The 115,343-nt window shown below is 54.0% G+C and carries 96 protein-coding genes, 1 pseudogene and 1 riboswitch (2 of these 98 cut by a window edge); of the genes and pseudogenes, 53 read left to right on the top strand and 44 right to left on the bottom strand.

All coding sequences use genetic code 11. The annotated features are described in order from the left end of the window. From ileS to folA, 10 genes are all read left to right on the top strand, one after another. Positions 1-2,529, top strand: partial view of an isoleucine--tRNA ligase gene (gene ileS / locus RAC65_RS11145; RefSeq protein ID WP_375096702.1) — the 3' portion only. 291 nt of this gene lie to the left of the window's left edge; only the last 2,529 of its 2,820 coding nucleotides appear in the window; its start codon lies beyond the left edge, outside the window; the stop codon is at positions 2,527-2,529. Continuing rightward, a complete protein-coding gene (gene lspA, locus RAC65_RS11140; protein WP_006117636.1) occupies positions 2,529-3,032 on the top strand; it encodes a signal peptidase II in 504 nt (167 codons plus the stop codon). The genes ileS and lspA overlap by 1 nt, the downstream gene beginning before the upstream one ends. A 3-nt stretch (positions 3,033-3,035) precedes the next feature. Further along, positions 3,036-3,506 carry an FKBP-type peptidyl-prolyl cis-trans isomerase gene (fkpB, locus tag RAC65_RS11135; protein WP_033740226.1) on the top strand — a complete coding sequence of 157 codons (471 nt, stop codon included), beginning with the start codon at positions 3,036-3,038 and terminating at the stop codon, positions 3,504-3,506. Further along, positions 3,487-4,437, top strand: a complete 951-nt coding sequence (ispH, locus tag RAC65_RS11130) for a 4-hydroxy-3-methylbut-2-enyl diphosphate reductase (RefSeq protein WP_039338773.1) — start codon at positions 3,487-3,489, stop codon at positions 4,435-4,437. Before fkpB ends, ispH begins: the two co-directional genes overlap by 20 nt. A gap of 212 nt (positions 4,438-4,649) precedes the next feature. After that, positions 4,650-5,465, top strand: coding sequence for a 4-hydroxy-tetrahydrodipicolinate reductase (gene dapB, locus RAC65_RS11125; RefSeq protein ID WP_185199924.1), 816 nt, complete (start codon positions 4,650-4,652; stop codon positions 5,463-5,465). A gap of 469 nt (positions 5,466-5,934) precedes the next feature. After that, complete coding sequence (carA, locus tag RAC65_RS11120) at positions 5,935-7,083, top strand: glutamine-hydrolyzing carbamoyl-phosphate synthase small subunit (protein WP_006117640.1); 1,149 nt, start codon at positions 5,935-5,937, stop codon at positions 7,081-7,083. A 13-nt stretch (positions 7,084-7,096) separates the two neighbouring features. Continuing rightward, positions 7,097-10,327: a carbamoyl-phosphate synthase large subunit gene (gene carB / locus RAC65_RS11115; protein WP_006117641.1), complete on the top strand. Its 3,231-nt coding sequence runs from the start codon at positions 7,097-7,099 to the stop codon at positions 10,325-10,327. Between the two features lie 674 nt (positions 10,328-11,001). Then, complete coding sequence (locus RAC65_RS11110) at positions 11,002-11,901, top strand: transcriptional regulator (RefSeq protein ID WP_324029079.1); 900 nt, start codon at positions 11,002-11,004, stop codon at positions 11,899-11,901. A 295-nt stretch (positions 11,902-12,196) separates the two neighbouring features. Next, the gene (locus tag RAC65_RS11105) at positions 12,197-13,336 is read left to right on the top strand and encodes a porin (protein ID WP_033740230.1); all 1,140 of its coding nucleotides are present in this window, start codon (positions 12,197-12,199) and stop codon (positions 13,334-13,336) included. 231 nt (positions 13,337-13,567) lie between these two features. Then, on the top strand, positions 13,568-14,050 hold the full coding sequence (folA, locus tag RAC65_RS11100; protein WP_375096701.1) for a type 3 dihydrofolate reductase: 483 nt from the start codon (positions 13,568-13,570) through the stop codon (positions 14,048-14,050). Positions 14,051-14,090: 40 nt separating this feature from the next. Here the strand turns inward: folA and apaH are convergent, their stop codons facing one another. The 6 genes from apaH to lptD are packed head-to-tail and all read right to left on the bottom strand — an operon-like array spanning position 14,091 to position 20,918. After that, positions 14,091-14,963: a bis(5'-nucleosyl)-tetraphosphatase (symmetrical) ApaH gene (apaH, locus tag RAC65_RS11095; protein WP_324029077.1), complete on the bottom strand. Its 873-nt coding sequence runs from the start codon at positions 14,961-14,963 to the stop codon at positions 14,091-14,093. Positions 14,964-15,018: 55 nt separating this feature from the next. Continuing rightward, the gene (apaG, locus tag RAC65_RS11090; RefSeq protein ID WP_006117645.1) at positions 15,019-15,396 is read right to left on the bottom strand and encodes a Co2+/Mg2+ efflux protein ApaG; all 378 of its coding nucleotides are present in this window, start codon (positions 15,394-15,396) and stop codon (positions 15,019-15,021) included. Between the two features lie 3 nt (positions 15,397-15,399). Further along, on the bottom strand, positions 15,400-16,221 hold the full coding sequence (gene rsmA, locus RAC65_RS11085; protein WP_033740232.1) for a 16S rRNA (adenine(1518)-N(6)/adenine(1519)-N(6))-dimethyltransferase RsmA: 822 nt from the start codon (positions 16,219-16,221) through the stop codon (positions 15,400-15,402). Continuing rightward, positions 16,214-17,206: a 4-hydroxythreonine-4-phosphate dehydrogenase PdxA gene (pdxA, locus tag RAC65_RS11080; protein WP_054634510.1), complete on the bottom strand. Its 993-nt coding sequence runs from the start codon at positions 17,204-17,206 to the stop codon at positions 16,214-16,216. Before pdxA ends, rsmA begins: the two co-directional genes overlap by 8 nt. After that, entirely contained in the window at positions 17,196-18,491 is a 1,296-nt protein-coding gene (surA, locus tag RAC65_RS11075; protein ID WP_054634509.1) for a peptidylprolyl isomerase SurA, read from the bottom strand. Before surA ends, pdxA begins: the two co-directional genes overlap by 11 nt. 54 nt (positions 18,492-18,545) lie before the next feature. Further along, a complete protein-coding gene (lptD, locus tag RAC65_RS11070; RefSeq protein WP_054688462.1) occupies positions 18,546-20,918 on the bottom strand; it encodes an LPS assembly protein LptD in 2,373 nt (790 codons plus the stop codon). A 182-nt stretch (positions 20,919-21,100) separates the two neighbouring features. Between lptD and djlA the strand changes: the two genes are divergently transcribed. After that, positions 21,101-21,913 carry a co-chaperone DjlA gene (djlA, locus tag RAC65_RS11065; protein WP_006117650.1) on the top strand — a complete coding sequence of 271 codons (813 nt, stop codon included), beginning with the start codon at positions 21,101-21,103 and terminating at the stop codon, positions 21,911-21,913. A gap of 55 nt (positions 21,914-21,968) precedes the next feature. Here the strand turns inward: djlA and rluA are convergent, their stop codons facing one another. The 3 genes from rluA to polB form a co-directional block, all read right to left on the bottom strand. After that, a complete protein-coding gene (gene rluA / locus RAC65_RS11060) occupies positions 21,969-22,622 on the bottom strand; it encodes a bifunctional tRNA pseudouridine(32) synthase/23S rRNA pseudouridine(746) synthase RluA (protein ID WP_006117651.1) in 654 nt (217 codons plus the stop codon). A 37-nt stretch (positions 22,623-22,659) separates the two neighbouring features. Continuing rightward, positions 22,660-25,566, bottom strand: coding sequence for an RNA polymerase-associated protein RapA (gene rapA / locus RAC65_RS11055; RefSeq protein WP_375096700.1), 2,907 nt, complete (start codon positions 25,564-25,566; stop codon positions 22,660-22,662). Between the two features lie 155 nt (positions 25,567-25,721). Then, positions 25,722-28,082: a DNA polymerase II gene (polB, locus tag RAC65_RS11050; protein WP_033740235.1), complete on the bottom strand. Its 2,361-nt coding sequence runs from the start codon at positions 28,080-28,082 to the stop codon at positions 25,722-25,724. 167 nt (positions 28,083-28,249) lie between these two features. Here polB and RAC65_RS11045 point away from each other — a divergent pair, with 167 nt between their 5' ends. Next, the gene (locus RAC65_RS11045) at positions 28,250-29,014 is read left to right on the top strand and encodes a DedA family protein (RefSeq protein ID WP_006117654.1); all 765 of its coding nucleotides are present in this window, start codon (positions 28,250-28,252) and stop codon (positions 29,012-29,014) included. On the opposite strand, the gene thiQ is transcribed toward RAC65_RS11045, so the two are convergent. The 4 genes from thiQ to sgrR all read right to left on the bottom strand — a co-directional run bounded on the left by thiQ (position 29,011) and on the right by sgrR (position 34,113). Beyond that, complete coding sequence (thiQ, locus tag RAC65_RS11040; RefSeq protein WP_375096699.1) at positions 29,011-29,712, bottom strand: thiamine ABC transporter ATP-binding protein ThiQ; 702 nt, start codon at positions 29,710-29,712, stop codon at positions 29,011-29,013. The two genes, RAC65_RS11045 and thiQ, sit on opposite strands and share 4 nt — an antisense overlap. After that, a complete protein-coding gene (thiP, locus tag RAC65_RS11035; RefSeq protein ID WP_133745526.1) occupies positions 29,696-31,306 on the bottom strand; it encodes a thiamine/thiamine pyrophosphate ABC transporter permease ThiP in 1,611 nt (536 codons plus the stop codon). The genes thiQ and thiP overlap by 17 nt, the downstream gene beginning before the upstream one ends. After that, a complete protein-coding gene (gene thiB / locus RAC65_RS11030) occupies positions 31,282-32,268 on the bottom strand; it encodes a thiamine ABC transporter substrate binding subunit (RefSeq protein WP_039339092.1) in 987 nt (328 codons plus the stop codon). Before thiB ends, thiP begins: the two co-directional genes overlap by 25 nt. Before the next feature lie 43 nt (positions 32,269-32,311). Then, positions 32,312-32,416, bottom strand: a riboswitch (TPP riboswitch). 35 nt (positions 32,417-32,451) lie between these two features. Continuing rightward, positions 32,452-34,113 (bottom strand): HTH-type transcriptional regulator SgrR, encoded by a 1,662-nt coding sequence (gene sgrR, locus RAC65_RS11025; protein WP_375096698.1) that lies wholly within the window; start codon positions 34,111-34,113, stop codon positions 32,452-32,454. Between the two features lie 253 nt (positions 34,114-34,366). Between sgrR and RAC65_RS11020 the strand changes: the two genes are divergently transcribed. Beyond that, positions 34,367-35,545, top strand: a complete 1,179-nt coding sequence (locus RAC65_RS11020; RefSeq protein ID WP_033740244.1) for an MFS transporter — start codon at positions 34,367-34,369, stop codon at positions 35,543-35,545. Positions 35,546-35,617: 72 nt separating this feature from the next. On the opposite strand, the gene leuD is transcribed toward RAC65_RS11020, so the two are convergent. From leuD to leuA, 4 genes are read right to left on the bottom strand one after another with little or no spacing between them, the layout of a single operon-like run. After that, the gene (gene leuD / locus RAC65_RS11015; protein ID WP_033740246.1) at positions 35,618-36,223 is read right to left on the bottom strand and encodes a 3-isopropylmalate dehydratase small subunit; all 606 of its coding nucleotides are present in this window, start codon (positions 36,221-36,223) and stop codon (positions 35,618-35,620) included. Between the two features lie 10 nt (positions 36,224-36,233). Then, on the bottom strand, positions 36,234-37,631 hold the full coding sequence (gene leuC, locus RAC65_RS11010; RefSeq protein WP_006117660.1) for a 3-isopropylmalate dehydratase large subunit: 1,398 nt from the start codon (positions 37,629-37,631) through the stop codon (positions 36,234-36,236). Between the two features lie 4 nt (positions 37,632-37,635). Continuing rightward, on the bottom strand, positions 37,636-38,727 hold the full coding sequence (leuB, locus tag RAC65_RS11005; RefSeq protein ID WP_375096697.1) for a 3-isopropylmalate dehydrogenase: 1,092 nt from the start codon (positions 38,725-38,727) through the stop codon (positions 37,636-37,638). 2 nt (positions 38,728-38,729) lie between these two features. Next, positions 38,730-40,292: a 2-isopropylmalate synthase gene (leuA, locus tag RAC65_RS11000; RefSeq protein WP_006117662.1), complete on the bottom strand. Its 1,563-nt coding sequence runs from the start codon at positions 40,290-40,292 to the stop codon at positions 38,730-38,732. Between the two features lie 903 nt (positions 40,293-41,195). Between leuA and ilvI the strand changes: the two genes are divergently transcribed. From ilvI to mutT, 22 genes are all read left to right on the top strand, one after another. Then, positions 41,196-42,920: an acetolactate synthase 3 large subunit gene (gene ilvI / locus RAC65_RS10995; RefSeq protein WP_058702062.1), complete on the top strand. Its 1,725-nt coding sequence runs from the start codon at positions 41,196-41,198 to the stop codon at positions 42,918-42,920. A gap of 2 nt (positions 42,921-42,922) precedes the next feature. Next, positions 42,923-43,414 (top strand): acetolactate synthase small subunit, encoded by a 492-nt coding sequence (gene ilvN / locus RAC65_RS10990; RefSeq protein ID WP_006117664.1) that lies wholly within the window; start codon positions 42,923-42,925, stop codon positions 43,412-43,414. Positions 43,415-43,600: 186 nt separating this feature from the next. Further along, positions 43,601-44,611 carry a catabolite repressor/activator gene (gene cra / locus RAC65_RS10985; RefSeq protein WP_006117666.1) on the top strand — a complete coding sequence of 337 codons (1,011 nt, stop codon included), beginning with the start codon at positions 43,601-43,603 and terminating at the stop codon, positions 44,609-44,611. 493 nt (positions 44,612-45,104) lie between these two features. Beyond that, positions 45,105-45,563 carry a division/cell wall cluster transcriptional repressor MraZ gene (gene mraZ / locus RAC65_RS10980; RefSeq protein WP_006117668.1) on the top strand — a complete coding sequence of 153 codons (459 nt, stop codon included), beginning with the start codon at positions 45,105-45,107 and terminating at the stop codon, positions 45,561-45,563. 2 nt (positions 45,564-45,565) lie between these two features. After that, a complete protein-coding gene (gene rsmH, locus RAC65_RS10975; RefSeq protein WP_054634505.1) occupies positions 45,566-46,507 on the top strand; it encodes a 16S rRNA (cytosine(1402)-N(4))-methyltransferase RsmH in 942 nt (313 codons plus the stop codon). Continuing rightward, the gene (gene ftsL, locus RAC65_RS10970; protein WP_006117670.1) at positions 46,504-46,824 is read left to right on the top strand and encodes a cell division protein FtsL; all 321 of its coding nucleotides are present in this window, start codon (positions 46,504-46,506) and stop codon (positions 46,822-46,824) included. Before rsmH ends, ftsL begins: the two co-directional genes overlap by 4 nt. Positions 46,825-46,840: 16 nt before the next feature. Continuing rightward, positions 46,841-48,607: a peptidoglycan glycosyltransferase FtsI gene (locus tag RAC65_RS10965; protein WP_006117671.1), complete on the top strand. Its 1,767-nt coding sequence runs from the start codon at positions 46,841-46,843 to the stop codon at positions 48,605-48,607. Beyond that, the gene (murE, locus tag RAC65_RS10960; RefSeq protein WP_375096696.1) at positions 48,594-50,081 is read left to right on the top strand and encodes a UDP-N-acetylmuramoyl-L-alanyl-D-glutamate--2,6-diaminopimelate ligase; all 1,488 of its coding nucleotides are present in this window, start codon (positions 48,594-48,596) and stop codon (positions 50,079-50,081) included. Before RAC65_RS10965 ends, murE begins: the two co-directional genes overlap by 14 nt. After that, positions 50,078-51,436 (top strand): UDP-N-acetylmuramoyl-tripeptide--D-alanyl-D-alanine ligase, encoded by a 1,359-nt coding sequence (gene murF / locus RAC65_RS10955; protein ID WP_375096695.1) that lies wholly within the window; start codon positions 50,078-50,080, stop codon positions 51,434-51,436. Before murE ends, murF begins: the two co-directional genes overlap by 4 nt. Further along, positions 51,430-52,512 carry a phospho-N-acetylmuramoyl-pentapeptide-transferase gene (mraY, locus tag RAC65_RS10950; RefSeq protein WP_033740254.1) on the top strand — a complete coding sequence of 361 codons (1,083 nt, stop codon included), beginning with the start codon at positions 51,430-51,432 and terminating at the stop codon, positions 52,510-52,512. The genes murF and mraY overlap by 7 nt, the downstream gene beginning before the upstream one ends. Positions 52,513-52,514: 2 nt before the next feature. After that, the gene (gene murD, locus RAC65_RS10945) at positions 52,515-53,831 is read left to right on the top strand and encodes a UDP-N-acetylmuramoyl-L-alanine--D-glutamate ligase (protein WP_058702060.1); all 1,317 of its coding nucleotides are present in this window, start codon (positions 52,515-52,517) and stop codon (positions 53,829-53,831) included. Further along, positions 53,831-55,045: a cell division protein FtsW gene (gene ftsW / locus RAC65_RS10940; protein ID WP_033740255.1), complete on the top strand. Its 1,215-nt coding sequence runs from the start codon at positions 53,831-53,833 to the stop codon at positions 55,043-55,045. Before murD ends, ftsW begins: the two co-directional genes overlap by 1 nt. Next, a complete protein-coding gene (gene murG, locus RAC65_RS10935; protein ID WP_058702059.1) occupies positions 55,042-56,100 on the top strand; it encodes an undecaprenyldiphospho-muramoylpentapeptide beta-N-acetylglucosaminyltransferase in 1,059 nt (352 codons plus the stop codon). The genes ftsW and murG overlap by 4 nt, the downstream gene beginning before the upstream one ends. 75 nt (positions 56,101-56,175) lie before the next feature. Next, entirely contained in the window at positions 56,176-57,651 is a 1,476-nt protein-coding gene (gene murC, locus RAC65_RS10930) for a UDP-N-acetylmuramate--L-alanine ligase (protein WP_110267850.1), read from the top strand. Beyond that, the gene (locus tag RAC65_RS10925; RefSeq protein WP_375096694.1) at positions 57,644-58,561 is read left to right on the top strand and encodes a D-alanine--D-alanine ligase; all 918 of its coding nucleotides are present in this window, start codon (positions 57,644-57,646) and stop codon (positions 58,559-58,561) included. Before murC ends, RAC65_RS10925 begins: the two co-directional genes overlap by 8 nt. Position 58,562: 1 nt before the next feature. Next, positions 58,563-59,402: a cell division protein FtsQ gene (gene ftsQ / locus RAC65_RS10920; protein ID WP_033740258.1), complete on the top strand. Its 840-nt coding sequence runs from the start codon at positions 58,563-58,565 to the stop codon at positions 59,400-59,402. Continuing rightward, complete coding sequence (gene ftsA, locus RAC65_RS10915) at positions 59,399-60,655, top strand: cell division protein FtsA (protein WP_006117681.1); 1,257 nt, start codon at positions 59,399-59,401, stop codon at positions 60,653-60,655. The genes ftsQ and ftsA overlap by 4 nt, the downstream gene beginning before the upstream one ends. A gap of 71 nt (positions 60,656-60,726) precedes the next feature. Further along, positions 60,727-61,881, top strand: a complete 1,155-nt coding sequence (gene ftsZ, locus RAC65_RS10910; RefSeq protein ID WP_006117682.1) for a cell division protein FtsZ — start codon at positions 60,727-60,729, stop codon at positions 61,879-61,881. 101 nt (positions 61,882-61,982) lie between these two features. Next, complete coding sequence (gene lpxC / locus RAC65_RS10905) at positions 61,983-62,900, top strand: UDP-3-O-acyl-N-acetylglucosamine deacetylase (RefSeq protein WP_033740259.1); 918 nt, start codon at positions 61,983-61,985, stop codon at positions 62,898-62,900. Between the two features lie 290 nt (positions 62,901-63,190). Beyond that, on the top strand, positions 63,191-63,697 hold the full coding sequence (gene secM / locus RAC65_RS10900; protein ID WP_233255760.1) for a secA translation cis-regulator SecM: 507 nt from the start codon (positions 63,191-63,193) through the stop codon (positions 63,695-63,697). 67 nt (positions 63,698-63,764) lie between these two features. Continuing rightward, entirely contained in the window at positions 63,765-66,470 is a 2,706-nt protein-coding gene (secA, locus tag RAC65_RS10895; protein WP_367143310.1) for a preprotein translocase subunit SecA, read from the top strand. 133 nt (positions 66,471-66,603) lie between these two features. Further along, positions 66,604-66,999, top strand: a complete 396-nt coding sequence (gene mutT, locus RAC65_RS10890) for an 8-oxo-dGTP diphosphatase MutT (RefSeq protein WP_006117686.1) — start codon at positions 66,604-66,606, stop codon at positions 66,997-66,999. A gap of 31 nt (positions 67,000-67,030) precedes the next feature. Here the strand turns inward: mutT and yacG are convergent, their stop codons facing one another. Genes yacG through coaE form a run of 3 tightly spaced genes read right to left on the bottom strand, consistent with a single transcriptional unit; the run spans position 67,031 to position 68,601 of the window. Beyond that, positions 67,031-67,228, bottom strand: a complete 198-nt coding sequence (yacG, locus tag RAC65_RS10885; protein ID WP_006117687.1) for a DNA gyrase inhibitor YacG — start codon at positions 67,226-67,228, stop codon at positions 67,031-67,033. A gap of 8 nt (positions 67,229-67,236) precedes the next feature. Then, positions 67,237-67,980: a cell division protein ZapD gene (zapD, locus tag RAC65_RS10880; protein ID WP_006117688.1), complete on the bottom strand. Its 744-nt coding sequence runs from the start codon at positions 67,978-67,980 to the stop codon at positions 67,237-67,239. A 3-nt stretch (positions 67,981-67,983) separates the two neighbouring features. After that, on the bottom strand, positions 67,984-68,601 hold the full coding sequence (gene coaE / locus RAC65_RS10875) for a dephospho-CoA kinase (protein ID WP_006117689.1): 618 nt from the start codon (positions 68,599-68,601) through the stop codon (positions 67,984-67,986). Positions 68,602-68,827: 226 nt separating this feature from the next. Here coaE and RAC65_RS10870 point away from each other — a divergent pair, with 226 nt between their 5' ends. Next, a complete protein-coding gene (locus tag RAC65_RS10870; protein WP_375096693.1) occupies positions 68,828-69,868 on the top strand; it encodes a GMP reductase in 1,041 nt (346 codons plus the stop codon). A gap of 39 nt (positions 69,869-69,907) precedes the next feature. Here the strand turns inward: RAC65_RS10870 and hofC are convergent, their stop codons facing one another. From hofC to nadC, 4 genes are all read right to left on the bottom strand, one after another. Beyond that, on the bottom strand, positions 69,908-71,107 hold the full coding sequence (gene hofC / locus RAC65_RS10865; protein WP_375096692.1) for a protein transport protein HofC: 1,200 nt from the start codon (positions 71,105-71,107) through the stop codon (positions 69,908-69,910). Next, positions 71,104-72,486 (bottom strand): type II secretion system protein GspE, encoded by a 1,383-nt coding sequence (gene gspE, locus RAC65_RS10860; protein ID WP_375096691.1) that lies wholly within the window; start codon positions 72,484-72,486, stop codon positions 71,104-71,106. Before gspE ends, hofC begins: the two co-directional genes overlap by 4 nt. Next, complete coding sequence (gene ppdD, locus RAC65_RS10855; RefSeq protein ID WP_006117693.1) at positions 72,479-72,928, bottom strand: prepilin peptidase-dependent pilin; 450 nt, start codon at positions 72,926-72,928, stop codon at positions 72,479-72,481. The genes gspE and ppdD overlap by 8 nt, the downstream gene beginning before the upstream one ends. A 174-nt stretch (positions 72,929-73,102) precedes the next feature. Next, a complete protein-coding gene (gene nadC / locus RAC65_RS10850; protein WP_033740266.1) occupies positions 73,103-73,999 on the bottom strand; it encodes a carboxylating nicotinate-nucleotide diphosphorylase in 897 nt (298 codons plus the stop codon). Between the two features lie 200 nt (positions 74,000-74,199). On the opposite strand from nadC, the gene ampD reads away from it, so the two are divergent. Next, positions 74,200-74,754 carry a 1,6-anhydro-N-acetylmuramyl-L-alanine amidase AmpD gene (gene ampD / locus RAC65_RS10845; protein ID WP_006117696.1) on the top strand — a complete coding sequence of 185 codons (555 nt, stop codon included), beginning with the start codon at positions 74,200-74,202 and terminating at the stop codon, positions 74,752-74,754. A gap of 2 nt (positions 74,755-74,756) precedes the next feature. After that, positions 74,757-75,611, top strand: coding sequence for a beta-lactamase regulator AmpE (gene ampE / locus RAC65_RS10840; RefSeq protein WP_375096690.1), 855 nt, complete (start codon positions 74,757-74,759; stop codon positions 75,609-75,611). On the opposite strand, the gene RAC65_RS10835 is transcribed toward ampE, so the two are convergent. The 3 genes from RAC65_RS10835 to aroP all read right to left on the bottom strand — a co-directional run bounded on the left by RAC65_RS10835 (position 75,593) and on the right by aroP (position 79,475). After that, the gene (locus tag RAC65_RS10835; RefSeq protein WP_054634492.1) at positions 75,593-76,552 is read right to left on the bottom strand and encodes a family 43 glycosylhydrolase; all 960 of its coding nucleotides are present in this window, start codon (positions 76,550-76,552) and stop codon (positions 75,593-75,595) included. The two genes, ampE and RAC65_RS10835, sit on opposite strands and share 19 nt — an antisense overlap. Then, entirely contained in the window at positions 76,549-77,943 is a 1,395-nt protein-coding gene (locus tag RAC65_RS10830) for a glycoside-pentoside-hexuronide (GPH):cation symporter (protein ID WP_375096689.1), read from the bottom strand. Before RAC65_RS10830 ends, RAC65_RS10835 begins: the two co-directional genes overlap by 4 nt. Before the next feature lie 176 nt (positions 77,944-78,119). Next, positions 78,120-79,475 carry an aromatic amino acid transporter AroP gene (aroP, locus tag RAC65_RS10825; protein ID WP_375096688.1) on the bottom strand — a complete coding sequence of 452 codons (1,356 nt, stop codon included), beginning with the start codon at positions 79,473-79,475 and terminating at the stop codon, positions 78,120-78,122. A 511-nt stretch (positions 79,476-79,986) separates the two neighbouring features. On the opposite strand from aroP, the gene pdhR reads away from it, so the two are divergent. The 4 genes from pdhR to lpdA all read left to right on the top strand — a co-directional run bounded on the left by pdhR (position 79,987) and on the right by lpdA (position 87,137). Beyond that, positions 79,987-80,751: a pyruvate dehydrogenase complex transcriptional repressor PdhR gene (pdhR, locus tag RAC65_RS10820; RefSeq protein WP_033740273.1), complete on the top strand. Its 765-nt coding sequence runs from the start codon at positions 79,987-79,989 to the stop codon at positions 80,749-80,751. A 102-nt stretch (positions 80,752-80,853) separates the two neighbouring features. Further along, positions 80,854-83,520, top strand: coding sequence for a pyruvate dehydrogenase (acetyl-transferring), homodimeric type (gene aceE, locus RAC65_RS10815; RefSeq protein ID WP_033740274.1), 2,667 nt, complete (start codon positions 80,854-80,856; stop codon positions 83,518-83,520). A 14-nt stretch (positions 83,521-83,534) separates the two neighbouring features. Next, positions 83,535-85,430 (top strand): pyruvate dehydrogenase complex dihydrolipoyllysine-residue acetyltransferase, encoded by a 1,896-nt coding sequence (gene aceF, locus RAC65_RS10810; RefSeq protein ID WP_033740275.1) that lies wholly within the window; start codon positions 83,535-83,537, stop codon positions 85,428-85,430. Positions 85,431-85,712: 282 nt separating this feature from the next. Then, the gene (gene lpdA / locus RAC65_RS10805; RefSeq protein WP_028724707.1) at positions 85,713-87,137 is read left to right on the top strand and encodes a dihydrolipoyl dehydrogenase; all 1,425 of its coding nucleotides are present in this window, start codon (positions 85,713-85,715) and stop codon (positions 87,135-87,137) included. A gap of 616 nt (positions 87,138-87,753) precedes the next feature. Here the strand turns inward: lpdA and RAC65_RS10800 are convergent. After that, a complete protein-coding gene (locus tag RAC65_RS10800) occupies positions 87,754-88,674 on the bottom strand; it encodes a LysR family transcriptional regulator (protein ID WP_006117705.1) in 921 nt (306 codons plus the stop codon). A gap of 97 nt (positions 88,675-88,771) precedes the next feature. Between RAC65_RS10800 and RAC65_RS10795 the strand changes: the two are divergent. From RAC65_RS10795 to RAC65_RS10770, 6 genes and pseudogenes are all read left to right on the top strand, one after another. Next, positions 88,772-89,770 (top strand): annotated as a pseudogene (locus RAC65_RS10795) (aldo/keto reductase). Positions 89,771-90,015: 245 nt separating this feature from the next. After that, positions 90,016-92,613 carry a bifunctional aconitate hydratase 2/2-methylisocitrate dehydratase gene (gene acnB, locus RAC65_RS10790; protein ID WP_072021701.1) on the top strand — a complete coding sequence of 866 codons (2,598 nt, stop codon included), beginning with the start codon at positions 90,016-90,018 and terminating at the stop codon, positions 92,611-92,613. 159 nt (positions 92,614-92,772) lie between these two features. Further along, positions 92,773-93,135 (top strand): protein YacL, encoded by a 363-nt coding sequence (yacL, locus tag RAC65_RS10785; protein WP_006117708.1) that lies wholly within the window; start codon positions 92,773-92,775, stop codon positions 93,133-93,135. A 150-nt stretch (positions 93,136-93,285) separates the two neighbouring features. Beyond that, a complete protein-coding gene (locus RAC65_RS10780) occupies positions 93,286-93,510 on the top strand; it encodes a 2-keto-3-deoxygluconate permease (RefSeq protein WP_375096687.1) in 225 nt (74 codons plus the stop codon). A 39-nt stretch (positions 93,511-93,549) separates the two neighbouring features. Next, positions 93,550-94,818: a four-carbon acid sugar kinase family protein gene (locus tag RAC65_RS10775; RefSeq protein WP_375096686.1), complete on the top strand. Its 1,269-nt coding sequence runs from the start codon at positions 93,550-93,552 to the stop codon at positions 94,816-94,818. A gap of 586 nt (positions 94,819-95,404) precedes the next feature. After that, positions 95,405-96,952 carry a methyl-accepting chemotaxis protein gene (locus tag RAC65_RS10770; RefSeq protein ID WP_375096685.1) on the top strand — a complete coding sequence of 516 codons (1,548 nt, stop codon included), beginning with the start codon at positions 95,405-95,407 and terminating at the stop codon, positions 96,950-96,952. 47 nt (positions 96,953-96,999) lie between these two features. Here RAC65_RS10770 and RAC65_RS10765 read toward each other — a convergent pair whose 3' ends face one another. The 5 genes from RAC65_RS10765 to RAC65_RS10745 form a co-directional block, all read right to left on the bottom strand. Further along, positions 97,000-98,172, bottom strand: a complete 1,173-nt coding sequence (locus RAC65_RS10765; RefSeq protein ID WP_205955979.1) for a nucleotide disphospho-sugar-binding domain-containing protein — start codon at positions 98,170-98,172, stop codon at positions 97,000-97,002. A 1-nt stretch (position 98,173) separates the two neighbouring features. Further along, on the bottom strand, positions 98,174-99,010 hold the full coding sequence (locus tag RAC65_RS10760; RefSeq protein WP_033740283.1) for an alpha/beta fold hydrolase: 837 nt from the start codon (positions 99,008-99,010) through the stop codon (positions 98,174-98,176). A 644-nt stretch (positions 99,011-99,654) separates the two neighbouring features. Then, complete coding sequence (gene speD / locus RAC65_RS10755; RefSeq protein WP_033740284.1) at positions 99,655-100,464, bottom strand: adenosylmethionine decarboxylase; 810 nt, start codon at positions 100,462-100,464, stop codon at positions 99,655-99,657. Between the two features lie 28 nt (positions 100,465-100,492). Next, positions 100,493-101,356, bottom strand: coding sequence for a polyamine aminopropyltransferase (gene speE, locus RAC65_RS10750; protein ID WP_006117716.1), 864 nt, complete (start codon positions 101,354-101,356; stop codon positions 100,493-100,495). 107 nt (positions 101,357-101,463) lie between these two features. Continuing rightward, positions 101,464-101,811, bottom strand: a complete 348-nt coding sequence (locus RAC65_RS10745; protein WP_006117717.1) for a YacC family pilotin-like protein — start codon at positions 101,809-101,811, stop codon at positions 101,464-101,466. A gap of 159 nt (positions 101,812-101,970) precedes the next feature. On the opposite strand from RAC65_RS10745, the gene cueO reads away from it, so the two are divergent. Continuing rightward, a complete protein-coding gene (gene cueO / locus RAC65_RS10740; RefSeq protein WP_375096684.1) occupies positions 101,971-103,572 on the top strand; it encodes a multicopper oxidase CueO in 1,602 nt (533 codons plus the stop codon). 2 nt (positions 103,573-103,574) lie between these two features. On the opposite strand, the gene RAC65_RS10735 is transcribed toward cueO, so the two are convergent. Then, complete coding sequence (locus RAC65_RS10735; protein WP_375096683.1) at positions 103,575-104,858, bottom strand: cystathionine gamma-synthase family protein; 1,284 nt, start codon at positions 104,856-104,858, stop codon at positions 103,575-103,577. A gap of 234 nt (positions 104,859-105,092) precedes the next feature. Here RAC65_RS10735 and hpt point away from each other — a divergent pair, with 234 nt between their 5' ends. Then, a complete protein-coding gene (gene hpt / locus RAC65_RS10730) occupies positions 105,093-105,638 on the top strand; it encodes a hypoxanthine phosphoribosyltransferase (protein WP_006117719.1) in 546 nt (181 codons plus the stop codon). A 59-nt stretch (positions 105,639-105,697) separates the two neighbouring features. Here hpt and can read toward each other — a convergent pair whose 3' ends face one another. Beyond that, entirely contained in the window at positions 105,698-106,363 is a 666-nt protein-coding gene (can, locus tag RAC65_RS10725; protein WP_033740288.1) for a carbonate dehydratase, read from the bottom strand. A 106-nt stretch (positions 106,364-106,469) separates the two neighbouring features. Between can and RAC65_RS10720 the strand changes: the two genes are divergently transcribed. Both RAC65_RS10720 and RAC65_RS10715 read left to right on the top strand, forming a co-directional pair. Then, entirely contained in the window at positions 106,470-107,396 is a 927-nt protein-coding gene (locus RAC65_RS10720) for an ABC transporter ATP-binding protein (RefSeq protein WP_039338705.1), read from the top strand. Next, entirely contained in the window at positions 107,393-108,163 is a 771-nt protein-coding gene (locus tag RAC65_RS10715; protein WP_006117722.1) for an ABC transporter permease, read from the top strand. Before RAC65_RS10720 ends, RAC65_RS10715 begins: the two co-directional genes overlap by 4 nt. A gap of 51 nt (positions 108,164-108,214) precedes the next feature. Here the strand turns inward: RAC65_RS10715 and panD are convergent, their stop codons facing one another. From panD to thpR, 9 genes are all read right to left on the bottom strand, one after another. Beyond that, positions 108,215-108,595, bottom strand: a complete 381-nt coding sequence (gene panD / locus RAC65_RS10710; RefSeq protein WP_033740289.1) for an aspartate 1-decarboxylase — start codon at positions 108,593-108,595, stop codon at positions 108,215-108,217. A gap of 51 nt (positions 108,596-108,646) precedes the next feature. Beyond that, complete coding sequence (panC, locus tag RAC65_RS10705) at positions 108,647-109,501, bottom strand: pantoate--beta-alanine ligase (RefSeq protein WP_375096682.1); 855 nt, start codon at positions 109,499-109,501, stop codon at positions 108,647-108,649. Positions 109,502-109,516: 15 nt separating this feature from the next. Then, the gene (gene panB, locus RAC65_RS10700) at positions 109,517-110,311 is read right to left on the bottom strand and encodes a 3-methyl-2-oxobutanoate hydroxymethyltransferase (RefSeq protein ID WP_110267841.1); all 795 of its coding nucleotides are present in this window, start codon (positions 110,309-110,311) and stop codon (positions 109,517-109,519) included. Positions 110,312-110,394: 83 nt separating this feature from the next. After that, the gene (gene folK / locus RAC65_RS10695) at positions 110,395-110,880 is read right to left on the bottom strand and encodes a 2-amino-4-hydroxy-6-hydroxymethyldihydropteridine diphosphokinase (protein ID WP_375096681.1); all 486 of its coding nucleotides are present in this window, start codon (positions 110,878-110,880) and stop codon (positions 110,395-110,397) included. After that, positions 110,877-112,295 (bottom strand): polynucleotide adenylyltransferase PcnB, encoded by a 1,419-nt coding sequence (pcnB, locus tag RAC65_RS10690; protein WP_203232196.1) that lies wholly within the window; start codon positions 112,293-112,295, stop codon positions 110,877-110,879. Before pcnB ends, folK begins: the two co-directional genes overlap by 4 nt. A gap of 38 nt (positions 112,296-112,333) precedes the next feature. Further along, positions 112,334-113,263, bottom strand: coding sequence for a tRNA glutamyl-Q(34) synthetase GluQRS (gene gluQRS, locus RAC65_RS10685; protein ID WP_375096680.1), 930 nt, complete (start codon positions 113,261-113,263; stop codon positions 112,334-112,336). 70 nt (positions 113,264-113,333) lie between these two features. Then, positions 113,334-113,789, bottom strand: coding sequence for an RNA polymerase-binding protein DksA (gene dksA / locus RAC65_RS10680; RefSeq protein ID WP_006117731.1), 456 nt, complete (start codon positions 113,787-113,789; stop codon positions 113,334-113,336). Between the two features lie 247 nt (positions 113,790-114,036). After that, a complete protein-coding gene (gene sfsA / locus RAC65_RS10675) occupies positions 114,037-114,741 on the bottom strand; it encodes a DNA/RNA nuclease SfsA (RefSeq protein WP_375096679.1) in 705 nt (234 codons plus the stop codon). A gap of 11 nt (positions 114,742-114,752) precedes the next feature. Continuing rightward, a complete protein-coding gene (gene thpR / locus RAC65_RS10670; protein WP_033740295.1) occupies positions 114,753-115,280 on the bottom strand; it encodes an RNA 2',3'-cyclic phosphodiesterase in 528 nt (175 codons plus the stop codon). 36 nt (positions 115,281-115,316) lie between these two features. On the opposite strand from thpR, the gene hrpB reads away from it, so the two are divergent. Continuing rightward, positions 115,317-115,343, top strand: the start of a protein-coding gene (gene hrpB / locus RAC65_RS10665) for an ATP-dependent helicase HrpB (protein ID WP_375096678.1). Its footprint extends 2,469 nt past the window's final position; the window shows 27 of its 2,496 coding nt (coding positions 1-27); its start codon is at positions 115,317-115,319; the stop codon falls past the right edge of the window.

Genomic DNA, 115,343 nt, shown 5'->3' with positions numbered 1-115,343 from the left:
CACGGTTTGCCTATCGAGCACAAAGTTGAGCAGATGATCGGTAAGCCGGGCGAGAAAGTCACCGCCGCCGAATTCCGCGAAGCCTGCCGTAAATACGCGGCCGAACAGGTTGAAGGACAGAAAGCCGACTTCATTCGTTTGGGCGTGCTGGGCGACTGGGATCGTCCTTACCTGACGATGGATTTCACGACCGAAGCGAATATCATTCGTGCGCTGGGCAAAATCATCGGTAATGGCCACCTGCACAAAGGCGCCAAGCCGGTGCACTGGTGCATGGATTGCCGCTCTGCGCTGGCGGAAGCGGAAGTTGAGTATTATGACAAAACGTCGCCCTCCATCGATGTCATGTTTAATGCCGTGGATGCTGATGCCGTGCGTGCGGCATTTGGAGTAACGGCCTCAGAAGGCCCCGTTTCGCTGGTCATCTGGACAACCACGCCGTGGACCATGCCTGCTAACCGCGGCATCTCTCTGCACCCCGAATTTGACTATCAGCTGTTGCAGATTGAGGGCCGCAGCCTAATCCTGGCGAAGGATCTGGTTGAGAGCGTCATGAAACGCGCGGGCGTCAGCCACTGGACTGTGCTGGGCACCTGCCAGGGCGCAGCACTGGAGCTTCAACTGTTCCAGCACCCTTTCCTGGCGCAGATCCAGTCGAAGGTGGTCCTGGGCGATCACGTGACGCTGGATGCCGGTACCGGTGCGGTTCACACAGCACCGGGTCACGGTCCGGATGACTATGTGATCGGTCAGAAATACGGTCTGGAAACGGCGAATCCGGTTGGGCCTGATGGCGCCTACCTGCCCGGTACCTATCCCGGGCTTGACGGCATTAACGTCTTTAAAGCTAACGAGTTGATCGTTGAACTGCTGAAAGAGAAGGGCGCGTTGCTGCATGTTGAAAAACTGCTGCACAGCTACCCGCACTGCTGGCGCCATAAAACCCCGATCATCTTCCGTGCTACCCCGCAGTGGTTTATCAGCATGGATCAGAAAGGCCTGCGCGCGCAGTCCCTGAAAGAGATTAAAGGCGTTCAGTGGATCCCGGACTGGGGCCAGGCGCGTATTGAATCCATGGTCGCCAACCGTCCTGACTGGTGTATTTCCCGTCAGCGTACCTGGGGCGTCCCAATGGCGCTGTTCGTCCATAAAGAGACCGAAGAACTGCACCCGGACACCCTGTCGTTGATGGAAAAAGTGGCGCAGCGCGTTGAGCAGGACGGTATTCAGGCATGGTGGGATCTCGATCCCCGCGATCTGATGGGCGATGATGCCGACAACTATGTGAAGGTGCCGGATACGCTGGACGTCTGGTTCGATTCAGGATCGACCAGCTATTCCGTCGTGGATGCGCGCCCGGAATTTGGCGGTAATACGCCGGATATGTATCTGGAAGGATCGGATCAGCACCGTGGCTGGTTTATGTCCTCGCTCATGATCTCGACAGCGATGAAAGGCAAAGCGCCTTATCGTCAGGTGCTGACGCATGGCTTTACCGTTGATGGTCAGGGCCGCAAGATGTCCAAATCCATTGGTAATACCGTTGCGCCGCAGGATGTGATGGATAAGCTCGGGGCAGACATTCTGCGCCTGTGGGTTGCTTCGACCGATTACTCGGGCGAAATGGCCGTTTCTGACGAAATCCTGAAGCGCTCTGCCGATGCCTATCGTCGTATCCGTAACACGGCGCGTTTCCTGTTAGCGAACCTGAGCGGCTTTAATCCGGCCACCGATCTGGTTAAACCGGAAGAGATGGTGGTGGTCGATCGCTGGGCGGTAGGACGTGCGCAGGCGGCGCAGGCGGATATCGTGGCTTCCTACGAGCACTACGATTTTCACGAAGTGATTCAGCGCCTGATGCAGTTCTGCTCCATTGAGATGGGCTCCTTCTATCTGGATATCATCAAAGACCGTCAGTACACCGCGAAAGGTGACAGCCTGGCGCGCCGTAGCTGTCAGTCTGCGCTGTGGCACATTGTGGAAGCGCTGGTGCGCTGGATGGCGCCGATCATGTCTTTCACAGCTGATGAGATCTGGGGCTATTTGCCGGGCGAGCGCGCGAAGTATGTGTTCACTGAAGAGTGGTACACCGGCCTGTTTGGTCTGCCTGAAAACGAAGCGCTGAACGATGCGTACTGGGCTGAACTGCTTAAAGTGCGCGGTGAAGTGAACAAGGTGATTGAGCAGGCACGTAGCGATAAACGCATTGGTGGCGCGCTGGAAGCCTCTGTCACGCTGTATGCTGATGCCGAGCTGGCGGCGAAGCTGAAGGCGCTGGGTAATGAGCTGCGCTTTGTGCTGCTGACCTCCGGTGCTGAGGTTGCCGACTACGCTCAGGCTGACGCTGATGCGCAGCAAAGTGAACTGGTAAAAGGTCTGAAAATCGGCCTGCACAAAGCCGAAGGCGAGAAATGTCCGCGCTGCTGGCACTACACTACTGACGTCGGTCAGAACCCTGAGCACGCTGCGGTGTGCGGTCGCTGTTACACTAACGTAGCCGGAAACGGTGAAGAGCGTAAGTTTGCCTGATGAGTAGACCTGTTTTCTCCACCGGATTGCGCTGGCTGTGGCTGGTGCTGGTTGTTATCGTTGTTGATTTTGTCAGCAAGCAGTGGGTAATGAACAACATGATGCTGCATGAAACGCAGCCGCTGATGCCGTTCCTTAACCTGTTTTACGCGCACAATTACGGCGCGGCGTTCAGTTTCCTCGCGGATAAAGGCGGCTGGCAGCGCTGGTTCTTCGCCGGTATTGCGCTGGCGATTGTGGTGTCGCTGCTGGTGATGATGTATCGCAACAGCGCCCAACAGAAGATCGCCAACAGTGCTTATGCGCTCATTATCGGCGGCGCTGTCGGTAATCTGTTTGATCGTGCGTATCATGGCTTCGTGGTGGATTTTATCGATTTCTATATCGGTAACTGGCACTTTGCTACATTTAATATCGCTGACTGCGGCATCTGTATCGGTGCGGCGTTGGTGGTGCTGGAAGGGTTTTTTAATCCGTCCAGCAAGCAGGTTAAAAAAGGGTAAACCATGACTGAGTCTGTACAGCGCGACAGCGCGGTGTTGTTGCATTTCGTTCTGAAGCTGGAAGATGGCTCAGTGGCGGAATCCACCCGCGCCAGCGGTAAACCTGCGCTGTTTCGTCTGGGTGACGGTAGCTTGTCCGGCGCGCTGGAACAGGCACTGCTGGGCTTAAAAGCCGGGGATAAACATCAGTTCTCACTGGCACCGGAAGAGGCGTTTGGCGGTGTCAGTCCTGATCTGATCCAGTACTTTTCGCGTCGCGACTTTAATGAAGCGGGCGAGCCTGAGATTGGGGCTATTATGCTGTTTACCGGCATGGGCGGCAGTGAAATGCCGGGCGTGATTCGCGAAATCAATGGTGATTCGATCACCGTTGATTTTAACCATCCGCTGGCAGGCCATCGCGTTCAGTTTGACATTGAGGTGCTGGAAATCGATCCGGTACTGGAGGCGAACCATGCAAATTCTGCTGGCTAATCCACGTGGTTTTTGTGCTGGCGTCGATCGCGCCATCAGCATTGTTGAAAACGCACTGACGCTGTTTGGTGCGCCGGTCTATGTGCGTCATGAAGTGGTACATAACCGCTACGTGGTGGACAGCCTGCGCCAGCGCGGCGCAATTTTTATTGAGCAAATCAGCGAAGTGCCGGATGGTGCTATCCTGATTTTCTCTGCCCATGGCGTTTCTCAGGCGGTACGTAACGAAGCGAAAAGCCGTGATCTCACGGTCTTTGATGCGACCTGCCCCCTGGTGACCAAGGTGCACATGGAAGTCGCGCGCGCCAGCCGCCGGGGCGAAGAGTCGGTGCTGATTGGTCACGCCGGGCACCCGGAAGTCGAAGGCACCATGGGGCAGTACAATAACCCCAAGGGTGGCATGTATCTGGTGGAGTCCCCGGATGACGTCTGGAAACTGGACGTTAAAGATCATGACCGGCTGTCTTTCATGACGCAAACCACGCTGTCGGTCGATGATACCTCTGAAGTGATTGATGCGTTGCGTGCCCGTTTCCCGAAAATTGTCGGCCCACGTAAAGATGATATCTGCTATGCCACGACAAACCGGCAGGAAGCGGTAAGGGCACTCGCTGAAGAGGCGGATGTCGTGCTGGTAGTCGGATCTAAAAACTCGTCAAACTCTAACCGTCTGGCCGAACTGGCGCAGCGCATGGGTAAAGCGGCTTATCTGATCGACGATGCAGAGGATATCCAGCCCGAATGGATCGCCACGGCCCGCTGTGTTGGCGTCACCGCGGGTGCATCGGCACCGGATATTCTGGTGCAGAATGTCATCAGCCGTCTGCAGGCGTTAGGTGGCGGCGAAGCCAGAGTCCTGGAAGGGCGGGAAGAAAATATCGTGTTTGAAGTCCCCAAAGAGTTGCGGGTTGATGTCCGCAACGTGCAGTGACAACAAACCTGTAGTAGCAAAAAGGCCGACTCTGTTCGGCCTTTTTGCTATCCGCCGCCCGGCCAACGACGAGGTGAAATTGCTTTTACTGATAATCGCCTTCGCCTGGCATAAAAATTCTTATTATCCCCGAGAAAAAGTGGCGCAGTTGTTATCTCATGGTTAACCTGATTGCGCTTGCATGCATAGTTTTGTTTTAGGAATGAATAAATATGAAGAATATCCGCATTGCCATCGTGGGTGCGCCGGGACGCATGGGCCGTAACCTGATTCAGGCAGTCGTTCACGCCAACGGCGTGGATCTGGGCGCGGCACTGGCACGTCCGGGCTCGTCATTAATCGGCACCGATGCTGGTGAACTGGCGGGCGTGGGCAAACTGGACGTTCCCGTTGTCGATGATCTGCGTGCTGTGATGGATGATTTTGACGTCTTAATCGATTTCACCCGTCCCGAAGGGACGCTGGCCTACCTGGCACTGTGCCGTGAACACCGCAAGGCAATGATTATTGGTACGACCGGATTTGACGAAGCCGGTAAGGCGGCGATTCGTGATGCGGCAACAGAGACGGGGATTGTCTTTGCGGCGAACTTCAGCGTTGGCGTCAATCTGGTTCTGAAGCTGCTGGAGAAAGCCGCTACCGTGATGGGCGATTATGCGGATATTGAGATTATCGAAGCGCATCATCGTCACAAAGTGGACGCTCCTTCAGGAACGGCGCTGGCCATGGGGGAAGCCATTGCCGACGCCATGGACTGGAAACTGGCTGATCATGCCGTTTACAGTCGCGAAGGGCACACCGGCGAACGTAAGGCTCAAACCATTGGTTTTGCAACAGTGCGAGCCGGTGACATTGTCGGCGAACACACGGCCATGTTTGCAGACGAGGGAGAGCGTGTAGAGATTACTCATAAGGCGTCAAGCCGTATGACGTTTGCTAATGGCGCGGTTAAAGCGGCATTATGGGTAAGTGCGAAGAAAAAAGGGCTTTATGATATGCGTGATGTCCTTGATTTAGCCAGTTTGTAATGGGTTTTACCTGTGTGATGTGGTGATTTCAATCGCTAATTCATTGATTGAAAAAGGGCAATAATATTATTGCCCTTAATTTTGTAAAAAAATAAGCCTCTTGTTTATTTTTTCTGTATAAATGCTCATAAACTTATTTCTTCTCTCTTCATCTTAACGGTAAACCTGTTAATTTTGACCATTTGGTCAAAATTCATAGCCTTCTCAGGCAGAATAATGCTTCTCCACGATGAGCAAACGATTATTCGATGATGTTTGTCCCTGTTTTTGTCCCTTATCCTCTTTTTTTCCGCTCTGAGCCTGAAAAGATGTTAAAAAAGTGGCTTCAGGGTGGACAAGTAGCAGAGCGATCATTAGAATGCGCGCAATTTGCCAAAAATTGACCACTCAGGCCGTTTTTGCATTGATTCAGATCATCATTATGAATTAATATGCAGATATTGTGACTGTTTATTCCCTGGAGGATGTTTTGATTAAGTCAGCGCTCTTGGTTCTGGAAGACGGAACCCAATTCCACGGTCGGGCCATCGGGGCTACAGGGTCGGCAGTGGGGGAAGTCGTTTTCAATACGTCAATGACTGGTTATCAAGAAATCCTCACTGATCCTTCCTATTCTCGTCAAATCGTTACTCTCACTTATCCCCATATCGGCAACGTTGGTGCCAACCCCGCCGATGAAGAATCCAGTCAGATTCACGCTCAGGGGCTTGTCATTCGCGACCTGCCACTTATTGCCAGCAACTACCGCAGCGAAGAGAGCCTGTCAGCCTATCTGCAGCGCAATAACATTGTTGCTATTGCCGATATTGATACACGTAAGCTGACACGTCTGCTGCGCGAGAAAGGCGCACAGAATGGCTGCATTATCGCGGGCGACAATCCGGATGCCGCTCTGGCCTTACAGAAAGCGCAGGCGTTTCCGGGGTTGAAAGGGATGGATCTGGCGAAGGAAGTGACAACGGCAGAAACCTATACCTGGCTGCAGGGGAGCTGGACGCTGGAAGGGGATTTACCTGCGCAGACGTCAGCAGAAGCGCTGCCCTACCATGTTGTGGCTTACGATTATGGTGCTAAGCGCAATATTCTGCGCATGCTGGTCGACCGCGGCTGCCGTCTGACGGTTGTCCCGGCTAAAACGCCCGCCGAAACCGTTCTGGCGATGAATCCGGATGGCATCTTCCTGTCAAACGGTCCGGGTGATCCGGAGCCCTGCGATTACGCCATTGAGGCGATTGAAGCCTTTCTGAAAACCGACATTCCGGTGTTTGGCATTTGCCTTGGCCACCAGTTGCTGGCACTGGCCAGCGGCGCAAAAACCGTAAAAATGAAGCTGGGTCACCACGGTGGTAACCACCCGGTGAAAGATCTCGATAACAATCGCGTCATGATTACGGCACAGAACCACGGCTTTGCGGTGGATGAAACCCATCTGCCCGCCAATCTGCGGGTAACGCATATTTCGCTGTTTGATAAAACCGTGCAGGGTATCCATCGCACCGACAAGCCTGCGTTCAGCTTCCAGGGCCATCCTGAAGCCAGTCCGGGGCCGGGTGATGCCGCACCGTTATTTGACCACTTTATCGAGTTGATTGACGCATTCCGTTCGAAAGCAAAGTAATCAGGAGCTAATCATGCCAAAACGTACAGATATAAAATCCATCCTGATTCTTGGTGCCGGTCCGATTGTGATCGGTCAGGCCTGCGAATTCGACTATTCCGGTGCCCAGGCCTGTAAAGCCCTGCGCGAAGAGGGTTACCGCGTCATTCTGGTGAACTCGAACCCGGCGACCATTATGACCGACCCGGAAATGGCCGATGCAACCTACATCGAGCCGATTCACTGGGAAGTGGTACGTAAGATTATTGAGAAAGAGCGCCCGGATGCGGTGTTGCCAACCATGGGCGGCCAGACGGCGCTGAACTGTGCGCTGGAGCTGGAACGTCAGGGCGTTCTTGACGAGTTTGGCGTAACCATGATCGGTGCCACGGCCGATGCGATCGATAAAGCGGAAGACCGCCGCCGCTTCGACGTGGCGATGAAAAGCATTGGTCTGGATACGGCGCGCTCCGGTATCGCACATACGATGGAAGAAGCGCTGGCGGTGGCTGCCGATGTCGGCTTCCCCTGCATTATTCGTCCGTCGTTCACTATGGGCGGCACCGGTGGCGGTATCGCGTATAACCGCGAAGAGTTTGAAGAGATCTGCGAACGCGGACTCGATCTTTCGCCTACCAACGAGCTGTTAATCGACGAATCGCTGATTGGCTGGAAAGAGTATGAGATGGAAGTTGTGCGTGACAAAAACGACAACTGCATCATTGTCTGCTCTATCGAAAACTTTGACGCCATGGGCATTCACACCGGTGACTCCATTACGGTGGCGCCCGCACAGACGCTGACCGACAAAGAGTACCAGATCATGCGTAACGCCTCGCTGGCGGTACTGCGTGAGATCGGCGTGGAAACCGGTGGCTCCAACGTCCAGTTCGCGGTGAACCCGAAAAATGGCCGTCTGATCGTCATCGAGATGAACCCGCGTGTGTCACGCTCTTCAGCGCTGGCATCGAAGGCCACCGGATTCCCGATTGCCAAAGTGGCCGCGAAACTGGCGGTAGGCTTTACGCTGGATGAACTGATGAACGATATCACTGGGGGACGCACACCAGCCTCGTTCGAGCCGTCTATCGATTATGTCGTGACAAAAATTCCTCGCTTCAACTTTGAAAAATTTGCCGGTGCGAATGACCGTCTGACCACCCAGATGAAATCGGTGGGTGAAGTCATGGCGATTGGCCGTACTTTCCAGGAGTCGGTGCAGAAAGCACTGCGTGGTCTGGAAGTGGGAGCTAATGGTTTTGACCCGAAAGTGCATCTGGATGATGCGGAAGCGTTGACCCGCATTCGTCGTGAGCTGAAAGATGCCGGTTCGGATCGTATCTGGTACATCGCGGACGCGTTCCGTGCAGGCATGTCGGTCGATGGCGTATTTAATCTTACCAATATTGATCGCTGGTTCCTGGTGCAGATTGAAGAGCTGGTTCGCCTGGAAGAGCAGGTAGCGCGTGAAGGCATCAATGGCCTTAACGCGGATTTCCTGCGCGCGCTGAAGCGCAAAGGTTTTGCCGACGCACGTCTGGCAGCCCTGGCGGGCGTCGCGGAAGGCGAGATTCGTAAACTGCGTCAGCAGCATCATCTTCACCCAGTCTATAAGCGCGTGGATACCTGTGCGGCGGAATTTGCAACAGACACCGCTTATATGTACTCCACCTATGAAGAAGAGTGCGAAGCTCATCCTAATCAGGATCGCGACAAGATTATGGTGCTGGGTGGCGGACCAAACCGTATTGGTCAGGGCATTGAGTTTGACTACTGCTGTGTCCACGCAGCACTGGCGCTGCGTGAAGATGGCTATGAAACCATCATGGTCAACTGTAACCCGGAAACCGTGTCCACCGATTACGACACTTCTGACCGCCTCTACTTTGAACCTGTCACGCTGGAAGACGTGCTGGAAATCGTGCGCATCGAAAAACCGAAAGGCGTTATCGTGCAGTACGGTGGACAAACGCCACTGAAACTGGCTCGCGCGCTGGAAGCGGCAGGTGTGCCGGTCATTGGCACCAGCCCGGATGCCATCGATCGCGCAGAAGACCGTGAACGTTTTCAGCAGGCGGTTGACCGTCTGAGTCTGAAGCAGCCAGCTAACGCCACCGTTACCACGCTGGAGCAGGCGGTTGAAAAAGCGGCGGGCATTGGTTATCCGCTGGTGGTCCGCCCGTCTTATGTCCTGGGCGGACGCGCCATGGAAATTGTCTACGACGAAATCGACCTGAAACGCTATTTCCAGACGGCGGTGTCAGTGTCCAACGATGCGCCGGTCTTGCTGGATCGCTTTCTGGATGATGCCGTCGAAGTCGATGTGGATGCTATCTGCGACGGTGAGCGCGTGCTGATCGGCGGTATAATGGAACATATCGAGCAGGCTGGCGTTCACTCGGGTGACTCGGCCTGTTCTCTGCCGGCCTACACTTTGAGTCAGGATATTCAGAATGTCATGCGTCAGCAGGTTGAAAAACTGGCGTTTGAGCTGAATGTGCGTGGCCTGATGAACGTACAGTTTGCGGTCAAAGACAACGAAGTTTACCTGATTGAAGTTAACCCGCGTGCGGCGCGTACCGTCCCGTTCGTGTCAAAAGCAACCGGCGTTCCGCTGGCAAAAGTGGCAGCCCGCGTAATGGCAGGCAAAACGCTGGCGGAGCAGGGCGTCACCAAAGAGGTGATTCCACCTTACTACTCTGTCAAAGAAGTGGTGCTGCCGTTTAACAAATTCCAAGGCGTTGATCCAATTCTGGGACCTGAAATGCGTTCAACCGGGGAAGTCATGGGCGTGGGCCGTACCTTTGCCGAGGCGTTTGCCAAGGCGATGCTGGGTGCGCAAAGCAACATGAAGAAAACCGGACGTGCGCTGCTGTCCGTTCGTGAAGGCGACAAGAAACGTATCGTTGATCTCGCGGCGAAGTTGCAGAAGTTTGGTTTTGAACTGGATGCGACGCACGGTACGGCTGTGGTACTGGGCGAGGCCGGTATTAACCCGCGCCTGGTGAATAAGGTTCACGAAGGCCGCCCGCACATTCAGGACCGCCTGAAAAACGGTGAGTACGCCTATATCGTAAATACCACAGCAGGTCGTCAGGCGATTGAAGACTCCAAGCTGATTCGTCGCAGCGCACTGCAATATAAGGTGCATTACGACACGACGCTGAACGGTGGCTTCGCAACGGCAATGGCGCTAAATGCCGATCCAACCGAAAAAGTCATTTCGGTGCAGGAGATGCATGCGCAAATCCTTGCGCATAAATAGCGCAGACTGAGCGCTCAGGCCCCTGTCTGGAGCATCTGCCATAAGCAGAGCGCTTCTGGCAGGGGCTTTTTTTGCAGTACGTCCAGTTCACATCGCATGTGTTTACACGATGTGCCTGTAAAGCTGATGCAGAGAGTGTTGTATTGCAACAGCCTGACCAGCGTGCCTTTTCTGTCTTACGCCACCATTCGCACCCCGTCTAAATGCGGCTGTGGCTCTCGGCCATGCGTCATCACTGGCCAGGGCCGCCCCACAGCCCGCAGGTTTAAACGGCGCTGTAATATTCCAGATATGCTCTGAATCAGATGAAAAGTTTATTCTATAAAAAATAAGAATGCTGTGTTGCCAATGGATCATCCGTTTAAAAAAGATTAATTATAAGTTAATTTGTTTTTCATATTTAATTGGTTTTATCTAGCTATTCATCAAATTGTTTATTTTTCTCGTTACTCTTGTTTTTAATATTACTCGTCAGGTTTCGCCCTGTTATTTTAAACCATTGCCAAAAAATCAACGAAATCTAAACGGGAGGCCATTATTATATAAAGTCGCGAATAACAAACTGTTCTGTTGTTGTGCTTAACTTTACAATGCGGAATTGGTTAAGGCCATGCTGTTCCGGAGTGCCGACAGGTACTGTAAACCTTTTTCGCTAATATAAGTGCGTATTTACCATGTTGATCCCCAGGTTTTTCAGATGGGAGCAGTGCTCTTTTAACGACTATAAAAAAGCGTGTGATGATTTTGGGTACAACTGTGAGTCAGCGCCGGAATTTATCGCTTTCCGGATGCGCCATCAGCAGCCTTTCACGTTTTATGCCTATAAGGTGAAAGGGGCTATGGTAGGGAGCGTTTGCGTTGAAAAAGGCTGGCTCGCCAACGATGGTAAAAACCCTCAGCGTTCGCTTCCTGCGCTACTGACCCCATCAACATCCGTTTATATACCCTTTTGTCGCGACACCAAAACAAAGGTCCTTTTGCCCTTTCGTTGTAAGTCGTTGCATCATCTGCACGGTAATACGTTTCTTAATGCGTCTTATCGTTTGTTGAGCAAGAATAAAGCAGCATTGACGAAAAATCCTGCTGTCGACTTCTCACGAAAAACTGTCTCAACCCGCGAACGCGAATTAAGAAAATTCCTCGCTGATGGCGGAAGTTTGCTTAATGTAAATCATCTTGAGGGTGAGCATATTTTTGAGGTTTTCGAAGCGTTATATCGCGCGAGACGGGAGCAGCCAATTGCTGAAAGAGACATCAATAAAGCCTTTTTCCGTGAGTTCCAGCACTGCTTCAAAGGGCATATGATGTTCCTGAACAATGAGCCAATCGGGCTGCAATTACTGGTCTCTGTAAATAGCCAGGTTGGCATGTTTGTGGACTTTATCAATATTGGCTACCGGATGGACAGCAATGCGGGCGCAGTGGGGACGATGCTGATGTGGAAGAATCTTACCTCTTTGCATCAGGAGGCGTCTGATAAACAGGTTCCTCTCTATTATTCCTATGGTTCGATGTCAGGAGAGTACAAAAACAGATGGTGCCATGCTGTGCCTAATGGACGCGTCATTATCTGAAGTCAGTGCGTTGTGAGAACGCGTCTTATCTTCAATAACAGTTACCAGGCGGGCCTGTTTCTCTTACCGTTTTTCAGGAAATGACTGAGGCAAAAAAGCCGCACGATGTCTGATACGATTCCGGCAAAAGAGAGAGGTGGGTAAACAATTTAAGAAATTTGATTTAATTATTATCAAATCATGCCTGATTCGCTTTTTCGCACGAATTTATAATACAAAGTACTACCAACTCATGCATGGCCAATGTAATATCCTGCCCGCTCATGAAGAGAGCGTAAACAGGATATTTATAACAATGAAAGCGCGTAATTTTGCACTGAGTGCAGTGGCTGCACTGTTGGCTCTGGTCACGTTTTCCAGCCAGGCTGAAATCACTCTTCTTAAACAAGACCCACAAGCAGGCGATCCCCTTAGCCGTCTCGATTTCAAATTTGGTGGCAGCATTCGCCCCCAGTTTAATCATCAAACCGGCGTCAACGATAAATCTTACAAGCGTAATGGCTTTGACGGCGGATCCCGTTTCCGTTTCAGCGCCGACTACTACCTGTTCGATGATATTAGCTGGACCAGCTACTATGAACTGGGCGTTAACATTCCGGCCGTGTTCAACTGGGATAATCACTACGCTGAAGGTGCGCACGAGACTACTCGCCGCCAGCTTTATACCGGCCTGAAAAGTAAAACCTGGGGCCAGTTAACCTTTGGTCAGCAGAACAGCGTTTATTACGATGTTGTGGGTGCCAAGACGGATATCTGGGATTACGACATGCTGGCCCAGGCACCGGGCAACGGCATTAACGGTGATTACGATGGTTCCTACCGTTCTCGTAAGCAGCTGAAATACAAAAACAGTTATGGGGCGGTCGATCTTTACGCCTCTTACCTGTTTAGCGATAACGAGTATCTGCCGGGCAACGGGCTGCGCTATAAGCGCCAGGGCGGTGGCTCGCTGGGTGTGAATTACAATATTACGCCTACCCTGGCATGGGGTACGGCCTGGAACTACACCCGCGCCAGCATGCGTAATCCTGCTACTGGCAACAGTAAAGATTACGACCAAAACATTTTTGGAACAGCATTGAGCTGGACGCCAGGTAACTGGACCCTGTCAGCAGGGGGTGGCTGGTACCAAAACTTCCTGACCACCAAACAGCGCAACGTGAATAACTATTTTGCGGATGATGCCTGGGGCATCGAATATTACGCCGGATATAAAATCCCGGTGGCGCAATATGGTGTCAAAGCCGTTCAGCCTTATGTCATGGGTGACCGTTTAGAATATGCGAATGGCCGTAACTACCAGCGCATCGACAATGGTCTGGGCGTAACGCTGTTCCTTGACTATGGTTTCCGTGTGGATTACGAACATGTCTTCACGTCCAGCACGGATAATCAGGGCGACATGAATCTGGTTCGCTTCCGCTACGATTTCTGATAATCCCAACGGCTCCGTCTGGAGCCGTTTTATTCTCTGTGTTTATCACGCACTCACGTCATTATCTGGCGATTTAAGGGTTATAACCGCGATTTTTGCGGAGTAAAACCCTGTACAAACTCTGAAAGGCGGTGTCTATGCCGCTTTATTTAAGAAGCCCGTTCCTGCTATCGACGAAGGTTTAACCTTTACGTATCATGGCGCCTGTTTTTTTTCAGCGAGCTTTTTAACATGATTAGTCTTATCGCGGCATTAGCAGCAGATCGCATTATTGGAATGGAAAACGCCATGCCGTGGGACCTGCCTGCAGATCTGGCGTGGTTTAAGCGCAACACACTGAAAAAGCCCGTCATTATGGGCAGGCTGACTTTTGAATCGATCGGCCGGCCTTTACCGGGCCGGTTGAATATTGTGGTCAGCAGTAAACCCGGTCACGCAGAAGGCGTTACCTGGGTAACGTCGCTGGATGACGCAGTAAATGCTGCGGGCGAAGCTGAAGAGATCATGGTCATTGGCGGCGGCCGCATTTATGAACAGATGTTAGCCCGCGCTGACCGCCTTTATCTGACGCATATTGATGCTGAAGTAGAAGGGGATACCCAGTTCCCGGACTACGAACCGGATGAATGGCATTCTACCTTTAGCGAATTCTATGACGCTGACGAGCAGAATTCGCACAGCTACTGCTTCGAGATCCTCGAACGACGTCGTTAATGGAGATCGAAAAACGCCTTGTTGTTGGGACAAGGCGTTTTTATGGCGGTGGATCAGCTGGCTGAGACTGTTGGGGTGACAGATCGTCTGGTACAGAAAGCTGGCGGTTGGAAGGCTGAACATAATAACGCTGCGTTTCCCAATGCAGCAGGGTCAGATTCCCACCCCAGCAGCAACCGGTATCCAGACCGATAATGCCCTCTGGTGTCCCTTTGCCTTCCAGTGATGCCCAGTGCCCAAACACAATGGTGTGATCGCGGGCAACGGGCCCTTCAATCGTAAACCAGGGTTTAAGCGGTGGCGGCGCTGATTCAGGCGCATCCTTACAAATCATATCGAGCTGTCCGTTTGGGAAGCAAAAACGCATACGGGTCAGCGCGTTAGTAGAGAAACGTAGCCGCGCCAGGCCGGACAGGGATTCGCTCCAGTTATTCGGCATGTCGCCATACATGGCATCAAGGAACAGCGGATAGCTGTCACTGGCCAGGACGGCTTCGACTTCACGCGCGCAGCGTTGCGCCGTCTCCAGATCCCACTGCGGCGTAATGCCCGCATGGCCCATCACCAGCTTCTTTTCTTCATCAACCTGCAGCAGAGGCTGCCGACGTAGCCAGTTGATCAATTCATCTGCGTCTTCCGCTTCCAGCAGTGGCGTCAGGCGATCTTTAGGTTTATTGCGGCTGATGCCGGCATAAACGGCCAGCAAATGCAGATCGTGATTGCCCAGAACCAGGCGAACGCTGTCTCCCAGCGATTTGACATAGCGTAGTACCTCCAGCGAGCCGGGCCCACGTGCGACCAGATCACCTGTCAGCCACAAGGTATCCTGACCAGGATCATAGTTCACCTGGTTTAGCAGAGCACGTAATTCATCATAACAACCATGAACGTCGCCAATCAGGTAAGTATTCATTGTGAATTATCCAACTAAAAACAGTCGCCCGTTAGTCGGGCGAAAGGCATCAGGTTCAGTGAATATGGCTTTCAACAGCCAGGCGGAAAACGGGGATGTCGACGTGAAACGTATCGCCTTGCTCATCCACCATCACATAGTGGCCCTGCATCGTGCCCATAGGCGTTTCAAGCACCGCGCCACTGGTATATTGGTATTCACTACCGGACGCAATGTGTGGTTGTTCACCGATTACGCCTTCACCCTGAACTTCTGTTTCACGTCCATTGCCGTTGGTGATCAACCAGTAGCGCCCGAGCAGTTGCACAGAGGAGCGGCCTAAATTGCGGATCGTAACGGTATAAGCAAAAACATAACGCTCTTCTTCCGGTGAGGATTGCGAGGCGACATAAAGGCTTTGGACGTGGATCGATACGCGGGCCGGTTCACTCATAGGTTACTCCTGCGGTTTATCCAGATGGTCTGCCAACCAGTTTGCTAACTGACAATATTGCGCAACCGACACGTTTTCTGCACGCAGGCCCGTATCGATCGACAAGTCTTCCAGCGCACCCGCAGTCACCATATGGCTCAGGCTGTTACGCAGCGTTTTACGACGTTGGCCGAACGCTTCCGTGGTAATACGGCTTAAAATACGCACGTCTTTTACCGGATGCGGTGGCGTCATAAAAGGCACCAAACGTACTACCGCTGAATCCACCTTAGGAGGCGGCGTAAAAGCGTGCGGTGGCACTTCCAGCACCGGGATGACCTGGCAGTAATACTGTGCCATGACGCTCAGGCGACCATATGCTTTGCTGCCCGGACCGGCCACCAGGCGATTAACCACTTCTTTCTGCAGCATGAAGTGCATATCTTTAATCGAACCAGTATAGCTGAACAGATGAAACATCAGCGGGGTCGAAATGTTGTAGGGCAGATTACCAAAGACGCGTAGCGGCTGGCCTTTCTCTTTAGCCAGCGCGGCAAAATCAAAGGTCATGGCATCCTGCTGATAAATCGTCAGCTTAGGACCTAAAAACGGATGTGTCTGCAGGCGGGCTGCCAGATCGCGGTCAAGCTCCACAACCGTTAAGCTGTCGAGACGTTCGCCGACCGGTTCTGTCAGGGCACCGAGGCCCGGCCCAATCTCGACTAACGCTTCGTCGCGTTGCGGATGAATGGCGGAGACAATGCTGTCGATAATGTATTGATCGTTCAGGAAGTTCTGCCCGAAACGTTTACGGGCGTAGTGCCCCTGATGGACGCGATTATTCATTACTGCTCTTGATCATAGTGATGGCGAGATTAAGCGCCGTGATAAAGCTGCCCGCGTCAGCCTGACCCAGCCCGGCTAGTTCAAGCGCGGTGCCGTGATCGACTGAGGTACGGATAAACGGCAGGCCGAGGGTAATATTTACCGCGCGACCAAATCCCTGAAATTTGAGAACCGGTAAGCCCTGATCGTGATACATCGCCAGCACCGCATCGGCATGTTGCAGATATTTGGGCTGGAAAAGTGTGTCCGCAGGCAATGGGCCAGTCAGCTGAATACCCTGCTGGCGGAGTTCATTCAGGGCCGGGATAATCGTGTCTATCTCTTCCCGACCCATGTGGCCGCCTTCACCCGCATGAGGATTCAGCCCACAAACAAAAATATGCGGCTGGGCGATCGCGAATTTCTCTTTGAGATCCTGATGCAGGATCGTGATCACTTCATGCAGGCAATCCCGGGTGACGGCGTCAGCGACCGCTTTTAACGGCAGGTGCGTGGTCGCAAGCGCGACGCGTAACTGCTCTGTTGCCAGCATCATGACCACGCGGTGCGCGCCTGCACGTTCGGCAAAGAATTCGGTATGGCCTGTAAACGGTATCCCCGCGTCATTGATCACGCCCTTATGCACAGGGCCGGTAATCAATGCAGCAAACTCACCGGACAAGCAGCCGTCGCAGGCGCGAGCCAGCGTTTCCAGTACATAGTGACCGTTGTCGACACAAAGCGTACCGGGTGTGACGGGCTGCGGGAGTTCAACGGGAAGGACGGTGAGTGTACCGGCCTGCTGGGGCACTGGAGGCTCGGCAGAATCGTAAAGACGAAGGGTCAGAGGCAAACCCAGCAATGCGGCGCGCTGCAGCAAGAGCTGGGGAGACGCACAAACGACCAGCTCAACAGGCCAGGCCTGTTGAGCCAGTTGCACAGCCAGATCGGGACCAATCCCGGCGGGTTCGCCGGGCGTAATCACCACACGACAATCACTGCGCATTGTTATCCAGAATTTTCACGTAAGCCCCTGCACGCTGCTCCTGCATCCAGGTCTGCGCTTCTTCCGCGAACTTGCGGTTGAACAGCATGCGGTAAGCACGCTCTTTCTGGGCTGCATCCGTTTTATCAACCTGACGCGTGTCCAGCAACTGAATCAAATGCCAGCCGAAAGAGGAATGAACGGGCTGGCTAATTTCCCCTTTTTTCAGGCGTAGCAGCGCATCGCGGAACGCCGGGTCAAAGACTTCAGGCGAGGTCCATCCCAGATCGCCGCCCTGGTTAGCCGAGCCCGGATCGTCAGAGAATTGTTTTGCGGCGGCCGCAAAAGTGGTTTTACCGCTGCGGATATCGGCGGCAATTTGTTCCAGCTTCGCGCGGGCCTGATCGTCAGTCATGATCGGTGACGGCTTCAGCAGAATATGGCGTGCATGCACCTCGGTGACAGAGATGTTTTTGCTTTCGCCACGCAAATCGTTCACTTTCAGAATATGGAAGCCCACACCGGAACGAATCGGACCAACGATATCGCCTTTTTTTGCCGTGGCCAGAGCCTGAGCAAACAGCGTCGGCAGCTCTTCAATTTTTGACCAGCCCATATTGCCGCCTTTCAGGGCCTGGGAGTCAGCGGAGTAGGTAACGGCCAGTTTGCCGAAATCAGCACCGCCCTTCAGTTCGCTCACCAGCTGTTTTGCCAGTTTTTCCTGGTCGTCAACCTGCTGTTGTGTCGGGTTTTCAGGCAGCGGCAGAAGAATGGTACTGATATTCATCTCAGTCCCTTGAGTATTCTGCGCACCCACCTGTTTTGCCAGCGTATCCACTTCCTGCGGCAGGATGGTGACGCGACGGCGGACTTCGTTATTACGGACTTCAGAGATCAGCATCTCTTTACGAATCTGCGACCGATACGTGTTGTAGTCCATACCGTCATAGGCCAGACGACTGCGCAGCTGATCGAGGGTCATGTGGTTTTGTGCGGCAATATTCTGAATGGCCTGATCCAGCTGCTGATCGCTGATTTGCAAACCGGCTTTATCGCCTAACTGCAGAATGATCGCGTCCATAATCTCACGCTCAAGGATCTGATGGCGTAAGGTTTTATCGTCCGGTAGCTGCTGGCCGGCCTGTTTCGCCTGAGATTTAACGGTGTTCATCATGCTGTCCACGTCACTCTCAAGGACCACGCCGTTATTAACCACAGCTGCAACTTTATCAACCACTTGTGGTGCTGCGAACACGGTGTTGGCACTGATCGCCACACCAAGAATCAGCATTCTCCAGTTCTTCATACTTTATCCATTATTGGTTCCGCACTGCGGGATTGCCTGTCAAACATCACAACATCAGAATGCACGCTGGTAAGGGATGATCCCCTGACTCAGCATCTGGCCAGTGCCCAGGCCATAATTCGAGCTCAGGCCACGTAACTCAATGTTGAATGAGATTTGGTTGTCGTACTTACTGTCGTTGTTTTCCCAACCGTTGATTTTACGTTCATATCCCAGACGAATCGCGTAGCAACACGAGCTGTACTGCAGGCCAACCAGCTGTGATGCCGGGCGATTATTGCGCGTATCGTAGTAATACGCGCCAACCACCGACCAGGCATCATGAATTGGCCAACTTGCCGTGGTGCCAACCTGTGAAATCCCGTTTTTATAAATCGGGTTATTCACCAGTGAGCTGTCGTTAAGCGCAGAAGCAACATACTCCGGGCTGCTGTAACGGTAGCTCAACTGCACCATACGGTCAGCATCACGACGGTATTCCAGCACGGTATTGCCCTGCGCCACGTTATTCAGGCGGGTATCGTATTGCAGCCCGCCACGCACGCCCCAGCGTTCGCTGATCTTCCAGTACGTATCCCCGGCCCAAAGAAGACTGCCGGTATCGTCATCTTTATTGGTCTGGTTAACGCCTGTACGCGAAGGCGTGAACGAATAGATTTGACCCACAGAAACGTTAAAACGTTCAACCAGATCATTATCATAAATTCGTGTAGTCACACCGGTCGCGACCTGGTTCGCTGAGGCGATGCGATCCAGACCGCTGTAAGAGCGATCGCGGAACAGGCCGGTGTAGTCCGTTTGCAGCAGCGTGGAGTCGTAAGGATAGATGTCGCTCTGGTCCCGATACGGGATATACAGGTACTGAACCCTTGGCTCCAGCGTTTGGGTGTAACCCTGTGCCCAGTCCATATCACGATCAAATACCATGCGCCCATCAACTTTAAACTGCGGTAATGTGCGGTTGACGGAGTCTTTCAGGACACCGCTGGTAGTGCTGGTGGGGGCAAAGTTAGCGTTGTAGTAATCAACATCTTTTTGCTGATAGTGCGTGGCCAGAAATTTGGCTTCAGTATCCAGGCTGGCCCAGCTGTTTGATAACGGCAGATCGAGCGTAGGTTCAACATGTAAACGCGTGGTTTCAGGGAACTTGCTGTTTACATTGACAAATTTCACAGCCTGAGCATAGACCCGCGTGTCGAACGGACCGACATCGTTCTGGTACCAGTTCAGGTCAAGTTGCGGGAAGGCACGATAGACATTGCTGTTACTGGTATTACCAAAAATCTGGAAATCTTTGGTCGACAGGGTTGCGTCCCAGTTAGTATCCGCATAACCGACGCTGAATTTCTGTGAGGCATAGCCGTCGGTGGACGTGTAATAGGGTGACGTCAAATCGTTGAAATAGAATGGATCGCTGACTTTGGTATAGTCGGCGTTAAAGCGCCAGTGCTGGTCATATACACCGGCATGACGCCAGTAAAACAACCAGCGATCAGAACTGTCGTTCTGCGCGATTTGACGTAACGCTTTATCATTGTCGTACTGCTTATCCGACGCCAGATAGTCAAATTCGACCAGGCCTGCGCCCGCTTCTGTGAGGTAACGGAATTCGTTCTGCAATTGCAGACCACGTTTACTCATATAGTGCGGCGTAATGGTGGCATCGGCCTGAGGCGCGATGTTCCAGTAGTAAGGCAGAATAAACTCGAAACCGTTACTGCTGCCGTATTTGGCATTAGGGATCAGGAAGCCTGAGCGGCGCCGATCGCCCAGCGGCAACTGCAGATACGGGCTGTAAAACACCGGAACCGGGCCAAGCTTAAAGCGCGCGTTCCAGATCTCTGCCACTTCTTCCTGGCGATCCTGAATGATTTCGGACCCCGCCACGCTCCAGCTGTTACTGCCGGGCAGACAGGACGTGAAGGTGCCGTTTTCCATGATGGTGTAACGGTTTTGTCCACGCAGCTTCATTTGATCGCCTGTACCCCGCCCCTGGCGGCCGACCATCTGATAATCACCGTCCCAGACGTTAGTATCTTTGGTGTTAAGATTCGACCAGGCTTTCGGACCTTTCAGGATGACCTGATTATCGTCGTAGTGCACATTACCTAGCGCATCGACGGTCCGGACGGGCGTCGTCTGACCTTCTGGCTGGCGTTGGTGAAGTTGCACTTCATCAGCCAGCATGCGGCTGTTGCCCTGGCTGACGTCTACATCACCTTTGAAAATGGCATCATCAGGATAGTTGCCTTTCACGGAATCCGAGTGAATAGTAACGGGCAACTGATTGGGATCGCCATTGACCAGAGGGCGATTATAACTCGGCACGCCTAACATACACTGCGACATTAAATCGTCGGCGAAGGCTTGCTGGCTAATGGCTGCGCCGATCAGGGTGGCCAGCAGAGTAGGTATACGTTTTTTCATACGCGGTATCGAGAATTCCATGAAAACTGGCATCATGCCGACAATCGGGTCAGAGACTAACGCACTGCCTGGCGTTGCGCCAGTGTTAATCCTTTTCTGTCCGCGCTGCCGTTAGGCGCTGAGATAAATGACAGGTATGATAATGCAATTTTCAGCCGTAAGCATGGCGAATTGAGGAGTTTATGCGCTACTGGGGAAAAGTTATAGGTCTGGTGCTGGGATTATTGTCTGGCGCGGGCTTTTGGGGAATTGTAATCGGCCTGATCATTGGGCATGGATTTGACAAGGTTCGCGGCGCACAAAGCAAGGCGTACTTTTCAAACACCCAGACCCGACAGTCACTGTTTTTCAGCACCACGTTTCAGGTGATGGGGCATTTAACCAAATCGAAAGGGCGCGTAACGGAAGCGGACATCCAGATTGCGTCTCTGTTTATGGACCGCATGCAGCTTCACGGTGAGGCGCGTACTGCCGCACAACGTGCTTTTCGTGAGGGCAAACAGGGCGAATATCCGTTGCGGACCAAACTGCGCGAATTACGCAGTGCCTGCTTTGGTCGTTTTGACCTGATTCGGATGTTTCTGGAAATTCAGATTCAGGCTGCGTTTGCCGACGGCACACTGCATCCCAACGAACGTCAGGTCCTGTACGTTATTGGTGAAGAGTTGGGCATTTCACACAGCCAGTTCGATCAGTTTCTGCGCATGATGGAAGGCGGCCAGCAGTTTGGCGGCGGCCGCAGTTATTCTCAAGGCGGTTTCCAGCAGGCACAACGCGGTCCTACGCTGGACGATGCCTGTAATGTGCTGGGCGTGAAAAGCAGTGATGATGCCACTACCATCAAGCGAGCCTATCGCAAACTGATGAGTGAGCACCATCCCGATAAGCTGGTGGCAAAAGGGTTACCGCCAGAAATGATGGAAATGGCCAAACAGAAAGCGCAGGACATTCAGTCGGCTTACGATCTGATTCGCAAAGAAAAAGGCTTTAAGTAAGCGGCGTGCGCCCCGGTGATTCATCCGCGGGGCGCGCGAGTCATAAACGGGCCGGTCAGAAATCGGCGGGCTGCTTGAAGGTCATCGCACTGCCAAACGCAGGATGCGTGATGGTCAGCGATTCGGCATGCAGCAGAAGCCGGCTTGCCATTGCCCTGGCTTCCGGGTGAGCATAAAACCCGTCCCCAAGTATCGGATGGCCCAGCGCCAGCATATGCACGCGCAACTGGTGCGAACGGCCGGTAATGGGCTTCAACGTGACGCGTGCGCTGTTATCGTCCCGATATTCCACCACCTGATACTCGGTTTGTGCCGACTTACCCGTCTCAAAACACACTTTCTGTTTTGGCCGGTTGGGCCAGTCACAAATCAAGGGCAAATCCACCAGGCCTTTTTCCTCTGCCGGATGTCCCCAGACCTGAGCGACATAGGTTTTGGCGGGTTCGCGCTCGCGAAACTGACGTTTTAGTTCACGCTCAGCGGCTTTCGTCAGTGCGACGACAATCACGCCGCTGGTGGCCATATCCAGCCGATGCACCGATTCGGCTTCAGGATAATCCCGCTGGATCCGCGTCATCACGCTGTCTTTGTGCGCCTCAAGTCGACCCGGCACGGAAAGCAGGCCGCTGGGCTTATTCACCACCATGATGTGCGCATCCTGATAGAGAATGTGCAGCCAGGGCTCAAGCGGCGGATTATAGGGTTCCATACATTATTCCAAAAAAGAGGGCCTTGCGGCCCTGAACTTACTGATGCGTAACCACAATCAGACGCAGCGCATCCAGGCGCCAGGTGGCTTCATCCAGACTTTCCAGCACCTGCTCGCGATTGCTTTCCAGCGCGTCAACTTCATCGTCACGAATATTGGGGTTGACGGCTTTCAGGGCTTCCAGACGCGATAACTCGGCACCCAGCTTTTCACTCGCTTCGCGCCGTGCCGTATCGATTATGGCACGTGCTTCACTGACGACTTCTTTTTCCGCCAGGGTAAGAATAGCGTGAACATCCTGCTGAACGGCGTTCACCAGCTTACTGCCTGTATGGCGGTTGACCGCATTCAACTGACGGTTGAAGCTCTCGAACTCCACTTTACCTGCCAGGTTAGTGCCCTTGCGATCTAACAGCAAACGCACAGGCGTTGGCGGCAGGAAACGGGTTAACTGCAGATGCTTAGGTGCCTGAGATTCCACCACGTAAATCAGTTCTACCAGCAGCGTGCCGACAGGCAATGCCTTATTCTTCAGCAGCGACAGCGCACAACTGCCCGTGTCGCCCGATAGGATCAGATCCAGGCCGTTACGGATCAGCGGATGTTCCCAGGTAATAAACTGGGTATCTTCACGCGACAGGGCCTGATCGCGGTTGAACGTGATGGTGCAGCCGTCTTCAGGTAAGCCCGGGAAATCCGGGACTAACATATGATCTGACGGCGTCAGCACAATCAGGTTATCGCTACGATCTTCCTGATTGATGCCCACGATATCAAACAGATTCAGGGCAAAGTTGACCAGCTCGGTGTCGTTATCCTGCTCGGCAATGGTATTCGCCAGCATCTGCGCGGCGTCGCCACCGTTCGAGTTCAGCTCCAGTAACCGATCCCGACCTTGTTCAAGCTGAGATTTCAGCGCGTCATGCTGTTTACGGCAGGCGTCAATAAAGTCATCAAAGCCTTCACTGTTTTCCGGCGCAGCCAGATAATTAATCAGTTCAGCGTGCACGCTGTTATAGAGGGTTCTGCCGGTCGGACAGGTGTGCTCAAAGGCATCCAGCCCTTCGTGATACCAGCGCAGCAGGACCGCCTGAGCGGTTTTTTCCAGCCATGGCACCAGAATCTGAATGTCATGCGCCTGACCGATACGATCCAGACGACCGATGCGCTGCTCCAGCAGGTCCGGGTTAAACGGCAGATCGAACATAACCAGGCGGCTGGCGAACTGGAAGTTACGGCCTTCAGAGCCGATTTCTGAACACAGCAGAATCTGTGCGCCGTTTTCTTCTGAGGCAAACCAGGCCGCAGCCCGATCGCGTTCAATAATCGACAGCCCTTCGTGGAACACGGCGGCACGGATACCTTCACGCTCGCGTAATACCTGCTCCAGTTGCAGAGCGGTTGCGGCCTGCGCGCAAATCACCAGCACCTTCTCTTTACGGTTGCTGGTCAGATAGCCCATAAGCCATTCTACACGTGGATCGAAGTTCCACCAGGTGCCGGTGTCGCCTTCAAACTCTTGATAAATCTGCTCCGGATAGAGCAGGTCGCGCGCGCGTTCTTCGGCGCTTTTACGCGCGCCCATGATGCTGGAAACTTTGATGGCCGTCTGGTACTGAGCCGGCAACGGCAGGCGAATGGTATGCAATTCCCGTTTCGGGAAGCCCTTCACGCCGTTACGGGTGTTACGGAACAACACGCGGCTGGTGCCGTGGCGATCCATCAGCATGGAAATGAGTTCCTGGCGCGCCTCTTGTTTGCCCTCGCGGTCACTGTTGGCGACCTGTAGCAGCGGTTCGATATCCTGCTCGCCAACCAGCTCATTAATCATATTCATCTCGTCTTGCGAGATGGGATTATCCGCCAGCAGGGAGGTGACCGCATCGGCAATCGGACGGAAATGCTGTTGCTCTTCGACGAAGGCGGCGAAGTCGTGGAAACGATCGGGATCGAGCAGGCGCAGGCGTGCGAAGTGGCTTTCCATGCCCAGTTGTTCTGGCGTGGCGGTCAGTAGCAGGACGCCTGGTGTGTTTTCGGCGAGCTTTTCAATGACCTGATATTCACGACTTGGCTCACCTTCAGACCAGGCCAGGTGATGCGCTTCATCGACCACCAGGAGATCCCAGTCCGCGTCGGCCAGCTTATCAAGACGCAGCTTATTGCGACGAACAAAGTCCAGCGAACAGATAATCAGTTGTTCCGTGTCGAAGGCATTGTCGCTGTCGTGCTGGGCTTCGGCGTAACGATCGTCATCGAACAGCGCAAAGCGCAGGTTGAAGCGGCGCAGCATTTCAACCAGCCACTGATGTTGCAGCGTTTCTGGTACCACAATCAGTACGCGCTCAGCGCGGCCAGCCAACAGCTGCTGCTGAATGATCATACCGGCTTCGATGGTTTTACCCAGACCCACTTCATCCGCCAGCAGAACGCGCGGTGCATGGCGACGGCCCACATCATGGGCGATATGCAACTGGTGAGGAATCAGGTTGGTACGCATCCCACGCAGGCCACTGACGGGCAGGCGGTACTGTTCACTTTGATATTTACGCGCACGAAAACGCAGGGCGAAGCGATCCATGCGATCGAGCTGGCCAGCGAACAGACGATCCTGGGGCTTGCTGAACACCAGTTTGCTGTCGAGCATGACTTCACGCAGCATCACGTTGGTTTCTTCAGTATCCAGGCGCGTACCGATATAGGTTATCAGGTCATTGTCATTACGGACTTCATCCACCCGCATTTGCCAGCCCTCATGGCTGGTCACGGTATCGCCCGGGTTAAAAATCACGCGGGTGACGGGCGAGTCGCTGCGAGCGTAGAGGCGATTTTCCCCTGTGGCCGGGAAGAGCAGCGTGATCATGCGAGTATCGATCGCCACCACGGTACCTAATCCCAGTTCACTTTCTGTATCACTAATCCAACGCTGACCTAATGTAAAAACCATATAATTTTTGCTCGAATTTTTAACGTTTTTGAAGGTGTTCCCCATTCTCAGGCAATAGCATGTCAACCAGGCAAAAGGGGCCTGGTGCGTATGTCAGAGCGGTGAGTTTTGAGGAAGGGCGTTATGGTACTGGATGGCAGGGCATTCGTCACCTGTCAAAAAAGCCCCAGTTGCCCGGTAATCAGTGTAGCAAAGTCACCCTCGACGAAAGGCAAAATGCCTTCGGCAACAGGTTGCAGCTGTTTCGTGACGTAGTGATCGTAGTCGAGCGGCGTGGTCCGGGCTTCAACGGGTTCGGGGCCGCCCGTCGCTATCACATAGCGAATGCGGCCACCGGTCTGATATTGCAGCGGCCGACCCAGTTTACGGTTGTGTTCATCCGCCAGACGGGCGGCGCGCACGTGAGGCGGCACATTGCGTTCATACTCCTTCAGCGGACGACGCAGGCGTTTCTTATAAATGAGCTGATCGTCCAGTTCGCCCGCCAGCAACTGTGTTACGGTTGTGCGGACGTACTCTTCCCAGGGCTGACGATGAAATATCCGGCTGTAGAGTTCCTGCTGAAACTGCTGCGCCAGTGGCGTCCAGTCGGTTCGGACGGACTCCAGCCCTTTAAACACCATACGTTCACTGTCGCCTTCACGAATTAATCCCGCGTAGCGTTTCTTACTGCCCTGTTCGGCACCGCGAATGGTTGGCATCAGGAAACGGCAAAAGTGATTTTCATATTCCAGTTCGAGTGCGCTCGTCAGGCCATATTGCTGCTGGAGATGTTCACGCCACCAGTCATTGACCTTCGCGGCCAGTGCGCGGCCTGTTGCTTCCGCCTCGGCTTCATCCCGGGCGGACTTCAGCCAGACAAAGGTAGAATCCGTATCGCCATAGATCACATCATAGCCTTCGGCTTCAATAAGCTCGCGGGTTTGCTGCATAATGGCATGACCGCGCAGCGTAATCGACGAGGCCAGGCGAGGATCAAAAAAGCGGCAGGCGCTGGTGCCCAGCACGCCATAAAACGCATTCATAATGATTTTCAGGGCCTGCGACAGGGGCTTATTGCCCTGTTTTTTCGCGGTTTCGCGCCCCTGCCAAATCTGTTCCACAATCGCGGGCAGGCAATGCGTTTCGCGTGAGAAGCGCGCCTCACGAAAGCCGGGCACCGAATCCGCATCCGTTGGGTGCGCCAGCCCTTCGATGAGGCCGACGGGATCGATCAGAAAGGTGCGGATAATCGAGGGATAAAGACTTTTGTAATCCAGCACCAATACGGAATCATACAGGCCTGGCCGGGAATCCATCACATAGCCGCCGGGGCTGGCTTCCGGCGCAACATCGCCGAGATTGGGGGCGACAAAACCAACCCGATGCATGCGGGGAATATACAGATGGCTGAAGGCCGCCACAGAGCCGCCGTGGCGATCGACCGCCAGCCCGTTAACGGCGGCGCGCTCCAGCAAAAACGGCATGATCTCGGTTTTATGGAAGATGCGTGTGACCAGCTCGCAGTCCTTCAGGTTATAGCGTGCCAGCGCCGGTTTATCGTTGGCAAAACGCCAGTTGATTTCTTCCATGCGCTGCCACGGGTTATCGATAGCTTTGCCTTCGCCGAGCAGTTGTTGTGAAACCGACTCCAGACTAAAAGAGGGGAAATCCCAGAAGGCGGATTTCAGCGCATCAATACCGTCAATGATCAGCCGACCTGTCGCCTGGGCAAAAAACACGCCGGGTTTAAAACCGTGCTCACGCCATTCCAGTACAGCCTGCTGGCGGCCCAGGCGTAACGGAATGCCATAGCGGTCGGCATGTTTCTGCAGAACGCGCAGGTCAAACTGCACCACGTTCCAGCCGATCACCACATCGGGGTCGTGGTCGGCAAACCAGCGATTGAGCGCCTCCAGCAGTTGAGGGCGGGTTTCCAGGTAAATGAGTTCGAAATCCAGTGCGCTGGCATCGCCGTTAGGCGGTCCCAGCATGTAAACCTGACGCTGGCCGCAGCCTTCAAGGCCAATGCAGTAAAGCTCGCCATGCTGGGTGGTTTCGATATCCAGAGAGACCCATTTCAGCGGTGGGCGGTAGTCAGGATGCGGTTTGAGCCGGGCGTTAACCAGCGCATCGCCCTGCGCGTCACCATCGAACCACACGGGCGCGGTGATAAACCGTTCCATCAGATAGCGTTCAGGCGGACGAATATCGGATTCGTAAAGGGGAATGCCGTTTTCGCGCAGTTTCTTTTCAATCCACTGAAGCTGGCGATGCTGGCGGCAGTAAAGGCCAAATACCGGCCGGCGGCGAAAATCGGTTAACTGGAGAGGCTGCATGCGCACCTGGCGCTCGTCCTGTAGCAGCGTTTCGACCTGCGCCTGGTACTCGCAGGGAATAAATGTCACCGATTCCTGCACGGGCAGCACGACGCGCTGAGCACCGTCATCGGTGGCCAGCCAGAGCGTAATTTCGGTGCCTTGCGGCGTATCGCGCCAGTGACGGCTCAGCAGAAACCCTGCGCGGGGCTTATTCACGTATTCTCCAGGCTGATAGCGAATCGGACATGCGGTTAAAAAGTATAACATGGATATTTATACAGTGTCTCCCGGTGCGTTTTGTCAATATTGGCCTACAATTCTTGCCTTGACGCTGTGATGTCTGCTCTGGACAATCCAGCCTTCTGCTTTTTCTGAGGATTGATATGGAAGCCTGGGTTCAACACCTGATTACACAGTCGCTGGAGTGGGCGCTGTTTGCCGTGGCGCTGGTGACGTTTCTGGAGTCACTGGCGTTTGTGGGGCTGCTGCTCCCCGGCACCGTGATGATGGCGAGCCTTGGCGCGCTGGTGGGCAGTGGGCAGATCGGTTTGTATCCCGCCTGGGCCGCTGGCTTCGTCGGTTGTCTGCTTGGCGACTGGGTTTCTTACGGGATTGGCTGGAAATTTCAGGGGCCGCTTCATCGCTGGAAATACCTGCAAAAATACAAAGGGCTGCTGGATAAAACCGAACATGCGCTGTATCAGCACAGCATGTTTACCATTCTGGTCGGCCGTTTTGTGGGACCCACTCGCCCGCTGATCCCGCTGGCGGCAGGTATGCTGGAATTGCCGGTACGCAAGTTTCTGCCCCCCAATCTGATCGGCTGTATCTTATGGCCCCCGCTTTATCTGTTGCCGGGGATTCTGGCAGGCGTGGCGATTGATGTCCCGAAAGAAGCCCAGGGCGGTCACTTTATCTGGCTGCTGGTTGCCGTTGCCCTTGTGGTGTGGCTGGGATGCTGGCTGTGCTGGCGCTGGTGGCGCGGTGAAAAGACCCGCGACTGGGCCACCGCGTATTTGCCGCCTGAACGACTGCGATGGCTCGCGCCACTGGGCCTGGTCGTGGCCGTTGCGGCCTTCGTCGGTATTCAGTTTCACCCGATGATGCCAGTTTTCCGCCACCTGCTGTGGCAGGTCTTTATCGGTTAACGACGTGGGATGCCGAGCACATCGGCTTCCCGCACGTCCCCTGACAGCAGCCGGTCCGTTGCGCCATCCCAGTAAACCCGTCCATCTACCACCACCACGCTGCGTGGCGCAATCTGCTGCGCATCTTCAAGACTGTGCGACACCATAAGTAATGTGATTTCACGGGCTTCGCAGACGGTACGCACCAGGTTGAGCATCTCGCCACGCAGTGCCGGATCAAGCGCCGAGAAAGGTTCATCCAGCAGTAATACCGGCCGCTCGCGCAGCAGGCAGCGTGCCAGCGCTACGCGCTGACGTTGTCCACCTGAGAGCTGGCCTGGCAGGCGCGACAGCATCTCACTGAGCCCGACCTGCTGTGCAATGGTGGCTACCTGCTGACGCTGGTCCGCAGTCAGCCTGAGCCCGGGATGTAAGCCCAGCCCCAGATTCTGTTCCACGCTGAGATGCGGAAACAGGTTGTTTTCCTGAAACAGCATCGATACCGGGCGCTGAGCGGGCACGCTGTGGGTATGATCGACGCCATCCATCATCAGACTGCCCTGGCTGACGGGCAGAAAGCCGGCAATCAGATTTAACAACGTACTCTTACCCGCGCCGCTTGGACCAAGAATCGCCAGCCGTTCGCTGCGCCCGGCGTGAAGGGAAAAACGCATCGGCAAATGCTGATACAGGTAAGTCAGATTATTCAGTGTCAGCATGGCGACCCGGTAATTTTTCCATCAGAGTAAACAGAGACAGGCAGAGCACCAGCAACAGTAATGCGGTAACGGCTCCGTCGGCCCCGCGATAGGCACCAATCTGCTGATAGAGGTAGAAAGGCAGCGTACGGAAATCGGCGTTACCGAACAGCGCCACGACGCCAAAGTCTCCAATTGACAGTACGCAGGCAAACGCCAGCGCCTGTGCCAGTGGCCGCTTCAGTGCACGGAGTTCTATCAGCGTCAGGCGGTTCCATCCGCTGATCCCTAATGCGCCGCACAGGTGGTTGTAGCGTTCTGCGATATCCCGCATCGGGTTTTCCAGCACTTTCAGGGCATAGGGAATGGCGATCAGTGCATTGGCGAACATCACTACGCCATCCGCCGCATCGGGCAGCCCTGTAGTGGCATTCAGCAGCAGGAAAAAGCCGGTTGCCAGCACGATACCCGGCATGGCCAGAATCAGCATGCCGCTGGTGTCCATAAATTGTGCGGCAAGTTTACGCTGGCGCAGGCGCAGTTCGCGGCTGCTCCAGAGCAGCATGGTCGTCAGTAACACGCACAGCACGCCAGCGCCCAGGGCGATGCGCAGTGAGGTGAATGTTGCCTGCCACAACGCCGGTTGTTGCAAGGCGCCACGCAGTCCGCCGTCCAGGCCATTAATAATCACTGCGATCAGGGGCGGTAGCAGTAACAGCAAGGCTAAACCGATGAGAGCAATGTCGCTGATGCGCGCCAGCACGGAATCCTGCGGATCGCGCCAGCCCTGGCGCTGCGTGTTGCCAGCGGGAATGGCGTGACTGAAGCGCTGACTGAGAAGCACCAATACCAGGCAGCAGCAAAGCTGAATCAACGCCAGGAGTGCGGCGCGTCCCGGATCGTAGTCGTAACTTAAAGCCTGAAAAATGGCCAGTTCGATAGTGGTGGCCCGCGGCCCGCCACCCAGTGAAAGCACCGTGGCAAAACTGGCGAAGCAGAGCATGAAAATCAACGCACCGGTAGGCAGTAACTGGCGACGTAGCCACGGCCATTCAAGGAGCCGAAAGTGATGCCAGCCACGGATATTCAGCTGTGCAGCAAGCTGACGCTGTTCGGCCGGAATGCTTTCCAGCGCCTGCAGCATCAGGCGCGTGGCCAGCGGCAGGTTGAAAAAAACATGGGCCAGTAAAATGCCCTGAAGCCCGTAAGGCGAGAAGTGATAGTCCACGCCAAGCCAGGCGCAAAGGCGGGCCAGCCAGCCCACCCGACCATAGACAGTGAGCAGACCAAATACCGCGACCAGCACCGGCAAGACCAGCGTCATGGCGCACAGGCGTAATAATCCCTGACGGCCAGGAAAACGGCGTCGATAGAGAGCCCGGGACAGCGGAATGGCCGGCAGCAAAGAGAGCAGGGCGGAGAGCAGTGCCTGCGTAAATGAAAAGCCAATCACATGATGCAGATAGGTATCCTGCAGAACCGCGCGCCAGTCGGTCGCCGGGGCCGCCATCCACAGTGCAGCAAAAGCTGACAACGCCACGCTGCAAAGCAGCAACGTGGCGAGTGAACCCGGAATCAGCCAGAAGGGGATCAGCGACTCACGGCGCGTTGCCATTGGCTGACCCATTGTGAACGGTGGCTGGCGACGGCTTCAGGCGAAAACTGTAATGCCGTTTTCGGCACGCTGAGTGAAGCAAAGCCTGCAGGCAGGTCGGTTTTGATCACCGGGTACATCCAGTTGCCGGTTGGAATCGTATTCTGGAAAGCGGGCGTGACCATGAACTGCATAAACTGCTCTGCCAGTTTTGGTTGTTTGCTGTTAGCCAGGCGGGCTGCCACTTCCACCTGCAGATAGTTGCCTTCGGCAAACGGTGCCGCGGCATAGTTATCCTTCTTCTCTTCAATAATGTGATAAGCCGGCGACGTGGTATAGCTCAACACCAGATCGCTCTCGCCTTTCAGAAACAGACCGTAGGCTTCACTCCACCCTTTGGTCACCGTGACGGTTTTCTTTGCCAGCTTTTGCCAGGCTTCAGGCGCCTTGTCTCCGTAGACTTTTTGCATCCACAGCAGCAGGCCAAGGCCCGGCGTGCTGGTGCGGGGATCTTCATAAATCACGCGCCATTTTTCGGGGCTTTCGACCAGTTCTTTCAGGCTCTTTGGTGGATTTTTCAGCGTGTTTTTGTTATAGACGAACGCGAAGTAGCCGTAATCGAAGGGCACAAAGGTGGTGTCCTTCCAGCCGCCGGGAACCTGCAATTTACCGGTATCAACGTCGCTTTTGGCAAACAGCCCGGTTTGTTGCGCGGCCTGCAGGAGGTTGTTATCCAGCCCTAAGACCACATCGGCCTTGCTGTTCTTGCCTTCCAGACGGACGCGATTCAGCAGCGAAACCCCGTCTTCCAGGGCCACATATTTCAGTTCGCAACCGCACTGGGTTTCAAAGGCTTTTTTAACGGCCGGACCGGGTCCCCAGTCAGCGGAAAACGAATCATAGGTGTAAACCGTCAGGACAGGTTTGGCCGCGAAGACCGGGGCAGAGAGTAACAGCAGCACGGGCAGGACGTTTTTTAACACTTTGCGCTCCTATAGCGGCAGGGTTGAGTCGCAAAGGATCTGAGCAAAGTTGCCTCTCAAATCCCTACGTCGGCATTAACCGATTCAGGTTCGACGGGTATATCTCAGCGCTCTGACATGATGGAAAGAGGCACCCCGTTGAGAACGTCACATTCTAGTCATTTAATGCCCGCCGGGAAAGGATCACAGCGTGGGCGGTGCAAACCAGGCGGATTTAAAGTCAAACCACCCCAGCGTATTCATCCGTACCCCGCGCATACTGCGCTGGCCTTCCAGCAGCAGCCAGTGATGAAACAACGGATGAAGCCAGTTGCTTTCAACCAGCTCTTTCGCCCATTCAGCAAGGGGGAGCGTTTTCTTACGCCAGCGCGCAGCATCCTGCTGCCAGTTCACCGGCAGGCAGTGCTGCAACAACGGGACTTCGTATAACAGCGCAAACAGAGAATAGTCCAGGGGCAGGGTAAAGTTGACGCTGCCGAGCCAGATATCGCTTTCACCTGTGCCCTGATGCCAGGATTCATAACTGACCTCACGCACGTCCAGCGTCACGTCGTGTTGCGCCAGTAGTGGACGCAAGGCATCGGTGATACTGACGTGCTCAATGTGCTGGTTATAAACGGTCAGCGTCAGGTGTGTCAGGCCTGCGGGTTTTTCTACCGGTGTCAAATCACGCCGGTGGTGCCAGCGGGGCAGCAGGCCGTAAGCAGGAAACCAGTAACGCTGGTAGCCCAGATCCGCATTGTTCAGTAAGGCAATGGGGTTAAGCAGGAAGCTAAGCCAGCGTCGAATGCCCGGTTCGCCTGCCTTCGCGGAGCGCTGGTCAAACAGTAAAAAGTAGCAGCCCTCTTCAAGCCGACTCTCTTCCTGTTTCTCATCGGCCTGTTCGCCCTGCAGGCGAACACCGGCATAAACCACTTCGTCACTGATCTCGGGCAGCACCCATACCGACACGTCATCGATCAAGGCGCGATAGCCAAAGTAGTCGTCGAAGGCTTCGATCTTCAGCTGACTTTGCTGATTGCGGATGACCCGATAGGGCCCTGTCCCTATGGGCTGACGGGCAAAATCGCGCATATCGGGCCACTCGCGCGGCAGAATCATGGCGCTGACGCTGCCCAACAGCCAGGGTAGCCAGCTGTCGGGCTGATCTAAATAGATATCCAGCGTCCAGGGGGCAGGGGAGTCAAGTCGCTGAAGATGGCAAAACAGCGGATGCTGGCGCAGGCGCTCAAGGCTGGCAATCACATCGTCCATGTCGAGTTCCCGGCCATGATGGAAACGGATAGCCGGACGTAAATAAAAGCGCCAGTGTCGATCCGAATGTTGCTGCCAGTGATGAGCGATATCGGCTTCGATTTCCCCCTTTTCCTCATTTATGCGTGTCAGACCGCTAAAAATCTGGCGAGCGATATGGGTTTCTGACCGACGCAGGGGCGATCCAGGCAGCAGATTGAGCAGAGGGCGGTAGTAGAGGACGCGAAGAATATGTTTTCCCTGCCGGAAACTGCGGCCCAGATGCGCGCTGATCATCTGTCTGACCTGATCTTTATCGCCGACAAGCTGCACCAGTTGATCAATACGATCCTGTTCCAGCAGGTCTTCAGCGCGCTGCTGCTGCAGGGTTAGTCCGGTGTAGCAGAAGGTGAGCACGGATCGCTTGCCCCGTCCGGCCTCCGCCTGCCAGGTGAGCCAGCCGGCTTCCTGCATCCTGTTAAGCAGGTTCCGCATATGGCGACGTGAACAGTGCAGGGCGTCGGCCAGCTCACCCAGGGTGGTTTCCTGCGATTGCCCCTGACAGCTCTGCCACAGACGAATGAACTGCTGCTTCAGACGTGATGACGACATAAAAGAGGAACTCCCTCTGAAACCTGCTCTGTTTTTCCTGCCCTATTTTAGAGGCAAACTTTCTCGCATTGGAAGAGCGGGAGGCATTCAGCGATGGATGGCGCTCTGACATGGACGGCAGCGATGCCCGTCCCTTCTGAGTAGTGTGCTACGATTTTGCCAGCAGAGTTATTCTGCTGGTTTTTTTTACGTTGCAGGTTATGGTCGGGGGACACGCTTCCCGTTTCTATTGTTGTTCTGTCAGGGATAAGGCATGAAATCTTTGTTAGCATTCTCGCGCCGTTTCAATCCAGTGTTTTTCGCTTTTATGGTGACCGCCTTTATCCTCGGCGTAGCGGGCGCGCTTCAGGCACCGACGCTGAGCCTGTTTTTATCGCGAGAAGTGCAGGTGCCGCCGCTGTGGGTTGGGCTGTTTTTTACCCTCAATGCCGTTGCCGGGATTGTGGTGAGCATGATGATCGCAAAACGTTCCGACCGGGTCGGCGATCGCCGCAATATCATCTTGCTGTGCTGCATGCTGGCATTGGCAAACGCGCTCCTGTTCGCCTTTACCCGCCATTATCTGACGCTGATAACGCTGGGCGTACTGCTGTCGTCGCTGGCGAATGTCGCCATGCCGCAGCTTTTTGCCCTGGCGCGTGAATATGCCGACAGTGCTTCGCGCGAAGTGGTGATGTTCAGCTCTGTCATGCGTGCTCAGGTCTCGCTGGCCTGGGTGATTGGCCCGCCATTGTCATTTGCGCTGGCGCTGAATTTTGGCTTTGTCACGTTGTTCAGCGTGGCCGCCGGGCTGTTTTTTCTCTGTTTTCTGCTGATCTGGTTCACGGTGCCCTCGGTGCCGCGCACCGCGTCCCTGATGCAGTCAGGCGGAATTCCGCTGAGTGGCTGGCGTATTCGTGATGTGCGTATTTTGTTTGCCGCATCGACGCTGATGTGGACCTGCAACACCATGTATATCATCGACATGCCGTTATGGATCAGTACGGATCTGGGCTTACCTGAAAATCTGGCCGGAATCTTAATGGGTACGGCTGCCGGGCTGGAGATCCCGGTCATGATCGTGGCGGGCTTTTACGCCAAACGATGGGGCAAGCGGAATATGATGGCCGCCGCCGTGGCTGCTGCCGTCGTGTTCTACAGCGGCCTTATCCTGTTTCACAGCCATCTGGCGCTGCTGATCCTGCAGGTGTTTAACGCCCTGTTTATCGGCGTGGTCGCAGGCATTGGCATGTTGTGGTTTCAGGATCTGATGCCTGGACGGGCGGGCGCGGCCACCACCCTGTTTACTAACAGCATTTCGACCGGGATTATCCTGGCGGGGCTATGTCAGGGTGCGCTGGTTGAACATTTTGGGCACGGCAGTGTGTACTGGGTGATTGCAGCGATTTCGCTGGTTACGTTGGTGATGATCAGAAGAGTCAAAGAGGCGTGATCCGCGCCTGTGAGATGCGCAGGGCAAAAAAAAGCCCGGTCAGCAGACCGGGCCATACGGTGATAACGAAGCTTAGCGCATAAAGGCGGGCTGGTTATTTTCGTAAGCTGAAATCGCGCTTTCGTGCTGCAGCGTCAGGCCGATGCTGTCCAGTCCGTTCAGCATGCAGTGGCGACGGAAATCATCAATCTTAAAGCTGTAGGTCTTGTCGCCGGCTTTAACCACCTGCGCTTCCAGATCCACTTCGAAGCGGATGCCCGGACGGGCTTTTACCAGGGTAAACAATTCGTCTACCTGCTCCTCAGTCAACGTGACCGGCAGCAGTTGGTTATTAAAGCTGTTGCCATAAAAAATATCGGCAAAGCTCGGCGCGATGACGACTTTAAAACCGTAATCGGTTAGTGCCCATGGCGCATGCTCACGTGACGAACCACAGCCAAAGTTTTCACGTGCCAGCAGGATGGACGCCCCTTTGTACTCCGGGAAATTGAGCACGAAATCCGGATTGGGCTCCAGGCCGTGATCGTCCAGGAAACGCCAGTCGTTAAACAGATGCGCACCGAAACCAACACGCGTCACTTTCTGCAAAAACTGCTTTGGAATGATGGCGTCGGTGTCGACGTTAGCGGCATCCAGTGGCACCACCAAACCCGTATGTTGCGTAAATTTTTCTGCCATGATGGAGTCCTTATGTCAGGCTGCGAATATCAGCGAAATGGCCATTAACGGCAGCAGCAGCGGCCATCGCCGGGCTGACCAAATGTGTCCGTCCGCCACGGCCCTGGCGGCCTTCGAAGTTACGGTTACTGGTTGAAGCACAACGCTCGCCGGGATTCAGGCGGTCGTTATTCATCGCCAGACACATGGAGCAGCCAGGCAGGCGCCATTCAAATCCGGCCTCAATAAAGATCTTATCCAGCCCTTCGGCTTCGGCCTGGGCTTTAACCGGGCCTGAACCTGGCACCACCAGAGCCTGAACGCCCGGCGCAACTTTACGCCCTTTGGCAATCGCGGCGGCGGCGCGCAGATCTTCAATGCGCGAGTTAGTGCAGGAACCAATAAAGACTTTATCGATGCTGACGTCGGTCAGTTTGATACCGGGTTGCAGGTTCATATAAGCCAGCGCCTTCTCTGCGGATGCCCGCTCCACGGGATCCGCAAACGAGGCCGGGTCGGGAATCTGCGCATCCACCGCGATAACCTGCCCAGGGTTCGTTCCCCAGGTAACCTGCGGGGCGATCTCTTCTGCACGCAGCGTCACGACGCGGTCAAATTTCGCGTCCGGATCGGACTTCAGCGTGCGCCAGTATTCAACGGCCTGCGCCCATTTCTCACCTTCCGGTGAAAACTGACGTCCTTTCAGGTAGGCGAAGGTGGTTTCATCGGGGGCCACCAGACCGGCTTTTGCGCCCATCTCGATAGCCATGTTACACAGCGTCATGCGGCCTTCCATGCTCAGCGCTTCGATCGCGGAACCACAGAATTCGACAACATGGCCGGTACCGCCCGCGCTGCCGGTTTTGCCGATAATGGCCAGCACGATGTCTTTCGCCGTAATGCCCGGGGCAACCGTACCTGTCACTTCAATCTTCATGGTTTTAGCACGGCCCTGTTTCAGGGTTTGGGTGGCAAAAACATGCTCGACTTCAGAGGTACCGATACCGAAGGCCAGCGAGCCAAAAGCGCCGTGTGTAGCCGTGTGCGAGTCACCGCAGACAATGGTCATGCCCGGTAAGGTCATGCCTTGTTCCGGACCGATGACGTGCACGATGCCCTGGAACGGGTGATTCAGGTCATATAACTGCACGCCAAATTCCGCACAGTTCTTGATCAGCTCCTGCATCTGAATACGGGCCATTTCACCCGAGGCATGAATATCTTTGGTCTGGGTAGAAACGTTGTGATCCATGGTGGCGAAGGTTTTCGACGGCTGGCGCACTTTACGACCGTGCGCCCGCAAGCCATCAAACGCCTGCGGTGAGGTCACCTCATGAATCAGGTGACGGTCAATATAGAGCAGCGGCGTTTCATTCGGCGCTTCGTGAACGACATGTGCATCAAATAACTTCTGGTATAAAGTTTTCATTTTATTATTTTTCCTCGGCGACAAAGCGAGCAATGATGCTGCCCATCTCATCGGTGCTAATCGCAGGGCCATCACCGGCTAAATCTTTGGTGCGGTAACCTTCGGCTAACGCACGGCTGATGGCGCGTTCAATACTGGCAGCGGCCTCATCGGCGTTCAGGCTGTAGCGCAGCAGCAGTGACAGCGACAAAATCTGAGCAATCGGGTTGGCAATGTTCTGCCCGGCGATATCCGGTGCGGAGCCGCCAGCCGGTTCGTAGAGGCCAAAGCCGTCTTCGCTCAGGCTGGCTGAGGGCAGCATGCCCATAGAACCGGTGATCATCGCGCACTCGTCTGACAGAATGTCGCCAAACAGGTTTGAGCACAGCAGCACGTCGAACTGAGAAGGATCTTTAATCAGCTGCATGGTGGCATTGTCGATGTACATATGGCTCAACTGCACATCGGGATAATCTTTCGCAATCTCGTTGACGATCTCGCGCCACATGACCGAGGTTTGCAGTACGTTGGCTTTATCCACGGAGGTCACTTTGTTGCGGCGCTTGCGAGCGGACTCGAAAGCCTGACGTGCAATACGTTCGATTTCAAAGCGATGGTAGACTTCGGTATCAAACGCGCGTTCATGCGGACCGCTGCCTTCACGTCCTTTCGGCTGACCAAAATAGATGCCGCCGGTCAGTTCACGGACACACAGAATGTCGAAACCGCGTGCCGCGATATCGCTGCGCAGTGGACAAAACGCTTCGAGACCGCTGTACAGCGCCGCCGGGCGCAGGTTACTGAACAGTTTAAAATGCTTACGCAGGGGAAGCAGCGCGCCACGTTCGGGCTGGGAAGCCGGGGGCAGGTGTTCCCATTTTGGCCCGCCCACGGAACCGAACAGAATCGCATTAGCCTGCTCACAACCGGCTACAGTGGCCGGGGGGAGCGGTTCACCATGGCGGTCAATCGCGATGCCGCCCACATCGTATTCGCTGGTGGTAATACGCAGATTAAAGCGCTGACGAACGGCATCTAATACCTTGATAGCCTGCGCCATCACTTCCGGGCCGATACCGTCGCCCGCCAGTACTGAGATATGTGAAGAGTTTGACATGATTACACCGTTTCCTTCTGATCTTTAGACTTGCGCTGTAACTCTTTCTCGACCTGTTTGGCTCGCCAGATGTTGTTTAAGGCGTTCACCATCGCTTTGGCAGACGATTCGACGATATCTGTTGCCAGACCAACGCCGTGGAATTTGCGGTTGTTGTAGCTCACCACAATATCGACCTGGCCCAGGGCATTTTCGCCGTGGCCTTTTGCCGTCAGCTTGTAATTAACCAGCTCGGCATTGAACTGGGTAATTCGGTTAATGGCCTGATAAACCGCATCAACCGGACCGTTCCCGGTCGCCGCTTCTGATTTCGTCTGTTCGCCACAGCCCAGATTGACCGACGCGGTCGCCGTAATACTGGAGCCTGACTGCACAGTAAAATCATTCAGTTGGAAAAATTCAGGCTCTTCGTTTTGTTTGTCGATGAAAGCCAGCGCTTCCAGGTCGTAGTCAAAAACCTGACCTTTCTTGTCCGCCAGTTTCAGGAAAGCGTCATACAGGGAATCCAGATTGTATTCGCTCTCTGTGTAGCCCATCTCTTCCATGCGATGTTTTACCGCTGCACGACCGGAACGGGATGTCAGATTAAGCTGAATTTTATGCAGGCCAATGGATTCTGGCGTCAGGATTTCATAGTTTTCACGATTCTTAATCACGCCGTCCTGATGAATGCCCGACGAGTGGGCAAACGCGTTCGATCCGACAACCGCTTTGTTGGCCGGAATCGGCATATTGCAGATCTGGCTTATCATCTGGCTGGTACGATAAATTTCATGATGGTGAATGTTGGTATGGACATTCATGATCTGCTGGCGGGTTTTAATCGCCATGATCACTTCTTCCAGCGCACAGTTACCGGCACGTTCACCCAGGCCGTTCAATGTCCCTTCCACCTGACGCGCCCCGGCCTGCACCGCTGCAATCGCATTGCCGGTGGCCATGCCTAAATCGTCGTGTGTGTGCACAGACAGAATCGCTTTGTCGATATTCGGTACGCGGTTGATTAACTGGCTGATAATGTTGGCGTATTCATTCGGCAGGGTATAGCCAACGGTATCAGGGATATTGATGGTGGTTGCGCCCGCATTTATGGCGGCTTCGACCATGCGGCACAGGTCGTCAATGGGCGTACGACCACCGTCTTCACAGGAGAATTCAACATCGTCCGTATAGTTACGGGCACGTTTTACCATGCGCACCGCCCGCTCAATTACCTCGGGTAAGGTGCTGCGCAGTTTCGTGGCGATATGCATCGGCGAGGTGGCAATAAAGGTATGGATGCGGAAGGCCTCGGCAACCCGCAATGATTCGTAGGCGGCATCAATGTCCTGCTCAACGCAGCGCGCCAGGCCGCAAACCCGACTGTTTTTAATAGTACGCGCAATGGTTTGTACGGATTCAAAATCACCTGGTGACGAGACGGGGAAGCCGACTTCCATCACATCAACGCCCATACGTTCCAGCGCTAACGCAATCTGCAGTTTTTCTTTCACACTCAGGCTGGCCTGTAAGGCCTGTTCACCATCACGCAGAGTGGTATCGAAAATAATAACTTGCTGGCTCATCGTGTTCATCCTTTTGCGTTTCTTGCCTTGCAACGAGCATAAAAAAACCCGCGACAGGCGCGGGTTTTTAACTTTTAGCAGGTTCGAATCAGTGTTTGATTTCGCCCACAAGTCTACCGCGCAGAGAATTTGCGATAAGTAGTAGACCTGATAGACGAAAAGAACGTGACATGTTTCAAACCCCGTGAATTTTTTGCTGCATCTATTGGTACTGGAATCAACAATCGATGTCAACCATAAGCGAAGGGTTATTTTCAGCCGCCACAAAGAAAAATGTTCTGACATTTTTGACGCTCACAGAGTATTAAACGAGGCGGACAGAACCCATGACGTTCATTACTGCTGATACGGGGTTGCAGAAGAAAGGCTGCTTTTTAAGGTGATGAAATATAATGATAAATTAATATTCCAGTATCGCTTTATCCATAATCAGGCCATCTCAGGCAGCATAATCTCATGCGCTTTAAATTTTTATAAGATAATTACGCCATAAAAACGCATGAGGAAAAGATGGCTGGCTGAGTCCGTCCGTCATAGGTTTTTTTTATTTCTTAGATATGGCTACAAAAAATATCATTCACAGCATTTTCCTCTGCCATTATTGAACGTATTTAGTTTAATAATCGCAGGCAAAAGTTGGCGGGCAGAGGCTTTGAATCCCGCCGCCTTTCATCAAATGCGTTTGGCGTTTGCCAGCCCGTTTTTCTACGGTTATGGTAATCGACCTACTCTTAGAAAAATTAACCCAGCAGAATTCTCTGTATCTGGATCGCAGAAATGAGTTCTGCGGTCTTAGCAAAAACATAAGGTTTTGATTTTAATTGGCGAAACAGGGCAGGATGCATATGGCTAGCGGAAAAGCCGTCGCCAGTGGATTCAGTTCCTCAAGCCGGGAGGCAGAAAATGGAGATGTTGTCAGGAGCCGAAATGGTCGTCCGGTCGTTGATCGACCAGGGCGTGAAGCAAGTGTTCGGTTATCCGGGTGGCGCAGTACTCGATATCTATGATGCACTGCAAACTGTGGGGGGCATCGACCATGTTCTGGTCCGCCACGAGCAGGGTGCGGTCCACATGGCCGATGGTCTGGCACGCGCAACCGGTGAAGTCGGTGTGGTGCTGGTGACGTCCGGGCCGGGTGCAACCAATGCGATCACCGGTATCGCGACCGCCTATATGGATTCTATTCCGTTAGTCATTCTGTCGGGTCAGGTGCCGTCTTCGCTGATTGGTTATGATGCCTTCCAGGAATGTGACATGGTGGGGATTTCCCGCCCGGTGGTGAAACACAGTTTTCTGGTGAAAAACACCGAAGAGATCCCGACGGTACTGAAAAAAGCTTTCTGGCTGGCATCCAGCGGTCGCCCGGGACCGGTGGTTATCGATCTGCCAAAAGATATCCTTAATCTTGCGAATAAGCTGCCTTATCACTATCCGCAGGAAGTGAGCATGCGCTCGTATAATCCGACAATTCAGGGCCATAAAGGCCAGATTAAGCGTGCGTTACAAACCTTACTGGCGGCGCATAAGCCGGTTATCTATGCCGGCGGCGGTGCCATTACGTCGTCGTGTGAAGCCGAGCTGTTGCAGCTGGCTGAGCGCCTGAATATTCCGGTCACGACTTCACTGATGGGGCTGGGTGCGTTCCCTGGCAGCCATCGCCAGTGCGTAGGTATGCTCGGTATGCACGGCACTTACGAAGCGAATATGACGATGCATAATGCCGATTTGATCTTCGGCGTTGGTGTACGTTTTGACGATCGCACCACCAACAATCTGGCAAAATACTGCCCGAACGCCACCGTGATGCATATTGATATCGATCCGACGTCGATTTCCAAAACGGTCTCCGCGGATATTCCGATTGTGGGCGATGCAAAACAGACGTTACAGCAGATGCTGGAACTGCTTGATCACACGGAGGCGAAGCAGCAGTTAGACAGTCTGCGTGACTGGTGGCAGTCGATTGAGACCTGGCGCGGACGTCAGTGCCTTGCCTACGATCGTACCAGTGACAAAATCAAACCCCAGGCCGTGATCGAAACCATCTGCCGTCTTACTAATGGTGATGCTTACGTGACATCGGACGTAGGGCAGCATCAGATGTTTGCCGCGCTCTACTACACCTTTGATAAACCCCGTCGCTGGATTAACTCTGGTGGCCTCGGCACCATGGGCTTCGGCCTGCCTGCCGCGCTGGGTGTCAAAATGGCGCTGCCTGACGAAACCGTGATTTGCGTGACGGGCGATGGCAGTATTCAGATGAACATTCAGGAGCTTTCGACCGCGCTCCAGTATGATCTGCCGGTATTAGTGCTGAACCTGAACAACCGTTTCCTGGGCATGGTGAAACAGTGGCAGGACATGATTTACTCTGGCCGCCATTCTCAGTCTTATATGGAATCATTGCCTGATTTCGTTCGCCTGGCGGAGGCCTATGGTCACGTAGGCATTGCCATCAGTCATCCTGCGGAGCTGGAAGAGAAGCTGACGCTGGCACTGGAAACTCTGGCAAAAGGACGACTGGTGTTTGTTGATGTTAACGTTGACGGCAGTGAGCATGTTTACCCGATGCAGATTCGCGGTGGCAGTATGGATGAGATGTGGTTGAGCAAAACGGAGAGGACTTAATTATGCGTCGCATTTTATCGGTTTTGCTGGAAAACGAATCCGGCGCATTGTCTCGTGTTGTTGGCCTGTTTTCACAGCGTGGCTACAACATTGAGAGCCTGACGGTTGCGCCCACGGACGATCCTACGCTGTCACGCATGACGATTCAGACTGTTGGCGACCAGAAAGTCCTGGAGCAGATTGAGAAACAGCTGCACAAACTGGTCGATGTTTTGCGTGTGACCGAGTTAGGGCAGGGCGCTTACGTCGAACGTGAAATTATGCTGGTGAAAATTCAGGCGACAGGTTATGGCCGCGAAGAGGTAAAGCGCAGCGCAGAAATTTTCCGGGGCCAGATTATTGATGTGACGCCTTCGCTTTACACGGTTCAGCTGGCAGGCACCAGCGATAAGCTGGATGCATTCTTAAGCACGGTACGCGAAGTGGCTGAAATTGTAGAAGTCGCGCGCTCCGGCATCGTCGGTGTTTCACGTGGCGAACGGATAATGCGTTAATCACGCGCCGTAACGATCTAAAACGAATGTAACCCGGCGAAATGCCGGGTTTTTTCTTTTTTGTGCAGAACAAGGTTCACCATCAGAAAAGCGGTTGCTCCGCGCACTTTTCTGCTGTTAGATGTGATAAAAGAATGTCCATAGCTTATCTGCGGGTTATCAGACCCGCTTAACGGTGGGGTTACAGTGAAACTGGATGAAATTGCGCGCCTGGCGGGTGTATCGCGCACCACGGCCAGTTACGTCATTAATGGAAAGGCACGGCAGTATCGTGTCAGCGATAAAACCGTCGAGAAAGTCATGGCGGTGGTCCGCGAGCATAACTATCATCCTAATGCTGTGGCTGCAGGGCTGCGCGCCGGGCGCACGCGCTCGATCGGTCTGGTGATTCCCGATCTGGAAAACACCAGTTATACACGTATTGCTAACTATCTTGAGCGTCAGGCCCGCCAGCGTGGCTACCAGTTATTGATCGCCTGTTCTGAAGATCAGCCTGACAATGAAATGCGCTGTATTGAGCATCTGCTGCAACGCCAGGTGGATGCCATTATCGTATCCACTTCACTTCCTCCTGAGCATCCTTTTTATCAGCGCTGGATTAACAATCCCCTGCCCATCATCGCACTGGACCGCGCGCTGGATCGTGAACACTTTACCAGCGTGGTCGGTGCTGACCAGGACGATGCTTATGCCCTGGCGGCTGAACTGCGTCAGCTTAAGGTCAGCAACGTTCTGTTCATGGGCGCGTTACCAGAATTATCGGTCAGCTTTCTGCGTGAACTGGGATTCAGAGAAGCCTGGAAAGGGGATGAGCGTCCCATCGACTTCCTCTATTGCAATAGTTTTGAGCGCACGGCGTCGGCCGCCGTGTTCGAAAAGTATTTGCAGGATCACTCAATGCCAGACGCGCTGTTCACCACGTCATTCGGCCTGTTACAGGGCGTGATGGATGTGACCCTGAAGCGTAACGGCCGCCTGCCGTCCAATCTGGCGATCGCCACCTTTGGCGATCATGAACTGCTGGACTTCCTGGAGTGCCCGGTGTTATCGGTAGGCCAGCGTCATCGTGATGTAGCCGAACGGGTACTGGAATTAGTATTAGCGTCTCTCGATGAACCGCGTAAACCCAAGCCTGGATTAACGCGTATTCGCCGCAATTTATTACGTCGCGGACAATTAAGCAGAATTTCTAATTAATAATACGGGCAGCGATTTGTCTGCCCCGATGTTTAAATGCTGTTTTTAAACTCTTTCTTATCCAAAGTAAAAAAGCGTAAGCGTTTAACATTCATTCTAACAAATTAAGTTAACAGACCATTCTTGTTTACTTACAACTTAACGCTGGTTTAGCCCCTTAACATCAGGCGAGTGGCTAGGCTTCCGTTAAGAAATCCCCTAAAATGCGTCCCCTGTCTCAAAACGGCATCGGATTATTCAACCGTAATAAACGTGTTAATTTTCGCCGTTTTTTTTCAGAGCTGAATTTTTTATTCAATTATTCATTAGTTTAATTTTGATTAATCATCTTCCGGCGTTTTGAAACCTTTTCAGTGTTAATTCCCGCCTCGGTAAATAATCATATTCTACTGCCGCTCCGGCTTGACAATGATTTCCTACGATCCTTAAACTCGTTTTGTGGTAAAAAGTGGGATAAAGTGGTGCAAATGGGTAACTGAGGGGTGAGACTGACATGTTCCGTGGAGCAACGTTAGTCAATCTCGACAGCAAAGGACGACTGGCGGTACCAACCCGTTACCGTAATTTGCTGAACGAGGAATCGCAGGGGCAGATGGTTTGTACCATCGACCTCCATCAGCCATGCCTGTTGCTTTACACCTTACCCGCATGGGAAATCATTGAGAAAAAACTGGCGAGTCTGTCCAGCATGAATCCGATGGAGCGCCGCGTGCAGCGTTTACTGTTGGGACATGCCAGTGAGTGTCAGATGGATAATGCGGGCCGCTTATTGCTGGCGAATACCCTTCGCCAGCATGCAAATTTAAGCAAAGAAGTGATGCTGGTTGGGCAGTTCAACAAGTTTGAACTGTGGGATGAACAGACCTGGTATCAACAAGTCAGGGATGATATTGACGCAGAACAGTCAGCTCAGTCGCCTTTATCTGAGCGGTTGCAGGATTTATCGCTATAGCTATGCAGGAAAATTATAAACACACCACCGTGCTGTTGGATGAGGCAGTGAATGGCCTCAACATCAAGGAAGACGGAATCTATATTGACGGCACCTTTGGTCGTGGCGGTCACTCACGCTTGATTCTGGCGCAGCTTGGCGCCAACGGAAAGCTCATCGCCATTGACCGTGATCCGCAAGCTATCGCCGCGGCCGCTGAAATAAAGGATCCGCGTTTTTCCATTGTTCATGGCCCCTTTTCCGCGCTGGCGGAGTATGTGGCAGAGCGTGAACTGGCAGGTCAGATTGACGGCATATTACTGGATCTGGGCGTGTCATCCCCGCAGTTGGATGATGCCGAACGCGGGTTTTCATTTATGCGCGACGGGCCGCTGGATATGCGCATGGATCCCACGCGCGGCCACTCTGCCGCCGAATGGTTGATGCAGGCAGAAGAGGCCGATATCGCCTTTGTGCTGAAAACCTATGGTGAAGAACGATTTGCGAAGCGGATTGCGCGGGCGATTGTGGAACGCAACCGGGATCAACCGATGACGCGCACGAAAGAGCTGGCAGAGGTGATTGCCGCAGCAACACCGGTTAAAGACAAGTTCAAACACCCGGCGACCCGTAGTTTCCAGGCCATTCGCATCTGGATCAACAGCGAACTGGAAGAGATCGACACCGCATTAAAAGGTGCAGTCGATGTGCTGGCTCCGCAAGGGCGTTTGTCTGTCATCAGCTTCCATTCGCTGGAAGACCGGTTGGTGAAGCGGTTTATGCGCGATCAGAGCCGCGGGCCGCAGGTGCCTCATGGCTTACCCATGACCGAGCAGCAACTGAATGCACTGGGTGGGCGTCAGTTGAAGCTGCTGGGCAAAATGGTACCTGGCGACACGGAGGTGAAAGAGAATCCCCGTGCGCGCAGTTCCGTTTTACGAATTGCGGAGCGAACTGACGCATGATTGGCAACGAACGGCACAGCTTACCCGCTGTCATCGCGGGCGACATTATGCGTAAAGGGAAACTCCCTTTTCTGTTGCTGATTGCTGTGCTGGTTTCTGCCGTGCTGGTCGTGACAACGACGCACAAAACACGCTTGCTGACTGCCCAGCGAGAGCAACTGGTGCTTGAGCGTGATGCGCTGGACATTGAGTGGCGCAACTTAATTCTCGAAGAGAATGCCCTTGGCGATCACAGCCGCGTTGAGCGGATCGCCACCGAGAAGCTGCAGATGCAGCACGTTGATCCTTCGCAGGAAAACATCGTGGTGCAAAAATAAGGACCTGTTACTGCTAATGAGCGGCGTAAAAAGAACGCTGAAGTTAAAAAAACCAGAAGATAAAGCCAGCTTTGTAAGCTGGCGTTTTGCGTTGTTATGCGGTTGCATTTTACTGGCCTTAGGTGGGCTGTTATCACGCGTGGCCTGGCTGCAGGTGATTAATCCGGACAAACTGGTTAAAGAGGGCGATTTACGTTCACTGCGCGTTCAGGCCGTGCCCACCTCGCGGGGGATGATCAGCGACCGCGGCGGGCGTCCGCTGGCGGTCAGCGTGCCGGTTAACGCCATCTGGGCCGATCCCAAAGAGCTGCATGATGCGGGCGGTGTCACGCTCGACAGTCGCTGGCGTGCGCTCTCAGATGCGCTTTCTGTTCCCATTGATCAACTGGCCGCCCGCGTGAATGCCAATCCTAAAGGCCGGTTCATCTATCTGGCCCGCCAGGTCAATCCCGCCATTGGTGAATACGTCAAAAAACTCAAGCTGCCCGGTATCCATCTGCGCGAAGAATCACGCCGTTATTACCCTGCCGGACAGGTCACCTCACATCTGATTGGCTTCACCAATATCGATGGTCAGGGAATCGAAGGCATCGAAAAGAGCTTTGACAAATGGCTGACGGGTGAGCCCGGCGAGCGTACCGTGCGTAAAGATCGCTATGGGCGCGTTATCGAAGACATTTCATCGGTGGACAGTCGTGCGGCACATAACCTCACGCTGAGTATTGACGAGCGTTTACAGGCGCTGGTGTACCGTGAGCTGAATAATGCGGTCGCCTTTAACAAAGCCGAATCGGGAACGGCGGTTCTGGTGGATGTGAATACCGGTGAGGTCCTGGCGATGGCGAACAGCCCTGCCTATAACCCCAATAACCTCAGCGACACGCCAAAAGATCTGATGCGCAACCGGGCCATCACCGACATTTTCGAACCCGGCTCGACGGTAAAACCGATGGTGGTGATGACCGCGCTGCAACGCGGCGTGGTGAAAGAGAACAGCGTTTTGAACACCGTGCCGTATCGCGTAAATGGTCATGAGATTAAAGACGTAGCGCGCTATAACGAACTCACGCTGACTGGCGTACTACAGAAATCGAGTAACGTCGGTGTTTCCCGACTGGCGTTAGCGATGCCCTCCTCAGCGCTGGTAGAAACTTACTCGCGCTTTGGTCTGGGTAAACCGACCAATTTGGGGCTGGTCGGGGAAAGCAGTGGCTTATACCCTAAAAAACAACGGTGGTCTGACATAGAGAGGGCCACCTTCTCTTTCGGCTACGGGCTAATGGTAACGCCGTTACAGTTAGCGCGAGTCTACGCAACGATTGGCAGCTTTGGTATCGCCCGCCCGCTCTCAATTACCAAAGTGGATCCGCCGGTGGGCGGTGAGCGTGTATTTCCTGAAGCTCTGGTGAAAACCGTGGTGCATATGATGGAAAGCGTTGCATTGCCGGGCGGGGGCGGCGTGAAAGCCGCCATTAAAGGTTATCGCGTCGCCATTAAAACCGGTACGGCGAAAAAAGTCGGACCGGACGGGCGTTATGTGAACAAATACATCGCCTATACCGCAGGCGTGGCACCTGCCAGCCGTCCTCGTTTTGCGCTTGTTGTGGTCATCAACGATCCTCAGGCCGGTAAATATTATGGTGGTGCGGTTTCTGCACCGGTGTTTGGTGCCATCATGGGCGGCGTACTGCGCACCATGAACATCGAGCCGGATGCGCTGCCGACCAATGACAAGAACGAGTTGGTGACAAACAGAAGTGAGGAAACAAGTGACAGATCGTAACCTGCGCGACTTACTCGGACCGTGGGTGCCCGGTGCACCTGCGCGCCCGTTGCGTGACATGACGCTGAACAGTCGGGTGGCGGCTGCGGGTGATCTGTTTGTCGCTATCGCCGGCCATCAGGTTGATGGACGCCGCTTCATTCCTCAGGCCATTGCCCAGGGTGTGGCCGCCGTGATTGCGGAAGCCGAAGGGGAAGCGAGCGATGGTGAAATACGCGAAATGCACGGCGTGCCGGTTATCTATCTTGCACAGTTGCCCCAGCGTCTTTCCGCTCTGGCGGGGCGTTTTTACCAACAGCCGGGCGAAAGACAAAAACTGATTGGCATCACCGGCACTAATGGCAAAACGACCACGAGTCAGTTGCTTGCCCAGTGGGCTGAGCTGCTGGGTGAAACCAGCGCGGTGATGGGGACGGTGGGAAATGGACTGGTCGGCCAGCTCGTGCCTGCCGAAAACACCACCGGCTCCGCTGTGGACGTCCAGCATACTCTGGATGAACTGGCCAGCAAGGGCGCGTCGCTGACCGCCATGGAAATCTCCTCCCACGGTCTGGTGCAGCATCGTGTCGCAGCCTTGCCGTTCGCTGCCGCTGTCTTTACCAACCTCAGTCGCGATCACCTGGATTATCACGGCGATATGCAACAGTACGAATCAGCTAAATGGCTGCTCTTCTCTGAACATCAGGTGGGCGTGGCCATCCTGAATGCCGACGATGAAGTCGGACGCCGCTGGCTGGCAAACCTGCCTGATGCGGTTGCTGTCTCGATGGAAAATAACCTGCAGCCTGGCTGCCACGGTCGCTGGCTTCGCGCAACCGAGGTGAACTATCACGACAATGGTGCCCACATTCGTTTCCGCTCCAGTTGGGGCGATGGCGAACTGGACAGTCGTCTGATGGGGGCTTTTAACGTCAGTAACGTGTTGCTGGCGCTGGCCACACTGCTGGCGCTGGGTTATGCACTGGATGATTTACTGCGCGTTGCCGCAAAACTGCAGCCGGTTACCGGACGGATGGAAGTCTTCACCGCACCGGGCAAACCCACTGTCGTGGTGGATTATGCCCACACGCCCGACGCATTAGAGAAAGCACTGGCCGCCGCCCGCCTGCATTGTAAAGGTAAACTATGGTGCCTGTTCGGCTGTGGCGGCGATCGCGATAAAGGTAAGCGCCCACTTATGGGTGCCATTGCGGAACAGTTTGCCGATGTGGTCGTGATTACTGACGATAATCCGCGCAGCGAAGATCCTGCGGCGATTGTGCAGGACATTCTGAGCGGCCTCCTTGATCCGGGCCGCGCTCGCGTTGTCGCGGGCCGTGCACAGGCAGTCACCAGCACTATTATGCAGGCTCAGCCCGACGACATTGTGTTAGTCGCCGGTAAAGGCCACGAAGATTATCAAATTATTGGTCATCAGCGGCTGGACTACTCCGATCGTGCTACGGTCGCCACGCTGTTAGGAGGCATTGCATGATTCCGGTTTCATTACGCACCTTAGCGCAGGTCACCAGCGGTACGCTGCACGGCGACGATTTGACGTTCAACACCGTCACGACAGACACCCGTAAGGTCACCGCAGACAGTCTGTTTGTTGCCATTGTGGGTGAGCGCTTCGATGCACATGACTTTGCCGAAGATGCGATTGCCAAGGGCGCGAAAGCCTTGCTGGTAAGTAAGCATTTACCTGTGTCGGTGCCGCAGGTCGTTGTCAAAGACACGCGCATCGCCTTTGGTAAGCTGGCGTCCTGGGTGCGTCAGCAGGTCAGTGCCCGCGTCGTTGCGCTGACCGGCTCATCCGGTAAAACGTCAGTGAAAGAAATGACCGCAGCGATTTTACGCCAGTGCGGCGAAACGCTGCATACCGCCGGTAACCTGAATAACGATTTTGGCGTGCCCATGACCCTGCTGCGTCTCACGCCAGAACATCAGTATGCCGTGATTGAGCTTGGCGCTAATCATCAGGGTGAAATCGCCTATACCACCGACCTGGTTCGTCCGGAAGCGGCGCTGGTCAATAATCTGGCTGCCGCGCACCTTGAGGGTTTCGGGTCGCTTGAAGGTGTCGCAAAAGCGAAGGGTGAAATTTTTTACGGCCTGCCCGCAAAGGGAACGGCGATTTTAAATGCTGACAGCAATGACTGGCCACGCTGGCAGGAGAACCTGCACGGTAAAACGGTATGGCGCTTCTCGCCGCAGGCCGCAGACTGCGACTTTGGTGCGCGCGATATCCGTATTCGCCAGGATGGCACCCATTTTGTCATGCATACGCCCCGTGGTGACATCGACATTATTCTGCCTCTGCCCGGTCGGCACAATATCGCCAATGCTCTGGCGGCGGCGGCGCTTGCGTTGTCGGTCGATGCACCGCTTAGCGCGGTGCAGACCGGGCTGAAAAGCCTGCAGTCCGTTCCTGGTCGCTTATTTCCTGTCCGGCTCTCAGATCATCAACTGCTCCTGGATGACAGCTATAACGCCAATGTAGGATCGATGGTTGCGGCGGCACAGGTGCTGTCTGAAATGCCTGGCTACCGTGTGATGGTGGTGGGCGATATGGCTGAATTAGGGGATGAAAGTGAACAACTTCATCGCGAAGTCGGTCTGGCGGCCAAAGCTGCGGGCGTTGACCGGGTATTAAGCACCGGGAAGTTCAGCCACTTTATGAGTGAAAGTAGCGAAGTTGGCGAACATTTCAGCGATAAAACGGCGCTGACTGAACGATTACGCCAGTTGCTGTCCGAACACAAAGAAATGACCGTATTGATTAAAGGTTCGCGTAGTGCCGCCATGGAGCAGGTAGTACAGAGCTTACAGGAGAAAGGAACATGTTAGTTTGGCTGGCCGAGCATCTGGTCGCATTTTATTCCGGTTTTAACGTCTTTTCGTATTTGACGTTTCGCGCCATTGTCAGCCTGCTGACCGCACTGTTTATTTCGCTGTGGATGGGGCCGCGTCTGATTGCCTGGCTGCAAAAGCTGCAGATCGGGCAGGTTGTCCGTAATGATGGTCCCGAATCGCACTTCAGCAAGCGGGGAACGCCGACGATGGGCGGCATCATGATTCTGACGTCGATTACGTTGTCGGTGCTGATGTGGGCTTATCCTTCTAATCCCTACGTCTGGTGCGTGCTGGTGGTGCTGGTGGGCTTTGGCGTCATTGGCTTTGTTGATGATTACCGTAAAGTGGTTCGCAAGGATACCAGGGGGCTGATTGCCCGCTGGAAATACTTCTGGATGTCGGTGATTTCGCTCGGTGTCGCCTTTGCGCTCTATCTGGCCGGTAAAGATACGCCTGCGACGGAACTCGTGGTGCCGTTTTTCAAAGATGTGATGCCACAGCTTGGCCTGTTTTACATTGTGCTGGCCTATTTCGTCATCGTCGGTACCGGCAATGCCGTCAACCTGACTGATGGGCTGGATGGTCTGGCCATTATGCCGACAGTGTTTGTTGCGGCCGGTTTCGCCCTGGTCGCCTGGGCGACCGGTAACGTGAAGTTCGCCGATTACCTGCACATTCCTTATCTGCGTCACGCAGGTGAGCTGGTTATCGTCTGTACGGCGATTGTTGGGGCTGGATTAGGTTTCCTCTGGTTTAACACTTATCCGGCTCAGGTCTTTATGGGCGATGTCGGCTCGCTGGCACTGGGCGGCGCGCTCGGTACCATCGCTGTCCTGCTGCGCCAGGAATTTTTATTAGTGATTATGGGCGGCGTGTTTGTGGTTGAAACGCTGTCGGTGATCCTGCAGGTGGGATCGTTCAAGCTGCGTGGCCAGCGTATTTTCCGCATGGCACCGATCCATCACCATTACGAACTGAAAGGCTGGCCAGAGCCGCGCGTGATTGTGCGCTTCTGGATTATTTCGCTCATGCTGGTGCTGATTGGCCTGGCGACGCTGAAGGTACGTTAATCATGGCTGATTACCGCGGGAGAAAAGTCGTCATCATTGGATTAGGCCTGACCGGCCTGTCCTGTGTTGATTTCTTTATAGCGCAGGGCGTAACGCCCCGCGTGATGGATACCCGTGTATCACCGCCCGGGCTGGATAAACTGCCTGAGCAGGTGGAACGTTATGTGGGCGGTCTCAATCGCGACTGGCTGCTGGCTGCGGATCTCATCGTGGCCAGCCCCGGCATTGCCCTGGCCCATCCCGCATTGTGTGAAGCGGCAGACGCGGGCATTGAAATCGTCGGCGACATTGAGCTGTTTTGCCGGGAAGCACAGGCACCGATCGTGGCGATCACCGGTTCAAACGGAAAGAGTACGGTCACTACGTTAGTTGGCGAAATGGCGAAAGCCGCCGGTTGGCAGGTAGGCGTCGGCGGTAATATTGGGTTGCCCGCGCTGAGCCTGCTGAAAGTCCCCGCTCAGCTCTATGTTCTGGAGCTTTCCAGCTTCCAGTTAGAAACCACCTACAGCCTGAAGGCCGCAGCGGCCACGATCCTGAACGTGACCGAAGATCATATGGATCGCTATCCGTTAGGTATGCAGCAGTATCGCGCGGCAAAACTGCGGATTTACGAGAACGCTCAGGTTTGCGTGGTGAATGCCGACGATGGCATGACCATGCCGGTACGCGGCGCCGACGCACGCTGTGTCAGTTTCGGTATTGATATCGGCGATTATCACCTGAACAAGCAGCAGGGCAGTGTCTGGCTGCGGGCGAAAGGCGAAAAAGTCCTGAACACAGACGAGATGACGCTGGTCGGACAGCATAACTACACCAATGCGCTCGCCGCGCTGGCGCTGGCCGATGCGGTTGGTCTGCCACGCTCGACCAGTCTGTCCGCACTGGCGGCTTATTCAGGTCTGGCGCACCGTTTCCAGCTGGTTCATGAAAGCCGCGGTGTGCGCTGGATCAATGATTCAAAAGCAACCAATGTGGGCAGTACGGAAGCGGCTCTGAAGGGATTACAGGTTGACGGTACGCTCTGGTTACTGCTGGGAGGCGATGGCAAATCTGCGGATTTCTCTCCACTGCAACCGTATCTGCAGGGCGATCGTATCCGGCTGTTTTGCTTTGGGCGCGATGGTGATGCACTGGCTGCGCTCCGCCCTGACGTGGCGGTCAGGACCGAAACGCTGCAGGAGGCAATGGCGCAGATTGCAAAACAGGTACAGCCAGGCGACATGGTCCTGCTTTCCCCGGCCTGCGCCAGCCTTGACCAGTTCCGCAATTTTGAACAGCGCGGCGATGTCTTCGCGCAACTGGCCAGGGAGTTAAGCTGATGCGTATTCCTGGAGCGGGTATTGTGAATTATCTGTCAGGTCGCCTGAGTAACTGGGTGATGGGGGCGCGTGAGAGCGACGATACCTCGCAGGTGCTCTATGATCGGACTTTGCTCTGGCTGACCCTGGGGCTGGCTGCAATCGGGTTTGTGATGGTCACATCGGCTTCAATGCCGGTGGGACAGCGTCTGAATGACGATCCGTTCTACTTTGCCAAGCGTGATGCGTTCTATATTGCGCTGGCGTTTGGTATCGCGCTGGTCACGCTGCGCGTACCCATGGATTTCTGGCAACGCTACAGCAACGTGATGTTGATGGCGTCGGTCGTCATGCTGTTGATTGTGCTGGTCGTAGGAAGCTCCGTAAACGGGGCATCACGCTGGATTGCACTGGGTCCACTGCGTATTCAGCCAGCGGAACTGTCTAAGCTCACGCTCTTCTGTTATCTCGCCAGTTATCTGGTGCGTAAGGTTGAGGAAGTCCGCAATAACTTCTGGGGCTTCTGTAAGCCGATGGGGGTGATGGTCGTGCTGGCGGTGCTGCTGCTCGCTCAGCCCGATCTGGGTACAGTGGTGGTGCTGTTTGTCACGACGCTCGCGATGCTCTTCCTTGCGGGGGCAAAGCTGTGGCAGTTCCTGGCGATTATCGGTTCCGGCATCTTCGCGGTGGTGTTGTTAATCATCGCCGAGCCTTATCGTATGCGCCGTGTGACCTCTTTCTGGAATCCGTGGGAAGATCCGTTCGGCAGCGGCTACCAGCTTACTCAGTCACTGATGGCGTTTGGCCGCGGCGAATTCTGGGGCCAGGGACTGGGCAATTCGGTACAGAAACTGGAATACCTGCCGGAAGCACATACCGACTTTATTTTCTCGATTATCGGAGAAGAACTGGGTTACATCGGTGTGGTTTTAGCCCTGTTAATGGTATTCTTCGTGGCTTTTCGCGCCATGTCGATTGGCCGCCGCGCACTTGAACTTGACCAACGTTTCTCCGGCTTTCTGGCCTGCTCAATCGGCGTCTGGTTCAGCTTTCAGGCGCTGGTCAACGTGGGTGCGGCGGCGGGGATGTTGCCGACAAAAGGTCTGACATTACCGCTGATTAGTTACGGTGGCTCGAGCCTGCTCATTATGTCGACGGCCATCGTATTTTTGTTACGTATTGATTATGAAACGCGTCTGGCTAAAGCGCAGGCGTTTACCCGGGGTGGTCGATGAGCGGTAAACGATTGATGGTCATGGCAGGAGGAACCGGTGGGCATGTTTTCCCGGGGCTGGCTGTGGCCCATCATCTCGAGGCGCAGGGCTGGCAGGTGCGCTGGTTAGGCACGGCCGATCGTATGGAAGCCGACCTGGTACCGAAGCACGGTATCGACATTGATTTTATCCGCATCAGTGGATTACGCGGTAAAGGCAGTAAAGCGCTGTTGTTAGCGCCGGTACGCATCTTCAACGCCTGGCGTCAGGCGCGCAAGATTATCAAAGCCTGGAAGCCCGATGTGGTGCTGGGCATGGGCGGTTATGTATCGGGGCCCGGTGGTCTGGCCGCCTGGAGTTGCGGGGTGCCAGTGGTACTCCATGAGCAGAACGGTATTGCCGGGCTCACCAATAAATGGCTGGCTAAAATTGCCACCAAGGTCATGCAGGCCTTCCCGGGTGCCTTTCCGCACGCGGACGTTGTGGGTAATCCGGTGCGTACCGATGTGCTGGCGCTGCCGTCACCGGCGCAACGGCTGGCTGGCCGCAGTGGACCGATTCGTATTCTGGTTATCGGGGGCAGTCAGGGCGCGCGCATTCTGAACCAGACGTTGCCTCAGATTGCCGCCAGGCTGGGCGAGACCATTACCCTCTGGCATCAGACGGGTAAGGGCGCCTTGCAGGAAGTCCAACAGGCCTATCAGCAAGCCGGTCAGCCGCAGCATAAAGTGACCGAGTTTATTGATGACATGGCCGCTGCGTATGCCTGGGCCGACGTGGTGATTTGCCGCTCTGGCGCATTAACGGTAAGCGAAATCGCTGCCGCAGGCTTACCGGCGATTTTCGTGCCGTTTCAGCACAAAGATCGCCAGCAGTACTGGAATGCCCTGCCGCTTGAAGGCGCAGGGGCAGCCAAAATTTTTGAGCAGCCGCAGTTTACTGCGGAGGCGGTAGCGGAAACGTTGCGTCACTGGGACCGTCCAACATTACTCGCGATGGCAGAAAAGGCCCACGCGGTAGCGGTACCTGATGCCACCGAACGGGTTGCACAGGAAGTGGCTCGCGCCGCACGTTAAAGAATCAGGTCAGCCTGGCTGGCCCGTGCTCAACAACCTGAGCACAAACTGAATGAGTAGGTATAAGAAAGCGTAATGAATACACAACAACTGGCAAAACTGCGTTCAATCGTGCCCGAGATGCGTCGCGTCCGGCACATTCACTTTGTCGGCATCGGCGGTGCTGGCATGGGCGGTATTGCCGAAGTGTTAGCGAATGAAGGCTACCATATTAGCGGTTCTGATCTGGCGCCTAACCCGGTAACCCACAATCTGATCAATCTGGGCGCAACGATTTACTTCAACCACCGCCCGGAAAACGTGACGGATGCCAGTGTCGTCGTGGTCTCCAGTGCGGTTTCTCAGGATAACCCTGAGCTGGTTGCGGCACGCGAGCAACGTATCCCGGTGATTCGTCGCGCTGAGATGCTGGCAGAACTGATGCGCTTTCGTCATGGCATTGCGATCGCCGGAACGCACGGCAAAACTACGACAACGGCGATGGTCTCCAGCATTTATGCCGAAGGTGGCCTGGATCCGACCTTCGTTAACGGTGGATTGGTGAAAGCGGCGGGCACGCATGCGCGTCTGGGCAGCAGCCGTTATCTGATCGCCGAGGCGGATGAGAGCGATGCGTCCTTCCTGCATCTGCAGCCGATGGTTGCCGTCGTGACCAATATCGAAGCCGATCATATGGACACGTATCAGGGTGATTTCGAAAACCTGAAGCAGACGTTTATCAATTTTCTGCACAACCTGCCCTTCTATGGCCGTGCGGTGATGTGCGTTGATGATGCGGTGATTCGCGACTTGTTACCGCGTGTAGGACGTCAGATTACGACCTATGGTTTCAGCGAGGATGCGGACTTCCGCATTGAAGATTTTGAACAGCGTGGCGCTCAGGTGCATTTCAACCTGATTCGTCAGGACAAGGCACCACTCGCGATCACGCTGAATGCGCCGGGACGGCATAACGCGTTGAATGCGGCGGCAGCGGTTGCGGTTGCCAGCGAAGAAGGCATTGAAGACAGCGCGATTCTGGCGGCGCTGGAGAGCTTCCAGGGAACCGGCCGTCGTTTCGATCAGTTGGGCGAGTTTGCTACCGAACCGGTCAACGGCACGCCTGGCACGGCTATGCTGGTTGATGATTATGGCCATCACCCAACGGAAGTGGATGCCACCATTAAAGCGGCGCGCGCAGGCTGGCCGGATAAAAAACTGGCGATGGTCTTTCAGCCGCACCGGTATACCCGCACGCGCGACCTGTTTGACGATTTTGCCAACGTGCTGTCACAGGTCGACGTTTTACTGATGCTGGATGTGTATGCCGCCGGCGAAACGCCGATTCCGGGTGCTGACAGCCGTGCGCTGTGTCGTGCAATCCGCAACCGCGGTAAAGTCGACCCCATTCTGGTGCCGGAGCATGATGCGTTAGTCGAGATGCTGGCGCCGTTATTATCAGGTAACGATCTGATTCTGGTTCAGGGCGCAGGCAACGTCGGGAAAGTGGCGCGTAAACTGGCGGAATGCAAACTGCAGCCAGAGCGCAAAGTGGAGGGCCGTCATGTCTAAAGTGGCTGTTTTGATGGGTGGCACCTCAGCCGAACGCGAGGTCTCCCTGATGTCCGGGGCTGCCGTACTGGCCGGTTTACGTGAAGCGGGCATTGATGCGCACGGTATTGATACACGCGAGCAGTCTGTACTGGATCTGAAAGCGCAGGGCTTCGACAAAGTCTTTATCGCGCTGCATGGTCGCGGTGGCGAAGACGGCACGCTTCAGGCCGTGCTTGAATTCCTGCAACTGCCTTATACCGGCAGCGGGGTCATGGCGTCGGCGGTGACCATGGATAAGCTGCGTACCAAATTACTGTGGCAGGGCAGGGGACTGCCGGCAGGTAAGTTTGTCTGGATGACCCGTGCACAGATGCAGTCGGGTCTGGACGCCGCGACAGAGGCGGCGATTGCCGCACTGGGCTTCCCTCTGTTTGTTAAACCGAGCAGTGAAGGATCCAGCGTTGGCATCAGCCGGGTTAATCAGCAGGGTGATCTGCTGGCCGCGCTGGAAGAGGCATTTCGTCACGACGATAACGTACTTATCGAGGCGTTTCTGAGTGGTGAAGAATATACCGTGGGCATTCTGGGCGATCAGATTCTGCCAGCGATAAAAATAAAGACTGCCAGCGAGTTTTATGACTATGAAGCTAAATACATTTCTGACGATACTCAGTACTTCTGTCCCGCAGGGCTGAGTGCAGAGCGTGAAGCAGAATTACAACAGCTGGTGTGGTCTGCCTGGCAGGCGCTGGGATGTCAGGGTTGGGGTCGTGTCGATGTGATGACCGATGGTGAAGGCCGCTTTCAGTTGCTGGAAGCCAATACTTCCCCGGGCATGACCAGCCACAGCTTAGTGCCGATGGCAGCAAAGCAGGCGGGACTGACCTTTTCTCAACTGGTCGTACGCATTCTGGAACTGGCCGACTGATATGTCACAGGCGGCGATGAATGTACGCAATCGTGAGGCGCAGGAGCGGGCACGCACCGGCCGCAGTAACGGTGCCCGGCTGTTTGGCATCGTCTTTCTGCTGATGGTGATGGGCATAATGATTGCGGGTGGATTAGTGGTGCTGAAGTGGATGAACGATGCATCCCGCTTACCCCTGTCGAAACTGGTGGTCACCGGTGAGTTGCATTACACCACCCACGACGACATCCGCCAGGCGATTTTATCCCTGGGGCCACCCGGCACCTTTATGTCGCAGGATGTGAACATTATCCAGCAGCAGATTGAACGGTTGCCGTGGATTAAACAGGTCAGTGTGCGCAAACAGTGGCCTGATGAACTGAAGATTCATCTGGTTGAGTACACGCCGGTGGCACGCTGGAACGACGCGCATATGGTGGACAGCGACGGCGTGTCATTTAGCGTACCGGCCAATCATATGGGCAAAGAAGCGTTGCCCATGTTGTATGGGCCAGAAGGCAGTGAAAAAGAGGTCCTGGCGGGCTATCACAGTATGGATGATGTGCTGAAAGCCAGGAAGTTTACCCTGAAGGTGGCGTCGATGACGGCACGACGTTCATGGCAGCTGGTGACCAGTGACGATGTACGTATCGAACTGGGCCGTACCGATACCATGAAGCGTCTGAATCGTTTTATTGAGCTTTATCCGGTGTTGCAGCAACAAGGCGAGAATGAACACAAGCGCATCAACTCCGTTGATTTACGCTATGACTCTGGCGCCTCCGTTGGCTGGACACCGATAGTGATGGAGCCACAGGACAGTAATCAGCAACAAAACCAGGCACAGGCTAAACAACAATGATCAAGGCAACGGACAGAAAACTGGTAGTTGGACTCGAAATCGGCACTGCGAAAGTCGCCGCCCTGGTTGGGGAAATTCTGCCCGATGGTATGGTCAATATTATTGGGGTCGGCAGTTGTCCGTCCCGCGGTATGGATAAAGGTGGCGTTAACGATCTTGAGTCGGTGGTGAAATGCGTACAGCGCGCCATTGATCAGGCTGAGTTAATGGCGGATTGCCAGATTTCCTCCGTCTACCTTGCATTATCGGGCAAACATATCAGCTGCCAGAACGAAATCGGGATGGTTCCGATTTCAGAAGAGGAAGTGACTCAGGATGATGTAGAGAATGTGGTGCACACGGCAAAGTCTGTGCGCGTTCGTGACGAGCATCGCATTCTGCACGTTATTCCTCAGGAATATGCCATCGATTACCAGGAAGGCATTAAGAACCCGGTCGGCCTTTCCGGTGTACGTATGCAGGCGAAAGTCCATTTGATCACCTGTCACAATGATATGGCGAAAAATATTGTTAAAGCCGTTGAACGTTGTGGCCTCAAAGTTGACCAACTGATTTTTGCTGGTCTGGCGTCCAGCTTTGCTGTACTGACCGAAGACGAACGCGAACTGGGCGTTTGCGTGGTGGATATCGGGGGCGGCACAATGGATATCGCCGTCTATACTGGCGGTGCACTGCGCCACACGAAGGTCATTCCCTATGCGGGCAATGTAGTTACCAGCGATATTGCGTACGCCTTTGGCACGCCGCCTACCGATGCGGAAGCGATTAAAGTCCGGCATGGTTGCGCGCTGGGATCGATTGTTGGAAAAGATGAGAACGTTGAAGTGCCGAGCGTTGGCGGACGTCCGCCACGGAGCTTACAGCGTCAGACGCTGGCTGAGGTAATTGAGCCGCGTTACACCGAACTTTTAAATCTGGTCAATGACGAGATTTTGCAGTTGCAAGAGCAGCTTCGCCAGCAGGGAGTGAAACACCATCTTGCTGCGGGGATTGTATTAACCGGCGGCGCGGCGCAGATTGAAGGTCTGGCCGCCTGCGCGCAGCGCGTATTCCATACGCAGGTGCGCATTGGACAGCCGCTGAACATTACTGGCCTGACGGACTACGCGCAGGAGTCTTACTATTCCACGGCGGTAGGGCTGTTGCATTACGGCAAAGAGTCACACATGAACGGTGACGCAGAGGCGGAAAAGCGGGTTTCAGTCGGCAACTGGTTTAAACGTATCAATAGTTGGTTAAAAAAAGAGTTTTAATTTTTGTAAAAGGGGATCATGCTGTTTTCTTTTGTGATCTCCAGGCGACAGGCACATAACGGAGAGAAATCATGTTTGAACCTATGGAATTAACCAATGACGCGGTGATTAAAGTCATCGGCGTCGGCGGTGGCGGCGGCAACGCCGTAGAGCACATGGTACGCGAGCGTATCGAAGGTGTGGAATTCTTCGCTGTTAACACCGACGCCCAGGCGTTGCGTAAAACAGCGGTCGGCCAGACCATCCAGATTGGTAATAACATTACCAAAGGGCTGGGTGCGGGTGCGAACCCGGAAGTGGGCCGTAACTCTGCAGAGGAAGATCGCGAAGCACTGCGTTCTGCGCTGGAAGGGGCAGACATGGTGTTCATCGCAGCGGGAATGGGTGGCGGTACCGGTACCGGTGCAGCGCCTGTTGTAGCTGAAGTGGCGAAAGATTTAGGTATTCTGACCGTTGCGGTCGTGACCAAGCCTTTCAACTTCGAAGGCAAGAAGCGCATGGCGTTTGCCGAGCAGGGGATCGCAGAGCTGTCTAAGCATGTCGATTCACTGATCACCATTCCTAACGACAAGCTGTTAAAAGTGCTTGGGCGCGGCATTTCGCTGCTCGACGCTTTTGGCGCAGCCAACGACGTGCTGAAAGGCGCAGTGCAGGGTATCGCTGAACTGATTACCCGCCCTGGCCTGATGAACGTCGACTTTGCTGACGTGCGTACCGTCATGTCAGAAATGGGTTATGCCATGATGGGCTCTGGCGTGGCATGCGGTGAAGATCGTGCGGAAGAAGCTGCTGAAATGGCGATTTCCAGCCCACTGCTGGAAGATATCGACCTGTCTGGTGCGCGTGGCGTGCTGGTCAACATCACGGCGGGCTTTGACCTGCGTCTGGATGAGTTCGAAACCGTGGGTAATACCATCCGCGCCTTCGCCTCAGACAACGCCACCGTGGTTATCGGTACCTCTCTGGATCCAGAAATGAACGATGAACTGCGCGTCACCGTGGTGGCAACCGGTATTGGTATGGACAAGCGTCCTGAAATCACGCTGGTCACCAACAAACCGGCCAGCCAGCCAGTGATGGATCATCGTTACCAGCAGCACGGTATGTCGCCGCTGCCGCAGGAGCAGAAACCTGCAGCGAAAGTGGTGAACGATCAGAATGCACAATCGAACAAAGAGCCAGATTACCTTGATATCCCGGCGTTTTTGCGTAAGCAGGCCGACTAGGAATAACCTTATAATTGGGTTTTCCCGCTCTTTGTGCTAAAGTGTTCGCCCGCTGGTAACGTATACTGGCGGTCGGAAAGTAATATTGCGAGATAATTACGATGATCAAACAAAGGACATTAAAACGTATTGTTCAGGCGACAGGTGTCGGTTTACATACCGGCAAGAAAGTCAGCCTGACGTTGCGCCCTGCACCGGCTAATACCGGGGTCATCTATCGTCGCACCGACTTGAATCCCCCGGTTGATTTTCCGGCTGATGCAAAATACGTGCGCGACACCATGCTGAGTACCTGCCTGGTGAATGATGAAGGCGTGCGTATTTCGACAGTTGAACACTTGAATGCCGCACTGGCGGGCCTGGGCATCGACAACATTATTGTGGAAGTCGATGCACCTGAAATCCCGATTATGGATGGCAGCGCAGCGCCTTTTATCTATCTGCTGATGGATGCAGGTATCGAGCAGCTCAGCAGCGCCAAGAAGTTTGTGCGCGTTAAGCAAACCGTGCGTGTTGAAGATGGTGATAAATGGGCGGAAATTAAACCGTATAACGGTTTTTCGCTTGATTTCACTATTGATTTCAAACACCCGGCTATCGATGCCAGCTCTCAGCGTTACCAGATGAAATTCTCTGCCGAAGCGTTTGTTCGTCAGATTAGCCGTGCACGCACCTTTGGCTTCATGCATGAAATCGAATATCTGCAGTCTAAAGGCCTGTGCCTGGGCGGTAGTTTAGATTGTGCGATAGGCCTTGATGATTTCCGCGTGCTTAATGAAGAAGGTCTGCGTTTTGAAGACGAGTTTGTCCGTCACAAAATGCTGGACGCTATCGGCGATCTGTTTATGTGTGGCCATAACATTATCGGCGCGTTTACCGCGTACAAATCGGGCCATGCATTGAACAACAAACTGCTGCAGGCCGTTTTGGCTAAGCAGGAAGCCTGGGAATGGGCGACCTTCGAAGACGAAGCTGAATTGCCGCTGGCGTTTAAAGCACCAAATCTGGTTCTGGCTTAATTCCTGATCAGAACGTAAAAACGGCTGGTTGCGCTGACACTCTCTCCGGTCAGTCGCGCCGGCCGTTTTTTATTGCCCCGCCTTCGCTCTCTGTGTGTTGCGACACTCTTCACATGCTAAAGCAAACAATTGCTGAATTGCTGCACAATCAGGTGCGATTTCTTCCGTTGTCGCTTTAAACGCAGGTGTCGGCACGCCACATTAGTGTTACTATCTCTGGCGCTTTTACAGGCTGCATGCTGCTGAAAACAGCAGTGAATAATGAAATTGTTATGCGCAATGGAACAATTGTGATCGGAATCCTTCTACGCTGGCGACAAATAGGTAGACGCTATTTCTGGCCTCATTTCCTGCTGGGAATGGTGGCGGCCAGTCTCGGCTTGCCGGCGTGTGCGCAAACAGCGGAACTTAACACCGGATCCGAATCCTCAGCCAGCAGCCTGTTCATCGGCAATGCCGTTCGTTTCGATCATCTTATTCGTCTTCAGGAAGCCTCGCGACGTCCCAGTTTTACTGTTGACTACTGGCACCAGCATGCCATTCGCACGGTTATCCGCCACCTCTCTTTCACGCTGACGCCGCAGTCTCAGGCGGAAGAGCAGGTACATCCGCTGGCCGCGCAAAAGCTGGCGTTAATCGATTCACTTCATGCCTTATTGACCTCCCAGACAGCACAGACATACGACGCCTTTGGTTTGTCTCTGCTGCCTGTGTCTGACGCGCCTGCCCTGACGCGAGCAGCCTGGCATGGCAAAGTGCACGGTATCCGTGCCGGCCCCGCTTCATTGTTCTGCTAATCACTTTCATTACACCCTTTTAGATTTCGCAGTCCGACGATTCGGCTGAATTGAGAATATATTTATTATGTTAATCAAAATGTTAACCAAGGTTTTTGGTAGCAGCAATGATCGTACTTTGCGCCGCATGCGTAAAACCGTTGATATCATCAATAAGATGGAACCGGATTTTGAAAAGCTCTCTGATGAAGAACTGAAAGCGAAAACGGAACTGTTCCGTGAGCGCCTGAAAAAAGGCGAGTCGCTGGAGAGTTTACTTCCGGAAGCCTTTGCAACCGTGCGTGAAGCCAGTAAACGCGTCTTTGGCATGCGTCACTTTGATGTCCAGCTGATTGGCGGTATGGTACTCAACAACCGCTGTATTGCTGAGATGCGTACCGGTGAAGGTAAAACGCTTACGGCAACGCTGCCAGCCTACCTGAATGCCCTGACCGGTAAAGGTGTTCATGTTGTTACCGTCAACGATTACCTGGCCCAGCGTGATGCGGAAAATAACCGCCCGTTGTTTGAATTTCTTGGCCTGAGTGTCGGTATCAACATGTCAGGTCTGCCTTCCGTCGCCAAACGTGAAGCCTATGCAGCGGACATCACTTACGGTACGAACAACGAATATGGCTTCGACTATCTGCGCGACAACATGGCGTTCAGTCCTGAAGAGCGCGTACAGCGTAAACTGCACTATGCGCTGGTGGATGAGGTCGACTCCATCCTCATTGACGAAGCGCGAACGCCACTGATCATCTCAGGTCCGGCAGAAGACAGCTCTGAACTCTATACCAAAGTGAACAAAATCATTCCTCACCTGATCCGTCAGGAAAAAGAAGATTCTGACCACTTCCAGGGTGAAGGCGATTTCTGGGTTGACGAGAAAGCGCGTCAGGCGCACATGACCGAGCGCGGCCTGGTGAAAGTCGAAGAGCTGCTGGTGAGCCAGGGCATTATGGTGGAAGGTGAATCCCTCTATTCACCGACGAATATCATGCTGATGCATCACGTGACGGCTGCACTGCGTGCACATGCGCTGTTCACGCGCGATGTTGATTACATCGTTAAAGATGGCGAAGTCATCATTGTCGATGAGCATACCGGTCGTACCATGCAAGGACGTCGCTGGTCTGATGGTCTGCATCAGGCCGTTGAAGCCAAAGAAGGCGTTGAAATCCAGAACGAAAACCAGACGCTGGCATCGATCACCTTCCAGAACTACTTCCGCCTCTATGAAAAGCTGGCCGGTATGACGGGTACGGCTGATACAGAAGCGTTTGAGTTCAGCTCCATCTACAAGCTCGATACCATCGTTGTGCCAACCAACCGTCCGATGGTGCGTAAAGATCTGGCCGATCTGGTCTACATGACAGAGAAAGAGAAGATCGATGCCATTATTGAGGATATTCGCGAACGTACCGCGAAAGGGCAACCGGTACTGGTAGGTACGATTTCGATCGAGAAGTCAGAAGTTGTATCAAACGAGCTGACACGCGCAGGCATTAAGCACAATGTTCTGAACGCCAAATTCCACGCCCGCGAAGCGGATATTGTTGCTCAGGCTGGTCAGCCGGGTGCCGTGACCATCGCCACCAACATGGCGGGCCGTGGTACCGATATTATGCTGGGCGGTAGCTGGCATGCCGAAGTCGCTGAGCTGCAGGATCCGACTGAAGAGCAGATCGAGGCGATTAAAGCGGCCTGGCAGGTTCGTCACGATGCCGTGCTGGCGTCAGGTGGCTTACATATCGTCGGTACGGAACGCCATGAATCGCGTCGTATTGACAACCAGCTGCGCGGCCGTGCGGGTCGTCAGGGGGACGCGGGTTCTTCACGTTTCTACCTGTCAATGGAAGATGCGCTGATGCGTATTTTTGCCTCTGATCGTGTTTCTAACATGATGCGCAAGCTGGGAATGAAACCGGGCGAGGCCATTGAGCACCCGTGGGTAACCAAAGCGATTGCCAACGCACAGCGTAAAGTGGAAAGCCGTAACTTCGATATTCGTAAGCAACTGCTGGAATACGATGATGTGGCGAATGACCAACGCCGCGCGATCTATAGCCAGCGTAATGAGCTGCTGGATGTTTCTGATGTCTCCGATACCATCAACAGTATTCGCGAAGACGTCTATAAATCGATTATCGACAGCTACATTCCACCGCAGTCACTGGAAGAAATGTGGGACGTACCGGGACTGGAAGAGCGCCTGCGTAACGATTTCGATCTGGATCTGCCAATCAGTGAATGGCTGGATAAAGAACCGGACCTGCATGAAGAGACGCTGCGTGAGCGCATTATGAAACACGCTGCCGATAGCTATGCGGCGAAAGAAGAGATCGTGGGCGCGGAGATGATGCGTAACTTTGAGAAAGGCGTGATGCTGCAAACGCTGGACTCCCTGTGGAAAGAGCACCTGGCGGCAATGGATTATCTGCGTCAGGGCATCCACTTACGTGGCTACGCGCAGAAAGATCCGAAGCAGGAATATAAACGTGAATCGTTTGCCATGTTTGCCGCCATGCTTGAAACGCTGAAGTATGAAGTAATCAGCACACTGAGCAAGGTGCAGGTGCGAATGCCAGAAGAAGTGGAAGCGATGGAGCAGCAACGTCGCGAAGAGGCAGAGCGTCTGGCGCAGCAGCAGCATCTCAGCCATGTCAGCGAAGATGTGCTGGCGGCCGAGTCGCTTGCCCAGCAGGTCGGCGAGCGTAAAGTCGGACGTAACGATCCTTGCCCATGCGGTTCAGGTAAGAAATACAAACAGTGTCATGGTCGCCTGGCCTGATAACGTGTTGACTGAAAAGGAGCCTCTGGCTCCTTTTTTTTGGCTTTTTGTCCGCTGAACGATGGCGCGGTTAACAACCCGCTTAACATGTTTTAGAATCAGCGCTCATTCACCCACTCTTCAGGATACCTTCATGAAGCACCTGCAGGTTGCCGTCGGCATTATCCGCAATGCCGATAAACACATTTTTCTTGCCCAGCGTGCGGCTTCCTCCTACATGGCCAATAAGTGGGAATTTCCCGGCGGTAAAATTGAAGCGGGTGAAAGCCCTGAGCAGGGTTTAGTGCGCGAGCTGCTCGAAGAGACCGGCATTGAGGTGACTGATGCCCGCGCCATTGGCATCAAAGATCATACCTATGACGATCTGCGTGTGACGCTGCATTTTTTCCTGGTCGAAGGCTGGAAAGGTGAACCCTGGGGCAAAGAAGGTCAGCCACAGCGTTGGGTCGAACAGCGGGCGCTGATCGCTGAAGAATTTCCGGCGGCAAATCATGAACTGATAGCGCGTCTGGTGGCAGGCGAACTGTAACAGGGTGGGGCATTATGCCCCACCGCGTGACTTAGCGTTCTTCTTCACTCCAGTTGTCACTGTCGTTCAACTCATCGCTGCTGGGTATGCGCTTTTCCTCCGCAGCCCATTCGCCAAGGTCAATTAACTGACAACGTTTGCTGCAAAACGGCCGCCACGGGCTCAGTTCATCCCAGATAACCGTTTTACCGCACTGCGGACAGTTAACGGTCATAATTTCTTCCTGCATGTTCACCTCTAACAACAGGCCAGTTGGAAGTTGAGGCGCGCAGGGACTTCACCGCGCTCACTGTCCAGTGGCATAAAACGTATCGCAAAACGGCTCTTATGACCGGATACCTGAGGATAAAGTGCGTCCTCTATGTCCAGTTGCAGACGCAGAAGATCGGCGCCTTCGGCATTATCCTGATAAAAACCGTTCAGACTGGTTTGTAAACGGTAGGTACCCGACTGACGGATTAAATCGAGCAACATGGCCAGTGTGCTGTGCAGCGGTATCAGAGTTTCCATCCAGCTTGTCACCTGCGCATCACGTGTTGTCTGCGGCAAATGCAGCCAGATGTGCAGACCAGGCAGATCGAAACTGCAGCACCCGCCCGGAATACTGAGCCGCTGACGAACCAGAGCAATCAGACGATCTTCCCTCAGTTGCTGCCCCATACGCGGCGCACTGTTAAGCAGAACAGATTGTGCTTTTAGTTTGTCGCGCAATGCATCCACCACGGACATATCCACGCCGGGCACATCCGCCCACGCGCGCAGTTTGGTTTGCTGACGCTCAAGCTCTTTCAGCAATTCGGTGCGCATGTCGCCGCGTTCAAAGATATCCAGCAGTTCGCCGATCAGACGAAAAAAAGTCAGTGCCGTGGCGGTATTTTCCAATGGCGTAACCTGATGCAACTGATCGATCAGGAATTCGACACGCAGCCAGGTGCGCATTTTTTCATTCAGTGGATGTTCAAACAGAACGACTGTACTCATGGATTAATCCTGTTTCGCTGCCGCAAGCTTCAGATAACGCTGATGAAGTCTGGCAACCTGGGGTAGCGCATTTTCAGGCGCGCCACTGTTATCAATAATATCATCGGCACAGGCGAGGCGCTGTTGGCGCGTCGCCTGTGCCGCAAGAATGCGTTTAGCCTGCTCAGGAGAAACGTTGTCGCGTGCGAGCGTACGTTTCAGCTGTGTTTCTTCATCGGTGTCGATAACCAAAACCCGATCGGCCTGATGCTGGAGCTGGTTTTCAACCAGCAACGGCACGACCCACAGGACATAAGGTGAGGTCGCCTGCGCTTTAAGCTGCTGTGTGCGGGCGTTAATCAGGGGATGAAGCAGCGCGTTTAGCCAGTTTTTTTCATCAGGTGCCGCAAAAATAATCTCTCTTAAGCGCGCACGTTGTAGTGTTCCCTGATCGGTCAGAATACTGTCACCATAGCGTGCAACAATCGCCTGCAGAGCAGGCGTGCCCGGCTCGACGACCTCGCGGGCAATGACATCAGCGTCAATGATCGTGACGCCTTCTGCAGCAAAGTACGCGGCAATAGTGCTCTTGCCGCTGCCAATGCCACCGGTCAGCGCCACCGTGTAGGGCGTATCTCTCACTCTCACTCTCTTAGTCGTTCAGTCACAGGTAAGCCAAAGCGTTACGACACGATCATGTTGCGCGTCCGATTTCGTTAGAAAGACGCCGTCGAATCTGATGGATTGTAGCGTAAATAAAGTGAAATTCGCACTCTTGTTGCGGTGCAAATGGCGCGTATCATGAGGTGACTGGCTTTGTGATAACGCCCTTCATGGCGATGAATAACCTCTTACCAGGACACTATGTATGCGCATTGAAGAAGATTTGAAACTGGGCTTTAAAGACGTACTGATTCGTCCAAAGCGCTCCACGCTGAAAAGCCGATCTCAGGTCGAACTGGATCGCAGCTTTACGTTCAAACACTCCGGCCTGGACTGGCGCGGCGTACCTGTTATCGCGGCCAACATGGATACGGTGGGGACTTTTTCAATGGCCGAGGCGCTGGCCAGTTTCAATGTCTTAACAGCCGTACACAAACACTACAGTGTGGAAGACTGGCGGACGTTTGTTCAACGCGTACCGGCATCAGTACTGAAATATGTGATGGTATCTACCGGCACCTCAGACGCCGATCTCACCAAACTTAACGCGGTCATGGCCATTTGCGATGACCTGCAGTTCATCTGTATTGACGTTGCCAATGGTTATTCTGAGCACTTTGTCGATTTCCTGAAGCGCGCGCGTGAGATCTTCCCGGGCAAAACGATTTGTGCGGGTAACGTCGTCACGGGGGAAATGGTCGAAGAGCTAATCCTGTCCGGAGCCGATATCGTGAAGGTGGGGATTGGACCGGGCTCAGTCTGCACCACGCGCGTCAAAACCGGCGTGGGATATCCGCAGCTCTCTGCCGTGATTGAGTGCGCCGATGCGGCGCACGGCCTGAGTGGGCAAATCATCAGCGATGGCGGATGCGCTGTGCCGGGTGATATCGCCAAAGCGTTTGGTGGCGGCGCGGATTTTGTCATGCTGGGCGGTATGCTGGCGGCACATGATGAGTGCGAAGGCCGAATTACAGAAGAAAACGGCGAGCGGTTTATGCTGTTTTACGGCATGAGCTCAGAATCCGCAATGAAACGTCATGCGGGAAGCGTGGCGGAATATCGTGCGGCAGAAGGGAAGACAGTGAAACTCCCCTTGCGCGGGCCGGTAGAAGAAACCCTTCGCGATATTCTCGGCGGGCTTCGTTCTGCCTGCACCTATGTGGGAGCTGAGCGGCTAAAAGAGTTAACCAAGCGCACCACGTTTATTCGGGTGGCCGAGCAGGAAAACCGCATCTTTTCCCGTTAACCCTGCCTGCTCAGCATGCAGTAAAGGAACGGAGTACCTTTACTGCATGGCCTCACCTAGCCCAAACACAGGCAGATACATGGCGATCACCAGTGTGCCGACAATGCCGCCAATCACCACCATCATCACGGGTTCCAGCGAGGCGGCCAGATTATCGGCCCGCGTCAGCGTTTCTCTTTCATGCCATTCAGCCAGACGCGCCAGCATCACATCCAGTGCGCCTGACTCTTCGCCCACACGAATCAACTGACGACAAAGTGGCGTAAACAGGGGATGCGAGTGCAACGCCTGGTGCAGAGGATTGCCTTGCGCAATGTGCTGCTGAATAGCCCTGATGGCATCCTGCCACAGCCGCGATGACAACGTGACACAGGCCGCATCAAGTCCCTGGAGCAGGGTTAATCCTGCCTGCTGGGTCAGTTGCAACACACTGTAGATTTGCGTCAGTTGACTACCCTGCCATAGCCCGGCGATAACCGGCACACGCAGCAGGGCGCGTTGCTCACAGCGCTGCCAGTTTTCAGAGCGCCGCCGCGCGTGGTACCAGCCCGTCGCCAGCAGGGCAATGCTCCCGATTAGCGGCAATCCGCCCGCCTGTAATGCGTCGGACAGGGTGATAACGGCGGCGGTGAAAGCGGGTAAAGGCGCGTCAAACGAGGCATAGACGGAAACAAACTCCGGCAAGACAAACAGTAACATACCGCAGGTGACGGCCAACGCCACGAACAGAATAAACAGGGGATAACGCAGGGCTTTCAGAACCTTAGCTCGCAAATGCTGCTGACGTGTTTGTTGCTGCGCCAGTTGTTCGCAGCAGATATCCAGCTGACCGGTCAGCTCGCCGACCGCCATTAGCGCAGCGAAAAGTGGCGGAAAAACCTCTGGCCACTGGCGTAATGCCTGCGAAAATGGCTCGCCACGCAAGACGTGATGCTGTAAGGCCTGCATCAACGCCCGCCAGGCGGCATGCGGGTGACCTGATGCCAGCAGATCAAGGCTTTGCGATAAAGGAAGGCCCGCCTTTAGCAGGGTGGCGAGCTGGCGAATGAAATCAATTTTATGCTGTGACCGCCAGTCACGTCGTCGCATCACTTTTTCCCGCTTCTCGCTCACCGGCACTAAGTGCCGGCGCGAAAGATCGTCAGACAGCGTCTCACTGTCGGGGGCCAGATGATAACCCGTTTGCAGTCTGCCCTGTGTATCTACGGCATACCAGCGATAAAGAAAAAGGTGCGTCATGATTCGAGCCCAATAACGCGCTGCATCTCCTCCAGAGAGGTTTCGCCGCGGCTGACAGCGTCCAGCCCCGAAGCCTGTAGCGTGCGCATCCCTTGCTGTTTTGCCAGCGCCAATACCTCCTCCAGAGGCATTTCGGCGGCGATAGCATTTTGCAGTTTGGCTGTAACGGGCAGGAGTTCGAATAAAGCCAGACGGCCAAAATAACCCGAAAAGCAGTGATCGCAACCCGGTGCCCGCCAGGTTTGTAACGTGCCAGGCCAGACTGACGCCGGGAGATGTGCCACGGCCTGTGCAGGTTCACGACAGTGCGGACACAGGCGTCTGACCAGGCGCTGAGCAATAATCAGGCGCAACGCTGAGCCCAGTAAATAACCAGGAATGCCCATCTGGCGTAAGCGCGTTAGCGTTTCAGCCGTTGAGTTAGTGTGCAAAGTCGAGAGGACAAGATGACCGGTTTGCGCGGCTTTTACGGCAATTTCAGCGGTCTCGCCGTCACGTATTTCGCCTATCATGATGACATCCGGATCCTGGCGAAGCAGCGCGCGTAACACGCGATTAAAATCGAGCCCATACTTTGGATTAATTTGCGTCTGATTGATGCCCGGCAAAGGGATCTCAATGGGATCTTCCACACTGCAAATGTTCTTTCCGGGCTGATTAATCGCGCTCAGTCCGCTGTAAAGGGTAAACGTTTTTCCACTGCCAGTTGGGCCCGTGACCAGAATCAGGCCCTGGGGCTGTGCCAGCGCAGCCTTGAGCAGGCGCAGCGGTGCCGCGGGTAAGCCCAGCGAGTCCATGGACAGTGTAGCGTCTTCCCGCTGCAGCAAACGTACAACGGCTTTCTCTCCGCCCTGCGTCAGCAACGTTGAGAGCCGAAAGGAAGCGACCTGACCGTCAATCTCATGGCTGAACTGACCGTCCTGTGGCAGACGACGTTCGGCAATATCCAGTCCGGCCAAAATTTTAAGCCGCGCCAGCAGAGCCGCTGGCTGTATGTCCCGTTGCAGGGGCAGGGGATGCAACACGCCGTCAATGCGCAGACGAATACGCAGGCTGTGCTGATAAGGCTCAATATGGATGTCTGAGGCCCGCCGCTGTGCGGCCTGATGCAGAAGCTGGCTGGCGGTATCGATTGCCGATTCTGTGGCGGCACCCTCTTTAGCACACAAGGGGCTATGCATCGCTTCAGCCTGTTCGAGCCGGGCCTGCGGCCAGCACTCAATAGCGATCTGACACGGGCTGGCAAATTGCAGGGCTTCGGCCAGTCCTGGCGGAACCTGCTCAGCGACAGCAAGACGTAAATGCGTCGCGTTGTGGTCGAGGATGATGGCGCGATAGCGCTGACAGATCAGCGCTATCGCATCGTCGGGTTTACTCATTTGTGCCCCCACGACTGTCAAAGCGGAATTGTTCCTGACAGTTGTCACGTAACGTGGTGTTAGTGCTGGTACAGGTACGCTGCCAGACGAGCGTGCCTTCGTTACTGTCCCAGACGGGCAGCATTTCTACGCTTAATCCATTCAGGCTCTCCTGCCCGGTCAGGGTAATCATGCCGTTGACCACGGTGATCGCCGACACGTAACGTGATGTTGTGCCCTGCGGAATACCGCGTTGCCCGGCCTGACACTGTTCAGGCCCGCCGCGTTCAATCGCGCAAAGCTCAACGGCCGTCTTAAAGGGCACCATGGTTTGCAGCATGTCGGTCAACGCGGCGCGCTGCAGATAATTTTGATAGGCAGGCAGCCCGATAGCGCTGAGGATCGCCACGATGCCGACCACAATCATTAATTCAACTAACGTGAATCCTTGTTGATAGTGCATATTTGCCTCCTGAGTAAGAAGGCCGCAGTCTAGGAAGACGCTGTGGGTAATAACAGCAGGAAACCCGGAGAGTGGAAAAGGGCAGGCAATAAATCTGGAGGGTTACAGGAACAGGACTACGTCACTGGATGCTGGTGCACAAAACAGGCCGTGCCGGCGGCACGGCAACAGAGATTATTGCGCCTGAAAGCGCATCGACAGATCCAGAGCACGCACATGCTTAGTCAGCGCGCCGACAGAGACATAATCCACACCGGTCTCGGCGATGTCCCGAATCGTCGTTTCGGTGACGTTGCCTGACACCTCCAGTAGCGCACGACCAGCCGTGATCTTCACCGCCTCGCGCATCGCCTGAAGGGAAAAATTATCCAGCATGATGATGTCGGCCGCCGCAGCCAGTGCCTCTTCCAACTCTTTCAGCGATTCAACTTCGACTTCCACAGGGACATCCGGATAAAGCCAAAAGGCTTTTTCGACGGCCTGACGAATTGAGCCGCTGGCAATAATATGGTTTTCTTTAATCAGAAACGCATCGGACAGGCCGAGGCGATGATTACTGCCGCCACCGCACAGCACGGCGTATTTCAGCGCTGTTCGCAGGCCTGGCAATGTTTTGCGTGTATCCAGAAGCTGTGTCTGTGTGCCTTCCAGCAGCGCGACATAGCGGCTGACTTCCGTGGCGACGCCGGACAAGGTTTGCACAAAATTCAATGCGGTGCGTTCGGCCGTCAGCAACAGGCGGGCTGGCCCGTCAACCTCAAACAGGGGTTGATCCGGGATAACATGTTGTCCATCTTCCACATGCCATGTCAGGGCGGTGTGCGCGCCTAGCTGGTTAAACACCTCTTCGACCCAGCGTTTACCACAAAAAACACCGGCTTCACGGGTAATAACCTGAGCATGTGCCCGACTGTCGGCTGGCAGGAGCTGCGCGGTAATGTCGCGGTCGCTCTCTGTCTCACCGCCGAGATCTTCCTTTAATGCGCGTTCAACGGCCTCGGGGATATCATTTTCAATACGTTCAAGCAGCGCCTGATGGCGACTGTCAGGATCATAGCGACGCACAGACATACGCGTTCCGCTCCAGTAAATGTCAGGTAACAGAGGCGATTACCATAGCCTGAATAGCGCGAAGGCACCAGTCCTTAGTCACTTTTTGTTTAGTATACTTAACATGTGCGTTTATCAGCCCGATAGTGCAACGCATTTTGACGCAATAATCCCTTAAAATTCATGCTATTCTCAAACCGGTCCTGCGAAGAGAATCCAGCATGAAAGTAGAAAAAGGTTGGCTGTCCGGTGTGCGACAGGTGCCGTCCCCCCATTGTAATGATCGGCCGCATAATGAAGCGCCATCCCTTCTGGTCATTCACAATATCAGCCTGCCGCCCGGCGAATTCGGCGGCCCGTGGATTGATAAACTGTTCACCGGCACGCTGCCTGCCGACGCGCATCCCTACTTTGCTGAGATTGCTCATCTGCGCGTTGCGGCGCACTGCCTTATCCGACGTGATGGCGAAATCGTGCAATATGTTCCCTTTGATAAACGTGCCTGGCACGCTGGCATCTCGCAGTTTGAGGGGCGGGAAAACTGCAACGACTTTTCAATTGGCATTGAACTGGAGGGCACGGATATTGAACCTTATACCGAGGCACAATACGCCGCTCTGCATCAGGTCACGCAGACGTTGTTAGCCCATTATCCGTTAACGCCTGCGCGCATTACCGGCCACAGTGATATTGCACCGGGACGGAAAACCGATCCCGGCCCGGCGTTTGACTGGGACGATTTTAAACAGCGGTTACAGCAACAAAAATTGGAGTAACTATGACGTTATTTACCTTGTTACTGGTTTTAGGTTGGGAACGGCTGTTTAAGCTGGGGGAGCACTGGCAACTGGATCACCGGCTGGAGCCTGTGTTTCGTCGCCGTCAGCACTTTTCGGTGATGCGCACACTGCTGATGCTGATTATCGCGATGGGCCTGACCGCGCTGGTGGTCGGGAGCCTGAAAGGCATTTTGTTCGGTGTTCCTCAGCTTCTGTTCTGGATCGTGGTGGGGTTACTGTGCATCGGAGCGGGTGTGGTGCGTCAGCACTATCATACGTATTTGCAGGCGGCGAGTCGTGATGACGCCGCGGCACATCAGGCCATGGCGGCAGAGTTAACCCTGATCCACGGTGTGCCTGTTGAGTGCAGCGAACGCGAATTCCTTCGTGAGCTTCAGAATGCGCTCATCTGGATTAACTTCCGTTTCTATCTGGCACCGATGTTTTGGTTCGTGGTGGGCGGTGCCTGGGGACCGGTGTTACTCGTGGGGTATGCGTTTTTACGCGCCTGGCAAAGCTGGCTGGCAAAACACTGCACGCCCATGGACCGCTCTCAGTCTGGCGTGGACAGCATTCTGCATGTGGTTGACTGGCTCCCGGTGCGGCTTGCGGGCGTTGCCTATGCGCTGCTGGGGCACGGTGAGAAAGCCTTGCCTGCCTGGTTTGCCTCGCTGACGGACAGGCATCACTCGCAGTACCAGGTTTTAACCACGCTGGCGCAGTTTTCGCTGGCTCGCGATCCGCACAGCGATAAGGTCGCAACGCCACGTGTCGCCGTGGCGCTGGCGAAGCGCATTTCGCTGGTGCTGGTGGTGGTTGTGGCGTTGCTGACCATTTACGGCACGTTGGTGTAGTCGGCAGGGGGAACCCCGAAGTCGGGTGTGCCATCCTCACGCCAGTGAAAATATTTCAGACGCGTATGGCGATTACCGTCCCAAAGGGGATCGCCCTCAATTTCTGTATAATTGCGTGCGTGATAGACCAGCAGATCGCGCCCGTCCTCATCCTGAGTAAAACAACTGTGTCCCGGTCCATACTGGCGGTTTTCCCAACTGGTTGCAAAGACCGGACGCGCTGATTTCTGCCAGGCCATCGCGTTCAGCGGATCGGCATCACGCGGAATGGAAAGCAGGCCCATGCAGTAGTTTTCATCCGTTGCGCTGGCAGAATAGGTAATAAACAGCCAGTCACCATGCACTATCGCTGCCGCGCCTTCGTTGACGCTAAACCCCGCGCACTCCCATTCATATTCCGGACGGCTCAGCATCACCGGTTTGCCTTTGAGCGTCCATGGATTACGCAATTCAGCCAGATAGAGGTTGGAATTCCCTGGAATTGCAGGATCTTTCTGCGCCCATAAGTACCAGTTTTTCCCCTGGTGAACAAAGTGGGTGGCATCCAGCGCAAAACTGTCGAGATGACTTAACACCTGGCGCGGGGGCTGCCAGTGGCCACTGAGCGGGTCGTCATCGTTGCACACCAGCGCGTACATCCGGTGCTGAAACAAGCCATCTTTGATATCGCGCGAAGGCGCTGCGGCAAAATAGATAACCCAGTGTTCTGCAATACGATGCAACTCCGGTGCCCAGATCAGCTCACTGAACGGCCCAATATCGGGTTTACGCCAGACCACGACCGGTGTCGCGGTGCGTAAGGCCGTTAGCGTGCTGGCACGACGTAGCTCAAGACGATCATATTCCGGTACGGAAGCAATAAAGTAATAGTGTTCTCCGTGGCGCAGGATAAACGGATCGGCGCGCCGTTCAATAAAGGGGTTGGGCCAGTTTTCGCTCATTTCAACTCTCCAGTCGGAAGCTCGGTAGGGTGTTTTTCGTGCGCCTGAATCTGGCGGAGGGCAAGATCGCGTTGAATGGTTTGCATTAATGTGCGATCCACTTTCATCAGTCGCACCACGCCCGCGGTAATCAAATAGCCAGCCCCGGGGATAACGGTAAACAGCAGGACAATGCCGTTAAGCGCGTGAGCCGATTGCTGTTTCGCACCTGCATCATAACCGTAAGCCGAGAGCAGAAAACCGACCATCGCCCCCGCGACGGCCAGTCCGACCTTGAGAAAGAACAGATTGCCTGAAAAGCTGATGCCGGTAATACGCTTACCGGTTTTCCATTCACCGTAATCGTCCACATCCGCCATCAAAGACCAGTGTAAAGGGGAGGGAATTTGATGAAGGACATTAAGCAGAAAGTAAGCGATAACGACTGTCACGGTGGCGTGGGGATCAAGCCAGTAGAAACCGCAGGAGAACAGGGCAAGGGCGATATTGGTCCAGAAAAAGACTTTCAACTTACACCAGCGGTCGGTGAGGACTTTTGCCAGCGTGCTACCCAGCATCATGCCAACCCCGCCCAGGCTGATAAACAGCGTGGCAAAGTGCGCCGTTTGCCCCATGACCCAGGTCACGTAATACAGGGTTGCTGCCATACGAATAAAACCCGGGCAGACATTGCAAAGTGTCAACAGCAAGATGCGCACCCACTGATCGTTCTTCCACACATCACGCAAATCGTTTTTCAGATCATCATGAGTAGGGACGGCAGGCTGAATACGTTCCCGCACGGTGGCGAAGCAGAACAGAAACATTGCCAGTCCCACCAGGGCCAGCACAGCCATCGCCATCTGATAACCCCGCGCCTTGTTCGCACCGCCAAACCATTCCGCCATCGGCAGCAACGACAGTGACAGAATCAGGGTGGCAATGCCGACCATGACAAACCGGTACGACTGGCAGGAGACACGCTCACCGGGATCGTTAGTCATGACGCCACCCAGCGAGCAGTAGGGGATATTAATGGCGGTATAGGCCAGGGACATGAAAAAGTAGGTGGTAAAGGCCCAGATGACCTTGCTGGGATAGCTCCAGTCTGGCGTGGTAAACATCAGTACACTGAATATAACGTAGGGCACTGACACCCACAGTAACCAGGGACGGAAACGTCCCCAGCGGCTTTTGGTACGGTCAGCTATCGCGCCCATTATCGGGTCGGTGATGGCATCCAGAATGCGCACCGAGAGTAACAGCACGCCCACTAAGGCCGGTGCTAAGCCAAAAACGTCGGTATAGAAATAGCTGAGGAACAGCATGACAGCGCCACCGATCATGTTGCACCCCGCATCACCCATGCCATAGCCCAGCTTTTCTCTGAATGAGAGGGGGTTATCTGTCATTGTTGTAACCTGCAGAGGAATTAAACATAAAAGGATTATTAATGTTTAATCCACAGGCGACGCGGCACGAAATTGTTGGGATGATGGACAAAACAGCCGTGCAAGAAGAAGTGTGAGCAGGGTCGGGTTTACCGACTGCCAGCCCGCCGCTTTCTGTCGGCGGGCTGGCAATGCCGTCAGGCTTTTTGCGTCTTATTCTTGATGAAATAGCCAATAGCCAGGATGATCAGCCAGACAGGAATGAGCCATACGGAAATGGCCATGCCTGGCGTCATCGCCATCAGGACCAGGATGCCAGCCAGGAAGATCAGGCAAACCCAGTTACCCACAGGGTACAGTACCGCTTTGAAACGGGTGGTAACGCCCTGCTGGTTTTTCTTTTTACGGAATTTCAGGTGCGCCAGGCTAATCATCGCCCAGTTGATGACCAGCGCAGACACGACCAGCGACATCAGCAGACCAAACGCCTCACCCGGCATCAGGAAGTTCAGCAGCACGCACAGCGCAGTGGCGACGGCTGACACCAGAATACTCATCACGGGCACACCGCGGCGGTCCACGCTCAGCAGCGCTTTTGGCGCATTGCCCTGCTGTGCCAGACCAAACAACATGCGGCTGTTACAGTAAACGCAGCTGTTATAGACCGACAGTGCGGCGGTGAGGATCACCACGTTCAGCGCATTGGCAACCATGGCATCGCCCAGTTCGTGGAAGATAAACACAAAGGGGCTGGTATCTTCAGTCACGCGCGTCCACGGCATTAATGACAGCAGCACTGCCAGCGAGCCGATATAGAAAATCAGGATACGCCACAGCACCTGGTTGGTGGCTTTTGGAATCGTGGTTTCAGGATTGTCCGCTTCTGCCGCCGTAATCCCGACCAGCTCCAGACCGCCAAAGGAGAACATGATAATCGCCATAACCATCACCAGCCCACCGAGGCCATTCGGCATAAAGCCGCCGTGTTCCCACAGGTTACGCACGGTTGCCTGCGGCCCACCGGTACCACTGAACAGTAACCAGCCGCCAAACAGGATCATCGCAATCACCGCGATAACTTTAATAATGGCAAACCAGAACTCCATTTCACCAAACACCTTAACGTTCGTCAGGTTAATGGCATTAATCAGCACGAAGAAGATAGCGGCTGATGCCCAGGTGGGAAAATCGGGCGCCCAGAACTGAATGTATTTACCGACGGCACTCAGCTCCGCCATGGCGACCAGCACATACAGCACCCAGTAGTTCCAGCCAGAGGCGAAACCGGCAAAATTTCCCCAGTATTTATAGGCAAAGTGGCTGAAGCTCCCGGCAACGGGCTCCTCGACCACCATTTCACCCAGCTGACGCATGATAAGAAAGGCGATAAACCCGGCAATCGCATAGCCTAAAATAACGGCGGGACCTGCGGATTTGATGACCGACGCGCTGCCCAGAAACAGGCCGGTTCCCACTGCACCGCCCAAGGCGATCAACTGTATATGGCGATTTTTTAAACCGCGCTTCAGCGACTCACCGTGCTGTTGTTCCATACACACCTCATGATGTTGTTATTCTTCGCTTCAGAATGTGCTGACTGTAAAGAATTAAATACACTTAAGACTGATGTTTTTAAGGTGTCAGACTTGCGTAATGCCGCCAGCTGTAACCTGACCAACAGAATAGTGATAAGCGCAGGGCTTTGCACCTGCTTTCGCCAGCCCCGGTACGAGTTGGCTTAAAAAGAATCAAACGGTCTGCCGTCTTATCAACCCCCGATGAGAAAAACGGCAGCAAACCGCGCTGACCAGGCGCTGATGGCTAAATCGGTTTAGTCATACATGCTGTGTAATTTTTGGTAAAGGTTAAAAAAATTAACGTCCAGGTATGGCCTGATTCTCCACTTTTATCTCTGGATTTAACGCGCGCATCCCGCATTCCTTCACTGAAGTGTCACAGATGCCGTATAGACACAAGGTGAATACTTTGTTACTTTACGGGCACCTTTTTTGAATTGGTATTACCAATTTACTTTGTTTGACCGGCATACTTTAAGAAGGGAAGATGGCTTATAGCAAGATTCGTCAACCCAAACTCTCCGATGCGATTGAGCAGCAACTGGAATCCCTCATTATGGAAGGGACGCTGCAGCCGGGAGAGAAGTTGCTCCCCGAGCGCGAACTCGCCAAACAATTCGATGTTTCACGTCCGTCTCTCCGTGAGGCAATCCAGCGATTAGAAGCGAAAGGATTGTTACTACGCCGTCAGGGCGGCGGAACATTCGTACAAAAACATCTCTGGCAGAGCATGAGCGATCCACTCGTAGAGCTACTCGCCGAACATCCGGAATCTCAGTTTGATCTGCTGGAAACGCGCCACGCTTTAGAAGGCATTGCGGCTTACTATGCGGCATTGCGTGGCACAGAAGAAGATTTGCAGCGTATTCGCGACTGTCATCTTCATATCCAACAGGCGCAGGACAGCGGCGATCTCGACGCTGAAGCAGACGCAGTGATGAAGTATCAGATCGCTGTCACAGAAGCGGCCCATAATGTCGTGCTTTTGCATTTGCTACGATCAATGGGCCCTATGCTGGAACAGAATGTCCGACAGAATTTTGAATTGCTCTACTCTCGCCGGGAAATGCTGGCGAAAGTGAGCGGTCACCGCGCCAGAATTTTTGAGGCGATTGTGGCTCGTGAGCCAGAACAAGCACGCGAGGCATCACACCGTCACCTGGCGTTCATTGAGGAAATCTTGCTGGACAGAAGTCGGGAGCAGAGCCGTCGAGAACGCTCCCTACGTCGTTTACAGCAACGTAAGGAATAACGCGCGGCAAAGATCGTGCGGACATGTGCGACGAGCCTGTCTCCCTGACGTTAACAGGCTCCCGATTTTTCAACGTATTAGACACAGATAAGGAATACCCCCATGTCAGAACGTTTACACAATGACGTGGATCCGATTGAAACTCGTGACTGGCTACAGGCGATCGAATCGGTCATCCGTGAAGAAGGTGTTGAACGTGCACAGTATCTGATTGATCAGGTGCTGAGTGCAGCCCGTAAAGGCGGTGTGAAAGTTGCTGGCGGTGCTGCCGCTATCAGTAACTATATCAACTCTATTGCCGTTGAAGATGAACCGGAATATCCGGGCAACACCTCACTTGAACGTCGTATCCGATCCGCTATCCGCTGGAATGCCATCATGTCGGTGTTGCGCGCATCGAAGAAAGATCTGGAGCTTGGCGGCCACATGTCCTCCTTCCAGTCTTCTGCCACTATCTATGAAGTGTGTTTTAACCACTTCTTCCGCGCGCGCAGTGAGAAAGATGGCGGCGATCTGGTGTACTTCCAGGGCCACATTTCTCCGGGTATCTATGCCCGTGCTTTCCTGGAAGGCCGTCTGACCGAAGAGCAGATGAATAACTTCCGTCAGGAAGTCGATGGCAAAGGCCTGTCTTCTTATCCGCATCCAAAACTGATGCCGGAGTTCTGGCAGTTCCCGACCGTTTCAATGGGCCTGGGCCCACTCAACGCTATCTATCAGGCTAAGTTCCTGAAGTACCTGGAACACCGTGGTCTGAAAGACACCTCTGGCCAGACCGTTTACGCGTTCCTGGGCGACGGCGAGATGGATGAACCAGAATCCAAAGGTGCGATCACTATCGCGACCCGTGAAAAACTGGATAACCTGGTCTTTATCATCAACTGTAACCTGCAGCGTCTGGATGGACCGGTCACCGGTAACGGTAAGATCATCAACGAGCTGGAAGGCATTTTTGCCGGTGCTGGCTGGGAAGTGATCAAGGTTATCTGGGGCGGTCGTTGGGATGAACTGCTGCGCAATGACACCAGCGGTAAACTGATCCAGCTGATGAACGAAACCGTCGACGGCGACTACCAGACGTTTAAATCGCGTGATGGTGCCTACGTGCGTGAGCACTTCTTCGGTAAATATCCGGAAACCGCTGCGCTGGTGAAAGACTGGTCAGACGATGAGATTTGGTCACTGAACCGTGGTGGTCACGATCCGAAGAAAATTTACGCGGCACTGAAAAAAGCGCAGGACACCAAAGGCAAGCCGGTTCTGATTCTGGCTCATACCATCAAAGGTTACGGTATGGGTGACACCGCAGAAGGCAAGAACATCGCGCACCAGGTGAAGAAGATGAACATGGATGGCGTACGCTATATCCGTGATCGTTTCAACGTGCCGGTCGAAGACGACAAAATTGAGTCGCTGCCTTACATCACCTTTGAGAAAGGCTCCGAAGAGTACAACTACCTGCATGGTCAGCGCGAGAAGTTAGGCGGTTACCTGCCTTCACGTCAGCCTAACTTCACGGAAAAGCTGGAAATGCCGGCGCTGGAAGAGTTCAGTGCGCTGCTGGAAGAGCAGAACAAAGAGATCTCTACCACCATCGCGTTTGTGCGTGCGCTGAATGTGATGCTGAAGAACAAGTCGATTAAAGATCGTCTGGTGCCGATTCTTGCCGATGAAGCCCGTACCTTTGGTATGGAGGGCCTGTTCCGTCAGATTGGTATCTACAGCCCGAACGGTCAGCAGTACACGCCGCAGGACCGCGAGCAGGTGGCTTACTATAAAGAAGACGAGAAAGGTCAGATTCTGCAGGAAGGGATCAACGAGCTGGGCGCAGGATCGTCCTGGCTGGCGGCGGCGACCTCTTACAGCACTAACAACCTGCCGATGATTCCGTTCTACATCTATTATTCGATGTTTGGCTTCCAGCGCATTGGTGATTTGATGTGGCTGGCGGGTGACCAGCAGGCGCGCGGCTTCCTGGTCGGCGGTACCTCAGGCCGTACTACGCTAAATGGTGAAGGTCTGCAGCATGAAGATGGTCACAGCCATATTCAGTCACTGACCATTCCAAACTGTATCTCCTACGATCCAGCGTATGCCTACGAAGTGGCTGTCATCATGCACGACGGTCTGGTACGCATGTACGGTGAAGCGCAGGAAAACATTTATTACTACATCACTACGCTGAACGAAAACTACCACATGCCAGCGATGCCGAAAGGTGCCGAAGAAGGTATCCGTAAAGGTATCTACAAGCTGGAAACCGTAGACGGTAGCAAAGGTAAAGTTCAGCTGTTGGGTTCAGGTTCTATCCTGCGCCATGTGCGTGAAGCCGCGCAGATCCTGTCGGCTGATTACGGCATCGGTTCGGACGTTTACAGCGTCACCTCGTTCACCGAACTGGCCCGCGATGGTCAGGATTGTGAGCGCTGGAACATGCTGCATCCGACAGAAGCGCCGCGTGTGCCTTACATCGCTCAGGTGATGAACGAAGCACCCGCTGTCGCATCAACTGACTACATGAAGCTGTTTGCTGAGCAGGTTCGCAGCTACGTGCCTTCAAGCGATTACCGTGTGCTGGGCACCGACGGCTTTGGCCGCTCTGACAGCCGTGAAAATCTGCGTCACCACTTTGAAGTGGATGCAGCATACGTTGTGGTAGCCGCGCTGGGTGAACTGGCTAAACGTGGCGAAATCGATAAGAAAGTCGTGGCGGATGCGATCGTGAAGTTCAAGATCGATGCCGATAAAGTTAACCCGCGTCTGGCTTAAGAGGTAACAGAGTAATGGCTATTGAAATCAAGGTACCGGATATCGGGTCAGACGAAGTTGAAGTCACCGAAATTCTGGTCAAGGTTGGCGATAAGGTGGAAGCCGAGCAGTCGCTGATCACTGTAGAAGGCGATAAAGCTTCTATGGAAGTGCCTTCGCCGCAGGCCGGCGTAGTAAAAGAGATCAAAATCGCAACCGGTGACAAAGTGGAAACCGGCTCGCTGATCATGATGTTTGACGCAGAAGGTGCTGCTGAAGCGGCACCGGCGCCAGCTCAAGAGAAAAAAGCTGAGGCCGCCCCTGCCGCCGCTGCGTCTGCCAGCGCCAGCAAAGACGTTAACGTACCGGATATCGGTGGTGACGAAGTCGAAGTCACCGAAATTCTGGTGAAAGTGGGCGACAAAGTTGAAGCTGAACAATCGCTGATCGTCGTTGAAGGCGACAAAGCCTCAATGGAAGTCCCGGCACCGTTCGCGGGCGTGGTGAAAGCGATTAAAATCGCCACCGGCGATAAAGTGAATACCGGCTCTCACATCATGGTCTTTGAAACAGAGGGTGCTGCACCGGCTGCTGATGCGAAGCCAGAAGTGAAAGAAGAGGCTGCGACGGCACCCGCTGCGGCCGCAGGGGCAAAAGACGTTAACGTACCTGACATCGGCGGCGACGAAGTTGAAGTCACCGAAGTGCTGGTGAAGGTCGGCGATAAAGTCGAGGCTGAGCAGTCACTGATTGTAGTGGAAGGCGATAAGGCGTCGATGGAAGTTCCGGCACCGTTCGCGGGCACCGTCAAAGAACTGAAAGTCGCGACGGGCGATAAAGTCAGCACCGGTTCGCTGATCATGGTGTTTGAAGTGGAAGGCGCTGCCCCTGCCGCGGCACCGGCGGCTAAGAAAGAGTCGGCCCCTGCACCTGCGGCGGCGGAATCTAAGCCTGCCGCTGCCCCTGCACCAAAAGCAGACAGCAAAGGCGAGTTTGCTGAGAATGAAGCCTATGTGCACGCCACGCCGGTGATTCGTCGCCTGGCGCGTGAATTTGGCGTTAACCTGGCGAAGGTGAAAGGCACAGGACGCAAAGGCCGTATCCTGAAAGAAGACGTTCAGGCTTACGTGAAAGATGCAGTGAAACGCGCAGAGGCTGCGCCAGCCGCAGCCAGCGGTGGCGGATTGCCGGGCATGCTGCCATGGCCGAAAGTTGACTTCAGTAAGTTCGGTGAAGTTGAAGAAGTGGAACTGGGCCGTATCCAGAAAATCTCGGGTGCCAACCTGAGCCGTAACTGGGTGATGATCCCACACGTAACCCACTTTGATAAAACCGATATTACCGATCTGGAAGCTTTCCGAAAGCAGCAGAACGCCGAAGCCGAGAAGCGCAAACTGGACGTGAAATACACGCCAGTGGTTTTCATCATGAAAGCTGTCGCTGCAGCGCTTGAGCAGATGCCACGTTTCAACAGCTCCCTGTCTGAAGACGCGCAGAAGCTGACGTTGAAAAAATACATCAACATCGGCGTGGCGGTCGATACGCCAAATGGTCTGGTCGTTCCGGTCTTTAAAGACGTGAACAAGAAGGGCATCACCGAGCTGTCTCGTGAGCTGATGGCGGTCTCTAAAAAGGCGCGCGATGGCAAACTGACCGCAGGCGATATGCAGGGCGGTTGTTTCACCATCTCCAGCCTGGGCGGCCTGGGCACCACGCACTTTGCGCCGATTGTTAACGCGCCGGAAGTGGCCATCCTTGGCGTGTCCAAATCCGCAATGGAGCCTGTATGGAACGGTAAAGAGTTTGCACCACGTCTGATGATGCCGATCTCTCTGTCCTTCGATCACCGTGTTATCGACGGTGCGGATGGTGCACGTTTCATTACTATTATTGGCAATATGCTGTCAGACATTCGTCGTCTGGTTATGTAAAAAGCGCAAAAGGCCGGCAAATGCCGGCCTTTTTGTAACATTCAGGGCACCGCTGTTGGCAGTTTATTAACAATTCTGTAAACTCTTGCGGTGAACATGTCCCGGTGGAATAAGGACATTATGAGCCTATTCCATTAGGCATAATTGGCGCAGTCAGATTGAGTCACGGCAGGCAAATCCGATAGGGGAATGTTTGCAGCAGCAGACGCAATATGGCCAGTTAACTAGCCTAATGGGATAGGCTCAGCGTCTGACCCGCCGGAAATCCAATAAGAGGTCATGATGAGTACAGAGATTAAAACTCAGGTCGTGGTACTTGGGGCAGGTCCTGCAGGTTACTCTGCAGCTTTTCGTTGCGCTGACTTAGGTCTGGAAACCGTACTGGTTGAGCGCTACAGCACCCTCGGTGGTGTCTGTCTTAACGTAGGCTGTATCCCGTCTAAAGCGCTGCTGCACGTTGCTAAAGTGATTGAAGAAGCGAAAGCGCTCGAAGAACACGGCATTGTGTTTGGTCAGCCGCAAACGGATATCAACAAAATCCGTAGCTGGAAAGAGAAGGTGATTAACCAACTGACCGGCGGCCTGTCTGGCATGGCGAAAGGGCGTAAAGTGAAAGTGGTTAATGGCCTGGGCAAATTTACCGGTGCCAATACGCTGGTGGTCGAAGGTGAAGGTGGCGCAACCACTATTAACTTCGATAACGCCATTATCGCTGCAGGTTCACGTCCTATCGAACTGCCGTTCATTCCTCATGAAGATCCTCGTGTATGGGATTCCACTGACGCGCTGGAACTGAAAGAAGTGCCTAAGCGTCTGCTGGTTATGGGTGGCGGAATCATCGGTCTGGAAATGGCTACCGTTTACCATGCGCTGGGTTCAGAGATCGACGTGGTCGAGATGTTTGACCAGGTTATCCCGGCGGCCGATAAAGACGTGGTTAAAGTCTTTACCAAACGTATCAGCAAGAAATTTAACCTGATGCTGGAAACCAAGGTGACCGCCGTAGAAGCCAAAGACGACGGTATCTATGTTTCGATGGAAGGCAAAAAAGCGCCGGGTGAGGCTCAGCGTTATGATGCGGTTCTGGTTGCGATTGGTCGTGTACCGAACGGTAAAGGCCTGGATGCTGACAAAGCCGGTGTCGAAGTTGACGATCGCGGCTTCATCCGCGTTGACAAGCAGATGCGCACCAATGTGCCACACATTTATGCGATCGGCGACATTGTAGGTCAGCCAATGCTGGCACACAAAGGCGTGCATGAAGGCCATGTTGCGGCAGAAGTCATTTCAGGTCTGAAACACTACTTCGATCCGAAAGTGATTCCTTCCATTGCCTATACTGAGCCAGAAGTTGCCTGGGTCGGTCTGACTGAGAAAGAAGCGAAAGAGAAAGGCATCAGCTATGAAACCGCCACGTTCCCGTGGGCGGCATCAGGCCGTGCGATTGCTTCTGACTGTGCAGATGGCATCACCAAACTGATTTTCGACAAAGAGACCCATCGTGTTATCGGTGGTGCCATTGTCGGAACGAACGGCGGTGAACTGCTGGGTGAAATCGGTCTGGCCATTGAAATGGGCTGTGACGCAGAAGATATTGCGCTGACCATTCATGCGCACCCAACCCTGCATGAATCCGTAGGACTGGCGGCCGAAATCTTTGAAGGCAGCATCACCGATCTGCCTAACGCGAAAGCGAAGAAGAAATAAGTCTCAGGACAGTCATAGCGGCCCCTTATGGGGCCGTTTTTTTATGCTGATTATTATCGAATAAGAAAATCAATAAAGGAAAGGGCGCCTGCGCTAACACATTTACACTGGCATGTAGGGCGGAGTAAACTCCGCCACTAACGAAGTTTTACTGCCTGGTTTCGTAATTCAAGACAGCCGAAAGTTCAGCACTCATTATTCTGAGGCGAAGCTCACATAATGAACCTCGGTTTGATAAACTCAATCCTAAGAGAATTAACCCGCTAATAACAAGTAAACCGTATTTCGACTTCATGGTGGCACCTCTCTTGATTTTCATCGAGCGAGGGGCTACCCTGACAGTGTTGAGGTGTTAGGGTAGTGACCTCCGCTCGCATTAGTTGACTGATTAATGTGAGCGGTTCCTTCCTCTTTCCACCTCAGGTTCTTATCCAAAGCAGAAAGCTTCAGGCGCCCAACCGCAGTCTACGCATTTATTATTTTACTGTCCCCTGGTTTTTTATTTTTTCATAATGCTAATTAATAAAAATTTCTGTCTTTTATATTTTAAATGTTATTTATGCTGATTCTTTCATGACTATTTTAAAATAATTATTTCTCGGTTCTTATGTTGCTGTTAATTTTGATGGTTGATCACTTCGTTATTATTGACACGTAACCAGTCAATAAAATGACGTAATGGTGCAGAGACATAACGCCTGCCAGGATAGTAGAGCCAGAAGCCATCGGCATTCTCCGTATAGTGACTTAACAGCTCAACGAGTGAGCCACTTCGCAGACTGGCACTGACCACGGCCTCCTGCAGAAAAGCAATCCCTGCTCCCGCAAGGGCGGCCTGCAATATTCGTTCGTTGTTGTCCAGCACCAGAGAGCCACTGACGGCGACTTCCCGCTTTTTCCCTGCGTGCATGAATTCCCAGCGATAGCGTTGCCCGCTCGGGAAACGCCGCTCAATGCAGGGAAACTGCAGCAGATCGTCCGGTGTTTGCGGGGCACCATGACGTTCGATAAACGCCGGGCTTGCGACAACCAGTGTACGCATTGCCGGGCCAAAGGGCAGGGCGATCATATCCTGCGCCAGCACATCACCGTAGCGAATGCCTGCATCAAAACCGGCTTCAAGGATATCCACCAGCGCATCGTTACTGTCAATTTCCAGCGTAATGTCCGGATAGCGCTGGAGGAATGGCAGGATCAGGCTGTCAAAAAACAGCGCTTCTGCAGAGCGGGGCATATTGAGTTTCAGCGTACCGTGAGGCCGGGCTCGCCAGTCGTTAAGTTCATCCACGGCCTGCGATAAATCAAGTAAGGCAGGCTGAATGCGCTGCAGGAAATGTTGTCCAGCCTGGGTCAGTGAGACACTGCGCGTCGTGCGGTTGAGTAATCTCACTCCTAGCCGTTGTTCGAAATGACGCATGGCGTGGCTCAGCGCAGACGGCGTCACGTTGCGTGCCTGTGCGGCTTTGCGGAAGCTCCGGTGGTGCGCAATGGCGCTGAACATTTCCAGTTCCTGCAGGGTGGCCCGCGAAAGTGTCATTGATGAATTTTCCTCACTGAATGGGCAAGAATAGCGCAATTGTTGTTGGTATTGATGAGGATTATAACAATAACACCGCAACAAAGAGGAAAACATCATGCAACAACGTCAATTGGGTAATCAGGGATTACGCGTTTCAGCACTGGGACTCGGCTGTATGGGCATGACCTTCGCCTATGGCAATCATGATGAGCAGCAGGCATTAAATACGCTGTCGCGCGCGTTTGAACTGGGCATCAACTTTCTGGATACCGCCGAAATCTACGGTCCCTTTACCAACGAGGTGCTCATCGCTAAAGCCCTTAAAGGCCGCCGCGACAATATCACGGTTGCCACAAAATTTGGTTTTGCGATTACTGGCGAAGGTCAGGGCTGGGAAAAGATGACGGGCGTTAACAGCCAGCCTCAGCATATTCGCCGTGCAGTCGAAGGATCGTTAACCCGTTTGGGGACCGATCATATCGATCTGCTTTACCAGCACCGTTTTGATCCGAGCGTACCGATTGAAGACGTGATTGGCACGATGGCGGATCTGATTAAAGAGGGAAAAGCCCGCTATATTGGGTTGTCTGAAGTCTCATCTGCTACGCTGCGGCGCGCCTGTGCCGTCCATCCCGTTTCTGCCTTACAAAGCGAATACTCACTCTGGACCCGCGATCCCGAGTAGGACATTCTGGCGACCTGTCGTGAACTGAATGTCGGTTTTGTGCCTTACAGTCCGTTGGGCCGGGGCTTCCTGACGGGCAAACTGACGTCCGTGGACGCGCTGGATCCGCATGACTTCCGCCGCAGTTTGCCCCGTTTTCAGGAGCAGGCACAGGAACATAACCAAAAGTTAGTCGCGCAGCTCACTGAGATGGCACACAGTTATGGTATTACTGCGGCACAACTGGCGCTGGCATGGGTCATGGCGAAGGGGGAAGATATTGTGCCGATTCCGGGAGCGAGCAAGGTCCATCATCTGGAAGAAAACTGTGCCGCAGCGAATGTCGTCCTGACAGGGGCGGACAGTGACACGCTGGACAGGCTCTTTGCGCCGCAAAACGTGCGGGGTGAACGCTATGCGGATGCAGAATATGGCATGATCGATCGTTAAGCTTACAGCGAAATGACTGGGTTAACCGGCAGGGCATTAAGCCCTGCGTTTTTTTCGTTTATCTCTGTTCAGGTAGCGCATTCTGCTGCAGAAAACCGCAATGTTGCTTTTTTGTAAACAGATTAACAAGCTGTTGAAATCCTGCTATGCTGCCCCACGCGGAACCGGGCACCTTACCCTACTCATGGAATGCGTTGTCATCAGGGTGCACCGGAAACCCATACAATGAGAGCGAGGAGAACGTCGTGCTAGAAGAATACCGTAAGCACGTTGCCGAGCGTGCTGCCCAAGGGATCGTACCTAAGCCATTAGATGCTTCCCAGATGGCCGCGCTGGTTGAACTGCTAAAAAATCCACCTGCGGGTGAAGAAGAATTTTTGACCGATTTGTTGGTCAACCGCGTACCACCCGGCGTCGATGAAGCGGCGTATGTTAAAGCAGGTTTCCTGGCTGCTGTCGCCAAAGGCGAAACAACCTCTCCTCTGGTATCTCCTGAAAAAGCCGTTGAACTGCTCGGTACCATGCAGGGCGGTTACAACATCCATCCTCTGATTGAAGCATTAGATGATGCGAAACTCGCGCCGATTGCGGCAAAAGCGCTTTCCCACACGTTGCTGATGTTTGACAGCTTTTACGACGTTGAAGAAAAAGCCAAAGCAGGCAACGCGCATGCGAAACAGGTGATGCAGTCATGGGCGGATGCCGAATGGTATCTGTCACGTCCAGAGCTGGCTGAAAAAATTACCGTAACGGTTTTCAAAGTCACTGGCGAAACCAATACAGACGATCTGTCTCCGGCACCGGATGCCTGGTCACGTCCTGATATCCCTCTGCATGCGCTGGCAATGCTGAAAAATGCCCGCGAAGGCATTGAGCCAGATGAGCCAGGCAACATCGGACCGATCAAACAAATTGAAGCGCTGCAGGCCAAAGGTTTTCCGCTGGCCTACGTCGGTGACGTTGTAGGCACCGGTTCATCACGTAAATCGGCGACCAACTCGGTGCTGTGGTTTATGGGCGATGACATTCCGAACGTGCCAAACAAAAAAGGCGGTGGCGTTGTGCTGGGTGGCAAAATTGCCCCTATCTTCTTCAACACCATGGAAGATGCAGGCGCGCTGCCGATTGAAGTGGATGTGAATAACCTGAATATGGGCGATGTCATTGATATCTATCCCTTCAAAGGTGAAGTCCGCAACCACGAAACCGGCGACCTGCTGGCCAGTTTTGAACTGAAAACCGACGTTCTGATCGATGAAGTCCGTGCTGGTGGTCGTATTCCCCTGATCATTGGCCGTGGCCTGACGACCAAAGCGCGCGAATCGCTGGGGCTGCCTGCCAGCACTGTGTTCCGTATCGCGAAAGACGTGGCTGAAAGCACACGTGGCTACTCGCTGGCACAGAAAATGGTGGGCCGTGCCTGTGGTGTTGACGGCATCCGTCCTGGTGCGTACTGCGAACCTAAGATGACCTCTGTGGGCTCACAGGATACTACCGGTCCAATGACCCGAGACGAACTGAAAGACCTGGCCTGCCTGGGCTTTTCGGCTGACCTGGTCATGCAGTCGTTCTGTCACACGGCGGCTTATCCTAAGCCGGTGGATGTGAACACGCACCACACGTTACCTGACTTCATCATGAACCGCGGCGGGGTTTCTCTGCGTCCGGGTGACGGGGTTATTCACTCCTGGCTGAACCGTATGCTGCTGCCGGATACCGTCGGAACAGGTGGCGATTCTCATACGCGTTTCCCTATCGGGATTTCGTTCCCTGCAGGCTCGGGCCTGGTCGCCTTTGCTGCGGCAACGGGCGTTATGCCGCTCGATATGCCGGAATCGGTGCTGGTACGTTTCAAAGGTAAAATGCAGCCTGGCATTACGCTGCGCGATCTGGTTCACGCCATTCCGCTGTATGCCATTAAGCAGGGCCTGCTGACCGTCGAGAAGAAAGGCAAGAAGAACATCTTCTCTGGCCGCATCCTTGAAATTGAAGGTCTGCCCGATCTGAAAGTTGAGCAGGCGTTCGAACTGACCGATGCGTCTGCAGAACGTTCTGCTGCAGGCTGTACCATTAAGCTGGATCAGGCGCCGATCAAAGAGTACCTGACCTCTAACATTGTCCTCTTGAAATGGATGATCTCGGAAGGCTACGGCGATCGTCGTACGCTGGAGCGCCGTATCGAAGGCATGGAGAAATGGCTGGCGGATCCACAGTTGCTTGAAGCCGACGCCGATGCGGAATATGCCGCGGTGATTGACATCGATCTGGCTGAGATCAAAGAGCCGATTCTGTGTGCGCCAAACGATCCGGACGATGCGCGTCTGCTGTCTGATGTGCAGGGTGAGAAGATTGATGAAGTCTTTATCGGCTCGTGCATGACCAATATCGGTCACTTCCGTGCGGCAGGTAAGTTGCTGGACAGCCATAAAGGCCAGTTACCAACCCGTCTGTGGGTCGCGCCACCGACCAAAATGGACGCGGCTCAGCTGACAGAAGAAGGTTACTACAGCGTATTTGGTAAGAGCGGTGCGCGTATTGAAATCCCGGGCTGTTCACTGTGCATGGGTAACCAGGCACGTGTGGCTGACGGCGCAACGGTGGTCTCGACGTCAACCCGTAACTTCCCGAACCGTCTGGGTACAGGGGCTAATGTCTATCTGGCCTCTGCGGAGCTGGCTGCCGTCTCATCGCTGTTAGGTAAACTGCCTACGCCAGATGAGTATCAGCAGTTCATGGCACAGGTTGATAAAACAGCCACTGACACCTATCGCTATCTCAACTTTGACCAGTTGAGTCAGTACACGGAAAAAGCAGACGGCGTGATTTTCCAGACTGCCGTCTGACAGGTGACGATCGTTCTGTTTGAGAGGAGCGCCCCGGCGCTCCTCTTTTTTTATGCCTGAAAAGGGGCGTCCAGGGAATCTGGATAGGCGCGCTAAGCAGGTGCACGGCAATAAAAATAGCGGTATAACAGCGCGAGTAACTGACAAAGAGATAAGATCATGGAGTATGAATTTTTACGCGACATCACGGGCAAGGTAAAAGTGCGCATGTCGATGGGCCATGAAGCATTAGGCCACTGGTTTAATGAAGAAGTCGGGCATGACGCCAGCGTGCTGGATGAGGTTGAAGCCGAAGCCCAAAAACTTACAGGCAGTGAGCGCCAGTGGCAGCGCATCGGGCGCGAATATACGCTCTGGATGGATGATGAAGAGGTCATTGTCCGCGCGAATACATTGAATTTCGAAGGCGATGAGATGGAAGAGGGCATGAATTACTACGATGAAGAAAGCCTGTGCTTCTGCGGTAAGGAAGATTTCCTGGCCGTGATTGCCGCCTGGCGGCGATTTATGTCGGGCAAATGATTGAAAGCTTGCACACCGATCGCCATTTACCTCCTTTATTGATTGATAATGCTCAATTATCAGCGTTTTAATCTGAGATTCCCGCCGCATATTTTATCCTTGTGATTTAATATCATCATAGTGATTATAATTAATCACTAAGGTGGTGGTATGAAGATTAAGGAAACAATCGAAAAAGTGCCTGGCGGAATGATGATTATCCCGTTGGTGCTGGGGGCCGCCGCCAGGACTGCTGCCGTCACGCCGGCTGCGCTGGCGCAGGCCGATCCGGCTCTGTCTTGTGTGGTCGCCGCGGCAACGCCGCTGATTGCGACATCGGTGATTGTCACCGCCCTTTTAACGCCGATGCTGACCTTCCTGGGTGGCAAAAGGTAATCAGCGACGGGCTGTCGCTTCATCTACGGAAAAATCACGATGAAAATGATCGTTATTGCCGACGACTTTACCGGTGCGAATGATACGGGCGTGCAACTGGCTAAAAAAGGGGCACGCACGGAAGTGATGCTGACGTCACAGCAAAAGCCCTCACGTCGCGCTGATGTGCTGGTAATTAACACAGACAGCCGGGCACTCAGCGCTGAACAGGCGGCGGTTGCGGTGAAACAGGCGCTGTCTCCCTGGCTGCGCCCTGGGCAAAACAGCGTGCTGATCTATAAAAAAATCGACTCTACCTTTCGTGGCAATCCCGGCGCAGAGATTGCTGCCGCTATGGCCGCCAGCGGAACCACGCTGGCGATTGTCGCCGCAGCCATTCCGTCTGCGGGGCGCATGACGCGCAATGGTGAATGCTGGGTTCACCAGCGCCCGCTGCTGGAAACCGAGTTTGCCAGCGATCCGCGCACACCGATTATCTCCTCGCGTATCCGCACGCTGATCGGCTTACAGACCGATCTGCCTGTCAGGGAGATGACGCTGGACGACGTCAGGCGTGGCGACCTCGCAGATCGGCTTGAAAACCTGCGCCAACAGCTCGCCAGCATCGTCATTATTGATGCAGAAAGCGATAACGATCTGGCCCTCATTGCCCGGGCTGCTCTCTCCATGGCTACGCGCCCTTTGCTGGTTGGGGCGGCGGGACTGGCCAACGCGCTTCCGACCGACAGCTATATGGACAGCGATCAAACGCTTCCGGTTCTGGTGGTGGCGGGCTCGATGAGTGAAATGACCCGGCGTCAGGTAGCCCAGGCGCAACGTCTGGGGCGGGTTGACGTGGTCAGAATCGCGGTTGAAACCCTGCTTGCTCCTGAGAAAGAGCAAAAAGAGATCGTAGAGCAGGCGTGCCAGATCCTTGCACAGAACAGGCACTGTGTTCTGCAGACCAGCAGCCACGGGGACGACCGTAACCAGATTGCAGCGCTGACCGGAAAATATGCATTGAGTCGCGAGGCGTTGGGCGAAACGCTGAGTCGGCGAATGGGGGATATCACCTTAGCGATCCTGGATCGTGCCCGTACGGGTGGGCTGTTCCTGACGGGCGGCGACATCGCGATCGCGGTGGCGAATGCTCTCGGCGCAGAAGGTTACCGTATCCACGGCGAAGTGGCGCCCTGTATCCCGTGTGGCACCTTCGTAAACAGTGACATCGATGATTTGCCCGTTATCACTAAAGCAGGGGGATTCGGGACGGATGATACGCTCTGTGATGCGCTGCATTATATTGAGGAGCTGTATCTGAATGCGTAAACCTGAGCCTGCAGATGTGCAGGTCAGAATTGCGTTTCGACAGGATAAGTCAGGGGAAATTTGGAGGAATGATGAGAATAGCTGTGCCCTGTTTAATAAAGGGCGCGATATTCTCCATTATTAAAATATAATAAATCCTTACGTTCCCTGTTCGATGTGTAATGCTGTACTCCCCAAAGGTGCTGTTACATTTCGTTACCTGAATGCAACTACTCGCTTAAGTCAAATTTATTGTTCGGTAAAACGAAACAGGCTTCACTGTCCTTTTTGAATGCTTAATCTGTCTGATTTTTCAGTTTTTTATGGCCACGCGCACCGTGAGAACAGGGCGATAACAGGGATTATCCTCCTCCCTGTTTTCTCGTTATTTCCGCTAACGCTAATTTAAATTGTAACGCAGTGGAAATTTCCGCGAGAGCGCTAATAATCAACTTAACATTGATGCGTTCACTTCTACGTCACTCACCGAGCGGTTGAGTGGTCAGGCTTTTCATTAAATTTATATGCCTGATTTATTAATGTGCCTTGCCATTATTCTCGTGAATTAATGGAATTTAATTATTCTCTTTCCACTCGCGGAGATATTATGCTCAGCAATACATCTATCAGAACCCGCCTTTATATGGCGTTTGGTGCCATGACGCTTGTCATGATTGTGGTATGCAGTCTGTTTTATATGGGGTTTAATCGCGTCACGCAGGCCAGCAAACTTAACGTTCATACCTATCAGGTGGTTGAAGGCCTGAATAAGGTGACCGAGAGTCTGCTGAATATGGAAACCGGCCTTCGGGGTTATGCTCTTAGCGGTCAGACACAAATGCTGGCACCCTTTAATCAGGGTAAACAGGCCTTTAGCGACTACACCGCGAGTACACATCAGCTGACGCAGGACAATCCGGTACAGCAGCAACGCTTAGTCGATCTGGAAAGCAGACAGAAGAACTGGCTGGAAAGCTATGCCCGTAACGTAATGGCGGCGCGTGAGCGTCTGAATCAGGGGAACCTCGACCAGCAACACTTTTTAGGCATCTTTGCGACTGATGAAGGTAAAGTGCAAATGGATGCGATGCGTAACGTGATTGAATCCATGATTGTCACGGAGAAATCGTTACTCAAATCGCGTGAAGATGAACTGACAAGCGAGCGGACCAAAACGCGCGTGATCCTGGTGGCCGGACTGCTACTGTCAGCGGGAATTTCCCTGATTCTGGGCCTGCTGATTTCCCGCAGTATTTCTCGTCCTCTGGCTGTCGCGGTGCACACGGCCGATACCATTGCCCGGGGCGATCTGACCTCTGTGATTACCGTAAACCGTCAGGATGAAACCGGAAAGCTGCTGACGGCCCTGGCGAACATGCAAAATCATTTGCGGAACCTGGTGACCCAGATCAAAGATTCTGCGGCATCGGTTGAACTGGCGGCCAGTGAAATTGCGCAGGGCAATACCGAGCTGTCCTCCCGTACGGAAGAGCAGGCTGCGGCATTGCAACAGACGGCGGCAAGCATGGAACAAATTACTGCGACGGTTCGCAATAACACCTCTGTCGCTGAATCTACAGCGTCTTCGGCCCGGGAGACGGAATCACTGACGCGCGCCAGCGAAAAAGCCGTCAATGACATGAGCCACACGATGCACAGCATTTCGGTGAGCGCGGCGAAAGTGAAAGAGATTACCGCGGTTATTCAAAGTATCGCTTTTCAGACCAACATTCTGGCGCTGAATGCGGCGGTAGAAGCGGCAAGAGCGGGTGAGCACGGTCGTGGCTTTGCCGTTGTCGCAACGGAAGTCCGTACGCTGGCACAGCGCAGCGCATCATCGTCGCGTGAAATCGGTAACCTGATTGAAGAAGCGGTCGCGGGCGTGGCGAAAGGTGTACAGGCGGCCGATCATACCGCCCAGAGTATTCTTAAAGCGGCAAGTGAAGTCGCGTCACTGGCACAGTATATGGATGGTCTGGCGCTGGCATCAGTGGAACAAATGCAGGGCGTTTCGCAGGTCAGCATTGCCGTCACGCAGATGGACAGCGTCACACAAAGCAATGCCGCGCTGGTGGAGCAGTCGGCTTCGGCATCGCAATCCTTAACTGAACAGGCGCGCAGTCTGCGCATGTTAACCGCAGCGTTCCAGGTCTGATGCCTTCAGGCCAGGCATGCACCCCGATGCCTGGCCTGAAGACGCGTTTAACGGGTCAGAAAGCGTTCCAGCTCAAGACCTCTGTGGGTTTGATTAGCCAGTTGCACAGCATAAAAGTCGCAGTTATGTTTCTTCTGACGTGCAAGAGCCGCCATTTTTCTGATTTCCCTGATCCCTTTTCCCTTGAGGCCGCAGGCCAGTCGTTCAAGGGCGCGGGCATTTTCAAACTGATCAAATGCGCGAGGATAAATCAGCTGAGGCACCCCGTTCTTGAGCAACTGCGCGGTGGTGCCAATACCGCCATGATGAATGGCAAATAAGCAGGTTTCAGTCAGGGCAATATTGAGATGCGGCAGCGTCATCACATCATCGTTTACCGCTAACGCGGCTGCGGTTGGCGTAACAAGCACGCACTTCAGTCCTTCTGTTTTTAAGTCCTGTAAAACGCGTGTCACGGATGATTGTTCAGCCAGGGCCCAACTGGTAAAAAAGACCACCGTACGGGAGTCAATAAAATCGGTAATACGATCGTCATCCAGCGAGGCCCGGCTCTTGTTCAGTAAAAAACCGGCATAAAATCCCTCGCGCGCTTTCTTTTGATAAAACCAGGGTTCGTATAACACAATCGACTGCGGTTCGTTATTGACCCAGTCAGCGTAAATATTGCGAGAGGCGGGCAGATTATGGTCGCGTCGCAGCGTGTCGATGGTACGCTGGAGTGCAGGCGAAACCAGGGCCCGTTGAAATAAAGCCAGTTTCCAGTTCAGACTGACACGCAGGCTTTTTTCCAGCGCATGGATAACACGTCCGGGCTGCAATTTTAAATTTGAATTGGTCAGGCTGATAGCATATTTCTTTAACCGGTATTTCTCGCTGACGGCTTTCGCCGCAAAACACCATAAAGAGTGAATGATGATGGCGTTATCTTCGGCAAGAGCGCTCATGGCATCGAACATCGCCTCCTGCTGTTCCGCCATATAATGTGAAATCCGTTTCAGGGCGTGCTTTTTGTCCCATAACGACCGATCCTGGACGGCTTTCACATAAGTCTCTTTGTCGCCGACCGCCACAAAGGACAGGCCGCGATCTACTGCCTCAGATCTGAAATAGTCGTTAGCGAGCAGGTAAACATCATGATTCTTTTCTTTTAACAGCGAGCCAATCTCAATACAGGGAAAGACATCGCCTGCTGAGCCCAGTGCGCCAATAATCACTTTCATCTCAGACACCAATCTGACTAAAAATAGTATTGAAGGCGGCTGCGGTCCTTTCCCGGCTGCGCTTGCCTTCCAGATCCAGAAAATGTCCCGCATCCCTGATTTGATAAAAGCGCGTTTTATCCGACTCGCCGCATATCTCTTCGATGTTTTTTTGCGGCGTATGAATATCCAGGTCGCCGTTGATAAAGTGAAACTGGCAGGCCGAGTTATCAATAATGTTTTTGTAGTCGTGGTTGCGCAGCGTGGCAATCTGCTCAAGATGGAAACGCCCCTGACGGTATTCAATCTCATCCAGCGACGTCAGATGCCTGAAGTTGCAGAACTTCATTTTATTCGGCAGATATGCACCCACTTCGTCATTCATCAAATGCGCAAGCTCGACAAAGTTCTTCTCTTTTGAAAACAGATTGGCTTGCTTCACGTAAGTCCGCATACGGTCATTAAATTCAAAGGAATAGGACGCGATGATGGCATGTTCCAGGCCCTCTTCACCGTGATTCAAGAGCTTGAGAGTCGATGCGCCGCCCCAGGAGGCTGAGGCAATAATATTGGGCTTATAAATTGAAATCAGCTCGCGAATAATCGTGACTTCATCATCAAGCGTGACGATATGGCAGCCCTGTTCGTTGAAGGGTTTTGATTTGCCTGAGAACGGAAGATCAAACGTAATGACATCTGATTTATCCGCCAGGAAGCGTTTCCAGTTGCGGAAAGAAGACGAGGTTGCCAGTGCACCGTTAATCAGGATGGTCCTATTACGGGTCGGGACACTGCATTTTGTTAACTCCACATAAATGTTAAGTTCATTTATGTTTACTACAGAATAACCGTGACTCATATCACTCTCCCCACCAGAAAACATCATCAAATATTAAATTTTCCTAATGTATATCACAGCAAATGGTAATCATTAAGTTATTTTTATGTTTTATCGCTGTTTTTAATCCGCAATCTTTCATCTTATTGATTTAAAGGTATTTATAAATCAAATGCTCCTGGTTTTTCTCCATCACCTTAGTTTTCATGGAAAATTAAGTAACTTGGCAGGCCATTAAAGTGTGATTTTCCTCATAAAATCCAGGCGAGGAAAGGGAGGCTGGTCTTTTTTATAGTGTCATAAAACTTTATTATCCTTACTGTATTCATGGTAAATTTAATTAATGTTTTCTCGTGGGGGAGAACGGCATGGCAGGGATTACTGTGGTGAGTTTGTGTTAGTGCCACACTGTGGCCTGTTACTGGCAGGCGTTGCGGGACGATCTCAGAAATAGCGTCTGCACAACAGAACGCAGGGGGCGGCTGATTTATTTCACGGAAGAACGTCGTAACGGGTCTGCCAGTCTCACCATCGCAAGATGACATGCCGCGAAAGAAAGGCAGCCGGGGCTACCCTGGTTCGCAGGGCGCAATAAGTGGCCCTAAACGGGCTGTGACAGATAACAGGCAGACGAAAGAGAGAATGCCCCGCAAAGGGGGCATAACTTAGTAGGTTTTTAATCCCACAGACGGAATATTGCGACCGTAATAAATCTCACGCATCTCTTTCCACAGCAGGTCAGTAATGCGTTTGTGCTCCTGCGGTGTCAGATCTTCCGGGCGGGTATTAAAGAGATAATGTTTTAAATCGAATTCTTTCAGCAACATCTTGGTATGGAAGATGTTTTCCTGGTAAACATTCACATCAACCATATCGTACATCCGCTTCATATCGTCGGACATGAAGTTTTGGATGGAGTTAATTTCATGGTCGATAAAGTGTTTAACGCCGTTCACATCACGTGTAAAACCCCTTACGCGGTAATCCACAGTGACAATGTCAGATTCCAGCTGGTGAATCAGGTAATTGAGCGCCTTAAGCGGTGAGATCACGCCGCAGGTTGAGACCTCAATGTCTGCACGGAAGGTACAGAGGCCGCCTTCAGGATGGCTTTCCGGATACGTGTGCACACAAATATGGCTTTTATCAAGATGCGCGACCACGGAATTAGGCAATGGGCCGGGATGCTCAGACGTATCAATATCTTTAGGATCAACAGGTTCTTCACTGACCAAAATCGTGACGCTGGCACCCTGTGGCTCATAATCCTGGCGCGCAATGTTCAGCACATTCGCACCAATAATCGAACAGGTTTCGGTCAAAATTTCCGTCAGGCGATTGGCATTGTATTGCTCATCGATATAAGCAATATAACCATCGCGCTCGGCTTCGGTATTCGCATAGCAAATATCGTAGATACAAAAACTCAGGCTTTTGGTCAGATTATTGAAGCCATGCAGTTTTAGCTTTTGCAATTTTATTCACCCCCTTATAAATGATCGATCAGCGCGTCTCTGACAGAGCATTCAACAGATATTGTGGCAGAGCAAAGCTGCCCGTGTGGATCGCCGGTGTGTAGTAACGGCAGTTCAGGCCCGAGGCCGCAAAGCGCGCCTGCAGAAGGGCGGGATCAAGCTGGCGCAGGGCCGGATTATCGCTTGCCCAGGCAAAGGTCATGATGCCGCCGTAGTAGGTTGGGATGGCCGCCTGGTAAAAACTGACATCGGCAAAGTAATGGCTGAGTTTACGATGGCTGTTAACCGCTTCATCCTGCTGCAGGAAGCAAACGCCGTTCTGGGCAACAAAGATCCCATTTTCATTCAGCGCATTTTTACAGCCCGCATAAAAGTCGGACGTAAACAGGCTTTCGCCAGGCCCAATGGGATCGGTACAGTCAGAGATGATAACGTCAAACTTTTCGGTGGTGCGGTTGACGAAATTCACACCATCATCGATGACCAGATTAAAACGCGGATCGTCGTACGCACCGGCGCTGTGGTTCGGCAGATACTGACGACAGAAGGTCACCACGCCGGCGTCGATCTCGACCATGGTGATTTTCTCAATGCCGGTATGGCGGGACACTTCGCGCAACATCGCGCCATCGCCCCCTCCAATAATCAGTACGCTTTTGGCGGCACCATGCGCCAGCAACGGCACATGCGTCATCATTTCGTGATAGATAAATTCATCACGTTCGGTCGTTTGCACCACGCCATCCAGCGCCATAACGCGGCCCATCGCCGCATTTTCAAAGATGATTAAATCCTGGTGGGCCGTTTTATCACGATAAAGCTCTTTATCGACGGTAAAATACTGGCCAAAGCCGGTATGAAGTGTTTCATACCACATCTCGTTTTGGGCCATGATGGGGCTCTCCTTCGTGACATTGCCATAAAAATCGGCGAAACATCATAGCTAACTATGATAGTCGTTGCACGGTCAAATGTCTGACGGGAGAGCGGGCTGGGGAGCTACTTTACATAGGCAAGCAGGCTGAGAGAATCTCTGGCCAGCGACTTACATTTTTTGTCGTTGGCAATCGCGATACCGCTTAAATCACGGTAACTGTCTTCACCCAGGGCTTTCATGTTGTAGTTGTTGTAATTGCTTAAATCCCAGCGGTTTTGCTGGGCAAAAAACACCAACGCCTTGCGGATCTGCGCATCGGGCAAATCCTGATAGCCACAGTCGTTCTTGAGATAAACGAATACCGCAGTCAGATCGGCAAGATCTTCTGCTTCGGATTCGCTCAGGGCAAAGCTGGTGGAGGAGAAGCCGAAGAGTCCTGCCAGTAGCAGGATCCTGATGCTCTTCTTCATAGATATTCTCATGTAATAGTCGTCTGAAAGACGTTAGCACAGTTGTGTAAAGATTTTCGATCAATTTACGATTTTTGGGGCATTCTGCCTGCTGATGCTTGACCTTGCCATAAGGGCAGGGTTTAGGCTTGAGGTCATTTCGTTACAAGGATGCGGATTATGCAACGTCGTCACTTTCTGAAACTGAGCGCGGCACTGGGTGCTGCAGGGGCGCTGCCGCTCTGGAGCCGATCCCTGATGGCGGCCAGTCGGCCACTGCTGCCGGTTCCTTCCCTGCTGGACGCGGATGCGAAAGGAGAGTACAGCCTGACGGCGATGCCGGGCATCAGCCAGTGGCAGGGCAAAGACGTACCCACCTGGGGCTACAATGGCAGCCTGTTGGGGCCCGCAATTCGGCTCCAGCGTGGCAAGGCGGCCACCATCAATATTCATAACCGGCTTCGTGAAGCGACGACCCTGCACTGGCACGGTCTGGAAATCCCCGGCGAGGTGGACGGTGGACCGCAGGGAATCATTGCGCCGGGCGCCACGCGTCAGGTGACGTTTACGCCGGACCAGCCTGCCGCCACCTGCTGGTATCATCCTCATCTGCATGGCAAAACGGGTCATCAGGTTGCCCAGGGGCTGGCCGGCATGATTGTGTTAGAGGATCAGCCGTCAGGGACGCTTCGTCTGCCTAATCAATGGGGCACCGACGATGTTCCACTGATTTTTCAGGACAAACAGCTCACCTCATCCGGTGACCGCATCGATTATGAGCTTGATATTATGCGGGCCGCAGTGGGCTGGTTCGGCGACATGATGCTGACCAACGGTGCACAGTATCCTCAGCATGCCGTACCGCGTGGATGGTTACGTCTGCGTTTGCTTAATGGCTGCAATGCCCGTTCGCTGCATCTGGCTGCCAGCGATAAACGCCCACTGTATGTGATTGCCAGTGACGGCGGTCTGCTGCCTGAGCCGGTAAAGGTCGATTCCCTTCCGCTCCTGCCGGGCGAGCGCTTTGAAGTCATGGTCGATACGTCCGATGGCAAGGCTTTTGATATCGTGACGCTACCTGTTTCGCAAATGGGCATGACGCTGGCTCCCTTCGATCGGCCCCTGCCGCTGGTCAATATCATTCCGCTGCGGATCATGGCCAGCGCGACTTTACCGGATCAGCTAGCCACATTACCGGCCATACCGAAAACGGACGGTCTGTCATCGCGCTGGTTACAACTCAGTATGGATCCCCAACTGGATCAGCAAGGTATGCAGGCGCTGATGGCACGCTATGGCGCGAAAGCGATGGGGAAGGGTGCGCACCATGATATGGCTATGGGCGGTAATGATCATGCGATGCAGCACGACAGCGCGTCCCAGGGAATGGATCATCAGAAGATGGACCATGACGGGATGGCCGAGACTGCCTACGATTTTCACAATGGCAATAAAATCAATGGCCAGCCATTTGATATGACGCGGCCAGCCTTTGATGTGAAGCAGGGCACCGTTGAAAAATGGACCATTTCCGGTGAAGGCGACAGCATGCTGCATCCTTTCCATATTCACGGCACCCAGTTCCGTATTCTTTCTGAAAATGGCAAGCCACCTGCGCCACACCGTCAGGGCTGGAAAGACATGGTCAATGTCGACGGCTGGCGTAGCGAAGTGCTGGTGCGCTTCAACCACCTTGCCGCCGCCGATCATGCGTATATGGCGCATTGCCATTTACTGGAGCATGAAGACACCGGCATGATGCTGGGCTTCACCGTGACCTGATATCAGGCCTGCGCCAGCGCCAGACGGATATCCTCCACCAGATCCCCGGCGTTCTCGATACCGATGGATAAGCGTATCGTCGCGTCGGTGATCCCGATGCGCTGACGCACTGTATCCGGCACGCCAGAATGGGTGGTGGTGGCAGGATGGCTGGCAAGCGATTCTGTCCCGCCCAGACTGACGGCCTGTTTAAACAGCGTCAGGGCATTCAGGAAACGAAACGCTGCAGGTTGTCCGCCGACAATGTCAAAAGAGAAGGTTGAACCGGCCCCGGTGCATTGTTCCCGATAGGTTTTGCCTGCCGGGCTGTCTGCATCCAGATACGGTAACCAGTGCAGGGCGGCGACATCAGGGTGTGTACGTAAAAAGGCGGCGACGGTTTCAGCGTTATGACAGGCTTTTTCCATGCGCAGCGACAGCGTTTCCAGCGAACGGCCAATCATCCAGCTTGAATGCGGATCAAGCTGAGTGCCAATAGCGCTACGCAGAGCGCGGATCGGCGACATAAGTGTTTTGTTTCCCATCACCGCACCCGCAATCAGGTCAGAGTGACCGCCCACGTATTTTGTCAGGGAATACAGCGATAAATCCGCGCCCAGCGTGAGCGGTTGCTGAAAAATCGGCCCCAGTAAGGTGTTATCACAGGCGACGACCGGGCGTGAACCCTGCTGACGGTCGATGTCGTCCGCAATACGGGCCATCAGCGCGATATTCACAAGGCTGTTCGTCGGGTTTGCCGGCGTTTCCACCAGGATCATGGCGACGCGTCCCTGCGCCATCGCACGCTGGGCGGCCTCGCGCACTTTGGCTTCATCATGCCCGTCAGTGAAACCCACCGCACGAATATCAAGGTTGTGCAGGGTTTTACTGAGCAGCGTTTCCGTACCGCCGTACAGGGGCTGGGAATGCAAAATCACTTCCCCTGGTCGCGTAAAGGTCAGCAACGCCGTCGAAATGGCCGCCATGCCGGAGGCAAACAGCGCGCAACTTTCTGCCTGTTCGTAGAGAGCGAGGCGGTCCTCAACAATCTCACTGTTGGGATGATTAAAGCGGGAATACACCAGTCCGCCACTTTTACCTTCGGGAGGCTGACGGCGGCCGGAAACATAATCAAAAAAATCGCGGCCTTCTTCTGCACTGTTAAACACAAAGGTGGAGGTCAAAAAGACGGGCGGTTTCACGGCCCCTTCAGACAGGCGCGGATCATAACCGTAGTTCAGCATTTGTGTTTCGGGATGCAGTGGGCGGTCGCCGACGTGCGTTTTTTTACTTGAGGGTGAAGTCATTGAGATCTCCCAATAAGGTCGCTAACTGCATAACGATATGTCGATAAAATCGTATCATGCAGCTATTAATGCGGCTAAATGCCGGGTTGTTCTAAGGTAATGCTGTTTGTGCAACTGCCTGCGCGCAGGTGAAGATTTTTAGTGCACGTAAACGTTTGCGTTCTCTGCGCGGCGTCAGTAGGGACTTCTGTTATGGTAGACTGCGTGGCTTTGTGAGAGACCGGGCTGAAGGCAATGAAACACACTGTTGACGTAATGATCCCTGAGCAGGCAATCGCCGCGCGCATCGCGGAACTGGGCAAAGAAATTACCGACCACTACCGCGACAGCGGCAGCGATATGGTGCTGGTAGGGCTACTTCGTGGCTCATTTATGTTTATGGCGGATTTATGCCGCGTGATTGACGTGCCGCACGAAGTGGATTTTATGACCGCCTCCAGTTACGGCAGCGGGATGTCCAGCAGTCGCGATGTCAAAATCCTCAAAGATTTGGATGAGGATATCCGCGGTAAAGACGTGTTAATCGTTGAAGACATCATTGACTCAGGCAATACGCTCAGCAAAGTGCGGGAAATCCTGCGTCTGCGGGAGCCAAAATCTCTGGCCATCTGTACGCTGCTGGATAAGCCTGAACGCCGTGAAGTCGACGTTCAGGTTGAATTCGTAGGCTTTGCTATCCCTGATGAATTCGTGGTGGGCTTTGGCATCGATTATGCGCAGCGTTATCGCCATCTGCCTTACATTGGCAAAGTGGTTCCCCTCGAATCCTCAGGCGAGTGACCGCACATTCTTCCAAGGCTCTGACCTCTGGATTCGTGTAGGCTTGTCGCGCGCGAGCGTCAGGGGCGGTGAAAATCGCCACTGACTAACAGGTTAGCCATGCCGTGACGATAGCGTTGCTCCAGGTTTTCGCGGCTGTTCGCGGTAACATTCAGGTTACGCAGGCAGCCATCCTGAATACCGTAGACCCAGCCATGTAGCGAGACTTTACGTCCACGCTTCCAGGCCGATTGCAAGATGGTGGAATGCCCCAGATTGTAGACCTGCTCAACAACGTTGATTTCGCAGAGTTTATCCAGACGTTTATCGGGCGGCAGTTCACCCAGCAACACGCTATGCTTGTACCAGAGATCGCGAATGTGCAGCAGCCAGTTATCAATGAGCCCTAACTCCGGGTTATCCATGGCAGCCTGCACGCCACCGCAGCCATAGTGGCCGCACACGATGATGTGTTCAACTTCCAGCACTTCAACCGCGTACTGCACCACAGAAAGGCAGTTAAGATCGGTATGGATAACCAGGTTGGCAACGTTACGGTGGACAAACAGTTCACCTGGCTCAAGACCGGTCAGACGTTCTGCGGGGACGCGACTGTCTGAACAGCCAATCCAAAGGAAACGTGGTTTTTGCGCCTGAGCCAGTCGCTCAAAAAAACCAGGATCTTCTTTGACCAGTAATCTGGACCACTCGCGGTTATTACTGATCAGGGTATCAATGTCTGTCATGGCGTTAAGCAACCTGTTACTGCGCATTTGCGTGCGCGTACTATAGGCGAAGGCTTCCTAAATTCAAACGGCATTACAATGCCATAAAACAGGGTATGTATTCAGAATGACCTATGCACTGGAACTTTCCCGGCTGACCAAGACCTATCCCGGCGGCGTAAAGGCGCTCAAGGGCATCGATCTTAACGTCGAAGCCGGTGATTTTTATGCGCTACTGGGACCCAACGGCGCGGGCAAATCGACCACCATCGGGATTATCAGTTCGCTGGTGAATAAGTCTGAAGGCAGCGTCCGCGTCTTTGGTTACGATCTGGAAAAAGATGTCGTCAATGCCAAACGCCAGCTGGGCCTGGTGCCGCAGGAGTTCAATTTCAACCCGTTCGAGACGGTCATGCAGATCGTGGTGAACCAGGCCGGTTACTATGGTGTCGAGCGCCGTGAGGCCCTTCAGCGGGCCGAAAAGTACCTTAAACAGCTCGACCTGTGGGAGAAGCGTCACGAAAGGGCGCGCATGTTGTCTGGCGGGATGAAGCGCCGTCTGATGATCGCCCGTGCTCTGATGCACGCGCCTAAACTGTTGATTCTGGATGAACCTACCGCCGGGGTGGATATTGAACTGCGTCGGTCGATGTGGGTTTTCCTGAAAGATTTGAATGCGCAGGGGACGACCATCATTTTGACGACTCACTATCTTGAAGAAGCGGAAATGCTGTGCCGCAATATCGGCATTATTCAAAATGGTGAACTGGTTGAAAACACCTCAATGAAATCCCTGCTGTCGAAGCTCAAATCCGAAACCTTCATTCTGGATCTGGCCCCGCGCAGCCCGTTACCGTCGCTGGAAGGGTTCCAGTACCGGTTAGTGGATACCTCGACGCTCGAAGTTGAAGTCCTGCGGGAGCAGGGGCTGAACAGCGTGTTTAGCCAGCTCAGCGCACAGGGCGTTCAGGTTCTCAGTATGCGTAATAAAGCGAATCGTCTGGAAGAGCTGTTCGTCGGCCTGACGCAAGGAAAAACAGGAGCAAAAGCATGACACATTTGTACTGGGTGGCGTTAAAAAGCATCTGGGCCAAAGAGGTGAACCGGTTCGCCCGCATCTGGATCCAGACGCTGGTGCCGCCCGTGATCACCATGACGCTGTATTTTATCATCTTCGGTAACCTTATCGGTGCGCGCATCGGCGATATGAACGGCTTCAGCTATATGCAGTTCATTGTGCCAGGGCTCATTATGATGTCGGTGATCACCAATGCGTATGCCAACGTGGCATCGTCGTTCTTTAGCGCCAAGTTTCAGCGCAATATTGAAGAGTTGCTGGTGGCACCGGTACCGACGCACATTATTATCGCTGGCTATGTCGGCGGCGGCGTTGCGCGCGGGATCTGTGTCGGTGTGCTGGTGACCGCCGTTTCGCTGTTCTTTGTGCCGTTTCATGTGCATTCATGGCTGATGGTGGCCATTACGCTGCTGCTAACCGCGGTACTGTTCTCGCTGGCGGGACTGATTAATGCGGTGTTTGCCCGCACGTTTGACGATATCAGCCTGATCCCCACGTTTGTGCTGACACCGCTAACGTATCTGGGCGGCGTGTTTTATTCGCTGACGCTGTTACCGCCCTTCTGGCAGGCAGTATCAAAACTTAATCCGGTGGTTTATATGATCAGCGGTTTCCGCTTTGGCTTTCTGGGCATTCACGATGTTCCTCTTACCTTGACCATGTCGGTACTGATTGCCTTTATCGTGGTGTTTTATATCGCCGTGTATTTTCTGATTCAGCGGGGCCGCGGATTGCGGACCTGATACCGGCGAAAAAAAAGCAGCGTTAGCGCTGCTTTTTTTATGCGACCAGACTCAGGCCAGCTGCACCGGCAGCGCTTTCGCCAGACGCTTCATCTGGTTATCACCTTCAAAGTAGGCCACTTTAGGCTGCCACTGGCGCGCTTCTGCATCATCGACCTGGACATACGAGCAGATAATCAGGATGTCGCCTTCACAGGCACAGCGCGCGGCCGCACCGTTGACCGAAATGATTTTCGATCCGCGTTCAGCGGCAATGGCATAAGTAGAGAAACGCTGACCGTTGGTCACGTTATAAATATCGATAGCTTCATATTGCAGGATGCCAGAAGCATCAAGGAAATCCTGATCGATGGCGCAGGAGCCTTCATAGTTGAGGTCCGCCTGCGTGACTTTAACGCGATGCAGTTTGCCTTGTAAAACCGTGCGAATCATAGTCAGAAACCTTGTTATACAGCCAAAAAGAGTGACCCTCAGCCTGCAAGACTACTGCGTGAGGTCTACCTGTTGATTATCGATCAGCCGTGCGTTCCCCAGCCAGGCGGCCATTAACACGACGGCCCGCTGACTGTCCACCGTCAGAGGCTGCAGCGTTTCCGCATCACAGATGGCCAGGCCATCCGGACGCAATCCTTTTTCCTGCAGCGACCGCGTTGCGTCTTCAATAATATCGTCAATCTGCCGTTCACCATTAGCCAGTCGGGCGGCCATCGCATTCATCACCTGGCTCAGGCCAGGTGCCAGCTTACGCTCATCTTCAGTGAGGTAGCCGTTACGTGAACTCAGGGCCAGACCGTCCCTGGCTCGCACCGTAGGCACGCCGACAATCTTGATATCGAACCCCATGTCTGCCACCATTTTACGAATGATGGCTAACTGCTGGAAATCTTTCTCGCCGAAGCAGGCGATATCGGGCTGAACCAGATTAAACAACTTGCTGACGATGGTCGCCACGCCGCGAAAATGGCCGGGACGACTGGCGCCTTCCAGTAAAGATGAAAGCACCGGCACTTCGACAAAGGTCTGATTAGCCAGCCCGTGTGGATACACCTCAGCAGGCGAGGGCGCAAAGACGACATCCACCGCATGGCGGTTCAGTTTCTCACAGTCTTCCTGCAGCGTGCGCGGGTAGCGCGCCAGATCGTCAGGCCGATCAAACTGCATCGGGTTAACGAAAACCGACACGATCACAATATCGGCCCGCTCACGCGCTTCATCTACCAGCGTTAAATGCCCTTCGTGCAGATTGCCCATCGTGGGCACTAACGCAATACGTTTACCTTGCTGACGCCAGCGGCGCACTTCACGGCGCAGCATGGGCAGAGTGTCGATGATCAGCACTGCCATTCTCCTGAATTACTGGAAACTGTGTTCCGCTGCGGGGTAGCTTCCTGCTTCAACCTCAGCAATATAGCGGCGAATGGCGGCACGGATGTCGCCTGTCTCCGCCAGAAAATTTTTTGCAAATTTAGGGATATGTCCACCGGTAATGCCAAACGCATCGTGCATCACCAGAATTTGCCCATCAGTCACGTTGCCTGCGCCAATACCAATTACCGGAATCGCCAGTGCCTGCGTTACGCGCTGGGCCAGGGCCACCGGTACGCATTCCAGCACCATCAACTGTGCGCCTGCGGCCTCAAGCGCCAGCGCGTCAGCCATAAGCTGCTCTGCACCGGCTTCATCACGTCCCTGCACTTTATAGCCGCCAAAAATATTTACGGACTGTGGCGTTAAGCCCAGATGACCACACACGGGCACGGCGCGTTCGGTCAGCATGCGCACGCTGTCGGCCAGCCATGCGCCGCCTTCCAGCTTCACCATATTGGCCCCGGCGCGCATGAGCTGCGCCGCGTTATCAAAAGTTTGCTGTGGTGTGGCATAACTCATGAAAGGCAAATCGGCTAACAGGAGCGCGTGAGGCGCACCACGACGGACGGCGGCGGTATGGTAAGCAATATCATTTACCGTGACGGGCAGCGTGGAATCATGACCCTGCACCGTCATGCCAAGCGAGTCACCAACCAGCAGAACCTGAATGCCTTCGTCAGCAAACAGGCGGGCAAAACTAAAATCGTAAGCGGTCAGCGTCGCGAATTTTTTACCGCTCGCTTTGCACTGACGCAGATGAGAAAGGGTGGTGGGTTTCATGACGATCTCAGCTCAGAAATTCAGATGAACGCATTTTACTGTATCGCGTTGCTGAGCGGAATCTGTGACGCGCGAATAGATGGTCAGCTGTGCCAGGGACGGATGCTGGCGCAGTCAAGCGTTGCCATAATCGGCTGGAGCGGACGGCCATCAGGCAGGCGCACATCGGGCGCAATTTCCAGCAGCGGCACCAGCATAAACGCACGGTTCAGCATATCGTAATGGGGGACGATCAGGCGTTCGCTGTGAATCTGCTCTGAACCAAACAGCATAATATCAATATCCAGCGTGCGTGGCCCCCAGCGCTCGGCTTTGCGCACCCGGCCATGTTCCCGCTCGATGCGCTGCGTCTCATCCAGTAAGGCCTCAGCCGACAAGGTGGTCTCAAGGGCTACCGCCGCATTGAGATAATCGGGCTGATCGGGTGGGCCATAAGGTGGCGTGCGGTAAAAGGACGAGGTGGCGATGCGCTGAACATCGGTGAGCGCATCCAGCGCTGACAACGCTGCATCAATCTGATGCAGCGGATCGGCAAGGTTACTGCCTAATGCCAGATAAACGCGCGTCATGACGCGTTAGAGTTATCACGACGGGGCGCGGAAGAACGACGACGCGGGCGGCGCGTACGGCTGCGCGGTGCCGGATCGTCTCCCAGCGTGTTGAGCATGGTTTTCTGCTGCGGCGGCGCAGCGACCTGGAACTCTCCCCACCACTTACTCAGGCGCAGCAGCTCCGGGTTATTTTCCACTTCAGCCCGCAGCGCCAGCAGATCATAAGCCGCACGGAACTTCGGATGCTCCATCAGCTTCCAGGCGCGTTTACCGTGACGACGGGACATGCGTAACTGCAACTGCCAGATATCACGAATCAGCGACGTAATGCGCTTAGGAATGGCCAGCGCGCGGCAGGCTTCATCCAGCGTATCATTCATCGCCAGGGCAAACGCATCGTAATAAGTCAGGCCGCTTTCCTGCGCAATGCGCTCGGCGGCTTCAAGCTGCGGATACCAGAACATGGCCGCGAACAGAAACGCCGGATTGACGCGCATATCATTTTGAATGCGGTTATCCGTATTCTTCAGCACCTGGGCGAGCATGCGCTCCATATGGCTGTCGCCCTGTTCGGTAAAGTTGCGTGCCAGCGTAGGGAACAGCGGCTGGAATAACTGATATTCACACAGTTTTAGCCAGGTGCTGTAGCCATAACCGGCCTGAAGCAGCTTTAGCGACTCTTCAAACAGGCGCGCAGCAGGTACATCGCGTAACAGCGATGCCAGGCGGGGAATGGGCTCTGCCGTTTCAGGAGCAATGCGCATATTCAGTTTGGCCGCGAAACGCGCGACGCGCAGCATGCGCACCGGATCTTCGCGATAGCGTGTTTCCGGATCGCCGATCAACCGAATGATGCCTTGTTGCAGATCGTTCAGGCCACCAACATAATCCCGCACCGAAAAATCGGCCACGCTGTAATACAGGCTGTTAATGGTTAAATCACGCCGTTGGGCATCATCTTCAATACTGCCGAAAATATTGTCCCGTAGCAGCATACCGCTCTGGGCACGCTGGGAATTGTTGTGATCTTCGCTGTTCTCTTCAATCTGATGATGACCGCGGAACGTAGCCACTTCGATCACTTCCGGACCAAACATCACATGTGCCAGACGAAAACGGCGGCCAACCAGACGGCAGTTGCGGAACAGTTTACGCATCTGCTCCGGCGTGGCGTTTGTGGTCACGTCGAAGTCTTTAGGCTTCTGCCCCAGCAGTAAATCGCGAACGCCACCGCCCACCAGGTAGGCCTCATAACCGGCTTTATTCAGACGATACAGCACCTTGAGGGCATTTTCGCTGATGTCTTTACGTGAGATGGTGTGGCTTTCACGAGGAATGATGGTCATATGACTCTCAGGTTCAACCTCTGCTGGTGCTTCCTCGTCATCACGCTTCAGGACTTTCCGGCAAAAATTAGCGACTCGGGTAAAAATGGGACACCTCGACAGTGACAATTAGGGTGTAGGTAAAATCAGCGGCTAATCATAGCCTGTTGTGAATCATTTGAGAATGCTGTTGTCCATGCATCCGCTCTCAGGGCGTTATCATGCGGTATCAAAGCGATATTCCACTGCTTCACAGCATCAGACAGCAGTTTCTCCTGAGAATCGTCCTGCCAGCCTTCGCTGACCGGCTGTCCCAGAAACCGTAAGGCCTGCACCAGGCACGGGCGCGGATCGCCATCCGGCAGCGCGGGCGCATGATTTTGCTTAGAAAGTTTGTGTCCGTCAGCAGTGATGGCCAACGGCAAATGCAGATAATCCGGAACGGCCCAGCCAAACTGTCGATAAAGGGCAATCTGCCGCACCGTCGGCTCGATTAAGTCTGCGCCACGCACGATCTCGGTGACGCCCTGATGATGGTCATCAACCACCACGGCCAGATTGTAGGCAAACAGGCCGTCGCGACGATGGATAATAAAATCCTCTTCAGCCAGCCGCCGATCGGCCACAAGCGTGCCCCGTAACCGGTCTTCAAACTGGAAAACCGGCGCATGCTGACGCAACCGCAGTGCCGCATTCTCCGGACCTGAACCTGCATCCCGGCAGTGCCCGTCGTAAAAACCACCCAGCTGCTGAATGCGGCTTCGGCTGCAGGTGCAGTAATAACTCTGCCGGTGCGCTCTTAACCACTGCAGGGCGTCCCGATAAGCGTGATGGCGCTGTGACTGCCACATGACTTCACCGTCCCAGTGCAAACCGTACTGTTCTAGCTGACGCAGAATACGCGTGGCGGCTCCTGCGACTTCACGGGGAGGATCAATATCCTCAATGCGTACCAGCCAGCGGCCATGCTGCGCGCGTGCGCTAAGGTAACTGCCTAAGGCAGCGATCAGCGATCCAAAGTGGAGTTCACCAGAGGGAGACGGCGCAAAGCGCCCGATACAGGATGAGAATGCCATAGGTTTCATGAACCAGACGGCGGAAAAAGAGGGCCTTTTCCCGCCGCATGGCTGCAGTCAGACGGCAACATTAGCCCGCCATTTGCTTCTCACGAATTTCTGCCAGTGTCTTACAGTCGATGCACAGATCGGCCGTCGGACGCGCTTCAAGACGGCGGATACCGATCTCAACGCCACAGGAATCGCAATAGCCAAAGTCGTCATCTTCAACTTTCTTCAGCGTTTTTTCGATCTTTTTAATGAGCTTGCGCTCGCGATCGCGGTTACGCAGTTCCAGGCTGAATTCCTCTTCCTGAGCGGCACGGTCAACCGGGTCCGGAAAGTTAGCGGCTTCATCCTGCATGTGTGTAACGGTGCGATCAACTTCGTCCCGCAATTGATTACGCCAGGCTTCCAGAATCTTGCGAAAATGGTCCAGTTGCGCGTCATTCATATACTCTTCGCCCGGCTTCTCCTGATAAGGCTCCACCCCAGCGATGGCGAGAATACTCAGGGACGATGTTTTACGGTTTTGCCCTTCTTGCATGTTGTTTCTCCTGGATAACACGCACTATACCCTTCGATTGCCATCGGCCAGTATATTCACACTAACCTTCATTGATGACGCACTCTTGGGTACATCGATCCCCCAACGGGGAAAAACAGGCCGCTATAAATAACAGAAGCCGTCAAGGTTGGCAATTATTCCTGCGCCCATCTTGACAAGCCTGTGAGGAACAGCGTAGTTGGCCCCTGACAGAAGATAGTCCTATCACAGAAGGATGCCACTGATATTACAACGTTACGTCAACAGCCGTTGTAATAAACATGCCTTCTGATGACAGTTCTGCCCGGTACGCCAAAATTTCCACGCCACTCAGCCGCGCCTGTACCAGTTGTTCTGCGTAAGCCGCATCGATGTGACGCGCCGGGGAAACGTCCTCAATCCCCGAGTGCAGAACGGCAAACAACAAAACGGCCCGATGACCTTCTGCCGCAGCCTGACTCAGCTCGCGCAGGTGTTTTTGTCCTCGAATCGTCACCGCATCCGGAAAATAGCCTTTACCTTCCTGTAAAAGCGTTACGGATTTCACCTCAATATAGCACTCAGGTCGGTCCTGTGCTGTAAGCAGGAAATCAATTCGACTTTTTTCGCTGCCGTATTTTACTTCAGCCCGACACGCTTCGTAGCCCGACAGCGGCAGAATTCGGTTTTCGCTTAACGCCTCCTTTACCAGTTGATTCGCGCGCAACGTATTCACGCAAATCCAGTGGCCTTGCTGCGTCTCGGTCATCTCCCAGCTGTGCGGGTACTTGCGTGTCAGGCTGTTGGACGTGGAGTACCACACGGTATCACCCGGCGTTGCACAGCCGGTCATGGCGCCGGTGTTGGCACAATGGATGGTGAGCGTTTCGTCTTCTGGCGTAATGACATCCGCCAGAAAGCGTTTGTAACGGGTAATCAGACGTGCCGGTTTGAGGGCGGGGGAAAAAAGCATAGGGCTCCTGATTATGACTGTAACGGCCAGGTGGCCAGTGTCCGGTAGCGCGTCCGCCCTTTTACGTACTCTGAGGCAAAAAGCGAAAACTGACTGGCCGTAAAGCGCCAGAGAAAGCCGCGAGGGGGCAGGGCAACGGGTTGCGTTGCCGAGCGCAGCAGGGTGATGTGTGGATGAAAAGGCTGAGCGGGCTGCTCACAGCCGTGCCGGGCGGCCTGGGCGCGCAGCAGACTTGCCAGCTGCAGCAATCCCCGGGGTGGGCGCTGACAGCCCAGCCAGACCACGCCGGGGCGCGGCCAGTGCCCCGCATCATCTAACGTCACATCAAAAGCAGGCTGATGGATGCGCGAGGCCAGGGTTTGCAGCTGTTTTGAGGTCTCCGCTGAGACCTCGCCCAAAAAAGCCAGCGTCAGATGAAGGTTCGCGGCCGCAATCGGGCGACCTGCCTCCTCACTGAAGGTATCAGCTCGCCACTGCACCAGTTGCTGTTGCAGGTCTTCGGGTGGGGCAATAGCAAAAAATAAGCGCTGTAACGCCATGGCGGTCTCCGGTAATCCTCACGGATGAGTGCTACAATGCGCGCCATCTTAACACAGCCATTA

Origin of the sequence: Pantoea sp. BS_8 (genome assembly GCF_041954965.1) — a bacterium.
Classification (GTDB): Bacteria; Pseudomonadota; Gammaproteobacteria; order Enterobacterales; family Enterobacteriaceae; genus Pantoea; species Pantoea stewartii.
Note: the sequence above shows the minus strand (reverse complement) of the source record. Positions and strands in the feature narration are given on the sequence as shown.

Coding starts and splice junctions, on each gene's coding strand:
- ampD (WP_006117696.1), top strand. CDS start 74,200: ATGAAAGTAGAAAAAGGTTGGCTGTCCGGTGTGCGACAGGTGCCGTCC.
- sgrR (WP_375096698.1), bottom strand. CDS start 34,113: ATGTCGTCATCACGTCTGAAGCAGCAGTTCATTCGTCTGTGGCAGAGC.
- ftsL (WP_006117670.1), top strand. CDS start 46,504: ATGATTGGCAACGAACGGCACAGCTTACCCGCTGTCATCGCGGGCGAC.
- yacL (WP_006117708.1), top strand. CDS start 92,773: ATGGAGTATGAATTTTTACGCGACATCACGGGCAAGGTAAAAGTGCGC.
- murD (WP_058702060.1), top strand. CDS start 52,515: ATGGCTGATTACCGCGGGAGAAAAGTCGTCATCATTGGATTAGGCCTG.
- gluQRS (WP_375096680.1), bottom strand. CDS start 113,263: ATGGCATTCTCATCCTGTATCGGGCGCTTTGCGCCGTCTCCCTCTGGT.
- leuD (WP_033740246.1), bottom strand. CDS start 36,223: ATGGCAGAAAAATTTACGCAACATACGGGTTTGGTGGTGCCACTGGAT.
- rluA (WP_006117651.1), bottom strand. CDS start 22,622: ATGGAACCCTATAATCCGCCGCTTGAGCCCTGGCTGCACATTCTCTAT.
- RAC65_RS10720 (WP_039338705.1), top strand. CDS start 106,470: ATGACCTATGCACTGGAACTTTCCCGGCTGACCAAGACCTATCCCGGC.
- murG (WP_058702059.1), top strand. CDS start 55,042: ATGAGCGGTAAACGATTGATGGTCATGGCAGGAGGAACCGGTGGGCAT.
- thiP (WP_133745526.1), bottom strand. CDS start 31,306: ATGGCAACGCGCCGTGAGTCGCTGATCCCCTTCTGGCTGATTCCGGGT.
- panB (WP_110267841.1), bottom strand. CDS start 110,311: ATGAAACCCACCACCCTTTCTCATCTGCGTCAGTGCAAAGCGAGCGGT.
- djlA (WP_006117650.1), top strand. CDS start 21,101: ATGCGCTACTGGGGAAAAGTTATAGGTCTGGTGCTGGGATTATTGTCT.
- leuA (WP_006117662.1), bottom strand. CDS start 40,292: ATGAGCCAGCAAGTTATTATTTTCGATACCACTCTGCGTGATGGTGAA.
- RAC65_RS10735 (WP_375096683.1), bottom strand. CDS start 104,858: ATGACTTCACCCTCAAGTAAAAAAACGCACGTCGGCGACCGCCCACTG.
- RAC65_RS10775 (WP_375096686.1), top strand. CDS start 93,550: ATGAAAATGATCGTTATTGCCGACGACTTTACCGGTGCGAATGATACG.
- RAC65_RS11105 (WP_033740230.1), top strand. CDS start 12,197: ATGAAAGCGCGTAATTTTGCACTGAGTGCAGTGGCTGCACTGTTGGCT.
- apaG (WP_006117645.1), bottom strand. CDS start 15,396: ATGAGTGAACCGGCCCGCGTATCGATCCACGTCCAAAGCCTTTATGTC.
- rsmH (WP_054634505.1), top strand. CDS start 45,566: ATGCAGGAAAATTATAAACACACCACCGTGCTGTTGGATGAGGCAGTG.
- ftsA (WP_006117681.1), top strand. CDS start 59,399: ATGATCAAGGCAACGGACAGAAAACTGGTAGTTGGACTCGAAATCGGC.
- ilvN (WP_006117664.1), top strand. CDS start 42,923: ATGCGTCGCATTTTATCGGTTTTGCTGGAAAACGAATCCGGCGCATTG.
- mraY (WP_033740254.1), top strand. CDS start 51,430: ATGTTAGTTTGGCTGGCCGAGCATCTGGTCGCATTTTATTCCGGTTTT.
- ilvI (WP_058702062.1), top strand. CDS start 41,196: ATGGAGATGTTGTCAGGAGCCGAAATGGTCGTCCGGTCGTTGATCGAC.
- dksA (WP_006117731.1), bottom strand. CDS start 113,789: ATGCAAGAAGGGCAAAACCGTAAAACATCGTCCCTGAGTATTCTCGCC.
- zapD (WP_006117688.1), bottom strand. CDS start 67,980: ATGAGTACAGTCGTTCTGTTTGAACATCCACTGAATGAAAAAATGCGC.
- carB (WP_006117641.1), top strand. CDS start 7,097: ATGCCAAAACGTACAGATATAAAATCCATCCTGATTCTTGGTGCCGGT.
- apaH (WP_324029077.1), bottom strand. CDS start 14,963: ATGAATACTTACCTGATTGGCGACGTTCATGGTTGTTATGATGAATTA.
- aceE (WP_033740274.1), top strand. CDS start 80,854: ATGTCAGAACGTTTACACAATGACGTGGATCCGATTGAAACTCGTGAC.
- RAC65_RS10715 (WP_006117722.1), top strand. CDS start 107,393: ATGACACATTTGTACTGGGTGGCGTTAAAAAGCATCTGGGCCAAAGAG.
- surA (WP_054634509.1), bottom strand. CDS start 18,491: ATGAAGAACTGGAGAATGCTGATTCTTGGTGTGGCGATCAGTGCCAAC.
- aroP (WP_375096688.1), bottom strand. CDS start 79,475: ATGGAACAACAGCACGGTGAGTCGCTGAAGCGCGGTTTAAAAAATCGC.
- ftsQ (WP_033740258.1), top strand. CDS start 58,563: ATGTCACAGGCGGCGATGAATGTACGCAATCGTGAGGCGCAGGAGCGG.
- RAC65_RS10770 (WP_375096685.1), top strand. CDS start 95,405: ATGCTCAGCAATACATCTATCAGAACCCGCCTTTATATGGCGTTTGGT.
- dapB (WP_185199924.1), top strand. CDS start 4,650: ATGAAGAATATCCGCATTGCCATCGTGGGTGCGCCGGGACGCATGGGC.
- rapA (WP_375096700.1), bottom strand. CDS start 25,566: ATGGTTTTTACATTAGGTCAGCGTTGGATTAGTGATACAGAAAGTGAA.
- RAC65_RS10870 (WP_375096693.1), top strand. CDS start 68,828: ATGCGCATTGAAGAAGATTTGAAACTGGGCTTTAAAGACGTACTGATT.
- speE (WP_006117716.1), bottom strand. CDS start 101,356: ATGGCCCAAAACGAGATGTGGTATGAAACACTTCATACCGGCTTTGGC.
- leuB (WP_375096697.1), bottom strand. CDS start 38,727: ATGTCAAACTCTTCACATATCTCAGTACTGGCGGGCGACGGTATCGGC.
- ftsZ (WP_006117682.1), top strand. CDS start 60,727: ATGTTTGAACCTATGGAATTAACCAATGACGCGGTGATTAAAGTCATC.
- murC (WP_110267850.1), top strand. CDS start 56,176: ATGAATACACAACAACTGGCAAAACTGCGTTCAATCGTGCCCGAGATG.
- nadC (WP_033740266.1), bottom strand. CDS start 73,999: ATGTCTGTGCGTCGCTATGATCCTGACAGTCGCCATCAGGCGCTGCTT.
- panD (WP_033740289.1), bottom strand. CDS start 108,595: ATGATTCGCACGGTTTTACAAGGCAAACTGCATCGCGTTAAAGTCACG.
- hpt (WP_006117719.1), top strand. CDS start 105,093: ATGAAACACACTGTTGACGTAATGATCCCTGAGCAGGCAATCGCCGCG.
- ampE (WP_375096690.1), top strand. CDS start 74,757: ATGACGTTATTTACCTTGTTACTGGTTTTAGGTTGGGAACGGCTGTTT.
- RAC65_RS10780 (WP_375096687.1), top strand. CDS start 93,286: ATGAAGATTAAGGAAACAATCGAAAAAGTGCCTGGCGGAATGATGATT.
- pdxA (WP_054634510.1), bottom strand. CDS start 17,206: ATGCGCAGTGATTGTCGTGTGGTGATTACGCCCGGCGAACCCGCCGGG.
- RAC65_RS10760 (WP_033740283.1), bottom strand. CDS start 99,010: ATGAGTCACGGTTATTCTGTAGTAAACATAAATGAACTTAACATTTAT.
- thiQ (WP_375096699.1), bottom strand. CDS start 29,712: ATGCTGACACTGAATAATCTGACTTACCTGTATCAGCATTTGCCGATG.
- gspE (WP_375096691.1), bottom strand. CDS start 72,486: ATGAGTAAACCCGACGATGCGATAGCGCTGATCTGTCAGCGCTATCGC.
- RAC65_RS10800 (WP_006117705.1), bottom strand. CDS start 88,674: ATGACACTTTCGCGGGCCACCCTGCAGGAACTGGAAATGTTCAGCGCC.
- cueO (WP_375096684.1), top strand. CDS start 101,971: ATGCAACGTCGTCACTTTCTGAAACTGAGCGCGGCACTGGGTGCTGCA.
- fkpB (WP_033740226.1), top strand. CDS start 3,036: ATGACTGAGTCTGTACAGCGCGACAGCGCGGTGTTGTTGCATTTCGTT.
- mutT (WP_006117686.1), top strand. CDS start 66,604: ATGAAGCACCTGCAGGTTGCCGTCGGCATTATCCGCAATGCCGATAAA.
- murF (WP_375096695.1), top strand. CDS start 50,078: ATGATTCCGGTTTCATTACGCACCTTAGCGCAGGTCACCAGCGGTACG.
- RAC65_RS10745 (WP_006117717.1), bottom strand. CDS start 101,811: ATGAAGAAGAGCATCAGGATCCTGCTACTGGCAGGACTCTTCGGCTTC.
- RAC65_RS11020 (WP_033740244.1), top strand. CDS start 34,367: ATGAAATCTTTGTTAGCATTCTCGCGCCGTTTCAATCCAGTGTTTTTC.
- RAC65_RS11045 (WP_006117654.1), top strand. CDS start 28,250: ATGGAAGCCTGGGTTCAACACCTGATTACACAGTCGCTGGAGTGGGCG.
- lptD (WP_054688462.1), bottom strand. CDS start 20,918: ATGAAAAAACGTATACCTACTCTGCTGGCCACCCTGATCGGCGCAGCC.
- can (WP_033740288.1), bottom strand. CDS start 106,363: ATGACAGACATTGATACCCTGATCAGTAATAACCGCGAGTGGTCCAGA.
- sfsA (WP_375096679.1), bottom strand. CDS start 114,741: ATGCTTTTTTCCCCCGCCCTCAAACCGGCACGTCTGATTACCCGTTAC.
- ispH (WP_039338773.1), top strand. CDS start 3,487: ATGCAAATTCTGCTGGCTAATCCACGTGGTTTTTGTGCTGGCGTCGAT.
- ftsW (WP_033740255.1), top strand. CDS start 53,831: ATGCGTATTCCTGGAGCGGGTATTGTGAATTATCTGTCAGGTCGCCTG.
- ppdD (WP_006117693.1), bottom strand. CDS start 72,928: ATGCACTATCAACAAGGATTCACGTTAGTTGAATTAATGATTGTGGTC.
- mraZ (WP_006117668.1), top strand. CDS start 45,105: ATGTTCCGTGGAGCAACGTTAGTCAATCTCGACAGCAAAGGACGACTG.
- yacG (WP_006117687.1), bottom strand. CDS start 67,228: ATGCAGGAAGAAATTATGACCGTTAACTGTCCGCAGTGCGGTAAAACG.
- RAC65_RS10925 (WP_375096694.1), top strand. CDS start 57,644: ATGTCTAAAGTGGCTGTTTTGATGGGTGGCACCTCAGCCGAACGCGAG.
- RAC65_RS10965 (WP_006117671.1), top strand. CDS start 46,841: ATGAGCGGCGTAAAAAGAACGCTGAAGTTAAAAAAACCAGAAGATAAA.
- RAC65_RS10830 (WP_375096689.1), bottom strand. CDS start 77,943: ATGACAGATAACCCCCTCTCATTCAGAGAAAAGCTGGGCTATGGCATG.
- lspA (WP_006117636.1), top strand. CDS start 2,529: ATGAGTAGACCTGTTTTCTCCACCGGATTGCGCTGGCTGTGGCTGGTG.
- thpR (WP_033740295.1), bottom strand. CDS start 115,280: ATGGCGTTACAGCGCTTATTTTTTGCTATTGCCCCACCCGAAGACCTG.
- hofC (WP_375096692.1), bottom strand. CDS start 71,107: ATGACGCACCTTTTTCTTTATCGCTGGTATGCCGTAGATACACAGGGC.
- RAC65_RS10835 (WP_054634492.1), bottom strand. CDS start 76,552: ATGAGCGAAAACTGGCCCAACCCCTTTATTGAACGGCGCGCCGATCCG.
- leuC (WP_006117660.1), bottom strand. CDS start 37,631: ATGAAAACTTTATACCAGAAGTTATTTGATGCACATGTCGTTCACGAA.
- secA (WP_367143310.1), top strand. CDS start 63,765: ATGTTAATCAAAATGTTAACCAAGGTTTTTGGTAGCAGCAATGATCGT.
- RAC65_RS11110 (WP_324029079.1), top strand. CDS start 11,002: ATGTTGATCCCCAGGTTTTTCAGATGGGAGCAGTGCTCTTTTAACGAC.
- folK (WP_375096681.1), bottom strand. CDS start 110,880: ATGACGCGCGTTTATCTGGCATTAGGCAGTAACCTTGCCGATCCGCTG.
- lpdA (WP_028724707.1), top strand. CDS start 85,713: ATGAGTACAGAGATTAAAACTCAGGTCGTGGTACTTGGGGCAGGTCCT.
- pdhR (WP_033740273.1), top strand. CDS start 79,987: ATGGCTTATAGCAAGATTCGTCAACCCAAACTCTCCGATGCGATTGAG.
- RAC65_RS10765 (WP_205955979.1), bottom strand. CDS start 98,172: ATGAAAGTGATTATTGGCGCACTGGGCTCAGCAGGCGATGTCTTTCCC.
- lpxC (WP_033740259.1), top strand. CDS start 61,983: ATGATCAAACAAAGGACATTAAAACGTATTGTTCAGGCGACAGGTGTC.
- rsmA (WP_033740232.1), bottom strand. CDS start 16,221: ATGAATAATCGCGTCCATCAGGGGCACTACGCCCGTAAACGTTTCGGG.
- aceF (WP_033740275.1), top strand. CDS start 83,535: ATGGCTATTGAAATCAAGGTACCGGATATCGGGTCAGACGAAGTTGAA.
- folA (WP_375096701.1), top strand. CDS start 13,568: ATGATTAGTCTTATCGCGGCATTAGCAGCAGATCGCATTATTGGAATG.